This is a genomic window from Corynebacterium sp. NML120713 (assembly GCF_001875735.1).
GTDB classification, from domain to species: Bacteria; Actinomycetota; Actinomycetes; order Mycobacteriales; family Mycobacteriaceae; genus Corynebacterium; species Corynebacterium pseudogenitalium.
The window spans coordinates 54630-168567 of record NZ_MLCR01000013.1 but is presented as its reverse complement, the minus strand read 5'-3'; the positions used below and the strand labels follow the sequence as shown (position 1 = coordinate 168567).

The 113938-nt window shown below is 59.9% G+C and carries 113 protein-coding genes, 1 tRNA gene and 1 pseudogene (2 of these 115 only partly in view); 60 read left to right on the top strand and 55 right to left on the bottom strand.

The genetic code is table 11. The features are described from left to right. The 3 genes in view from nrfD to fdnG are tightly spaced (at most 9 nt apart) and all read right to left on the bottom strand, a layout consistent with a single transcriptional unit that may run on beyond the window. Positions 1 to 408: the beginning of an NrfD/PsrC family molybdoenzyme membrane anchor subunit gene (nrfD, locus tag BJP06_RS07145; RefSeq protein WP_070362713.1), read on the bottom strand. It extends 687 nt beyond the left edge of the window; the window shows 408 of its 1095 coding nt (coding positions 1-408); its start codon is at positions 406 to 408; its stop codon lies beyond the left edge, outside the window. Then, a complete protein-coding gene (locus BJP06_RS07140) occupies positions 409 to 1407 on the bottom strand; it encodes a 4Fe-4S dicluster domain-containing protein (protein ID WP_070362714.1) in 999 nt (332 codons plus the stop codon). 9 nt (positions 1408 to 1416) lie between these two features. Further along, positions 1417 to 4686: a formate dehydrogenase-N subunit alpha gene (gene fdnG, locus BJP06_RS07135; protein ID WP_255365810.1), complete on the bottom strand. Its 3270-nt coding sequence runs from the start codon at positions 4684 to 4686 to the stop codon at positions 1417 to 1419. Between the two features lie 154 nt (positions 4687 to 4840). Here fdnG and BJP06_RS07125 point away from each other — a divergent pair, with 154 nt between their 5' ends. Together BJP06_RS07125 and BJP06_RS07120 are read left to right on the top strand one after the other, a co-directional pair. Then, positions 4841 to 5338, top strand: a complete 498-nt coding sequence (locus BJP06_RS07125; RefSeq protein ID WP_071573325.1) for a ferritin — start codon at positions 4841 to 4843, stop codon at positions 5336 to 5338. Between the two features lie 279 nt (positions 5339 to 5617). Further along, positions 5618 to 6850: a DUF4185 domain-containing protein gene (locus tag BJP06_RS07120; protein ID WP_070362718.1), complete on the top strand. Its 1233-nt coding sequence runs from the start codon at positions 5618 to 5620 to the stop codon at positions 6848 to 6850. Here BJP06_RS07120 and BJP06_RS07115 read toward each other — a convergent pair. After that, entirely contained in the window at positions 6847 to 7800 is a 954-nt protein-coding gene (locus tag BJP06_RS07115; protein ID WP_083433239.1) for a Dyp-type peroxidase, read from the bottom strand. The two genes, BJP06_RS07120 and BJP06_RS07115, sit on opposite strands and share 4 nt — an antisense overlap. Before the next feature lie 62 nt (positions 7801 to 7862). Between BJP06_RS07115 and BJP06_RS07110 the strand changes: the two genes are divergently transcribed. After that, a complete protein-coding gene (locus BJP06_RS07110) occupies positions 7863 to 9305 on the top strand; it encodes a DHA2 family efflux MFS transporter permease subunit (protein ID WP_255365809.1) in 1443 nt (480 codons plus the stop codon). On the opposite strand, the gene BJP06_RS07105 is transcribed toward BJP06_RS07110, so the two are convergent. Next, positions 9302 to 9721 carry a GNAT family N-acetyltransferase gene (locus BJP06_RS07105; protein ID WP_071573323.1) on the bottom strand — a complete coding sequence of 140 codons (420 nt, stop codon included), beginning with the start codon at positions 9719 to 9721 and terminating at the stop codon, positions 9302 to 9304. The genes BJP06_RS07110 and BJP06_RS07105 overlap by 4 nt on opposite strands. 37 nt (positions 9722 to 9758) lie before the next feature. On the opposite strand from BJP06_RS07105, the gene BJP06_RS07100 reads away from it, so the two are divergent. Further along, entirely contained in the window at positions 9759 to 10556 is a 798-nt protein-coding gene (locus BJP06_RS07100; RefSeq protein WP_071573322.1) for a spermidine synthase, read from the top strand. Here BJP06_RS07100 and BJP06_RS07095 read toward each other — a convergent pair. Continuing rightward, the gene (locus BJP06_RS07095; protein WP_071573321.1) at positions 10553 to 11851 is read right to left on the bottom strand and encodes an MFS transporter; all 1299 of its coding nucleotides are present in this window, start codon (positions 11849 to 11851) and stop codon (positions 10553 to 10555) included. The genes BJP06_RS07100 and BJP06_RS07095 overlap by 4 nt on opposite strands. A 150-nt stretch (positions 11852 to 12001) precedes the next feature. Here BJP06_RS07095 and BJP06_RS07090 point away from each other — a divergent pair, with 150 nt between their 5' ends. Further along, a complete protein-coding gene (locus tag BJP06_RS07090) occupies positions 12002 to 13060 on the top strand; it encodes an FUSC family protein (protein WP_177224282.1) in 1059 nt (352 codons plus the stop codon). 3 nt (positions 13061 to 13063) lie between these two features. Here BJP06_RS07090 and BJP06_RS07085 read toward each other — a convergent pair whose 3' ends face one another. Both BJP06_RS07085 and BJP06_RS07080 read right to left on the bottom strand, forming a co-directional pair. Then, the gene (locus tag BJP06_RS07085) at positions 13064 to 13561 is read right to left on the bottom strand and encodes a 2'-5' RNA ligase family protein (protein ID WP_070362725.1); all 498 of its coding nucleotides are present in this window, start codon (positions 13559 to 13561) and stop codon (positions 13064 to 13066) included. Between the two features lie 6 nt (positions 13562 to 13567). Next, positions 13568 to 13909: a hypothetical protein gene (locus BJP06_RS07080; protein WP_143110584.1), complete on the bottom strand. Its 342-nt coding sequence runs from the start codon at positions 13907 to 13909 to the stop codon at positions 13568 to 13570. A gap of 146 nt (positions 13910 to 14055) precedes the next feature. Between BJP06_RS07080 and BJP06_RS07075 the strand changes: the two genes are divergently transcribed. From BJP06_RS07075 to BJP06_RS07060, 4 genes are all read left to right on the top strand, one after another. Beyond that, positions 14056 to 15546, top strand: coding sequence for an HNH endonuclease signature motif containing protein (locus tag BJP06_RS07075; RefSeq protein WP_083433227.1), 1491 nt, complete (start codon positions 14056 to 14058; stop codon positions 15544 to 15546). A 10-nt stretch (positions 15547 to 15556) separates the two neighbouring features. After that, the gene (locus BJP06_RS07070) at positions 15557 to 16105 is read left to right on the top strand and encodes a DUF488 family protein (protein ID WP_070362727.1); all 549 of its coding nucleotides are present in this window, start codon (positions 15557 to 15559) and stop codon (positions 16103 to 16105) included. A gap of 186 nt (positions 16106 to 16291) precedes the next feature. Continuing rightward, complete coding sequence (locus tag BJP06_RS07065) at positions 16292 to 16651, top strand: helix-turn-helix transcriptional regulator (protein ID WP_070362728.1); 360 nt, start codon at positions 16292 to 16294, stop codon at positions 16649 to 16651. Then, positions 16648 to 18540 carry a cation-translocating P-type ATPase gene (locus tag BJP06_RS07060; RefSeq protein ID WP_070362729.1) on the top strand — a complete coding sequence of 631 codons (1893 nt, stop codon included), beginning with the start codon at positions 16648 to 16650 and terminating at the stop codon, positions 18538 to 18540. Before BJP06_RS07065 ends, BJP06_RS07060 begins: the two co-directional genes overlap by 4 nt. Before the next feature lie 78 nt (positions 18541 to 18618). On the opposite strand, the gene BJP06_RS07055 is transcribed toward BJP06_RS07060, so the two are convergent. Beyond that, positions 18619 to 19599 carry an NAD(P)-binding domain-containing protein gene (locus tag BJP06_RS07055; RefSeq protein ID WP_071573318.1) on the bottom strand — a complete coding sequence of 327 codons (981 nt, stop codon included), beginning with the start codon at positions 19597 to 19599 and terminating at the stop codon, positions 18619 to 18621. 409 nt (positions 19600 to 20008) lie between these two features. Between BJP06_RS07055 and BJP06_RS12305 the strand changes: the two genes are divergently transcribed. Then, entirely contained in the window at positions 20009 to 20269 is a 261-nt protein-coding gene (locus BJP06_RS12305; RefSeq protein WP_369822252.1) for a putative glycolipid-binding domain-containing protein, read from the top strand. Between the two features lie 70 nt (positions 20270 to 20339). Then, positions 20340 to 20783, top strand: coding sequence for an alternative ribosome rescue aminoacyl-tRNA hydrolase ArfB (arfB, locus tag BJP06_RS07045; protein WP_070362731.1), 444 nt, complete (start codon positions 20340 to 20342; stop codon positions 20781 to 20783). Between the two features lie 54 nt (positions 20784 to 20837). Here arfB and BJP06_RS07040 read toward each other — a convergent pair whose 3' ends face one another. Beyond that, positions 20838 to 21098: a HigA family addiction module antitoxin gene (locus BJP06_RS07040; RefSeq protein ID WP_070363545.1), complete on the bottom strand. Its 261-nt coding sequence runs from the start codon at positions 21096 to 21098 to the stop codon at positions 20838 to 20840. A gap of 34 nt (positions 21099 to 21132) precedes the next feature. Beyond that, positions 21133 to 21414 carry a type II toxin-antitoxin system RelE/ParE family toxin gene (locus BJP06_RS07035; RefSeq protein WP_070362732.1) on the bottom strand — a complete coding sequence of 94 codons (282 nt, stop codon included), beginning with the start codon at positions 21412 to 21414 and terminating at the stop codon, positions 21133 to 21135. A gap of 493 nt (positions 21415 to 21907) precedes the next feature. Here BJP06_RS07035 and istA point away from each other — a divergent pair, with 493 nt between their 5' ends. Together istA and BJP06_RS07025 are read left to right on the top strand one after the other, a co-directional pair. Next, positions 21908 to 22912: an IS21 family transposase gene (gene istA / locus BJP06_RS07030; protein ID WP_070362733.1), complete on the top strand. Its 1005-nt coding sequence runs from the start codon at positions 21908 to 21910 to the stop codon at positions 22910 to 22912. 94 nt (positions 22913 to 23006) lie between these two features. Beyond that, positions 23007 to 23264 (top strand): annotated as a pseudogene (locus tag BJP06_RS07025) (transposase); the annotation flags it as partial. A 32-nt stretch (positions 23265 to 23296) separates the two neighbouring features. Here the strand turns inward: BJP06_RS07025 and BJP06_RS07020 are convergent. The 6 genes from BJP06_RS07020 to BJP06_RS06995 all read right to left on the bottom strand — a co-directional run bounded on the left by BJP06_RS07020 (position 23297) and on the right by BJP06_RS06995 (position 30085). Continuing rightward, the gene (locus BJP06_RS07020; protein WP_070362735.1) at positions 23297 to 25030 is read right to left on the bottom strand and encodes an ABC transporter ATP-binding protein; all 1734 of its coding nucleotides are present in this window, start codon (positions 25028 to 25030) and stop codon (positions 23297 to 23299) included. Beyond that, positions 25027 to 26805 (bottom strand): ABC transporter ATP-binding protein, encoded by a 1779-nt coding sequence (locus BJP06_RS07015; protein WP_071573316.1) that lies wholly within the window; start codon positions 26803 to 26805, stop codon positions 25027 to 25029. The genes BJP06_RS07020 and BJP06_RS07015 overlap by 4 nt, the downstream gene beginning before the upstream one ends. Next, a complete protein-coding gene (locus BJP06_RS07010) occupies positions 26802 to 27485 on the bottom strand; it encodes a trans-aconitate 2-methyltransferase (protein ID WP_034668635.1) in 684 nt (227 codons plus the stop codon). The genes BJP06_RS07015 and BJP06_RS07010 overlap by 4 nt, the downstream gene beginning before the upstream one ends. A 73-nt stretch (positions 27486 to 27558) precedes the next feature. Then, positions 27559 to 28296 (bottom strand): ABC transporter permease, encoded by a 738-nt coding sequence (locus BJP06_RS07005; protein WP_070362737.1) that lies wholly within the window; start codon positions 28294 to 28296, stop codon positions 27559 to 27561. Further along, positions 28293 to 29045 carry an ABC transporter permease gene (locus BJP06_RS07000; protein ID WP_071573315.1) on the bottom strand — a complete coding sequence of 251 codons (753 nt, stop codon included), beginning with the start codon at positions 29043 to 29045 and terminating at the stop codon, positions 28293 to 28295. The genes BJP06_RS07005 and BJP06_RS07000 overlap by 4 nt, the downstream gene beginning before the upstream one ends. Further along, positions 29042 to 30085: an ATP-binding cassette domain-containing protein gene (locus BJP06_RS06995; protein WP_034666007.1), complete on the bottom strand. Its 1044-nt coding sequence runs from the start codon at positions 30083 to 30085 to the stop codon at positions 29042 to 29044. Before BJP06_RS06995 ends, BJP06_RS07000 begins: the two co-directional genes overlap by 4 nt. Positions 30086 to 30150: 65 nt before the next feature. On the opposite strand from BJP06_RS06995, the gene BJP06_RS12125 reads away from it, so the two are divergent. Next, positions 30151 to 30330: a hypothetical protein gene (locus BJP06_RS12125; RefSeq protein WP_177224281.1), complete on the top strand. Its 180-nt coding sequence runs from the start codon at positions 30151 to 30153 to the stop codon at positions 30328 to 30330. Positions 30331 to 30483: 153 nt separating this feature from the next. Further along, positions 30484 to 30834 (top strand): hypothetical protein, encoded by a 351-nt coding sequence (locus tag BJP06_RS06985; protein ID WP_143110583.1) that lies wholly within the window; start codon positions 30484 to 30486, stop codon positions 30832 to 30834. On the opposite strand, the gene BJP06_RS06980 is transcribed toward BJP06_RS06985, so the two are convergent. Then, positions 30831 to 32477, bottom strand: coding sequence for a cytochrome c biogenesis protein CcdA (locus BJP06_RS06980; protein ID WP_071573313.1), 1647 nt, complete (start codon positions 32475 to 32477; stop codon positions 30831 to 30833). The genes BJP06_RS06985 and BJP06_RS06980 overlap by 4 nt on opposite strands. 158 nt (positions 32478 to 32635) lie before the next feature. On the opposite strand from BJP06_RS06980, the gene BJP06_RS06975 reads away from it, so the two are divergent. From BJP06_RS06975 to BJP06_RS06965, 3 genes are read left to right on the top strand one after another with little or no spacing between them, the layout of a single operon-like run. After that, a complete protein-coding gene (locus tag BJP06_RS06975; protein ID WP_143110582.1) occupies positions 32636 to 32950 on the top strand; it encodes a hypothetical protein in 315 nt (104 codons plus the stop codon). A 3-nt stretch (positions 32951 to 32953) separates the two neighbouring features. Next, a complete protein-coding gene (locus BJP06_RS06970; RefSeq protein WP_070362741.1) occupies positions 32954 to 33529 on the top strand; it encodes a sigma-70 family RNA polymerase sigma factor in 576 nt (191 codons plus the stop codon). Next, a complete protein-coding gene (locus tag BJP06_RS06965; protein ID WP_070362742.1) occupies positions 33529 to 34119 on the top strand; it encodes an anti-sigma factor in 591 nt (196 codons plus the stop codon). The genes BJP06_RS06970 and BJP06_RS06965 overlap by 1 nt, the downstream gene beginning before the upstream one ends. A gap of 67 nt (positions 34120 to 34186) precedes the next feature. On the opposite strand, the gene BJP06_RS06960 is transcribed toward BJP06_RS06965, so the two are convergent. Together BJP06_RS06960 and BJP06_RS06955 are read right to left on the bottom strand one after the other, a co-directional pair. Continuing rightward, the gene (locus BJP06_RS06960) at positions 34187 to 34474 is read right to left on the bottom strand and encodes a chromate transporter (protein ID WP_070362743.1); all 288 of its coding nucleotides are present in this window, start codon (positions 34472 to 34474) and stop codon (positions 34187 to 34189) included. A 68-nt stretch (positions 34475 to 34542) separates the two neighbouring features. Continuing rightward, positions 34543 to 35316, bottom strand: a complete 774-nt coding sequence (locus tag BJP06_RS06955) for a MerR family transcriptional regulator (RefSeq protein ID WP_070362744.1) — start codon at positions 35314 to 35316, stop codon at positions 34543 to 34545. Positions 35317 to 35367: 51 nt separating this feature from the next. Here BJP06_RS06955 and BJP06_RS06950 point away from each other — a divergent pair, with 51 nt between their 5' ends. After that, entirely contained in the window at positions 35368 to 35862 is a 495-nt protein-coding gene (locus BJP06_RS06950) for a DUF1707 domain-containing protein (protein WP_070362745.1), read from the top strand. A 108-nt stretch (positions 35863 to 35970) separates the two neighbouring features. After that, on the top strand, positions 35971 to 36225 hold the full coding sequence (locus tag BJP06_RS11930) for a hypothetical protein (RefSeq protein ID WP_143110581.1): 255 nt from the start codon (positions 35971 to 35973) through the stop codon (positions 36223 to 36225). Here BJP06_RS11930 and ychF read toward each other — a convergent pair. Continuing rightward, the gene (ychF, locus tag BJP06_RS06945) at positions 36215 to 37300 is read right to left on the bottom strand and encodes a redox-regulated ATPase YchF (protein WP_071573312.1); all 1086 of its coding nucleotides are present in this window, start codon (positions 37298 to 37300) and stop codon (positions 36215 to 36217) included. The two genes, BJP06_RS11930 and ychF, sit on opposite strands and share 11 nt — an antisense overlap. Positions 37301 to 37401: 101 nt before the next feature. On the opposite strand from ychF, the gene BJP06_RS06940 reads away from it, so the two are divergent. Genes BJP06_RS06940 through BJP06_RS06930 form a run of 3 tightly spaced genes read left to right on the top strand, consistent with a single transcriptional unit; the run spans position 37402 to position 40553 of the window. Further along, positions 37402 to 38751, top strand: a complete 1350-nt coding sequence (locus BJP06_RS06940) for an AI-2E family transporter (RefSeq protein WP_071573311.1) — start codon at positions 37402 to 37404, stop codon at positions 38749 to 38751. Between the two features lie 32 nt (positions 38752 to 38783). Beyond that, the gene (locus BJP06_RS06935; RefSeq protein WP_070976198.1) at positions 38784 to 39836 is read left to right on the top strand and encodes a DNA recombination protein RmuC; all 1053 of its coding nucleotides are present in this window, start codon (positions 38784 to 38786) and stop codon (positions 39834 to 39836) included. Between the two features lie 57 nt (positions 39837 to 39893). Further along, positions 39894 to 40553: a DUF6542 domain-containing protein gene (locus tag BJP06_RS06930; RefSeq protein ID WP_176754833.1), complete on the top strand. Its 660-nt coding sequence runs from the start codon at positions 39894 to 39896 to the stop codon at positions 40551 to 40553. An 18-nt stretch (positions 40554 to 40571) separates the two neighbouring features. Here the strand turns inward: BJP06_RS06930 and BJP06_RS06925 are convergent, their stop codons facing one another. Next, complete coding sequence (locus BJP06_RS06925; RefSeq protein ID WP_070362749.1) at positions 40572 to 41531, bottom strand: 4-hydroxy-3-methylbut-2-enyl diphosphate reductase; 960 nt, start codon at positions 41529 to 41531, stop codon at positions 40572 to 40574. Between the two features lie 112 nt (positions 41532 to 41643). Here BJP06_RS06925 and xseA point away from each other — a divergent pair, with 112 nt between their 5' ends. Both xseA and BJP06_RS06915 read left to right on the top strand, forming a co-directional pair. Continuing rightward, positions 41644 to 42906: an exodeoxyribonuclease VII large subunit gene (xseA, locus tag BJP06_RS06920; RefSeq protein ID WP_070362750.1), complete on the top strand. Its 1263-nt coding sequence runs from the start codon at positions 41644 to 41646 to the stop codon at positions 42904 to 42906. Positions 42907 to 42952: 46 nt separating this feature from the next. Further along, complete coding sequence (locus BJP06_RS06915) at positions 42953 to 43225, top strand: exodeoxyribonuclease VII small subunit (protein WP_070362751.1); 273 nt, start codon at positions 42953 to 42955, stop codon at positions 43223 to 43225. A gap of 16 nt (positions 43226 to 43241) precedes the next feature. Here BJP06_RS06915 and BJP06_RS06910 read toward each other — a convergent pair whose 3' ends face one another. Then, positions 43242 to 43814: a DUF4245 domain-containing protein gene (locus BJP06_RS06910; protein WP_070362752.1), complete on the bottom strand. Its 573-nt coding sequence runs from the start codon at positions 43812 to 43814 to the stop codon at positions 43242 to 43244. Positions 43815 to 44074: 260 nt separating this feature from the next. Here BJP06_RS06910 and glpX point away from each other — a divergent pair, with 260 nt between their 5' ends. The 5 genes from glpX (at position 44075) to BJP06_RS06885 (ending at position 49311) form a co-directional block, all read left to right on the top strand. Beyond that, positions 44075 to 45088 carry a class II fructose-bisphosphatase gene (gene glpX / locus BJP06_RS06905; RefSeq protein ID WP_070362753.1) on the top strand — a complete coding sequence of 338 codons (1014 nt, stop codon included), beginning with the start codon at positions 44075 to 44077 and terminating at the stop codon, positions 45086 to 45088. A 45-nt stretch (positions 45089 to 45133) separates the two neighbouring features. After that, entirely contained in the window at positions 45134 to 46534 is a 1401-nt protein-coding gene (locus BJP06_RS06900) for a class II fumarate hydratase (RefSeq protein WP_071573310.1), read from the top strand. A 61-nt stretch (positions 46535 to 46595) separates the two neighbouring features. After that, positions 46596 to 47111, top strand: a complete 516-nt coding sequence (locus BJP06_RS11925) for a hypothetical protein (RefSeq protein WP_071573430.1) — start codon at positions 46596 to 46598, stop codon at positions 47109 to 47111. Between the two features lie 41 nt (positions 47112 to 47152). Continuing rightward, positions 47153 to 47779: a TetR/AcrR family transcriptional regulator gene (locus BJP06_RS06890; protein WP_177224280.1), complete on the top strand. Its 627-nt coding sequence runs from the start codon at positions 47153 to 47155 to the stop codon at positions 47777 to 47779. Then, positions 47773 to 49311 (top strand): MDR family MFS transporter, encoded by a 1539-nt coding sequence (locus BJP06_RS06885; protein WP_070479327.1) that lies wholly within the window; start codon positions 47773 to 47775, stop codon positions 49309 to 49311. The genes BJP06_RS06890 and BJP06_RS06885 overlap by 7 nt, the downstream gene beginning before the upstream one ends. Positions 49312 to 49327: 16 nt before the next feature. On the opposite strand, the gene BJP06_RS06880 is transcribed toward BJP06_RS06885, so the two are convergent. The 3 genes from BJP06_RS06880 to BJP06_RS06870 all read right to left on the bottom strand — a co-directional run bounded on the left by BJP06_RS06880 (position 49328) and on the right by BJP06_RS06870 (position 51318). Then, positions 49328 to 49879, bottom strand: coding sequence for a GNAT family N-acetyltransferase (locus BJP06_RS06880; RefSeq protein ID WP_071573428.1), 552 nt, complete (start codon positions 49877 to 49879; stop codon positions 49328 to 49330). Positions 49880 to 49949: 70 nt separating this feature from the next. Further along, positions 49950 to 50558, bottom strand: a complete 609-nt coding sequence (locus BJP06_RS06875; RefSeq protein ID WP_071573308.1) for an LGFP repeat-containing protein — start codon at positions 50556 to 50558, stop codon at positions 49950 to 49952. 49 nt (positions 50559 to 50607) lie between these two features. Further along, positions 50608 to 51318, bottom strand: a complete 711-nt coding sequence (locus tag BJP06_RS06870) for a LysR family transcriptional regulator substrate-binding protein (protein ID WP_071573307.1) — start codon at positions 51316 to 51318, stop codon at positions 50608 to 50610. A gap of 23 nt (positions 51319 to 51341) precedes the next feature. On the opposite strand from BJP06_RS06870, the gene BJP06_RS06865 reads away from it, so the two are divergent. Next, positions 51342 to 51701, top strand: a complete 360-nt coding sequence (locus BJP06_RS06865; RefSeq protein WP_070362760.1) for a DUF5997 family protein — start codon at positions 51342 to 51344, stop codon at positions 51699 to 51701. 3 nt (positions 51702 to 51704) lie between these two features. Here the strand turns inward: BJP06_RS06865 and glyA are convergent, their stop codons facing one another. Continuing rightward, on the bottom strand, positions 51705 to 52997 hold the full coding sequence (glyA, locus tag BJP06_RS06860; RefSeq protein WP_071573306.1) for a serine hydroxymethyltransferase: 1293 nt from the start codon (positions 52995 to 52997) through the stop codon (positions 51705 to 51707). 188 nt (positions 52998 to 53185) lie between these two features. Between glyA and coaA the strand changes: the two genes are divergently transcribed. Then, on the top strand, positions 53186 to 54121 hold the full coding sequence (gene coaA / locus BJP06_RS06855) for a type I pantothenate kinase (RefSeq protein WP_070362761.1): 936 nt from the start codon (positions 53186 to 53188) through the stop codon (positions 54119 to 54121). Between the two features lie 14 nt (positions 54122 to 54135). Here coaA and BJP06_RS06850 read toward each other — a convergent pair whose 3' ends face one another. From BJP06_RS06850 to mca, 3 genes are read right to left on the bottom strand one after another with little or no spacing between them, the layout of a single operon-like run. After that, positions 54136 to 54906: an isoprenyl transferase gene (locus BJP06_RS06850; protein WP_070363549.1), complete on the bottom strand. Its 771-nt coding sequence runs from the start codon at positions 54904 to 54906 to the stop codon at positions 54136 to 54138. A 45-nt stretch (positions 54907 to 54951) separates the two neighbouring features. Continuing rightward, positions 54952 to 55254: a hypothetical protein gene (locus tag BJP06_RS06845; protein WP_141742271.1), complete on the bottom strand. Its 303-nt coding sequence runs from the start codon at positions 55252 to 55254 to the stop codon at positions 54952 to 54954. Positions 55255 to 55284: 30 nt separating this feature from the next. Next, complete coding sequence (mca, locus tag BJP06_RS06840) at positions 55285 to 56193, bottom strand: mycothiol conjugate amidase Mca (RefSeq protein ID WP_071573305.1); 909 nt, start codon at positions 56191 to 56193, stop codon at positions 55285 to 55287. 115 nt (positions 56194 to 56308) lie between these two features. Between mca and BJP06_RS06835 the strand changes: the two genes are divergently transcribed. The 3 genes from BJP06_RS06835 to BJP06_RS06825 all read left to right on the top strand — a co-directional run bounded on the left by BJP06_RS06835 (position 56309) and on the right by BJP06_RS06825 (position 57985). Next, complete coding sequence (locus BJP06_RS06835; RefSeq protein ID WP_071573304.1) at positions 56309 to 56773, top strand: DUF4307 domain-containing protein; 465 nt, start codon at positions 56309 to 56311, stop codon at positions 56771 to 56773. Positions 56774 to 56880: 107 nt separating this feature from the next. Beyond that, positions 56881 to 57402 carry a transcription elongation factor GreA gene (greA, locus tag BJP06_RS06830; protein ID WP_070362764.1) on the top strand — a complete coding sequence of 174 codons (522 nt, stop codon included), beginning with the start codon at positions 56881 to 56883 and terminating at the stop codon, positions 57400 to 57402. Between the two features lie 52 nt (positions 57403 to 57454). After that, positions 57455 to 57985 carry a hypothetical protein gene (locus BJP06_RS06825; RefSeq protein WP_070362765.1) on the top strand — a complete coding sequence of 177 codons (531 nt, stop codon included), beginning with the start codon at positions 57455 to 57457 and terminating at the stop codon, positions 57983 to 57985. A 136-nt stretch (positions 57986 to 58121) separates the two neighbouring features. Here BJP06_RS06825 and BJP06_RS06820 read toward each other — a convergent pair whose 3' ends face one another. After that, complete coding sequence (locus tag BJP06_RS06820) at positions 58122 to 58952, bottom strand: Bax inhibitor-1/YccA family protein (protein ID WP_071573303.1); 831 nt, start codon at positions 58950 to 58952, stop codon at positions 58122 to 58124. A 162-nt stretch (positions 58953 to 59114) separates the two neighbouring features. On the opposite strand from BJP06_RS06820, the gene BJP06_RS06815 reads away from it, so the two are divergent. Then, positions 59115 to 61214 (top strand): acyltransferase family protein, encoded by a 2100-nt coding sequence (locus BJP06_RS06815; RefSeq protein ID WP_369822251.1) that lies wholly within the window; start codon positions 59115 to 59117, stop codon positions 61212 to 61214. An 8-nt stretch (positions 61215 to 61222) separates the two neighbouring features. After that, positions 61223 to 61849 (top strand): class I SAM-dependent methyltransferase, encoded by a 627-nt coding sequence (locus tag BJP06_RS06810; protein ID WP_070362768.1) that lies wholly within the window; start codon positions 61223 to 61225, stop codon positions 61847 to 61849. Between the two features lie 18 nt (positions 61850 to 61867). Here BJP06_RS06810 and BJP06_RS06805 read toward each other — a convergent pair whose 3' ends face one another. From BJP06_RS06805 to BJP06_RS06790, 4 genes are all read right to left on the bottom strand, one after another. Next, entirely contained in the window at positions 61868 to 62428 is a 561-nt protein-coding gene (locus BJP06_RS06805; protein WP_143110580.1) for a hypothetical protein, read from the bottom strand. 98 nt (positions 62429 to 62526) lie between these two features. Then, positions 62527 to 62600: transfer RNA gene (locus BJP06_RS06800), tRNA-Leu, on the bottom strand. 74 nt (positions 62601 to 62674) lie between these two features. Beyond that, positions 62675 to 66259 (bottom strand): transcription-repair coupling factor, encoded by a 3585-nt coding sequence (mfd, locus tag BJP06_RS06795; protein WP_083433236.1) that lies wholly within the window; start codon positions 66257 to 66259, stop codon positions 62675 to 62677. A 47-nt stretch (positions 66260 to 66306) separates the two neighbouring features. Further along, complete coding sequence (locus BJP06_RS06790) at positions 66307 to 66939, bottom strand: TetR/AcrR family transcriptional regulator (protein ID WP_070362771.1); 633 nt, start codon at positions 66937 to 66939, stop codon at positions 66307 to 66309. A gap of 355 nt (positions 66940 to 67294) precedes the next feature. Here BJP06_RS06790 and BJP06_RS06785 point away from each other — a divergent pair, with 355 nt between their 5' ends. Beyond that, positions 67295 to 68338, top strand: coding sequence for a DUF3800 domain-containing protein (locus BJP06_RS06785; protein WP_070362772.1), 1044 nt, complete (start codon positions 67295 to 67297; stop codon positions 68336 to 68338). 41 nt (positions 68339 to 68379) lie between these two features. Here BJP06_RS06785 and BJP06_RS06780 read toward each other — a convergent pair whose 3' ends face one another. Beyond that, positions 68380 to 69912, bottom strand: coding sequence for a multicopper oxidase family protein (locus tag BJP06_RS06780; protein WP_071573301.1), 1533 nt, complete (start codon positions 69910 to 69912; stop codon positions 68380 to 68382). Between the two features lie 54 nt (positions 69913 to 69966). Between BJP06_RS06780 and BJP06_RS06775 the strand changes: the two genes are divergently transcribed. The 7 genes from BJP06_RS06775 to pth (BJP06_RS06745) all read left to right on the top strand — a co-directional run bounded on the left by BJP06_RS06775 (position 69967) and on the right by pth (BJP06_RS06745) (position 77739). Then, a complete protein-coding gene (locus tag BJP06_RS06775; RefSeq protein ID WP_071573300.1) occupies positions 69967 to 71193 on the top strand; it encodes an MFS transporter in 1227 nt (408 codons plus the stop codon). 66 nt (positions 71194 to 71259) lie between these two features. Next, positions 71260 to 72699: a bifunctional UDP-N-acetylglucosamine diphosphorylase/glucosamine-1-phosphate N-acetyltransferase GlmU gene (gene glmU / locus BJP06_RS06770; RefSeq protein ID WP_071573299.1), complete on the top strand. Its 1440-nt coding sequence runs from the start codon at positions 71260 to 71262 to the stop codon at positions 72697 to 72699. Positions 72700 to 72708: 9 nt separating this feature from the next. After that, positions 72709 to 73686, top strand: coding sequence for a ribose-phosphate diphosphokinase (locus BJP06_RS06765; protein WP_070362775.1), 978 nt, complete (start codon positions 72709 to 72711; stop codon positions 73684 to 73686). A gap of 162 nt (positions 73687 to 73848) precedes the next feature. Continuing rightward, complete coding sequence (locus BJP06_RS06760; RefSeq protein WP_070976174.1) at positions 73849 to 75207, top strand: amino acid permease; 1359 nt, start codon at positions 73849 to 73851, stop codon at positions 75205 to 75207. Between the two features lie 33 nt (positions 75208 to 75240). Further along, a complete protein-coding gene (gene hisC, locus BJP06_RS06755; protein ID WP_071573298.1) occupies positions 75241 to 76305 on the top strand; it encodes a histidinol-phosphate transaminase in 1065 nt (354 codons plus the stop codon). Between the two features lie 141 nt (positions 76306 to 76446). Beyond that, positions 76447 to 77079: a 50S ribosomal protein L25/general stress protein Ctc gene (locus tag BJP06_RS06750; protein ID WP_070362778.1), complete on the top strand. Its 633-nt coding sequence runs from the start codon at positions 76447 to 76449 to the stop codon at positions 77077 to 77079. Positions 77080 to 77163: 84 nt separating this feature from the next. Beyond that, positions 77164 to 77739, top strand: coding sequence for an aminoacyl-tRNA hydrolase (pth, locus tag BJP06_RS06745; RefSeq protein WP_070362779.1), 576 nt, complete (start codon positions 77164 to 77166; stop codon positions 77737 to 77739). On the opposite strand, the gene BJP06_RS06740 is transcribed toward pth (BJP06_RS06745), so the two are convergent. Next, positions 77736 to 78659 (bottom strand): nitronate monooxygenase, encoded by a 924-nt coding sequence (locus BJP06_RS06740; protein WP_071573297.1) that lies wholly within the window; start codon positions 78657 to 78659, stop codon positions 77736 to 77738. The genes pth (BJP06_RS06745) and BJP06_RS06740 overlap by 4 nt on opposite strands. 54 nt (positions 78660 to 78713) lie before the next feature. Here BJP06_RS06740 and pth (BJP06_RS06735) point away from each other — a divergent pair, with 54 nt between their 5' ends. Next, positions 78714 to 79307 carry an aminoacyl-tRNA hydrolase gene (gene pth / locus BJP06_RS06735; RefSeq protein ID WP_252931104.1) on the top strand — a complete coding sequence of 198 codons (594 nt, stop codon included), beginning with the start codon at positions 78714 to 78716 and terminating at the stop codon, positions 79305 to 79307. Positions 79308 to 79317: 10 nt separating this feature from the next. Here pth (BJP06_RS06735) and BJP06_RS06730 read toward each other — a convergent pair whose 3' ends face one another. Continuing rightward, positions 79318 to 79872, bottom strand: coding sequence for an NADPH-dependent FMN reductase (locus BJP06_RS06730; RefSeq protein WP_071573423.1), 555 nt, complete (start codon positions 79870 to 79872; stop codon positions 79318 to 79320). Positions 79873 to 80003: 131 nt separating this feature from the next. Here BJP06_RS06730 and BJP06_RS06725 point away from each other — a divergent pair, with 131 nt between their 5' ends. After that, the gene (locus BJP06_RS06725; protein ID WP_071573296.1) at positions 80004 to 81650 is read left to right on the top strand and encodes a peptide chain release factor 3; all 1647 of its coding nucleotides are present in this window, start codon (positions 80004 to 80006) and stop codon (positions 81648 to 81650) included. Here the strand turns inward: BJP06_RS06725 and BJP06_RS06720 are convergent. Beyond that, positions 81647 to 82798: a YihY/virulence factor BrkB family protein gene (locus tag BJP06_RS06720; RefSeq protein WP_071573295.1), complete on the bottom strand. Its 1152-nt coding sequence runs from the start codon at positions 82796 to 82798 to the stop codon at positions 81647 to 81649. The two genes, BJP06_RS06725 and BJP06_RS06720, sit on opposite strands and share 4 nt — an antisense overlap. Here BJP06_RS06720 and BJP06_RS06715 point away from each other — a divergent pair. Both BJP06_RS06715 and BJP06_RS06710 read left to right on the top strand, forming a co-directional pair. Continuing rightward, positions 82797 to 83240: a hypothetical protein gene (locus BJP06_RS06715; RefSeq protein ID WP_070479302.1), complete on the top strand. Its 444-nt coding sequence runs from the start codon at positions 82797 to 82799 to the stop codon at positions 83238 to 83240. The two genes, BJP06_RS06720 and BJP06_RS06715, sit on opposite strands and share 2 nt — an antisense overlap. 5 nt (positions 83241 to 83245) lie before the next feature. Further along, positions 83246 to 83947 (top strand): metal-dependent transcriptional regulator, encoded by a 702-nt coding sequence (locus BJP06_RS06710; RefSeq protein ID WP_070362786.1) that lies wholly within the window; start codon positions 83246 to 83248, stop codon positions 83945 to 83947. Here BJP06_RS06710 and BJP06_RS06705 read toward each other — a convergent pair. The 7 genes from BJP06_RS06705 to BJP06_RS06675 all read right to left on the bottom strand — a co-directional run bounded on the left by BJP06_RS06705 (position 83850) and on the right by BJP06_RS06675 (position 93618). After that, positions 83850 to 84752: a metal ABC transporter permease gene (locus tag BJP06_RS06705; RefSeq protein ID WP_070362787.1), complete on the bottom strand. Its 903-nt coding sequence runs from the start codon at positions 84750 to 84752 to the stop codon at positions 83850 to 83852. The two genes, BJP06_RS06710 and BJP06_RS06705, sit on opposite strands and share 98 nt — an antisense overlap. Beyond that, complete coding sequence (locus BJP06_RS06700) at positions 84749 to 85651, bottom strand: metal ABC transporter permease (RefSeq protein ID WP_240492728.1); 903 nt, start codon at positions 85649 to 85651, stop codon at positions 84749 to 84751. Before BJP06_RS06700 ends, BJP06_RS06705 begins: the two co-directional genes overlap by 4 nt. A 50-nt stretch (positions 85652 to 85701) precedes the next feature. Further along, positions 85702 to 86451 carry a metal ABC transporter ATP-binding protein gene (locus BJP06_RS06695; protein WP_070362789.1) on the bottom strand — a complete coding sequence of 250 codons (750 nt, stop codon included), beginning with the start codon at positions 86449 to 86451 and terminating at the stop codon, positions 85702 to 85704. A gap of 3 nt (positions 86452 to 86454) precedes the next feature. Next, positions 86455 to 87411 carry a metal ABC transporter substrate-binding protein gene (locus BJP06_RS06690; RefSeq protein ID WP_070362790.1) on the bottom strand — a complete coding sequence of 319 codons (957 nt, stop codon included), beginning with the start codon at positions 87409 to 87411 and terminating at the stop codon, positions 86455 to 86457. 163 nt (positions 87412 to 87574) lie between these two features. Beyond that, positions 87575 to 89950, bottom strand: a complete 2376-nt coding sequence (locus BJP06_RS06685) for a hypothetical protein (RefSeq protein WP_071573294.1) — start codon at positions 89948 to 89950, stop codon at positions 87575 to 87577. Between the two features lie 12 nt (positions 89951 to 89962). Next, positions 89963 to 91921, bottom strand: a complete 1959-nt coding sequence (locus BJP06_RS06680) for a Rib/alpha-like domain-containing protein (protein WP_143110579.1) — start codon at positions 91919 to 91921, stop codon at positions 89963 to 89965. Positions 91922 to 92151: 230 nt separating this feature from the next. Beyond that, positions 92152 to 93618 (bottom strand): glyceraldehyde-3-phosphate dehydrogenase, encoded by a 1467-nt coding sequence (locus BJP06_RS06675; protein WP_070479355.1) that lies wholly within the window; start codon positions 93616 to 93618, stop codon positions 92152 to 92154. Between the two features lie 333 nt (positions 93619 to 93951). Between BJP06_RS06675 and BJP06_RS06670 the strand changes: the two genes are divergently transcribed. Further along, entirely contained in the window at positions 93952 to 94752 is an 801-nt protein-coding gene (locus BJP06_RS06670; RefSeq protein WP_071573292.1) for an HAD family hydrolase, read from the top strand. Between the two features lie 3 nt (positions 94753 to 94755). Here BJP06_RS06670 and BJP06_RS12120 read toward each other — a convergent pair whose 3' ends face one another. Together BJP06_RS12120 and BJP06_RS06665 are read right to left on the bottom strand one after the other, a co-directional pair. After that, positions 94756 to 94932, bottom strand: a complete 177-nt coding sequence (locus BJP06_RS12120; protein ID WP_168156190.1) for a hypothetical protein — start codon at positions 94930 to 94932, stop codon at positions 94756 to 94758. A 39-nt stretch (positions 94933 to 94971) separates the two neighbouring features. Then, positions 94972 to 96510 (bottom strand): FMN-binding glutamate synthase family protein, encoded by a 1539-nt coding sequence (locus tag BJP06_RS06665; protein ID WP_071573291.1) that lies wholly within the window; start codon positions 96508 to 96510, stop codon positions 94972 to 94974. Between the two features lie 148 nt (positions 96511 to 96658). On the opposite strand from BJP06_RS06665, the gene BJP06_RS06660 reads away from it, so the two are divergent. Together BJP06_RS06660 and BJP06_RS06655 are read left to right on the top strand one after the other, a co-directional pair. Next, entirely contained in the window at positions 96659 to 97237 is a 579-nt protein-coding gene (locus BJP06_RS06660) for a DNA-3-methyladenine glycosylase (protein ID WP_071573290.1), read from the top strand. 102 nt (positions 97238 to 97339) lie between these two features. Further along, positions 97340 to 97993, top strand: coding sequence for a heme oxygenase (biliverdin-producing) (locus BJP06_RS06655; protein ID WP_070976152.1), 654 nt, complete (start codon positions 97340 to 97342; stop codon positions 97991 to 97993). Here BJP06_RS06655 and BJP06_RS06650 read toward each other — a convergent pair. Next, complete coding sequence (locus BJP06_RS06650) at positions 97979 to 98410, bottom strand: hypothetical protein (RefSeq protein ID WP_143110578.1); 432 nt, start codon at positions 98408 to 98410, stop codon at positions 97979 to 97981. The genes BJP06_RS06655 and BJP06_RS06650 overlap by 15 nt on opposite strands. A gap of 100 nt (positions 98411 to 98510) precedes the next feature. On the opposite strand from BJP06_RS06650, the gene BJP06_RS06645 reads away from it, so the two are divergent. The 6 genes from BJP06_RS06645 to BJP06_RS12115 all read left to right on the top strand — a co-directional run bounded on the left by BJP06_RS06645 (position 98511) and on the right by BJP06_RS12115 (position 104341). Beyond that, positions 98511 to 100415 carry an HtaA domain-containing protein gene (locus BJP06_RS06645; protein ID WP_083433222.1) on the top strand — a complete coding sequence of 635 codons (1905 nt, stop codon included), beginning with the start codon at positions 98511 to 98513 and terminating at the stop codon, positions 100413 to 100415. Between the two features lie 14 nt (positions 100416 to 100429). Then, a complete protein-coding gene (locus BJP06_RS06640; RefSeq protein ID WP_070362799.1) occupies positions 100430 to 101497 on the top strand; it encodes a hemin ABC transporter substrate-binding protein in 1068 nt (355 codons plus the stop codon). After that, the gene (locus BJP06_RS06635) at positions 101494 to 102537 is read left to right on the top strand and encodes an iron ABC transporter permease (protein ID WP_070362800.1); all 1044 of its coding nucleotides are present in this window, start codon (positions 101494 to 101496) and stop codon (positions 102535 to 102537) included. The genes BJP06_RS06640 and BJP06_RS06635 overlap by 4 nt, the downstream gene beginning before the upstream one ends. Further along, on the top strand, positions 102534 to 103313 hold the full coding sequence (locus tag BJP06_RS06630; RefSeq protein WP_070362801.1) for a heme ABC transporter ATP-binding protein: 780 nt from the start codon (positions 102534 to 102536) through the stop codon (positions 103311 to 103313). The genes BJP06_RS06635 and BJP06_RS06630 overlap by 4 nt, the downstream gene beginning before the upstream one ends. 99 nt (positions 103314 to 103412) lie before the next feature. Beyond that, a complete protein-coding gene (locus BJP06_RS06625) occupies positions 103413 to 104201 on the top strand; it encodes an HtaA domain-containing protein (protein ID WP_070362802.1) in 789 nt (262 codons plus the stop codon). Beyond that, on the top strand, positions 104198 to 104341 hold the full coding sequence (locus BJP06_RS12115) for a hypothetical protein (protein WP_168156192.1): 144 nt from the start codon (positions 104198 to 104200) through the stop codon (positions 104339 to 104341). The genes BJP06_RS06625 and BJP06_RS12115 overlap by 4 nt, the downstream gene beginning before the upstream one ends. A gap of 85 nt (positions 104342 to 104426) precedes the next feature. Here the strand turns inward: BJP06_RS12115 and ppk2 are convergent, their stop codons facing one another. Both ppk2 and BJP06_RS06615 read right to left on the bottom strand, forming a co-directional pair. Continuing rightward, positions 104427 to 105293, bottom strand: coding sequence for a polyphosphate kinase 2 (ppk2, locus tag BJP06_RS06620; RefSeq protein ID WP_070362803.1), 867 nt, complete (start codon positions 105291 to 105293; stop codon positions 104427 to 104429). A 47-nt stretch (positions 105294 to 105340) separates the two neighbouring features. After that, positions 105341 to 105664, bottom strand: a complete 324-nt coding sequence (locus tag BJP06_RS06615) for a putative quinol monooxygenase (protein WP_070362804.1) — start codon at positions 105662 to 105664, stop codon at positions 105341 to 105343. Between the two features lie 171 nt (positions 105665 to 105835). Here BJP06_RS06615 and BJP06_RS06610 point away from each other — a divergent pair, with 171 nt between their 5' ends. After that, positions 105836 to 106477 carry a GntR family transcriptional regulator gene (locus BJP06_RS06610; protein ID WP_070362805.1) on the top strand — a complete coding sequence of 214 codons (642 nt, stop codon included), beginning with the start codon at positions 105836 to 105838 and terminating at the stop codon, positions 106475 to 106477. Here BJP06_RS06610 and BJP06_RS06605 read toward each other — a convergent pair. Next, on the bottom strand, positions 106474 to 108288 hold the full coding sequence (locus BJP06_RS06605) for an ABC-F family ATP-binding cassette domain-containing protein (RefSeq protein ID WP_071573288.1): 1815 nt from the start codon (positions 108286 to 108288) through the stop codon (positions 106474 to 106476). The two genes, BJP06_RS06610 and BJP06_RS06605, sit on opposite strands and share 4 nt — an antisense overlap. Before the next feature lie 50 nt (positions 108289 to 108338). Here BJP06_RS06605 and BJP06_RS06600 point away from each other — a divergent pair, with 50 nt between their 5' ends. Next, a complete protein-coding gene (locus BJP06_RS06600) occupies positions 108339 to 109718 on the top strand; it encodes a recombinase family protein (protein ID WP_177224278.1) in 1380 nt (459 codons plus the stop codon). Here BJP06_RS06600 and BJP06_RS06595 read toward each other — a convergent pair. The 3 genes in view from BJP06_RS06595 to BJP06_RS06585 are tightly spaced (each overlapping or abutting the next) and all read right to left on the bottom strand, a layout consistent with a single transcriptional unit that may run on beyond the window. Continuing rightward, positions 109715 to 112747: a hypothetical protein gene (locus tag BJP06_RS06595; protein ID WP_143110577.1), complete on the bottom strand. Its 3033-nt coding sequence runs from the start codon at positions 112745 to 112747 to the stop codon at positions 109715 to 109717. The two genes, BJP06_RS06600 and BJP06_RS06595, sit on opposite strands and share 4 nt — an antisense overlap. Next, positions 112740 to 113123 (bottom strand): DUF2744 domain-containing protein, encoded by a 384-nt coding sequence (locus BJP06_RS06590; RefSeq protein WP_071573285.1) that lies wholly within the window; start codon positions 113121 to 113123, stop codon positions 112740 to 112742. The genes BJP06_RS06595 and BJP06_RS06590 overlap by 8 nt, the downstream gene beginning before the upstream one ends. Next, positions 113123 to 113938 carry the 3' portion of a hypothetical protein gene (locus BJP06_RS06585; protein WP_071573284.1) on the bottom strand. Its footprint extends 792 nt past the window's final position, so the window shows 816 of its 1608 coding nt (coding positions 793-1608); its start codon lies off the right edge, out of view — the gene reads right to left on this strand; its stop codon occupies positions 113123 to 113125. The genes BJP06_RS06590 and BJP06_RS06585 overlap by 1 nt, the downstream gene beginning before the upstream one ends.

The window sequence follows — 113938 nt, the reverse complement described above, 5'->3', positions numbered from 1 at the left end:
CATCGGGGACGACAGCTTGAACACGCGGAACATGTTCAGCAAGCGCTCCGGGCGACCAAGGTCGAGCACCAGGCAACCGGAGCCCACCGCGGCGGCAGCCATCGAACTAATCCGCATGTTGCGACGCAGCTCCTTGTTGCCTGTCGCGTCAGCTCCCACGGCCAACAAGGAGGAGCCTCCGGCGAGGCCGCCGAGGAAGAAGTAGACACCAATCGGCCACTCCCACGGCGGGAACTTCACAATCGGCTTACCGTAGTAGGAGTCAAAGTGCTCAAAGCTTGCCTCCGGCACCATTAGCTCCTCGCCACGACGCTTCTTCGGGCCACGTGGGCGCTCGCCTTCCGCTTGATCACGTCGCCGCGGACGACGCGGCTCCTGCGGTGGACGGTAGCTATCAAACTCAGCCATTTACTTCCTACCTCCGATCAGGACCGCGGCTGCAATAGTGCCAACCATTCCGGCTGCGGCAATGACGCCGCGCTTCGCCAGCTCCGGCAAGTTCGCCGTTGGAACCACTGGGTCTGGCGGAAGCCCGTAGACCTCTGGCGCATCCAGCAGCAGGAAGATTGAGCCTGTACCGCCTACACCGTCGTTCTGGTTTGCGCCATACAGGCGAGCTTCCGTCATGCCCTGCGCGTGCAGTTCCTTCACGCGCGCCTTCGCAAGCGCGAGCATTTCGTCGTACGTGCCGTACTTGATCGACGTCGTCGGGCAGGTTTTGGCACATGCTGGCTGCTCGCCGACCTGAAGGCGGTCGAAGCACATGGTGCACTTCTGGGCCACCCCGATGTTCTTAATCGGCGCGCTCTCACCAGGTGTGAAGTCCTCGCCCTTGCCGGAACGCTCGTTGCGCTTGCGAACGCCACCATCGCTACGACGCTCAATGACGCCGAACGGGCAGCCAGCAACGCAGGTACCGCAGCCATTGCAGACGTCATCCTGTACGACGACGGTGCCGTGCTCGGTGCGGAACAACGCACCCGTCGGGCACACGTCCAAGCAACCAGCGTTCGTGCAGTGCTTGCACACGTCGGAGGACATCAGCCAGCGGAAATCCGGTGTATCCGGCAATACCGCGCGGGTGGAAGCCTCTTCGGCAGGCTTGACGCTCGGCATTCCAAGCCCGACGAGCTTTGCACCCTCTTCACGAGCCTGCAGAATCCGGTCCTCGCCTTGCTCAATGAACGCCACGTGGCGCCACGTGTCCGCGTTCAGCGAACCGGTGTTGTCGTAGGAGTTACCAGACAACTTGTAGCCGTCCTGCGGGTTTCGGTTCCATTCTTTACATGCAACCTCACACGCCTTGCAGCCAATACAAATCGACGTATCCGTGAAGAAAGCCTTACGAGCTTCCTTCTCGTACCCGATGTTGGCTGGGGATTCGGTGATCTGATTCTTCGTTTTCATCGTCAAAACCTATCCTTCCCCGTTCGCCATATTCTTCTTCGTCGAGTCGTACTTCGCCGCCTCTGTGTCACCGAGCTGCTCACCAACGATGACGTCTTTCGACTCGTCGGTCAGCTTGGTACCGGTGTCCTCCGTCAGGCGCGCACGGCGCTGGTACTCACGCACCAGCTTCATGCGGTCCTCGCCGCGCGGGCGTCGGCCCGGCCGGATATCAACCGCGGAAACCTTCGACGCCTGGATGTTGACGTTCGGGTCCAGCATGATGCCCAAAAGGTCGTTCGGTCCATCGCCTTCGACCTCGGCGTAGGAACCTGCGCCGAAGTGATACGGCATACCGATCTGTTGGAACTCATGACCGTCGATGACCAGGGTCTTCATGCGCTCCGTGACCAGCACTCGCGCCTCGATGGCGTTGCGCGGCGAGATGATCGTCGCCCAGTCACCATTCTTGAGCCCGACCGCTTCGGCCAGCTTATGCGAGACCTCACAGAACAGCTCCGGCTGCAACTCCGCCAAGAACGGCAAGCTTCTCGTCATCGAACCAGAGGTGTACGCCTCCGTCAGACGGTAAGTGTTCAGCATGTACGGGAACACGCCAACACCCGGCTCGCCAAAGTTCGGCGCCGAGAGGTTGTCCTCCCCACGCATCACAATTCGCGACGGCGACTGCTGCTGCTTGTACAGCGGGTTCGCAAACGGGGACTCCTGTGGTTCGTAGTGCGTCGGCATCGGGCCGTCAACCATTCCGGTTGGCGCGAACAGCCAGGCCTTGCCGTCCGTCTGCATGATGAACGCATCGTCGCCTGCAAGCGCTGCAGGACCGACCGCGTCGCGCTCTGGCTTAAACCCAGGTGCGCGGTTGACCGGGAAGTCCACAACATCGTCGGACTCCCACAGCTCCTTGTCCTCGTTCCACCAGACCAGCTTCTTGCGCTCCGACCATGGCTTGCCGTCCGGATCCGCAGAAGCACGGTTGTAGAGCACGCGACGGTTCATTGGCCATGCCCAGCCCCACTCCAACGCCATCGCGTTCTGCTCCTGGCCTGGGCGCTTGTTCGCCGAACGGTTGACGTCGTCAGCGTACACACCACAGTAAATCCAGCAACCAGAGGAGGTTGAGCCGTCAGCCTTGAGATCCGCAAACTTGTCTACAAGCTGTCCCTTGCGAGGACCGTCGAGATAGTAGCCGTTGATCTCCTTCAGCACCGACTCCGGCAGAATCTCACCGTGCTCATCGCACTCGTAGTCCCAGGTGATCTTCTGCAACGGCACGTCGCGCGGGTCGGTCGAGTCCTTGACTCGCTCCTTCAAGCGAAGTCCCAAGTCGTAGAAGAACTCGAGGTCACTCTCGGCATCGCCCGGCGCATCCTTGGCCTTGTAGCGCCACTGCAGCACGCGCGAGGTCTGGGTAAACGTACCTGCCTTCTCAACGTGGTTCGCAGCTGGGAAGAGGAACACCTCAGTGTCGATCTCCTCCGGCGAAATCTCACCGGACTGCACCTCTGGAGAGTCCTTCCAGAACGTTGCCGTTTCGATTTCAGAGAAATCACGTACGACGAGCCACTTCAGCTTGGTCAGCGCCATGCGCTGAATGCGACCGTTCGACTGCGCAACCGCAGGGTTCTGGCCGAAGACGAAGTAGCCGTCGACAAGCCCCTGGTTCATCAGCTGCAGCGTGTGGTACGTCGAGTGCGCACCAGTCAACCTTGGCATGAGGTCCATGCCCCAGTTGTTCTCCTCGGTTGCGGCGTCACCCCAGTAGGCCTTCATCAACGACACAGCGAAGGTGTCGCCGGTCTGCCAGAAGCCCTTCTGATCACGCTTCGACACTGCTGCCAAGTACTCGTCCCACGTCTGGTGCGTGGACTGCGGCATCGGCAGGTAGCCAGGCAGGATGTGGAACAGCGTCGGCACGTCCGTGGAGCCCTGAATCGATGCGTGGCCACGCAGCGCCATGATGCCCGAACCCGGACGGCCGATGTTGCCCATCAGCGTCTGCAGGATCGCACACGTACGGATGAACTGTGCGCCCAACGTGTGCTGAGTCCAGCCAAGCGCGTACGCGAAGCAGGTGGTGCGATCGCGGCCAGAGTTCTCCGCAATCGAGTTCGCGAGGAAGTAGAAGTCCTCCTCGGAAATACCACACGACTCAGCAACAACCTGCGGGGAGTAGCGGGAGTAGTGGCGCTTCAAAATCTGGAAGACTGTTCGCGGATCCTGAAGGGTTTCATCCTTCTCAACGTCCCACGAAGTCTGCGCATCCCACTTCTTACGCGTCTGCCACGAATCGTTGGAGTAGCCACCCGTTTCAGGGTCGTATCCAGAGAACAGACCCTCAAGGTCCTCCGTATCCTGGAAGTCTTCACTGATCAACGTCGAAGCGTTGGTGAATGCCTTGACGTACTCCTCGAAGTACAGGTTGTTTTCCAGCACGTAGTTGATGACAGCACCCAACAGAATAATGTCGGTACCACCACGAATCGGGATGTGCTTATGCGCCATCGCCGACGTACGCGTGAATCGAGGGTCAACGTGGATGATTCGTGCACCACGCGCCTTCGCCTCCATGACCCACTGGAACCCAACTGGGTGCGCTTCGGCCATGTTTGACCCTTGGATGACAATGCAGTCCGCATTCGCCATGTCCTGCAGTGGCTGGGTCGCTCCACCGCGTCCAAACGAGGATCCCAAACTGGGAACCGTGGAAGAGTGTCATATACGAGCTTGGTTTTCTACCTGCACCGCGCCCGCTGCAGTCCACAGCTTCTTGATCAGGTAGTTTTCCTCGTTATCCATCGCGGCGCCGCCCAGGCCTGCGATGCCCATGGTTCGACGCACAGGGCGCCCCTTGTCGTCGAAGTCCTGCCAGCCGTTTTCACGGGCTTCGAGGAACCTGTCGACGACCATTTCCATGGCGGTTTCGCGGTCAAGCTTGACCCATTCCTTGGAGCGCGGTGCTCGGTACAGAATGTCGGTCACGCGGTTTTCCGCGTTGACGAGCTGCTCGGAAGCTGCACCCTTCGGGCACAGGCGTCCGCGTGAGTGCGGAGAATCCGGGTCGCCTTCAATTTGAATGACCTTATTGTCTTTTACATATACGCGCTGGCCACAGCCAACAGCGCAGTACGGACACACGCTCTTGACAACGCGGTCCGCTTCTACAATGCGGCCTTCCATTTCTTGGCTGCGCGCAGATTCGGTGTTTTCGCCTCGGGCGAAGGCGTCACCACCGCGTATCTGGCGCACAACCGGCCAATTTAAGGGACTAAAACGAGACATACCGGCAAGGATAGCCCATTTTGCGAAGGTTCCCCATCGACATACCCCCAGGTCATTGATTAGGATACCCTTACTTTTGATGCATTTTTGCCTCGCAGGCGTAAAATAGCGCCGTAACATCAGTTTTCAACTACACCTTCAAAGGAGCTTGACTATGGACAAGAAATTGCAAGATGCAATGAACGAGCAGGTCACTGCGGAATACGAGGCGGCATTACTGTACCGCCAGCTCGCATACACGATGGAGGCACAGTCCTTCCCAGGCTTCGCGTCCTGGTTCGCTGAGCAGGCCCACGAGGAGTGCGACCACGCGGAGAAGTTCGCAACCCACCTGATCGACCGCGGCCACGACGTCACCCTGCACACAGTCGCCCTCGACGCACCTTCGATCGATTCCCCACTGGCGGCGTTCCAGGCGGCGCTTGAGCACGAGCGCAAGGTCTCCGCGATGATTCGAAACATCGCTGGCATCGCCGATGAGGTCAAGGACTTCGATTCCCGCTCCCTCATCACGTGGTTCCTCGACGAGCAGATCAGCGAAGAGGCAACGGTTTCCGAGATTGTTGACCAGCTGACACTTGTCGGCAATGATGGTTCTGGACTGCTGCGCCTGGACTCGGGTCTTGGTCAGCGCAACGATTCTTCGAACTAACCCAATATTCGCCCAATAATTATCGACGTCCACTTCCCCACAGCCTGCTGCGGTGAAAGGGGACGTCGAATATTTTGCCTCACGACGTTTCATCCCAGGAGCCCCATGCCTTTGCCGCCTTTGACCCGAATTATCGCCTGTGCCACTACTCTTGCTCTTGCTGCGACCGGTCTTTCGATTCCTGTCGCACACGCACAAGCGAACTCGATTTTGCCTGCCTGGCCTACGATCCGGCCGCATGGCCCTGAAGATCTTCCGACGAAGCCAAAGCAAAAACCGATGAAGATGCCAGATGGCACCGTCGTCCAAATCATGGGTGATGTGCTCGGCCCGTGGGCTGCACATGTCGGCATTGGGGCCGGCGACTTGGGCGCCATGACACCGCTCAACGGTGACGAATTCGCGATGATCTTCGGCGACTCATTCCGCGGCAAAAAGTTTGGGGAAGGCGACTGGATCAGCCCCATTGGCGTGGTTGCGCGAATGAATAACGGACAGATCGAAATCCTTCGCCCGCTCAAGGGGCACCGTGACGCATACGGCCTGATCAACTACTACCGCGAGGAAGGCGACAAGCTAACGCTCATCCCGTCGGATGTGATCAACATCAACGGCACGCTCTACATGCAAGGCATGTGGAACCGCGGCATCGGCAATGTGCTCGAGACACAGACATGGAAGTCCACCGATGAAGGGAAAACGTGGAAGAGCATTGGGCGCACTCCCAACCATTACCTCAATGGACTTGGCCAGCTCATTTCCTGGGAAAAGGGCCCGGACGGCTACATCTATGCAGTGATGTCGGGCTTCCAGCGCAAACACGACGTGTACCTGGCTCGCTTTACCGAGGACCAGATCGGCGACCAGCCAAGTTGGGAACTGTTTAATCCGAACACCGGCGAGTGGGGCAACGAAGCTGGCGCGATCCTGCACGGTAACAAGATCAAGGCCGGCGAGATGAACCTGCGCTTCATCGACAACCACTGGGTGTTCGTGATGTTCAACGAGGCCACGCTCGCCGTCGAGGTCCGCATTTCGGATACGCTGCCACAAAGCTGGAACGACGTGCCTGTCGCGACAATCGCCAAGAATGGCTACTGGGACTTTCAGCAGACGCCGATGAATTTCTCCCAACCTTACGGTGGGTACATCGTACCGGGTTCCACGATCGCGAACCTCGACGTCGTCATTTCGCAGTGGAACACGAACACCAACGAGCGCTACATGTCGACGCAGTTCAACGTCAAGGGCCTGGACACGTTCTTCGGTATTGACCCTGAATCGATGCGCCCGCACGACCAAAACGATGTCGACGTCAACGTCACACCAAACCCACCGCAGACCGACGACATGGACGCCGAAGATAACCTGATGTCCTCGGAGGGCAGTTCTAAGACGAAGGCGGCACTCATCACGGTTGGTGTGCTCGCCGGGCTGGGCTTAATCGCTGCGGTGGCGTGGCCTACTATCCGTCAGTATCTACCACCGCAGCTGCAGCAACTCGTGGGCTAGCGCAGCTCGTCCCTCACGTAATCCTCGACGTTTTCCATGAATGCCTTCGGCGGGGCAAAGAAGTTGCACCCGGTGAGTGCCGTGGAAAAGTCGAGGATTCTGTCGTAGTTGCCAACTGGCTCGCCGATGAACATGCGTCGCAGCATCCGCTCGGTGATGGCGACGTCTTTTGCGTAGCTCATAAAGAATGTGCCCTGCTGGCCGGCTGCGTCACCGAAGGTGAGGTTGTTGCGGACGATCTCCAACGATTCGCCGTCTTCATCTTCGATCGAGTTCACAGCGACGTGGCTGTTGGCCGGTTTCGCGTCGTCGTCGAACTCGATGTCTTCGTGCTTCGTTCGGCCGATGACGCGCTCCTGCTCCTCGACGGGCAAATCGTCCCAGGCTTTCAGATCGTGGACGTACTTTTGCAGCACGATGTGGCTGCCACCCGCCCACTTTCCTTCGCGGATAATCGCCGTTGCGATGCCGTCTTGGCCACGCGGGGACTCGGTGCCGTCGACAAACCCGAGTGGGTCGCGGAAGTCCTGGTACTGGAAGGCGTGCGTCTCATCGAAGTCTTCGATGGCGTCGCCGAGCTGTTTCGTGATGCGGCGCGCAAGTTCGAAGGCGACGTCGTATTCGTCGGCACGAATGTGGAAGAACAGGTCGCCCGGTGTCGACGGCGCGTGGTGCTTCTCTCTTTGCAGTTCAACGAACTCGTGGAGGCCTTCGGGCTTTTCCACGGTGAAGAGGCGATCCCACATCTTGGCACCGATGCCGAGCACTGCGCTCAAGTGAGCCTCGGGCCAGCGGAAGCCGACGCCGTTGACGAGCCCCGCGAGGCCACCGATGATGTCCACCACCTCCCCCTCATGACCCGGCGCGATGGTCAACGTCAAAAAGATTGCGTCTTTTGACTGCGGCAGGATGACGTTCTGGGAGACTTCTGTCGAATGTATGTCGCTCATAGGTGCCATCATATGCCCCTATGCTCTTTCGCCACTGGCGACCACCCGGTAGAGTCAGTGCGATGGAGACTTCCCGCAGCACAGGGCCCTGGGCGGCGTTGTGGTCGATGATGGTCGGGTTTTTCGTGATTCTGGTGGACTCGACGATCGTTGCCGTCGCTATTCCTGCGATTTCCACCGCGTTTAACGCCACCTACAGCCAGATTATCTGGGTGAACAGTTCGTACTTGCTGGCGTACGCGGTGCCGCTGCTGATTACGGGGCGGCTCGGAGACAGGATCGGACCGCGGACCGTGTACCTGTGTGGCTTGAGCCTGTTCACGGTCGCCTCGCTAGCGTGCGGTTTGGCGACCTCGATCGAGGCTCTGATTCTTGCCCGGGCTGTGCAGGGCTTTGGCGGTGCCCTAGTGACACCGCAGACGATGTCGGTGATGCTGCGCACGTTCGCACCGCAGCAGCGGGGTGGCGCCATGGGCGTCTGGGGCGCAACGGCAGGGGTAGCGACAATCGTTGGGCCGCTGCTCGGCGGTCTCCTCGTGGACGCCTGGGGCTGGGCGTGGATCTTCATCATCAACGTCCCGGTGGGCATTGTTGGCATCGCATTGGCGTGGGTCTTCGTGCCGAGGCTCGAGCAGAATGCACGGACGTTTGACTGGGTTGGCGTCGCTCTGTCGGCTTCGGGCATGTTCTGCCTGGTGTTCGGCATCCAGGAAGGACAGAAATTTTCCTGGAGCTTCCCCATCGTTGCGCTCATTTGCGCCGGCGCCGTGTTGCTGTCGCTCTTCGTATGGTGGCAAACAAAAACCACCCGGGATCCGTTGGTGCCGTTGGAGCTGTTTTCCGACCGAAACTTTTCCCTCGCCTGCGTAGCAATTTCTACGGTTGGGTTTGCAATCTCCACCTACGTCATTCCGTGGATGATCTACGTGCAAAACGTGCAACACTACTCGCCAACCCAAGCAGCGTTGCTCCTGCTTCCCGCGGGATTGATTTCTGGATGCTTCTCGCCTTGGGTCGGCAAGCTCACCAACACGCATCAGCCCAAGCCGTTCGCGATCGCAGGGCTCTCGCTCGTCGCGGTCGCGATTGGTGCCGCGGCCTTCATTACCGACCCGAGTGTCTCCCCAATGTGGTTACTCGCGGTCTCCGTGATCAACGGGTTTGGCAACTCCATGGTGTGGGGGCCATTGTCCATGATCGCGACGCGAAACCTCGATCCGCGCCTGGCAGGGGCGGGCTCCAGCGTATATAACACCGTGCGCCAACTTGGCGCGGTCATTGGCTCTGCAGGTATCGCGGCAATGATGTCGCAGCAGCTCACGCGCCAGCTCGGGCCGGCGGCTGCCGACTTTTCCGGCGGCGGGAGCACCCAAGCGCTCCCCGACGTGCTTCACCAACCATTCGCGCAGGCGATGTCCACGTCTATGCTTCTGCCGTTGAGCCTCGTCATCGTTGGTGTACTGGTTTCCACCAGATTTGTGCGCACCCAGTCTTGGAACGATTAATCTTCCAGGGAAATCATGTACACAGGTGGCTCAATCTTGAAGTAGCCGAGGTGCTCCCAGAAAGCACGCCCTGCGTCGTTGCCTTCTGCCACCATCAGGTGCACTGCTGGGGCTTTACGTTCGCGCAGCCATTGCACGCAACCGTCGGAAAGCAAGCGCCCCACGCCGCCTCCCCGAGCGCTAGGGCGCACTCCTGTCATGTGAATCCACCCGCGGTGGCCGTCGAAACCTACGATAGTCGCACCGTCAACGACACCTTCTGCAGACTCAGCAACGAGCACCGTACTACCAGGACTTTCCATCGCAAGATCGAAATCGGTCGGCGGGTCATTCCATTCTTGGGTAATGCCAGATTCATCCCAAACATCGACGACCGCCTGGCGGTCCTCGGGGCGAGCTTCACGCAATGTGTACATAACAGGTAAGAATAAACGCTGAAAGGTAGAGCATGAAATGCGACGCAAACCCCGCACTCCAAAGAAAAACATCACGGGAACATTCCCCGTAGACACCGGCATGGCAGCCATCATCGCCGACGAACTTCGCGACGGCGGCTACACCCTCGAACTCAACCGCGTGCCAAGCTCCTACGTTGTACTCGGCGCGCCGGAGGTGCTGACGTTCGACTACATGCAGTGGATCACGGGATTCATCCGCCCCGGCGACACCGTGCCCTCGGATTTCCGCGCAGTCCACCTCGGCGGGGCCGCGTGCACGCTGCCTGCATACTTCGCACACCGTTACCCCCAAAGCCACCAGACGGCAGTGGAGATCGACCGGGAACTCGCACAACTCGTACGCTGGGCATTTCAGGAGAACCTCGAGCCGGTCACAATCCGCTGCGCCGAAGCACGTGCTTTCACTCATGCCTGCCAACCACGCAGCCTTGACCTCATCGTTCGCGACGTTTTCAGCGGCCCCTCCACCCCTCGCCCGTTGACCACCGTCGAGTTCTTCCGTGCCTGCGCTGCCGCTCTTCGCCCGGGTGGCATGTACATCGCAAACATCGGCGACAGGCAGCAGCTTCCAAACACCCGCGCAGAGGTTGCCGGGCTCCTCGAGGTGTTCTCTTACGCAGTGGCCGTCGCACCACCAGCGATGCTCGACGGCCACGAGTACGGCAATGTCATCGTCGCAGCGAGCAACACCCCCTTAGTTTTCGACGCCACCACCGCCCCTTCCCTTGCCGTCAAGGATGGCACGACGCTGCTCGACGGCGCTTCCACTCGCCGCCTTGCCCGGCGCGACTAGGCCAACTGCTGCGCTTCCGGCACCCAAAGCTTGCGGGCACCGCGGAACGTTGCGCTCACTCCGAGCAGCACCAACAATGTGAACACCGGCACAGAGACAAAGCCGTAGCCGTAGGAGCCGAAGTAGTCTTTCACCCACCCCCAGACAGCCGCACCAATTGAAAGCCCAATTGGGTAGGCCATCCCCAGCGTGCCCCAAATCTTCGAGAACTCTTTCTGGCCAAACGAATGCTCTGCGATCAGTGGTGGGGCGACGGTGCCGCTTGCAGTACCGAGGAAGATGAAGATCACGAAGAACACGTAAGGCAGGAGCGTGGTCATGTATGCCCACGCCGCGGTCGCGCCGGCCGCAATCAGCAGCACGATCCACAGGGCCCGCTCCAGGCCGACTTTGTCGATGAACCAGCCAAGAAACGGTTTGAACACGATCAGACAAATCGTTGCCGTGATAATGATTGTTGAAATCTCCTCTGGGCGAAGCTCCACACCCCACGGCTTGTCAGAAAGGTAGTTCACGAAGTGTTGCGTCATCCCGTAGATCGCGCCCAACAACAGCAATGAGGCCGCCAATACGTAGAACCAGATGCTGCCAAAAGCCTCCCGCTGCGTCATTCCCGGCTCGTAACCAGTTTTCGTGGTCACTTCATCTGCCGGTGCCACCTCCGCACCGTACGGGCGTAGGCCGAGATCCTCAGGGTTGCTGCGGATCAAGAACAACGCCGGTCCCGTTGTCAGCACAACCATTGCGACGGCCATAATCACCATCGAGGTCCGCCATCCAACGGTCCTCAGCAGGATCGGCACTACTACGCCGAGGATCACACCGCCCACTCCTGTTCCCGCCAGGACGATGCCCAACACGGTTCCTCGTTTAGCCACAAACCAGCGATTGATAACGACGATCGGGACGTACTGCAGCGAAAGCCCCACGCCGATACCAATGACGATTCCGGCTGCATAAAACCACCACAGAGATTGTGCGGCGGAAAAGACAACCAAGCCACCCGCAGCAATGAGACCACCAAGGACCAACAAGCCAGGCGCCTTGATTCGGTCAATGAGCATGCCAGCCACCGGCATTGACGCCGCGGAAGCGAAGCCATACAAAGTGAAATAAATCATAAACGCACCTGCACGGGTCCCAGGAAAGTCCCCGAGCACCGCCGGTGTAAAGAAACTCAGACCAGTCAGCGTTATTGAAAACGCCACCTCTACCAGCAAGGCACCGATAATGACCATCAGGTGACGTGCCGGGATTTTCCCAGCGGATTGAATATGCCCTTCAGTCGCAGCCATGTCCGCTACTCCCTCGCAGTCAAAAGAGAATTTGAATGGACTTAGTGTACGTCCGCCTCCGACACAATTGGCGTTTTTGGGTTCTGTGACAGAGGGCTGGCAGAGGGCTAAGGTAACAACTCTGTTACTTCCGGGAGAAAGGGCTGATCTTTGAACCATTTTCGCGCCATGTTCACGATGGCACCCGCACGCCGGGACCATATCCCTGCCTTCCGCACAGCCGCCGGAGTAGCCATCCCACTCCTACTCCTGCTCTGGATCGGCCGCTTCGACCTTGCAATCTACGCCAACTTTGGCGCGTTTACGGGTGTTTATGGACGCCACGAAACCCGACAGGATAGGGCACGGCACCAGCTCCTTGCTGGTACCGCCATCGTGGTCGCGATCGCAATTGGCGCGACGATGTCCTGGACCCACACCAACCAATGGCTCATTATGCTCATCTCTGCCGTCGCGTCCTCGGTGTGGGCGACCATCGCGCTGTGGTCAGGTACACGCCCAACCGGGTCCGTCTTCGTACTCTTCGCAATCGCCGCGGTGGGGTCCCTTGCCCACCCGGCACACCCACTGATCGCTACAGCAGTCGCTGCTGCGACGGCCGGTCTTTGCTTTGGGCTCGGGAGAATATCGCACCTCATAGGGGAAGGTCCCAATGTGCGTGAACCGCGAGGGGAGGAAGTGGGCGTCGATAAGCAGGCGCTGAAGCGAGAGGCAGCGCGATTCTTCCTCGCTCCCCTGCTCGCTGGAACGATCGGCATCATCTCCGTCGCTCTCATTGACCCGCTGTCGCACTTCTACTGGGCGATGGTCGCTGCGGTAGTGCCGCTGGTCAACAACCGCTACCGCGTGCAGTACTTTCGTGCCTTGCAACGTATGCTCGGCACCCTTTCCGGCATTCTCGTCGCCGGGTTCCTCCTCTCGCACCACATGCAGGAATGGCAGTTCGTGATATGGATCATCATCCTGCAGTTCTTGACCGAAACCTATGTCACCCGCAACTACACGCTGGCAGCGAGCTTCATCACCCCGACCGCCCTGCTGATGATCCAAGCCGTCGAACCTGCCCCCGTCGCGCCAATGCTCCTTGCGCGCAGTGCGGAAACCATCCTCGGTGCTGCCTCAGCGCTCGTAATTATCGCCATCGGATATACCAGAACCAACCCGCACTTGGTACGCCAACGCCTCAAGGCTGCCACCCCTAAAGCCTAAGGCCTAAACCTCAAACCGATACTCGGAGCCATACCGCGGCTGGTACAGCGCCGCATACTCCACATCCACAGCCCTGAAGTGTGGCGATGTCACTTCAGCAAGTGCCTGGATATAGTCCCCTACGATCGCCTTCGGCAGGCGCAGCCCCATCGTTAGGTGCGGAATCCACCGAGCACCACGGCCATCGGGATTGAGCTCGTTGAGCTCCCGCGCTGCTCGCTCAAGCTCGTCCGGGCCCTGCAGCAGCCACGCCACCGTCTGCTTCGACTTCGTCCCGAACACCACCGTGCCTACCCTGTCCAGACGCGCAGGCAATAACTGGGGCAGGAGTTCCCCTGCTCGGGCGATCACCTTTCGAGCCATCTGAGGAGCGAACGTCACTGACACGTGCGGGCGCTGCTGCTGAACGGGAAATCCGCGCTGCGCCAGCTCCTCATAAATCTTGCGAATCTCCTGCTCCTGCGTCTTCGGCAAGCGCAGCAAAATGTTCTCCGGGGACATACGACCTCACTCGTTGATGTCTTTCAGGTCCACGATAACGTCGGGGTTGCCGAACGCCTTGCGGACACGCTCGAGGGCATCGGGAAGGCTCAGCCCGTCGGCGGCAGCGCTTAAGATCACGTCTTGTAGGTCGCCTCCTCGGCCCCAATCTTTGTAGTCATCAAACCCATATCCAGTGCCGGTGAGCACTTTGTCATCGTTGAACTTCAGCGCCATGACACCGTTTCCAACCCGCCACATCCACCCCGTCCCTGGGCAAGGCTCACTGGTTTTCGCTTTGCAACATGGCGTCGGAATCATCTCGAGACCCATGTACCGGTAGCGATCATCACTGTCATTGCTTGCCATGTTCGTCGAGCGCCTCCACCCTCAAGTGATTGTCTGCCACGTCTCAACGTACCAAACCGCCAGAAAGTTCGTTCATTTGTTCGAATCGTGCCGATCTGTGTCGGCGGGGGTTGATAGGGTGAGAGCAACTCACGAAAGGAGGGGTCATGACCAGCACAATCACCCGATGCGTCAACGATATTTCGGCAGCGCTGCGCACGTTAAGTGAGCTTTTCGCCGACCCCTCCGCCCTCACATTCAGTGATATCCGGCACGAAATGGAACGCCTCGAGGAGCAATTCAAAAAGAAGGCAACTATCGACGCCGCGTTCGCCTTCATCGCCGAGCGCGAAGAAGCTGGCCGAATTGTCGGCGCTAACTACCCCAACGCGTACCTCCAGCAGTGCCTCGACCTGTCAAAGGGCGAAGCCTACAACCGCCTTGAACGCGGCCGACTCCTCTTCGGCCAGCCGCCAGCACCTAGCACTCCCCCGGCCAGCAAGGAAAGCACCGAGGAGCTTTTCGCTCGCACCCATGAAGTGGAGCAGCAGCAGGCAACTGTCAGAAGAACGTCTTCCCAGGTTAGTGCAGAGAAGCAAAACATCATCCGGCGCGAACTCGACAAGTTGCTCAAAGCTGGCGTGGACGAACGCACCCGCATCTACTCCGCAGCCATGACCGAGGGCTTACGTCGCAACCCCGAAGACCTCCGGCAGTTCGTTCGCCGCGCAGTCAGCGACGTCAACCGGAAACACGCCCCACATACCAACCCTAATGCCGGGTATGAAAATCGTGGCATGTCCATTGGTCGTCGCAAATCGGATGGCACTGTAGACATCTACATCAACGCTACGGCTGGAGATGCCGCCCTGATCAAAGCGCACACAGACAAGGGCCTCGCGCCAAACTCCAACCTTCCAGCAGCGATGCACGACGAAGTGGACTCCCGCACCCGGCAGCAACGTCGGTTCGACAAGTTCTTCGCCATTTTCAAACAACACGAGCAATCGCATCAGAAGGCGAACGGCGGCGCTGCCTCGGTGGTCATTGCACTTACTCTCGACGACCTCGCCGACGGCGATGCTTCCATGCTTTACGGCACCAACACCGGCATCGAAGTCGACTGTTTCGATCTTGTACGCCTCGGCATGGACGGAACTACAGACTTCCTCCTCCAAGTGGACGGCGTCACCTCAGTACCACTGTGGATGGGGAGAACCACCCGGCTCGCATCGGTCGAACAGCGAATCGCAATGTTCGCCATCCAAGGAGTATGCTCCTGGCTCGGCTGCACCACCCCTATGTCAGAATGTGAGGCACATCATATCCTCGCCTGGATAAAGGGCGGACACACCGATATCGAAAACCTCACTGGTCTTTGCCGCGAGCACCACAGATGCAACAACGACAACAGAGACGGCTCCTTCAACAAGGGCTACATGGATTTCGACCCGCAAACAGGCAAAGCGGGATACCGAAAGCACCCGTCCGATCCAATGAAATTCAACCAATCGGTGCCTGCGAAACACTCGGCAGTCAGCAGAATCTACGCCGCAAAAGGCAGGTGCAACTGCGTACGGACCGGAGAGCGTGACCCCGCCTTGTATCCGCCAGGCCTCTCACCTCCCGTTACGGCTCCACTATCTCAAAGCGCCTAGGGTCGGAGGCATGAAGATCTTTACCGTCGGCCATTCAAACGTCGAGTTTGACCAATTCGTGGGCATGCTCGAGGCTTCCGGCGTGCGTGCAGTCGTGGACGTGCGCAAGCTTCCCGGCTCCAGGAAGTACCCCTGGTTCAACGACGATCAACTTGCCCAACACTTACCTGGGCACGGCATCGAATACTCCCGAAACGAAGGGCTCACCGGGCGGCGCAACGTGTCCAAAACAGTCCCCTTCGAGGTGAACGGCAACTGGCGCAACCGAAGCTTTCACAACTACGCGGACCACGCCCTTGGCGACGAATTCGCACAGTCACTCCAAGCGCTCAGGGAACAAGCCAGGACATGCCCAACAGTAATCATGTGCTCAGAGGCAGTCTGGTGGCGTTGCCACCGACGCATCATCGCCGACCACCTCCTGGCCCACGGCGACAACGTGCAGCACATCATGAGAATGACGCAGCATGGCCCCACCCTAAGTGCAGCGAAGCTTAACGACGGAGCTGTCGTCGGCGAGGATAAGAAAGTACGCTACCCGGAGCAAGAGACCAAGTAGCACGTTTCAACTACCCACCGCTGCCCCTGTTCCCATTTCCGCAGTACGCGCCCATTTTTAGCTAGAGGGGCGCTAACCTCTCAAAAGCCTCCCAAAATGCATTGATTGAACAGGTGGCAAACTCTTCGCTTCAATGTCAGTTCAGCGCGTTTGAAATAGTTCAGTATTGACTGTATAGTTCAGCACATGCTGACTATTGCTTCGCGCCTCGATGTCATGAACCGGCTCGGCCGGGCCATGGCGGATCCGACGCGCTCCAGAATCCTGATGACCCTACTCGACGGCCCGAGCTACCCGGCTGTGCTTTCGCGCGACCTGGACTTGACCCGCTCGAACGTCTCGAACCACCTGACCTGCTTGCGTGACTGCGGCATCGTCGTCGCCGAGCCGGAGGGCCGCAAGACACGCTACGAAATCGCCGATCCGCACCTCGCGACAGCGCTCAACGCGCTAGTGAACGCGACGTTGGCTGTCGACGAGAATGCCCCGTGCATCGACCCTGAGTGCTCGGTGCCCGGCTGCGACGAGAAAGGAACGGACGCATGAGTTCAGCGTGTGGATGCGAACACGAACCAACCACGGAAATCGAAGATCTTGATCGGCCATGGTGGAAGGACCCCGAGTTGCTACTGCCGATCTTCTCCGGCGTAGCCCTCTGCATAGGTCTGGCGCTGGGCTGGTCCGGGCTAGAGGCACCCGCGACAGTACTGTTCTGGGTCGGCCTACTGTTGGGGGCGTATACGTTCGCGCCCGGCGCTACCCGGAACCTTGTCACGAAGCGCAAGCTCGGCATTGGCTTGCTGATGACAATCAGCGCGGTCGGCGCGGTAATCCTCGGTTACGTCGGAGAGGCCGCGGCGCTAGCGTTCCTGTACTCGATCGCCGAGGCGCTGGAGGACAAGGCGATGGACCGGGCCCAGAGTGGACTGCGAGCACTGTTGAAATTGGTACCACAGACCGCGACGGTGCTGCGCGACGGCACGGCGGTCGAAGTCGCAGCGAAGGACCTCGTGGTTGGCGAGCTGATGCTCGTTCGCCCCGGGGAGCGGATCGCCACGGACGGCATCATTCGTTCCGGACGCTCCAGCCTTGACACCTCAGCGATCACCGGAGAATCCATTCCGGAGGAGGTCGCACCGGGCGACGAGGTGCCCGCAGGAGCGATCAACTCCGCCGGTGTGCTGGAGGTCGAGACGACCGCAGCTGGAACTGACAACTCGCTGACCACACTCGTGGACCTGGTCGAGCAGGCACAGGCGGAAAAGGGCGACCGCGCCCGGATCGCCGACCGGATTGCCCGACCCCTAGTGCCCGGGGTGATGATCCTGGCGGTGCTGGTCGGCGTGATTGGCTCGCTGCTGGGCGACCCCGAGACGTGGATCACCCGTGCGTTGGTGGTTCTGGTCGCAGCGTCGCCGTGCGCGTTGGCAATCTCCGTGCCGCTGACGGTCGTGGCCGCGATCGGCGCGGCCAGCCAGTTCGGCGTGGTCATCAAGTCCGGCGCGGCGTTCGAGCGGCTCGGCGGCATCCGTCACCTGGCGGTGGACAAGACCGGAACCCTCACCCGCAACCAGCCTGAGGTTACCGGGGTGGTCCCGGCAGACGGATTCGATCGGGCCCAGGTGCTTTCCTTCGCAGCGGCAGTTGAGCAGCAATCGACGCACCCCCTCGCCGCGGCGATCGCGGCAGCGGCGCCCGAAGCACCCGCCGCCTCGGACATCAGCGAGGAAGCCGGTCATGGCATCGGCGGCACCGTCGAAGGTCGACGGGTGCTGGTGGGCAGCCCCCGGTGGATCGACGCCGGGCCACTGAAGGCAGACGTTGAGCGCATGGAGTCCGAGGGCCAAACCTGCGTACTGGTCACCGTCGATGACGCCCTCGCCGGGGCGATCGGGGTCCGCGACGAGCTGCGTCCCGAGGTTCCCGAAGCTGTGCAGACCCTGCACGCTAACGACGTGAAGGTGAGCATGCTCACCGGCGACAACACTCGCACCGCCCGGGCGCTGGCTGAGATCGCCGGGGTCGACGATGTGCGCGCCGAGCTACGCCCAGAGGACAAGGCAAGCATCGTCGCCGAACTCTCCTCCAAGACGCCGACGGCCATGATCGGCGACGGCATCAACGATGCTCCGGCACTGGCGGGCGCAACGGTGGGTATAGCGATGGGAGCGACCGGCTCTGACGCCGCGATCGAGTCCGCTGACGTCGCCTTCACCGGCCACGACCTCCGGCTGATCCCTCAGGCACTGCAACACGCCCGCCGAGGCAGCAGGATCATCAACCAGAACATCGTGCTGTCTCTGGCTATCATCATCGTGTTGATGCCGCTGGCGATCAGCGGCATGCTGGGCTTGGCCGCCGTCGTGTTGGTTCACGAGGTCGCCGAAGTCATCGTGATCTTGAACGGCCTGCGGGCTGCACAAGCGAAGCGCTGAGCCACACTTTCGTCCAGCGCGCTGGCTCCCCAACGCGGATCTTAGAAGGATCGTTCTGCTCAGGGACCAAGCGTCATCTCAAAACTTTTGATACCGAGCTTCATCGACATGGCCCGCGACAACTTGGGCAGTGTGTTTGGCAAAGGGCCCCACGCCCATCAGCGTTGCCGAGCCGTCGCCGGTCCAGTTGCCATAACCGACTAGATGCAGATTCTTCACCGCGGGTTCACTGCCGCGCATGAGGTAGCGGAATGGACCGAGGGCTGGACGGAAACCAGTGCACCAGATCAGATGGTCGTGATCGAGCTCGCTCAAACTGTCGAAGATGGGGGTAGCGGTGAGTTGACCGGAGTTGCGGAGCTCACGTAGATGAGGCAGTGCGACAATGTCCCCGAGGTTCGGGCCGGCATCGCCACCGAGAATTCGGCGGCGGCTGCGGAGAAAAAGATCGCGACCATCGACATCATCAGGCATCCAGCGCGGCTGCTCACGTGTGAACCATGTGACCTCCGACGTCCCGATGAGGTCCGCGGCGATCTGAGCACCCGAGTTCGCCCCACCGACCACAGCGACCTTCGCACCGCGGAATGGTTCGGGACCAGGGTAGGTCGACGAATGCCACTGGCGTCCGCGAAAAGTGCCGGGATAGTAGGGCACGAAGGGTGCGGACCACGTGCCTGTGGCAGCGACAACGTGCTCCGCCGTGAATTGACCGGCGGTCGAATCTAGGGTGAACGTCCCTCCCTCGTGGGACACGCTGTGAACGTGCACTGGGCGCCTCACCGGGAGGTCGTACCGTTTTTCGTAGCTTTCCAGATAGTCGATGACATGACTTGCAGGCGGGTACCCCGGGTAGTGCGGCATGGGCCAGCCGGGCAGGTTGGAGAACTCCGCGGCGGAGAAAAGCGTCAATGACGGCCACGTATGCAACCACGCTCCACCGGGTTCCTCTTGGTTGTCTAGGACCAAGAAGTCCACTTCGTAGCGTCGCAGGTAGTACGACGTGGCTAGGCCGGACTGGCCACCACCGACGACGATAGCCGTGTGATGCTCAGCCAATCGATCATCCCTCCAGAATCTCCCGGAAGCGCCACTCAGTGTCGTTTCTCATCGGGCACATGCCCGCCCAGGTGTGTCTCCTCGAGCTCACCAACGGGGGAGCTTGTCAATGGTAATCAACGATCTCCACCTTAATGCCCCGCGTTACACGTTGAACTTGAACTCGACCGAGTTTCAGTCGAAAGCTACCTGCCTTTTCGCACCATCAAGCGTAGTAAAATCCTCACCACGGAGCGCACGTATAAGTGGGAGCTGCGCGCCGCGGAGAACTGCGTGACCGAACGTGTGTCGGTGAACGTTGAAGGCGACGGATGGGGCGAAGCCTCGAGCTGTTTAGGTCCGAGCAAGGCGTGTGGTCGGCGGAAACCAATGAAGAGGGCGCCCAGCCTGAAGATCTGCCCTCCCCGGTATCGTCCAGTCCGCCGACCTGAAAGCCGTACTCGATTGCGATCTCGGTCTGTGTCCTCTCACCATCACAATGCCTATTCGTCGCTTGACGCTGCTTGAGACTCAGGTTCCGAAAACGCAGCTGATCATGGCTTGGATTGATATACCGTCCCTCCAGGTGATCGCATCAGACCAGTACTACAGCTCCGTCGATGCTGAAAATGTCCGATACGAAAGCGGAACACGGGGAGTCGACGTCGAGTTGGAGGTCGACGGTGACTGAGTGGTCGTACATTACCCTGATCTCGCACGTCGGGTCTGATCCGGAAACAACTCTAACTACGCTGGGCGGTATGAACGATCTGACCATCGCGCCCGGACCGGGGATCCCCGGTGGCCTCGTCGTCGCCGCGGCGGACCTGTCGGAGCGGTTCGCGAAGGCATCGGGCCCGGGCGGCCAGGGCGTCAACACCACCGACAGTAAGGTGCAGCTGTCCATCGACATCGCGGAATGCGCATCGCTTTCCGACACCCAACGCCGCCGCGCTCTCCACAACCTCGAACACCGCCTGGACGGCACGGTGCTCACCGTGAGCGCATCGACGCAGCGGTCGCAGGTCCGCAACCGTGCCGAGGCGCGGGAACGCATGGCCATCTTGTTGCGCGAGGCGCTCGCCCCACCGCCTCCCCCGCGGCGGAAAACGAAGCCGACGCGCGGCTCGGTGCGGCGCCGTCTCGAAGCGAAAAAGCGGCGCTCGGAGCTCAAGTCCACGCGACGGCGTCCCCAAATTCCCTAGTTCGAACCATCCGCGTGCATATCCTCACGCTGACGGACCTGGTTCGGGTAACTGCTACGCCGAGACAGCGTGAACCGGCTGAATCCTCTCGATCTCGGCGAGGATTTTGTCTTCTGCCACATCCAGGTCGTACTGGGTCTGTAACCCGAGCCAGAACTGGGGGCTCATTCCGAAGAACTTAGCCAAGCGAAGAGCAGTGTCCGCGGTTACAGCGCGCTTACCGTGAACAATTTCGTTGATCCGGCGGGGCGGAACGCCGATGGAGACTGCGAGCTTGTGCTGGGTGATCCCCATTTCCTTGAGAAAGTCCTCCATGAGGATCTCACCGGGGTGAATCGGAGGGAGCTTGTCAGTGGTAGTCAACGATCTCAACCTCCTCTGGCCCCGCGGCAGACCACCGAAAACAGATCCGCCACTGGTCGTTGATTCGAATGCTGAACTGACCCCGCCGATCACCTTTCAACGCCTCAAGCCGGTTCCCCGGGGGAATCCGTAACTCATCAACAGTCTGCGCGTACCCAAGCTGGCGAAGCTTGCGCAGCGCTACTGAGTGAATGCGGGAATCGATCGAGCGAACCCGCTCTCGATTCCACAAACGCTCAGTGTCTTTGTCAGCGAACGACTGGATCACGCTTCACCCTATCTCCCATAACGCGAAGCGTCAATAACGCTACACGTTAAATTTGAACTCGACGGCGTGTCGGCGCAAAGAAACCTTTTCGCGAAAGACAGTAAGTAAATCCAGAGAAGTACCGCAGGATGCGGTCATGGCGCTATCGCTCCCGGTGCCGTTTTGGTGTAGTTGGTACGGGGTGTCTGCGTAGTTGGTACTGGTTTTCCGTGTAGTTGGTACTGCTTTGGGGCAGGTTGGATTTCGGCGGCATCGCAATTCGGTGGTGCCGTGTCTGACCTGTTTTGAAGGAGGACGGCTAGATGGCCGACTTCAGAGTGTCAGCGCTCTTTGAAAAGTAGCCCAAAATGTTGCGACCGGCTATTTGGTAGCGGTGTGGTGACTTTCGGGTAGCGGTTTAGTGGGTATCCGGTAGCGGGGTTGGCGGTGGCGGGTGATGCTTTCGGGTGGTTGCACCACAGGGGTGTAGCCGGTTACCGGAAGGAGTCCGCTGATGACGGATTACCGGACGGTGATGAAGCTGCTTGTGCAGCAGCGTTCGTACCGCCAGATTGAACAACAGCTCGGGTGCTCGCACCGCGCGATTTCCCGGTCGAACCAGGTGCTTCGATCCCTCGGGATTCGCACCGTCGACCAGGTTTTGGCGCTGACGGATGATGAGCTCGACGAGTTATTCGTCGATGGGCGCAGCACCGGCCAGGGCGAATTCGTCCCCATCGATTTCGATGCGGTGGTCAAAGCCCGCACGGGGCGTGACAAGCAGACACTGCAAGTGCTGTGGGCGCGCTACACCACCACACCTGCTTTACCCGGCCAGCTCCATTACAGCTACGACCGGTTTCGCCAGTTGGTGGCGTCCCATGTCGACGCGGCCGGTTTGACCGCACGCATCACCCACACTCCGGGGCACACCATGCAGGTGGATTGGGCAGGCACCAAGATGCGCCTGTTCGACCCTGACGGCACACCGGGGATCAAGGTCAGCGTGTTTGTCGCCTCAATGCCGTATTCCGGGATGATTTTTGCCCTCGCGTGTCCGGATGAGCGCCAGCATTCCTGGCTTGATGCCCACCACCACGCGTTCGCCTACTTCGGGGGCGTGCCTGAGGTTGTGGTGCCGGATAATGCCTCGACTGCGTCGAACGCGATCAGCGCGGCGGATCGAAACCGCAAGGTCAACGACACCTACGAGCAGTTTTTGGAGCATTACAACGCCGCAGCACTGCCCACGAGGTCGAGACGGCCGAAAGACAAAGCCAATGTCGAAGCTGCAGTCAAGATCGTCACCCACAAGGTCATCCACGCACTCGATGGCCACCAGTGCGTCGATCTAGACGAGCTCAACTCGCGCATTAAACAGCTGGTTGACCAGATCAACCAGGCGGTGCCGTTTCGTCACCAGCAGTCAAGCCGCAGAGACATTTTTGATGCGCATGAAAAGCACCTTTTGACATCACTTCCCGATACCCCGTGGGTTGCGTCCCTTAGTGTGGTGTAACGCTTGCTGATGGTGGGCTTCGGAAATAGTGGGGCGGCCACCGTCAGTCAACCTTTCGACTCAACTACCACATCTCACCGAAAGGCACATGACGATGACCGCTGCACCGCATTCTATCGACCCAGCAACCTACTTGGACGATCTACTCGCCCAAGCCTCCCCTGACCTGATGCGGCAGATGCTGCAAGGGTTTATCAACCAGATCCTCTCCGCCCAGGCCGACACCGTCTGCAGCGCCGAATACGGCGTGGCTTCTGAACAGCGGGTCAACCACCGCAACGGGTACCGCCACCGCGAGCTCGACACCCGTGTCGGCACGATCGATGTGGCAGTACCGAAGCTGCGGCAGGGCGCCCGTGAGGGGCATCGACCAGATGATGAGGATCAGGCGCCCGGGGAGCCTCCCGTCCGGCACGTCCACGACTCGGCGTAGCGGCCGCCCTTCGCCAGCAATTCATCGTGCGTGCCCCGTTCTGCGACCGTCCCATCCTCCGAAAGCACGACGATGAGGTCGGCATCGCGGATGGTGTGCAGGCGATGGGCGACGACGATCACGGTGCGATCGCCGCGCAACGCTTCCATCGTGCCGACGATCGCCCGCTCAGTGGCCGCATCCAGCGAGGACGTCGGCTCGTCGAGAAGCACCACCGGGGAATCCTTCAGAAGCGCCCGGGCGATGGCGACGCGCTGCCGCTCGCCTCCCGACAGCAGCGTCCCCTCCTCCCCCACCGGGGTATCCCACCCGGAAGGCAGCAGCTCCACGATGCGGTCCACCCCGGATCGCCGGGCGGCCTCGCGCAAGCGGTCTCCGTCACCGGGCCTGGAACCGAATCCGGGGTCGGCGAAGACCACGTTGTCCCGCACGGACGCGTCGAAAAGGAACGTCTCCTGGAACACCGGGGTCACCAGCGAGTTCACGCCGTCGGTGCCGATCCGAGGCAAGGGCACCCCGCCGATGAGGATCTCCCCCGAGTCCGGATCATGAAAACGCGACAGCAGCCGCATGACCGTCGTCTTGCCCGCCCCCGACGGTCCCACTATGGCGACCAGCGCTCCCTGAGGTGCACGGAAGCTGACGCCGTCGAGAACCTTCTTATCCCCGTACCCGAAGCTCACGCCGCGGAACTCCACGTCATGCCCGTCGGGCAGCTCCGGTGCGGCAGGTTCGGGAAGGGCGGGGATTGCCCGCAGGTCACGCAACGCAGTCAACGTGTTGCGGCCCGCACCGAAACCGCCGGACAACGCTCCCGCGGTGGTGATCGGTTCGGTGAACTGGACGACCACGATGAGTATCGGCGTCAAATGCGCCGGCGCCATCCCGCCCGTCGCGGCGACTGCCACGGCGACGATCACCGCCGCCGTGAACACCGCATGGACGACCGAGCCCAACCGTCCGATGGCCGCGCCTTGCGTCGACGTCGCCTTCGCGAACGCATCGTGTTGGGCCTGGATCGCCTCATCCACCATCGCGTCCGCCGCCGAACCGTCGCCCGCGGCGCGAATCGCCTGCTGGCCGCGGGTGAACTCGATCAGCCTGCCGGAGACGGCAGCGACGGCGTCAGCATGCGCTTCGTCCGACTCCCCGCCGACCCGGCCAATGGCCCGGTAGGCGAAGAAGATCACCGGCGCCGACGCGACAAGAACCAAACCGACGCGCCAATCCACCGCCAGAATTCCGAGAGCGATGACGGTCGGCGTAACCACAGCGGCGATGACGGGCCGCAGGATCACGTGCGGCACGGACGCCGCGAACGCGATACCCGACGACGCCATCTCCGAGAAGCGGCCGGCCGTGGACTTGGTGACGTACCCGAGTGGCAACGTCAGCACGCGTTCGCCCAGGGAACGCAACAGGGACGACAGCACCGCTGCGGAATTCGCCCTGCCGACCGTCCCCGCGGCGAGGGACAACACCGCATGGGCGGCCGCGAGGCCGGCGATGACGCCGGTGAAACGCCACGCCGTCGCATCATCTCCCTCGGCCAGAGCCGACAGCAGCGGCAGCAGCGCGACGAACGCCGCTCCCTGGGCCAGCGCGGCAAGCGCGGCCAACGCAATGAGCCACACCAGCGTCATTCTCGAGCGCCGATCCGTCATCGACCACAAGTCCCGAATCATCGATTCCCCGCCTTTTCATCGTCTGCTTCAGTGCCCCGCGGGGCGGATGGTTCGTCGTCGAGCGCGAACGCGCGCCACAAATCCCGGTAGCGGCCACCGCGCGCAAGCAACTCGTCGTGGGTACCCGCCTCCGCGACCGCTCCCCCATCGAGAACGAGGATGCGGTCGGCGTTGCGGATCGTGCTCAATCTGTGCGCGATCACGATCACCGTCCGCGAACGGGCCAAACGCTCGATTGCGGACTGGATGAGGGCCTCGGAAGCCGGATCCGCGTAAGCGGTTGCCTCGTCGAAGATGAGCACCGGCGCGTCCGTAACAATCGACCTCGCGATGGCCACGCGCTGCGCCTCACCACCGGAAAAGGTTACGTCGACGTTGACCACCGAATCCAGGCCCTTCGGCAGCGCCGCGATGACCGTATCGAGGTTCGCGAGCTTCGCGGCCGCCATGATTTCGTCGTCGGTGGCGTCTCTCCTGGCCAGCCGGATGTTCTCCCGCAACGGCAGCGTGAACAACTGCGGATCTTGGAACACCACCGACACCGAGCGGTGCACGTCGCGCACGGCGATGTCGCGAAGATCGGCGCCGCCCAGCAGCACCGAGCCTTCAACGGGGTCGTGGAAACGCGCCAACAGCCGGGCGACGGTGGACTTTCCGGAACCGGAGGACCCCACCAGCGCAGTGAGGGTCCCTGGTTCGAACGTCGCGGACATCCCGTCGAGGACCCGCGGCCCATCCCCGTAGGAGAAGACCAGGTTCCGGACCTCGAGCGCGCCTCCGTGCACGGGCACCGGATCGGCGGGCTCGGCGATCGGCGGCGTGCCCAGCACCTCCGCGATGGACTTCAGGGCGGCGATCCCCGCGATGATGGGTTCGGAGTTCATAGCCACCCTCACGATCGCCGCGGAGAGTCCAAGGCCGAGAACCAGCCCGGCGACGAGACCCTCCGGTATGCCGCCCGCGGCGTCCCTCAAAGCGAGGCCGGCCCCGCACACCACTGCGAGGACTGTGGTCGGGGACGTCACCACGTCGATGAGCCCGAGATAGATGTTCGACTGCCGGGACCAGGCGGACCACGCGCGGACGAACGACAACGCCGCGGCATCGTAGCGACCCGCGCCCTGGCTGGCGCGTCCGAAGGACTTCATCACCGGGATACCGCGCACCAACTCGATGACCGCGGCCGTCACTCCTTCGGAGGCTCGCTCGTAGTCGCGCTGAAGACCGGCTCCGCGCGAAATCATCACGCCCATCAGGGCGAAGGTGACCAGCACCGGGACGACCGCCACCGCCGCGATCCGCCAATCCACCGCGACGAGCGCGATGAAGGAAAGCAGGGGAACCAGCACCGCCACCACGGTCTCACCGACGGTGTGGCCCATGAGCTGGTGGACAGCCGCGACGTCCTTCTCAACCGACTCGATGATTCCCGACGAGCGCCGGGCGTCCAGCCAGCCCAGCGGCAACTTCCGGATTTGGGCGACCAGCCGGCGCCGGAGGTGGAGCTGCAGGTCGTTATCCGCCCGGTGCGAGAGCATGCCGGCGGCGCCGTCCGCGGCCATGCGCACCGTTGCGGCGACGACGATGACAGCCACGGCCAACCACGTCCGATGCACCGGGGCCTCCGGGTACGTCATCGCGATGTCGATGATGCCGACCAGCGAAGCGACGGTAGCCACCGACGACAGGACGGATAACGCGACCACCGCACGCATCCGGGTCCGAATCGGGGCGAGCAGCGACCACGGGCCTACGGTCCCGTCCACGGCGCTCACTTCCCCGCCTCCCCGATTGCGCTTTTCTTCGCGAGAGTGCAGAAATACACCATGCCGGCGCGTGAGGCTCCGTCCAGCTTCAGCCCGTTGGCTTCGGCGAGGTCCTCGAGCTCGCTGCCCCGGAACACCCGGTGGCCCATCTTCGCCATGACGGCCATGTCGACCCGCTCGTTCACGTCGGGATCCTCGACGAACGTCTGCACGTAAGCGATGCCGCCGTCGGCGAGCAGCCCGGAGACCCTGCCGAGCGCGGCTCCCGCATCCTTCATTTGGTGGAGCGCGCCACACACCCAGATTTCACAGGCCCCGCCGGGCTCTCCCGCGAGCGGCGTGAGGATGTCGGCAACGTGGAATTCCGTCCGGGCCCCAAGCCCGTCGGCGGCGGCGCGTTCGCGGGCGATGCGGATCGCATTGGGCGACAGGTCGTAGCCGACGATGTTCGCCCTGCGATAGCGAGACTCAGCGGCGAGCGTGCGGGCGAGCCACCCGGTTCCGCAACCGAGGTCGAGGACCCGGGCCGGCGCATCCGGCCCGGGATCCAGCGCACGGAGCTTCCGGTACACGGCGGCGGCGTCCATCGGTTCGCGCGCATAGCGGCTTAGGAACCTCGGCTGGACCTTGTCCTCGTAGGCCGCGAGGAGCCTGCGGTTGTTCTGGACGATCTGGGCGATCGACTTCATCTGGTTCTGTCTCCGGGTGTGTGGGCCGCGTCCACGCGGCGGTTTCGGGTTAGATGCTCGGATTCGCGGGCCGTCATGCAGACTCCCCCGGCCTCGTTTTCACGGCGATGCCCCACGCCGCGAGCACGGCGATGCCTAAGAACCAGGCCGCGCAGACCACCAGACCCGCAGCCCCGGTACCGTTGACGGCCTCACCGGCCGCGGATACGGGGGTGTGCCCGGCGATTCCGCGCAGGAGGGGACGGAAGTGGTCGGCGGGCATGAGCACCGTATTGACGAACATCGCAACGATTATCAACGGGATAAGGGCCACGGATCCCTGGGGGCTGGTGATGGAGAACGCGATGTACGTGCCGGTGCATGCGGCCGCCGCGGCAACCATCGCGCCGGTCACCGTGATCCTCCACCACCAGGACACCTCCGGTGGGCCGTCGGAAAGCAAGGCGGCCACCGCCGCGACGACGGCCGTCATCGCCATGATCCGGATGAACTCGGCAATGATCCGTGCGGCCGGCACGGCCGCGTACGGCGCCGGCATGGTGATCAACCGCTCGTGGAAGCCATTGCTGCGTTCAACGAACACGGTGGATGATCCCGTGATGGCCAGGATGAACGCCCACGCCGTCACGACCAGGATGACCGCGTTCCGGAGTTCGAACTCTCCGGTGAGCTGCCTGACCAGGCCACCGAACATGCGGTTGACGATGAACAGGTACACGAGCGGAGCAATGAACGTCATGAACCAGAAGTCGGGGCGCCGCAGCCAAATGTGGGCGATGCGCCGCAGATGCACGAAGATGGCGCCAATCATGATTCGCTCCTCGAGGTGAACCGGCGGATGAACAGGACGATTCCGGCGACCGCCGCGACACCGAGCCACAGGGCGGCCTCTTCCCTGGCGCGATCCGGGAAGGCGTCCGGGGACGCCGCCCTAATCACCTCGATCACCGGCGAAAAAGGCATGTGGCGCACGACGTCGCGAAGGGAGCCGTCCAAAGCGGTCGCCGGAATGAACGCGGTGGAGAACATGAGCAGCAGCATTTCCAGCGCCTGGATCGATGAGGCCGTCGACACCGGGGCGGGCACCATCAGGATCACCCCGTCCGTGACCAGGGACAGGACCGCCGCGGCGAGCAGCGACCACAGGACAGTCCACGCGACGTCACCGACAGCCATGTCGAGGCCGCAGGCCCACGCGACGACCAGCAGCGCCGCGATCGACGCGGACATCCGCAGCACATCGGTGACGAGCCTGCCGGCGACATAGCCGCCTGTAGCCCCGGGCAACACGCGCACGCGGTCAACGAGCCCGGATTCGACGTCCTGTCCCACCGCCATCGCCGACGCCGCGGCGGTGAACATCGCCGCCTGGAACAGGCAGCCGCCGAGCACGAAACGCAGGTACCCGAAGCCGGATTGCTCCGCCGAGTACCCGAACACCGCGTACAGGCACAGCAGGAAGAGGGGCGGAACCACGAACATGGAGATCAGCGACGCGGTGTTGCGTCGCAACAGCAGCAGATCCCGACGGAGAAACGCCGCGACCGACGTCGCACTCATCGCGCCGCACCCCCTGCGTTCATCGATATGAACACCTCGTTGAGGGTGGGCGGCGACACGCTCAGCGAATCCGGCAACGCTTCCGAGGCCTCCATCGCCTGCGCCACCGCCTCGAGGACCCGCGGTCCGGGGTCGACGTCGAGGGACACCGACTTCCCCGCGACGCGGGCGCCGTCCAGGCACGTTCCCCCGAGGCAGCGGGCGAACGCCTCCGCCTCGGCGGCGGTGGCGAAGGACACGCGGAGCACGTGCGACCCGAAGGCGCGGCGCAATTCCTCCGGCGTTCCGCTGGCGACGATGCGGCGATCCTTGAGTAGATGGACGTGGTCTGCCAGCGCCTCCGCCTCTTCCAGGTACTGGGTGGTCAGCACCAGGGTCATTCCGTCGTCCCGCAGTTGCCGGATGAAGCCCCACAGCTCTTCGCGGCTGACCGGGTCCAGCCCCGTCGTGGGTTCGTCGAGGAACAGCAGCCTGGGCACGACGCACAGCGACGCGGCGATGTCGAGGCGGCGCCGCATGCCACCCGAATAGGCCGACGCCAGCGTCGAGGCACTGTCTGCGAGCGAGAATTGCGCGAGCAGTTCCGTCGCGCGGGCGGCCGCGGCGGCGCGGTCGAGTCCACGCAGCCGCCCGAAGAACTCCAGGTTCTCCCGGCCGGTGAGGTTCTCGTCGATCGCCGCGAATTGGCCGGTGGTGGCAATGTCAGCGCGCACGCCCGCCGGGTCCTCTTTCACGTCGCGCGAGAAGATGCTCACCTCGCCGGAGTCGGCGGTGATGAGCGTCGACAGGATTCGGATGAGGGTGGTCTTGCCTGCACCGTTGTGGCCGAGGAACGACACGATCGCCCCGGTGGGCACGGTGAAACTCACGCCGTCGAGCACATGCTTGCGCATCCGGGCACCGCGCTTTCCCTTGCGCCCGCCGTCCGGCGGGGCACCTGCCCCGCCTTCGGGCGGGGTGCCCGCTTTGCCCGCAATCGGGTAGCTCTTCGTGAGGTCGCGGACGACGATCGCCGCACCTCGTTCAGCTTGATCCGTCATCGTTTCCCCTTTTCTTTGGTATCGCAGTGGGCCGCTGTCGGCAGCGGCCCCGTGGTCGGGTTGTCATGTGGCACCTCGATATGGATGCCCGCATCGCGGGCGAAGGCGAGGACCGGTTCGAGGAGCCGGGGGTGGCCGACGAGATCCCGGCACCCCGGCGCGACCGGCTTCCCCGCGACCGCCACAACGGTGGCGGCAGCGTGTTGTCCTCTCAGACGATGACAGTCATTCTTACGTTAGGTTAGCTTAACCTCGCATGTGGGTCAAGTCCCGTCTCGTGCGTTTGATGGACATTGCTGAAACCGAGATCGCGCAAAACCAGCACACCATTGAGTGGCGAGTGGACGAAGACCAAGGATGGGCGTAAGAATCCGCAGGCGTTGTTAACAATCTTCTCGGTGAATCAGCCTGTAAATCCGGGGAGTCCCCGTACTCAGGGGACGATCACTATCCCGCTGGAGTGGGAGCAGAAGGCTTCTCCGGATAAGCGCTCTGGTAATGGCTCGAAACCGAAGGTGCGTGCTGAGCACCCCTCCATCGTCTTCGCGGCGCACGTGGAAACCGCTGTGGGCCTCGAGTTGCCCGCCGACTTTATTTCCCAGCTGGCCAGCGCCGTTCACGAGGTTGGCGGCCTGATGGTCCTCGACTGCGTTGCAGCCGGCACCAAGTGGACCTCCATCTCCGAGGGCTACGTCGACGGCACCGTCGCGCAGTTCTCCGAGGCGCTGGACAAGGTTGTCTCTGCCTAGCCGAAGGTCAACGAATACAGTTTCACGCCTGCCGTGGGCCGGATGCGCAGCACTCCCTCGGTGGGCGTGTCGCCTTTCACAAGGTCGAGGGTTCCATCTGCGACCGGGAACGACTTTTTCGCACCGTCCGGAAACTCGACCTCGATCTCGCCTTCACCCGAAACCACGAGCTGGACCCACTTGGCGAAGACGTTGATGTCCAGGTGTCCTCCACTGGTGGTCTGCACCGATTCCTCCTCGAGAATCCACGTCCCGTTCAGAGTGAACATGCCGCGCTCCGGGGCGGCCGGTTCACCGAAGTCGTGCTCGCCGTCGGTGTAACCGGGCTGCTTCGTGTACTCGGCGCGCGCAGTGCCGAGATAAGTTTCCGGGTTGCGGCCCTTTGTACCGCCTCCTGCTTCGCCGCCTTCGACCGGTTCGGGAAGGTCGACGTCGGGGTTGGCGTCGATAAGCAATTCACGCACGAGCTTTTCTGTCTCGGCGTAGCTTCCCTCCCCTTCCACGATCTGCCGGACGTTGCCGTGCTTGTCCACCAGGTAGCGGGCTGGCCAGTAGCGGTTGTTGAAATTCCTCCACGTAGCGAAGTCATTGTCCTGCGCCACCGGGTAGTGGATACCCTCCTTTTCTACGGCGTTGCGGACATTGCCCAGCTCGTGCTCGAAAGCGTACTCAGGGGAATGGACGCCGACGACGGTGAGACCGGAATCGCGATAAGTGTCGTAAAGCTTGGTGATGTGCTCCCCCGCACGCTGACAATTGATGCAGGCGTACGCCCAGAAATCAACGAGCATGACACCACCGTCCTGCGGGCTCAGCGGCTGGTCGGCGTTGATCCAGTTCGTCAGCCCCGCGAATTCCGGTGCCGGGCCACAATCCTGCAGCTGCGCGGGGTCGGCGCGGCGGCACGACTGCAGTGAACCGCTCCCAGTTGGGCCGACCTTGTTGAGAGCGTCATTGGCCAAGTCCGAATTCTCAAAACGGTTCGACAGCGACGACGTCCAATTCGGCAGCGCACGCTGGATCGTCGCCGGCGCGTCGAGAGCCAACGCCACAGTGAAGACCAAGATGAGCACGCCGATGGCCTTACGGTGGTGCCGCACCGCGTCTACCTTGTCACCGATCTTGTTGCCCGCCAGGGCGAACACGAACAGCGGCAGCGCGGACCCAATCGCGAACGCGACAGTGAGCACCACCGTGTTCCAACCGATCTGCCCAGTCGAGCCCGCCACCGTCACCGCTGCAAGCACCGGGCCCGCGCACGGAACGTACACCGCGCCAAGGGCCAGACCGATGAGAAAACCTCCCTTGCCGCGCGTTTTCTCCTGCAATGCCGTGGGGCGCGGAAGCGCGTCAAAGGGCTTCTGCAACACCTCCCCCACCGGCGGAAAAATCATTCCCAACCCCACCCATGCCAGCAACACCACTCCCGCCCAGCGCAACACCGACTGCGGCAAATGCAGCGCACTAAGCAGCAACGTACCCAGCAGCGCGATCGCGGCGAAGCTCACGACCAAACCTGCCACCACGTGCGACGGTTTACGCCCGACGCTGACACCCAGCACCACCGGCAACACCGGCAAAATGCACGGCGACAAAGCCGTGATCACACCTCCGATGAATCCGACAAGAATCACGCTGATCATGAGTTTCCTCTACTTTCCGGTTGCCTTTCCCACACCCAGCACTACGGAGTGAGCACCCGCACCGGATTGGTCCAATCCGCATCAGCCCGCGGCTCCGTAGTACTCAATAACGGGCCAGAAACACTGCGCCTGCGAACCGAAAAAGTGAAGGAGACACTATGTCTATCAACCGCGCAATCGCCAGCGTCAGCGCAATCGTCATCGCCGCCACCGGCCTCGTCGCATGCAACGACTCCGAGGAGAAGATGGAGGACAAGATGGACGGCTCCATGGCCCCGTCTTCCGAGGCGATGATGAGCGATTCCATGGCACCGTCCTCCGAAGCCATGATGAGCGATTCCATGGCCCCGTCTTCCGGGGCGATGATGAGCGATTCCATGGCCCCGTCCTCCGATGCCATGATGAGCGATTCCATGGCACCGTCCTCCGATGCCATGATGAGCGAAGACAAGATGATGGAAGAATCCAAGTAGCACATGACCCTGGTGTTAGATTTGGAATCTGTGGATCCTGACCGTCTCTTAGAAAGCGTGCGCGCGGGCGATAAAGTCGCCTTCGCCGAGCTTTACGACGTTCTGGCCCCACAGGTTCTCGGTCTCACCACCCACATCTTGCGTGACCGGGCCCAAGCGGAAGAGGTCACCCAAGAAGTCTTCGTGGAGGTATGGCAGAGCGCCCACACCTTCGACCCACACCGTGGCAGCGCCAAGTCATGGGTACTGCGGCTCGCCAAATCGCGAGCCATCGATCGGCTGCGGAGCTGGCGCAGCTCCCAAGCCCGCGACACCGACGATTTCAACAGTCAACTGACCAGATGGGTCGCTGCCGCTGAGGACGAAGCTCAACAGCGACTAGAGTCTGAGGAACTTCAAGAACTCATTGATTCAATCGGAGAGCCCCATCGAAGTGCGCTCATGCTCGCGTATTTTGGGGAACTCACCCATCAAGAAATCGCCGATGCCACTGGCGTCGCTCTCGGAACAGCCAAAACCCGGGTACGCGACGGGTTGCAAAAGCTTCGCAAGGCCGTGTCGTTGAAAGGAGGCCTGTGATGGATAAAGATATCGAGGACCTCTTCAATTCCGCGGCCACACCGGTCACCCCGCCACCGGAGCTCAAACGCTCAATCATGGAGCGTATCGACGCCACCGACCAGGTCGCTGACTTCGACACCGCGCGGAAGAACCGCTCCGGGCGACGTCTCACAACCGCCGCAGCAGCCGCCGTTGTGCTAATCGCCGGTGGCGGGTTCGCGGTCACCCAAATCACTGTCGACGAGTCACGCGAATCCGTGACAGCCCAAGGCGTCGAAGAAATGCACGCAATCATGGAGGCCGACGACGCGCGTCAAGGTCAGGCCGACGCGATGGGCGCGAGCCTCGACATCGTGATCAGCTCTGACATGGGCAAGGGCGGCGCCATGGTCAACGGCCAGCCAGCTCTCGACGACGGCATGGGGGCACAAGTGTGGGCAGTCATGGATGACGGCGCCGTGGAATCGGCTGGAGTCATCAGCCAGGAACCCCACGACGACGTGTGGATGCCGCTGCCCGGTGGAACTGCTTCAGTCCTCGTAACCGAGGAAGTCGCCGCCGGCGCGGCGCAACCCACCGGCGCGGTGCTGGCCAACGTGACGTTCTAGTCCCGGTTCCCTCCCTTGGCGCGCTTCAGCGCCGAGCACCGGGCGAGAGCGGAGTTCACAGCACAATCTAGCCGACCAGGGCCGCGCCGACGACGACCGCCCACGGCGGGACCTTCCACGAGGTGAGCGCGGCGTAGCAGACCACGGCGATGGACAGAGTGATCACGCCGGAAACCCCGGCGGTGAACACCGGGGTGTACAGCGCTGCGCCGAGAATGCCGACCACCGCGGCATTCGCTCCAGCCTGGGCGGCACCTGCGCGTGGCATCTGACGGATGCGCTCCCAGAACGGTATCGCGCCAAGTACCAAAAGCGCAGCGGGCAGGAAGATCGCGATGGTACTGGAGAGATTCACACAAGAAGGGTTCCAGTGACGGCACAGCGTTTACTCCAGCAAGAGTTGGAAGGATTACTGCTCCGTTTCTAACCCCACTGCGGGTTGTCCACGTCCACGCCTTCGGTCGCCGCGTGGGCGGTGACCAGCTCGAGCAGGTAGTCCTGCGCGCCGCCGTAGGCTTCGTGGAAGCGCGCGTCGTCAACGTACATGCGCGCGAGGATGAGCTGGCGAGCCGGGGTCGCCTCGTACCACTGGGCGATGCTTGCGCGGTGGCGCTCCACCAGTGCTTCGGCTTCCTCGGAGCCGGGGTCCACGCCGGAATCGCGTGCGGCGATCAGATCCGCGGCGAGCGCGTCCTGTTCTTCCTGCAGGCGTTTGAAGTCACCTTCGCCCATTTGGGCGAGCTTTTTCTGGGACTGCGCCCACTCCGGGGTATCACCCCAGCGCTGCTCAGCCTCCTCCTGGTAGGCGGGCATATCTTCGCCGAGGTACTTCTTCATTGCGTCCATGTCGATCGATCCTTTCGTTGCGTTGTCAATGAGGTGCTGGACAGATTTGAGTTGGGCGTCGAGCGTGCGCCGTCGAGACGCGAGTGCTTCTTGGTGGTGCTTGAGGGCGCGGGTGAGGGCGGCTCCGGAGGCGTCGAGAAGCTGCGCGATCTGCGCAAGCGGCACGCCGACTCCGCGGTAGAGGGCGATGGCCGCGCCGCGCTCGAGGTCCGCCTCGCTGTAAACACGGTGGCCGGCCCACGTGCGCGCGGGTGCGATGAGGCCGAGCGCCTCCCAGTGACGCAGCGCCTTGGTGGAAACGCCGAGGGCTTCTGCGGCCTCGCTGATTGTGTATTCGATACCATCTGCCATGGCTGCGATTGAACAGCTTGCCGCAAGGGCAAGTGCAAGTTGGGAGCGATAATGGACGAAATCCGCGTGGGCGACGCCGAGCGCTCGGACGCGCTGGACCGGCTGGGCACACTGCTCGCAGACGGCTACCTTGATGTGGCAGAGTTCGAAGAACGCACAGGTCAAGCCGCGGTTGCGCGCACTCGCGGGGAGCTTTCAATGCTTTTCGACGACCTCCCGGCCGAACCGGTCGCATTGGAAAAGCGGATCCCGTCCGAGGTCGAGCTGGATGAGAAACTCGCAGCGAAGCGGAAGATGGACACCGCAATCTACACCACCCTCATAGGCGGCTTAGCGGTATTTTTCGTGCTGCAGCTTGGGTTCGACCTGGACTACGCCTGGGTGGTGTATCCCGTGGTGGGCATACTCGTATTCGCTTGGTACGCCGTCTTCGACATCTCCGACGAGGAAGACAAGATCCTCGAGGAACTGCTGGAGAAGGAACGTTCCGATCGCGCCGAGCGGCTGAAACTCGCGGCCGAGCGCCGCAAAGAGCTTGGGAAATAGCAGGGAATTCCTGTGCCCGCCGGTTAGAGTGGGGGGCGCGGATGTGGAGTCTGCGGAGGTTGTTCGGCAGCGGCTACAACGAAAACGCGACAACCAGCACGCGAACCGGTGGCGATAGCCCCAAATCCCGTCGGTGACTCGCGTCGCCGCGTGGCGACCGCAGTCCACGACGAAGGCTGGGACGGCGTTCTTTGGGACGCTGCCACAGTCGAGGTTGAGTTTGTCGACGAGCTGCTCGCCCTCTTCCGCCGCCTCCACCTCGGATGTCGAGCTCGCCACGAGGCACCGGGACTCACTTGGGCCGTTACGCGAAATCCCGAAGACCACGGGTTTTGGCAGTCCCGAGGCGTGACTACACGTTGAACTTGAACTCCACCACGTCTCCGTCTTCCATGACATAGTCCTTACCTTCTTGACGCACCTTGCCGTTGGCGCGTGCTTCGGCCATGGACCCAAACTTGTCGAGGTCTTCGAAGCTGACGATTTCGGCCTTGATGAAGCCTTTCTCAAAGTCGGTGTGGATGACGCCCGCAGCCTTCGGTGCGGTATCGCCCTGGTGGATCGTCCAGGCTCGGGCCTCCTTCGGCCCAGCAGTAAGGTAGGTCTGCAAGCCGAGGGTTGCGAAGCCTGCCTTCGCGAGCGTTTCCAGTCCAGGTTCGTCCTGTCCAACGGAGGCGAGGAGTTCCGACACGTCCTCTTCATCTAGTTCGAGCAGCTCGGTCTCTGTTTGCGCGTCCAGGAAGACTGCCTCTGCCGGTGCGACAAGTTCTCGCAGCTCTTGTTTCCGGCCTTCGTCGGTGAGCACGGCTTCGTCGGAGTTGAATACGTAGAGGAATGGTTTCGCCGTCATGAGGTGCAGGTGGTGGAGCAAATCGAGGTCGATGTCCCCTGACTTTGCCGCGGCGAAGAGGGTGCGGTCGTCCTCAAGCACTGCCTGCGCCTTCTTGGCCTCCTCGGCCTCTGCTGCCACGTCCTTGCTCTTGCGGCCTTCCTTCTCCAGGCGCGGCAACGCTTTCTCGATCGTCTGCAGGTCAGCCAGGATCAGCTCGGTGTTAATGACTGCGATGTCAGATGCGGGATCGACTTTCCCGTCGACGTGAATGACATTGTCGTCAGCGAAGGCGCGAACGACTTGGCAAATGGCGTCTGCTTCACGAATGTTGGCAAGGAAGGCGTTGCCCATACCTTCGCCCTCGGACGCCCCCTTGACGATGCCAGCGATGTCAACGAACGACACCGTCGCGGGCAGGATGCGTTCGGATTCAAAGATCTCAGCTAAGCGCTTCAGGCGCGGGTCTGGCAGTTCAACCAACCCCACGTTCGGCTCGATGGTTGCGAACGGGTAGTTCGCAGCGAGCACATCATTCCGCGTCAACGCATTAAAAAGGGTTGACTTTCCGACATTGGGCAAACCGACGATTCCAAGTGTAAGACTCACGCTGGCCAATCCTAGCCCACCCATCGCGTTGCCGTCGAAAAGTTTGCAGCTCGCGGTCGGGTTACGTTTCTTTCTCCCTCGGATGGGGCACAATAGGTCGCGTGAGCACTCAGAAACCTCTCGACTACGACGCCAATCCGATTGATCGCGGCATTGTCTACCGCGCGTGGATCAAGTCCGCCGCGACGTTGACGCTGCGAGTCCTCATTGTCGCAGTGTTTTTGGCCGCGCTTGGCAAAGTGATCGGGATGTTTTGGGCAGGCATTCTTCCGGTTGTTCTTGCGCTCATCATCTGCACTGTGCTCGCGCCCGTTGCGGGCTGGCTGCGCCAGCATGGCATACCAGCTGGATTTGCGGCGCTCTTGACGTTGCTTGGCTTCTTTGGATTTCTCGGCTTTCTCGTCTCGTTGATTGCCCCGGACATTGCGGCGCACTCGAGGTTGCTCTATCTGCAAGCGCTCGAAGGTGTGCAGCGATTGCAGCTCTGGCTGCAGGGTCCACCGCTCAATGTCAACCCCGATGATCTTGATGAGGGCGTGAACGAGATTGCGCAGTGGCTCCAGAAGCAGGCCGGGGCAATCGCTGGCGGTGTATTCACGGGTATTGGCACTGCCGCAGGCCTGATTGTCACACTGTTTGTGGTGCTTGTCTTGACGTTCTTCTTTTTGAAGGATGGCCACAAGTTTTTGCCTTGGCTTCGCAGTGCTACCGGGGGTCGCGCAGGCCTTCATTTCACTGAGCTCTTCACTCGAGCGTGGGACACGCTTGGTGGTTTTATTCGCGCCCAAGCTGTTGTCTCGCTTGTCGACGCCATCTTCATCGGACTCGGCATTTACTTCGTGGGCGTCCCGATGGCGTTCACGCTCGCTGTGCTGACGTTCATCGCGGGGTTCATCCCGATTGTGGGTGCGGTTGTGGCAGGCGCGCTTGCCATTTTGGTCGCGTTGGTGTCGCTTGGCGTAACCCAAGCGTTGATTGTGTTTGCCATCGTCATTGTTGTCCAACAGCTGGAAGGCAATGTGCTCTCCCCGATGCTGCAGTCCCGTGCAATGAACTTGCATCCAGTGATCGTGCTGGTCTCCGTGACCGTAGGTGGTGGACTCTTCAACCTGATTGGTGCCTTCTTGGCAGTCCCCGTAGCTGCGATGATCGCGGTTTGCTACCGCTACGCGCTCGATATTGTGCGCATCCACTCAGGGGAAGTACGCCCGGAAGATCTTTCTTTCATCACCGAGGAAGGTCGTGCGATTGCTGAGCTGGAAAGCATCGAAAGCCAGCACAAGCGCGATGCGCTGCGCGAGGAAGATGAATGGGCAGCCACTGTCCCCTCGGAGGCTGCACAGGGAGAGTCCGCGGAGGAGGATCTTGATCAACCCGATCGCCGCTTCCGTCCACGGCACAAGCCCGACAAGTTAAAACAGGTGTTCGATCGACTGCGTCCTAACGCCTAGTTTTGTCCCGCTCATGTGCTCTACTAATGCACATGGACGCATCGACCGCACTGCTATTGATCTTTACGGGCCTCCTCGTTGGGGCCATCCTGGGCTTTTTTGGCGGCACGTTTTGGATGCAGCGTACCAACCCCCAACAGCACCCGCCTACTGATCTACGCCCGCTGGCACAGGCACTTCGTGACCTACAGGTTCGTCTCGAAGACATCGATAAAGAGCAAGCAGTAGCGCAGTCTGCCTTGGCAGGCCAAGTACAAGCAATTGCGCGCACCTCATCCAGGCTCGGGGACCGGACTGATCAGCTCATCACTGCACTGCGCTCACCGCAGGTCCGAGGCAGATGGGGCGAGGTGCAGCTGCAGCGCGTGGTAGAGCTGGGTGGGATGGTAGAGCACGTCGACTTTGACGCTCAGGCGTACATGCGTTTCGACGGCGCCTCGCTACGCCCGGACATGGTTATCCGGCTCACCCAGGATCGAAACATAATCGTCGACGCCAAGGTTCCGTTTTCTTCATACCTCGATGCGCTCAACACGGAAGACCCGGAAGAAAAGCAAGGCTACCTGCGTAGACACGCGCACCTGCTGCGAAGCCACGTCGATACGCTGTCCTCAAAGTCATACATAAAGGCATTTCAGCCCAGCCCGGAATTCGTCGTGATGTTTGTCCCAGCTGACCCATTCTTGGACGCCGGTCTCGCTATCGACCCGGAGCTGCTCGACTACGCTTTTGCCCGCAACGTCGTCATCGCGACCCCCACGACGCTGTTCGCACTGCTGCGCACGGTTGAACTTGGGTGGAGGCAAGATTCCATGAATCGGGAGGCGCAGACCATCCAGCGTCTTGGCGAAGAGCTGTACCGGCGTCTCGGCACGCTGACAGAGCACTACAACCGCGTCGGGAGCAGTCTTGAGAAGGCGGTCGAGTCGTACAACGCAACACTGGCGTCGCTCGACAGTCGGGTGATGGTCACCGCTCGTAAGCTCGAGGAACTAGGTGCAGCTGGGCACTCGTCGAGCGCGCCGGAGCTTCACCCTATCGATGCGCGACCGAGACTCCGCGACTCAGATTCGTCGAATTGTTAGCCCCTGGAGCGGGTCAAACTGGCAAGACTCGGGGGTAGGCCGGGTAGAATGCCCAGCGTGTCTCAAAACTCTCTCCGATCCCCGCGCTCTGGTACCGCCACCTTCCACGGTTTGCCTACCGTTTCCAGCATCGGCATTATCTTTGCTGCGCTGCTGACCGGCGTCGTCATCGCAACGTCGGCGGGATACATCGGATGGCCTCTGCTCGTACTGTTCAGCGTCGCGGTCATCGCCGTGACGACGCTGGTAGACCCGCGGGGTTTGTTCCTTACCGTCGCGGCTACCCCGCTTTTGTTCGTCATTGCGCTGCTTGGATTTGGACTGATTTCAGCACGCAATCAGCTCGGGGCCGCTGGTGCAGGCGGGAAAACCGCTATCCTTATGGTGCTTTACCCAGTAATCGAGCACTTCCCTATTCTCTTCACGGTGACTGCTGGTGCCCTGGTGATCGCCATCGTGCGCTACTGGCTGATCCAACGCCATAACGATGAAGTCCTGCGCCGGGAGCGAGCGCAGCGCCGCCGCATGAGCCAGTCGAACCGCAGGACCAATAGCGAGGGCCGTCGGGCCCGTGAGCGCAGCCAGGGTGGCATCACGGTCGATGAGCTGTTGAAGCGAACGAAGGCAGAACGCAGTCAGGCCCGCCCCCGTGGGGAGCGGGCCCGGCGAGTTGCCTCTCGCCTTGGCGAGGACCTGTACAAAAACGAAGATCGCTAGGCGAAGGCTAGACGAGCACTAGCTGCTACGGCGCGGCTGACGCAGATCCCGCGGCAGCGCGAACGTGATCGTCTCTACCGTAGTGGTGACTTCCTCTACATCGGTGTAACCGCGCGTCGCAAGCTCCGCGAGCAGCTCCTGAACCAGAATTTCCGGCACCGAAGCTCCCGATGTTACGCCAACGGTGTTGACACCCTCGAACCATTCGTCTTGTACTTGGTGGGCGTAGTCGATGAGGTATGCGTTGTTGGCACCAGCGTCGAGCGCTACTTCCACCAGGCGCTTCGAATTGGAAGAATTTTGCGAGCCGACCACAATAACGAGTTCCGTCTGCGGTGCGATCTTCTTCACTGCTACCTGACGGTTTTGCGTTGCGTAGCAGATGTCGTCGCTAGGCGGGTTTTCTAGATCTGGGTAGCGCTCGCGCAGCTTTTCAACGATCAGCATCGTTTCATCAACAGACAGGGTGGTCTGGGATAGCCACACTAGCTTCGTCCCCTCTGGGAAGTCGGGAAGGGCGTCGACACCCTCGACCCCGTCAACGAGGTGGGTGACCTCCGGGGCCTCACCTGCGGTACCTTCGACTTCCTCGTGGCCCTCGTGGCCGACAAGCAAGATCTGGTATCCGTGCTTGGCAAACCGCTTCACCTCGTTGTGCACCTTGGTCACGAGCGGGCACGAGGCGTCGAGCGCCAGCAAGTTGCGCCCGTCCGCTGCTTCGCGGACCGCGGGGGAAACTCCGTGCGCGGAAAAGACAAGGTGCGAGCCTTCGGGGACCTCGTCGGTTTCGTCAACGAATATGACGCCGCGCTTCTCTAGTGTTTCCACTACGTACTTGTTGTGGACGATCTCTTTTCGCACATAAATTGGGGCTCCGTATTTTTCCAGCGCCTTTTCTACAGTGACAACTGCACGATCCACACCTGCGCAGTAACCGCGAGGTGCTGCCAGAAGAACTTTTTTACCCTGATTTGTCATGGAACCGACCCTACCGAATCAACGTCTAAAACAGTAGGTACACATTCTTGTGGTGATCTATCTATGAAACAATGGCAGCGTATTCCATCGACACGCTGGGAAAGGAGCGGTGTTGACACAAGCACAAGGTGAGCGTTCAGCCTCACCAAGTAGCCCTGAACAGCCATGGCCAGTGGCAAAGTTGAATAAGTCGGTCAAGGGGTGGATTAACCGTCTGGGCCACTTGTGGGTTGAAGGCCAGCTCACGCAGGTGAATTACAAGCCGAGCTGGAAATTCTCCTATCTCACCCTCCGCGACACGCAGCAGGAAACGAGCGTGCAGCTTACGGTTTCCTCGGACTACTTAAGGAGCTTGCCGACGCCACCAAAGGACGGTGACCGCGTCGTCATCTACGGCAAGCCGGCCTTCTACGAGGGCCGCGGCTCCTTTTCGATGTGGACGACGCAGATTCGCCACGTCGGTATCGGTGAATTGCTCGCGAAGATTGAGCAGCTTCGGAAACAGCTTGCAAGTGAGGGTCTCTTTGACCGCGCCCGCAAACGGCCGATTCCCCTGCTCCCGAACACGATTGGCCTCATTACTGGTCGCGGCTCAGCCGCCGAGCGCGACGTGCTTTCCGTGGCGCAGAGCCGTTGGCCCGCGGTCCAATTCCGCGTGATCAACACCGCGGTACAGGGACCGAACGCGGTGCCTGAGGTCATTCAGGCCCTGCAGACGCTTGACGCGGACCCCAATGTTGAGGTCATCATCATTGCCCGTGGCGGAGGCTCGGTCGAGGACCTCCTTCCGTTTTCTGAGGAGGCGCTGCAGCGCGCTGTGGCTGCGGCGGGAACGCCGGTGGTATCCGCCATTGGGCACGAACCAGACAACCCGGTGCTCGACAACGTCGCTGACTTACGCGCGGCCACTCCAACCGACGCCGCTAAACGCGTCGTCATCGATGCCACCCAGGAGCTTGCGTTTCTGTCTGAGGCGCGCGCACGCAGCGCGCAGGCGCTGCGCACCTGGGTTTCCACCAAATCGGAAGAGATCCAGTACTGGCGCTCGCGTCCGGTGATGCAGAACCCGTTACTGGCAATTGAGCGTCGAAGCGAAGAGGTCTCACAGCAGGTTGCTTCGATGCGACGAGAGATCAGCCACCTGTTGGCGCGAGAAACGCAGCAGGTCGCTGCGCTCCGCTCACAAGTTTCGGCGTTAGGGCCAGCAGCAACTCTCGCGCGCGGATATTCCGTAGTACAAGTCCTCCCCCGCGACCATTCCGATCCTGAGGTTGTCACCAGCATCGAACAATCACCCCCCGGATCGCAGCTGCGCATCCGCGTCGCGGACGGTTCCATCACCGCAGCAGCAATGGGGACCACCCCCGCCGATTAAATCCACACAGCAATTTCACTAGCATCTAGCATCAAGGAGACAATCCATGTCCGAAAACACGTATGGCAATGGCCAACCCACCGACGCCGCATTCCCCGACCCCGCAACGCTTTCGTTCGAGCAAGCTAGGCAGCAACTCGTAGAAACAGTGAGGGTCCTCGAGCTCGGGCAAATGAGCCTTGACGAATCACTGAAGTATTGGGAGTACGGCGAGGGGCTCGCGAAGCGCTGCGAGCAGCTACTCGAGGGAGCATCAAAACGTGTCGAGGCCGCTATTCAGCAGCGCGACGCGACTGAGCAAACACCACAGTCGGAATAGCCTGCTGCCACGGCGTCTACTGCGCTGACAGCGGCTCGGTCGCGAGCGCAGTACGTATCAGTTCCTCAAACTCGGCGTCTGTTCCGGCACCTGTGACGGCGAATCGTGCGTCGCCAGCATCGATAACCCACAGTGGGCGAGTTTTCGCCTCGGTACCCTTGAATATCTCAATGCTGTGGCCATCGATCGTGTCCTGGCGGTCAAGCGTGCGCTGCTTTCCGTCGACCTCGGACTGGACCGTTTTGCTGTCCGCACCCGTTTGCGTCAGCTGGATGAAGCCACCATCGGGCGTGACCCACCCTACGACTGGAGCTGGCTGCTGAGCGATCATGCTTCGCCGCGCGGAGTTCGTCACCCAACCTGTTGGCATTTGAGGGTAGCGCACCGGAAAATCGACTCCGCGAGCCTCAAGGCCAAGGAACGTCTTCGCATCGACTTCTTGCACAGGCCCATTTTCGGGCTTACCGGGATTGAACGTGCACAGCCCGGTCGCACCAACGGCAATGATCATGACGACCACGATCAAGATGACGTTGATGAGCATGTCTCTGCCGTCTTGGAAAATGCGAGGTTTGTTTTCTTGAGCCACGCGCTCCAGTATGACATGGATTCCTGATACCCCCGAATTTGTCTTTTACCCCCGCGCGTTGGCTTTTTACGCAGGAAGTCCCCAGTTCAGACACCACTATTCGCAGCATTGCCCTATTTTAGGTGTAGAAACGACGGTTCATGTCTGGCAAAAGTGCCATGATAGAGGTGTGCCAGACCGCAGTGGTATGGCTTTGCAACGCGGCATGATGTCGATGTTGTCACAACTAAAACTAGTTTGCCGCAGGAGGGCACTGTTTCATGTCTGAACAAACTTCTGAAAACTTCCCTGACCGTAACCTTGCAATGGAGCTCGTGCGCGTTACCGAGGCTGCTGCGCTTGCCTCTGGCCGCTGGGTAGGTCGCGGGATGAAAAATGAAGGTGACGGCGCCGCAGTCGACGCCATGCGCAAGATGATCAACTCCGTCACGATGGACGGCGTCATCGTCATTGGCGAGGGCGAAAAGGACGAGGCGCCGATGTTGTTTAACGGCGAAAGTGTCGGCAACGGTTTTGGCGCACAGGTTGATCTGGCGGTTGACCCAGTCGACGGCACGCGCCTGATGGCGGAAGGTCGCCCGAATGCTATTTCGGTTATCGCGGCTGCCGACCGTGGTTCCATGTTCAACCCGCAGGACGCGTTCTACATGAACAAGATTGCAGTCGGCCCTGAGGCTGTCGGGGTCATCGATATTACGAAGTCCGTCGAGTTCAACATTAAGGCAGTGGCAGAAGCCAAGGGAGTCGGCGTTGGTAACGTGACTGTGGTGGTACTCGACCGCCCACGTCACAACAAGCTGGTTGCGGAGATTCGCAAGGCTGGTGCCAAGGTACGTTTCATTATGGACGGAGACGTTGCTGGTGCCATCGCTGCTGCCCAGAACACCAACTCCATTGACATGGCGATGGGCATCGGTGGCACACCGGAGGGGGTTATCACGGCGTGTGCATTGAAGTGCCTTGGTGGTGAGATCCAGGGCCAGCTCGCACCGCAGTCCGATGAAGAGCGCGAACGCGTGCTGGCAGCGGGCCACGATCTCGACCGTGTGCTTGGCCTCGACGACTTGGTGGCCTCCGATAACTGCTACTTCGCGGCTACCGGTGTCACCAACGGCGACATGCTGCGCGGCGTCTCCTACCGTAAGAATGGCGCTACCACCCGTTCGTTGGTAATGCGCTCGAAGTCTGGCACCGTCCGCTACGTGGAGTCCCTCCACCAGCTGCCGAAGCTTCAGGAGTACTCGGTGATCGATTACTCCGGCCCGATCAAGTAATTCAAAGCGTCGATTTTCTGTAAGTATCAAGTAAAGGAAAGATGAATGGCCGATAAGCAGTACCGTATCGAGCACGACACCATGGGTGAGGTCAAAGTACCTGTTGATGCACTGTGGCGTGCTCAAACTCAACGTGCTGTAGAGAACTTCCCGATCTCTGGCCGGGGCCTCGAGAACCAGCAGATCCGCGCCCTTGGGCTCCTCAAGGCCGCGTGTGCGCAGGTCAACAAGGATTCGGGCAAGCTCGATGCGGAAAAGGCTGACGCGATCATCGCTGCGGCGAAGGAAATCGCAGACGGCAAGCACAACGACCAGTTCCCAATTGACGTCTTCCAGACGGGTTCTGGCACTTCCTCGAACATGAACACTAATGAGGTCATTGCTTCGATCGCGCACGCAAACGGCGTGGAAGTCCACCCGAACGACCACGTCAACATGGGACAGTCCTCGAACGACACCTTCCCAACTGCAACGCACATTGCTGCCACCGAAGCTGCCGTCGAAGTGCTGGTCCCGGCCCTGCAGGTGCTGCAGAAGTCACTGGCTGCGAAGGCTGAGCAATGGCACGAGGTAGTGAAGTCGGGCCGCACTCACCTGATGGACGCGACCCCGCTCACGCTTGGTCAGGAGTTCTCCGGCTACGCGCGTCAGATCGAGCTCGGCATCGAGCGCGTTGAGGCAACTGTTGGCCGCCTCGGCGAGCTCGCCATTGGCGGCACCGCGGTTGGCACCGGCATCAACGCCCCAGCAGACTTTGGCGCAAAGGTGACCGCAGAGCTGGTGAAGCTCACCGGACTGACACAGCTGTCGGAGGCAAAGAACCACTTCGAGGCCCAGGCCGCACGCGACGCTCTGGTGGAATTCTCCGGTGCGATGCGCACTGTTGCAGTCTCGTTGTACAAGATTGCAAATGACATCCGTCTGATGGGTTCAGGCCCACTCGCAGGGTTCGCGGAGATTCACCTCCCAGATCTGCAGCCAGGCTCGTCGATCATGCCTGGCAAGGTGAACCCTGTCCTGTGCGAGGCGGCAACCCAGGTCTCAGCCCAGGTGATCGGCAACGATGCCGCAGTGGCATTCGGCGGCTCGCAAGGCCAGTTCGAGCTCAACGTGTTCATCCCGATGATGGCGCGCAACGTGCTGGAGTCCGCTCGCCTGCTGGCGAACGTCTCTCGACAGTTCGCTACCCGCTTGGTTGACGGTATCGAGGCGAACGAGGCCCGCATGAAGCAGCTCGCGGAGTCTTCACCATCAATCGTCACCCCTCTGAACAGTGCAATCGGCTACGAGAACGCTGCGAAAGTGGCAAAGCATGCGGTGAAGGAGGGCATCACGATCCGCCAGGCTGTGATTGACCTCGGCTTCGTGGACGGCGAAACGTTGACTGAGGAGGAGCTCGACAAGCGTTTGAACGTCCTGTCGATGGCTCATACCGAACGCAACTAGTCTTCGCTACAATCATCCCTGCTACTGCCCATGTTCATGAGCACGACCAGGGATGATTTTTATGTCTGATTCTTTTTCGCAGCTTCGTACAGCTGGGGGCTCAAATAAGCCATGGGTTATTGGCGGTGTCTTAGCTCTGGTGGTCTCGCTTATCGGGATAGCGCTCGCCGCAGCGTACTGGTCCGCTCAGCCAAAGCCGGAGCCTAACGGGGTGCCTACAGTTGTGACGGTGACTGCGTTTCCTGAAGCTCCGCAAGTGCGTGACGACGCCCCCTCCGGAACATTCCGAGGCACCCTCCAATCGCACAGCCCTGATGCTGCCGTAGCGGCGTGGCCGGCGGTGTTCTCCCTCCATGAAGGACAAGGGATGGTCAGCTATCCTCTGAGCGGTTGCGTGGCGCTTATCGCGCATGATGGCAGTGCTTCCGCTCTGACGAAACAGTGCCCTCCAACTACTGATGATGGTTTCTGGAGCTTCTCCAGCCCGGAGCCGGGAATCGTTGAGGCACAGTTTTTCGAGCGCCGCGGTGATAGCTCTCCAAACGTGGAAGGCTCACTATCGCTCCTGGTTGAATAGGTTTCTTTGATATTTTTGCACGGAGTGTAAGATTGCACTCCGTGAATTTTCCCGATCAGTCAGAAGGTCTCCGGCAGCGAAAGCGCCGCGAAACACGGCAGCGAATCTTCGATACAGCTGCATCGCTTGTGGCACGCGACGGCTATGACAATGTCACAGTCGAGGAGATCTGCCAAGGTGCAGGCATTTCACGGCGGACGTTCTTCAACTACATGGACTCAAAAGATGACGCTGTGCTTGGTCCCTTCCCTCTCGAGTTCACCAGCGAGAGCTTTGCACGCATTGCTGATGAGTCGTCCACGAACATGTTGTCCCTGGTAATCGATGCAATGGAAGAATCAGGTGCCGAAGATCGAGCCGAGGATGCCTGCCGAATCCAGCGGCTCATGCAGGACAACCCATCGTTGGCAAACGCGATGCTGGCCCGCAAACGCGATACGCTACGACACCTCGAGCAGGCTGTGCGTGAGCATTTTGCGAGCCACCCCGAAGACCGCCGTCTAGATGTCGCCATAGAGGCAGAAGCCCGAATCGTTGTGGAACTTTTTCGGACAACGCTTGTGCTTTATGCGCGAAGCCTTCATTTCCAAGAGGAGGGTTCGCCGAAGGAGCAGGCTCGTAGCGTAGCTGCCGTCGTCACGAAGTATGCAAAGGAGTTGCAGTGGTAAACAACACTAAGCCACACGTTGGCCTGATCTTTGGAGCGCTACTCATCACGATGCTGATGAGCTCATTGGGCCAGATGATTTTCTCCACTGCCCTGCCGACAATTGTCGGTGAGCTTGGTGGCGTAGATCACATGAGCTGGGTGATTTCGTCGTTCCTGGTCACGATGACAATCGCGATGCCAATTAATGGCAAGCTCGGTGACAGGGTCGGACGCAAGTGGCCTTATATTGGCTCGATTGGCCTGTTCGTCATTGGTTCCACCTTGGGTGGGCTTGCACAGTCGATGCAGCTGCTCATTATCGGGCGCGCCGTCCAAGGCTTCGGCGCTGGCGGCATGATGGTCAACTCCCAGGCAATCATCGCGGAGGTGGTTCCAGCCCGTAGCCGCGGCAAGTACATGGGTGTGATGGGGGCAGTATTTGGTGTTTCTTCCGTGCTTGGCCCCGTGCTGGGCGGATGGTTTACGGATGGACCCGGCTGGCGTTGGGGCCTTTGGATGAACATCCCGCTGGGGCTTCTCGCGATGACGGTCTGCACAATCGTGCTCCACCTACGCAAGGGTTCGCGGTCAGCACAGAGCATCGACTGGCTGGGCACCGTGCTCATGGCGGTTGCCACGACTTCTCTTATTTTGACCACGACGTGGGGCGGCACTCAGTATGAGTGGTCCTCGCCTATCATTTTGGGTACTTCCTCGCTTGCGGTTGTCGCTGCAGCGCTGTTCGTCTTCGTTGAGCTGCGCGTACCGAACCCGCTCATCCCCATGCACTTGTTCCGCAATCGCAACATGGTCTTGACGACGGCCTCCGGCACCGTGCTGGGACTGGCTATGACCGGTGCGCTTGCTTACCTGCCTACCTACCTGCAGATGGTGCACGAACTCACGCCAACGAACGCGGGGCTGATGATGCTGCCAATGGTCATCGGCATCTTGGGCACTGGCACTACCGTGGGGTTCATTATCGCGAAAACGGGCCGCTACAAGGTCTACCCGATCATCGGTATGGCCATCGTTTCGGTCGGACTCTTCCTCTTCTCGCAGCTCGAAGTGTCCACACCGTTGACAACGCTGGGTATCTATATGTTCATCTTCGGGTTCGGACTCGGCTTAGTCATGCAGGTACTGGTACTTATTGTCCAGAACTCGTTCCCACTAGCAATGGTCGGTACTGCAACAGCGACGAACAACTTCTTCCGACAGATCGGCTCCGCGATCGGTGCGTCGCTTATTGGTTCGCTGTTCATTCACAATATGACGGAGGAGCTCGCGGAACGCCTGCCAAAAGCATTGGCCTCGATGGCCCCTAGCGAGGCAGCCCCTTACGCCGAGCAATTCTCGAGCGCCGGTGGGCACAACTCCCTCACCCCGCACGCGGTTGCACAACTGCCTGACGTACTGCGCGACGCCGTCCTTAATAGTTACAACGACGGCCTGACCCCAGTGTTCTTACTGATGGTCCCATTGGCCGCCGTTGCGTTGGTGCTGCTCTTCCCGGTCCGGGAGGACCCGCTGAAAGAGACGCTGGACTAGGAACGATGAGGCGTGACTAGACCTGGCTTTCGCCTGGTTTCTTTTCTCCCGGCTTCGGCAACAGCAGCTCGTAGATGTCCGAGTCACGCCACTGGCCTTCCCGCTCACCGTAGGACATTTTCGCCATGTGATGGAAGGTGCCAACTTTCTCGAACCCGCGCGACTTGTGCAGCCCTGCCGATCCTTCGTTTTCCGGGAAGATCCACGAGTGAATCGACCACTTATCAAGTTCGATGCACGTCGCGATGAGCTTGTCTAGCAGCGCACCGGATACCCCCATGCCGCGCGCATCCGGATGCACGTAGATGGAGTCTTCAACTACTCCATGGAACACGCTTCTCGACGACGCCTTCGCCGCAGCTACCCATCCGAGCACACGCGAGTCATCGTGTTCATCAACGGCAACAAACACCGTTTCCATGATCTTCGCCCTGGAAAACTGCTCCCATGTCAAGCCGCGCGTCTCGTAAGTTGCGTTTCCGGTACTCAGACCCATCTCGTAGATGCTACGCACCTGCGGGTAGTCTTCTGGCCGGATTGGTCGAATGGTAAACCCTTTTTTGGTCATAAAAAACATTGTCCCCATTGGTCACACATCGTGCAACCAACGGGGACAAAAGCCGTTGTAGAGCTACAAATTACTTCTCGATGATGTTTGCAGCGAACGCGCCGGTGTCGTTGTTCTCACGAGTCCACTCGATGGTGCCGTGCTCGAACTCCTGGGACCAGCCAGATTCATTTGGAAGTGGGGTCTCGGCTGCGGTTGGGAAGCCAACCTTGTCCATAACGCCTTCATTCGTCAGCCACACGTTAGCAATTTGGCCCCAGATCGGAGCGCCACCGGTGTTCTCATTCCAGGCGACGTGGTGGTCATTGTCAAAGTCAACGATCCAGCTGCCATCGTGCTCCGTAACCTTCATTGGCTCGCCCCACTCCGAGTCAGCGTACTGGCCGATTGCCTGGACCAGACCGGTTGGAACCTTGACCTCTTCACCGTCTGCGGTAGTCAAGGAGACAGACTCCGTAGAGCCCTCTGCGCCATTAGCGTCGGTGGCGGTCTCAGCAGCAGTCTCCGTCTCGGCTGCCTCTGTAGCTGTCTCGATGTTGGTCACCGTTGCGGTGCCGGAAGCACCATCCGCAGCGGTGGTAGCAGTGCTATCGGCGCCCTCTCCGTCAGAGCAAGCAACCAAGCCTGCGGTCAGAGCGGTAGCAGCAACGGCGGAAGTAAAAACCTTCTTGTAATTCATCAAAATTTCCTTTCGTTGTTGAATTTGTCTGGTGTCCATTATGCAAATTTCACTTTCGCCGCCTCCGTTTCACCCCCGTTCGGGGTGTTTTCCCGGCTGCACCCTTGCGCTTTTGCCCACGTTTCGTATATAAGCGTTTGCCCTGCGCAGCACGGGAGTCTGACACCTGTTTGCGCCGCCTCGTCCCAGCAGTCGGCTCACTCCCCCTCGACGAGCGAGCGGTGCGCCCTTTTGCGACGCCCACAAAGTCCTGGATCTCGTCACCGTCGTCGGCTTTCCGCCACACCAACGCAATCTCAGTTTCAACCAGCGGAGCGTGCCAAACTTCCAAACACGCGATCTGTTTCTTCGAAAGCACCTTCAACAACGGCAACGGAGCCAATGCCACGCCAACGTTTGCCGCAACGACCTGCAATGCACCACGAAGCTCTTCAAGTGACGCCTCCGGCTGGTAGACCCAGTTGATGATTTCGCCTTCGAGGTCCGCGTAATCGACGCGCTCCCCAAGCTCTGCAAACAAAGAGTCCTTGGGCACGGCAACGCCGGGAGCCTCGGTATAGAGACGGACCACGTGAAATTCATCGGTAATACGGTCATCGGGCAGGCGCATCAGCGCCAGCGATGTAGAAGTCGTCTCGTCCAGGAGATCAGCGAAGGGGTCGTCGACACCTTGTATATCGAGCGAGTGCGGTGTGGACTGTGCGAAGCGTTTAAACCACTTCCCTGGCTCTGTGCCGGTGACGAAAGCAAGCGATAGCATGGCACAATGCTACCGTTTGGTGTATGACTACACAGAAGCCATCCGGAACCGCGATGAAGGCCGCGACCGCCGCGAAGAAACTCGGGATCTACCTGCCAGCGACGCCGCAGGAGTTCCAAGACAATGCCGTGACGCACGCGCAACTGCGCGAATTACAGAACAATCCCCCAGAGTGGCTGCAGGAACTGCGCCGCAATGGGCCACACCCCCGCCCCGAGGTGGCGCGCAAACTCGGGATCTCAATCACCGCACTCAAAGCAAACGACATGGACAAGCCGCTCACCACTGAGGAGATCAACGAGCTGTTGAAAAACCAGCCGGAATGGTTGAGCTCGGCCCGCACCACTCATTCAGAGCAGCGCCAGGCCGAGCAGCAGCAGTAGCTCTTAGAGCATCTTCCAATCTTCGAGGCCCGGGTAGAGCGGGAACCGCTCCGCCAGCGCGTCTACGCGGGCGTGCAGGGCGTCGACGTCGGCGTTCTCACCCTGGATAAGCGCCTCGGCGATAATTTCCGCAACTTCCTCGAACTCTTCCTTGCCGAAGCCGCGGGTCGCCAGCGCCGGGGTGCCAATACGCAGCCCCGACGTCACGGCTGGCGGACGCGGATCGAAAGGAACGGCGTTGCGGTTCACCGTAATGCCAGCCTTATGCAGCAAATCCTCTGCCTGCTGGCCATCCATCGCGGAGTTACGCAGGTCCACTAGCACAAGGTGGACATCGGTGCCGCCGGAGACGACGTCGATGCCGGCTTCCTTGGCGTCTGGCTGGGTCAAGCGCTCGGCGAGAATCTTTGCGCCCTCGAGCGTGCGCTCCTGGCGGTTACGGAAAGCCTCCGTCGCGGCGAGCTTGAAGGCGGTAGCCTTCGCAGCGATCACGTGCACCAGCGGGCCACCCTGCTGGCCTGGGAACACTGCGGAGTTGAGTTTCTTGTGCAGCTCGAGATCGTTGGTGAGGATGAAGCCGGAGCGTGGTCCACCAATCGTCTTGTGCACCGTGGAGGACACAACGTGTGCATGAGGCACTGGCGACGGGTGCAGACCAGCAGCAACCAAGCCAGCGAAGTGCGCCATATCGACCCACAAGTACGCACCAACCTCGTCTGCGATCGAGCGGAACTCAGCAAAGTCCTCGTGGCGAGGGTACGCGGACCAACCCGCGATGATCACCTTCGGCTTGACCTCGCGTGCCTGTTCACGCAGCTTCTCCATGTCGATGGTGCACGTGTCTTTTTCAACCTCGTACGCAGCGACGTTGTACAGCTTGCCGGAGAAGTTGATCTTCATACCGTGCGTCAGGTGGCCACCGTGAGCGAGGCTGAGGCCCAAGATGGTGTCGCCCGGCTCGCACAGCGCCATCAACACAGCCGCATTCGCCTGCGCACCGGAGTGTGGTTGCACGTTCGCGTATTTCGCGCCGAAGAGCTCCTTCGCGCGGTCGCGCGCCAGGTCTTCAACGATATCGGCGTGCTCGCAGCCACCGTAGTAGCGACGACCTGGGTAGCCTTCGGCGTATTTGTTCGTAAACACCGAACCCTGTGCTTGCAGCACTGCTCGCGGGACGAAGTTCTCGGAGGCAATCATCTCCAGCGTGTTTCGCTGGCGCGACAGTTCCTGAACGATCGCTTCGTGAACTTCGGGGTCAAAAGTAGCGAGATCCTGGTAGCGGAGGTCTTCAGACACGTGCACCGGGTCCTTTCAAGATCAGACAGTCAATCATGTTTTAGCTCATGTCCAGGCACACCTATGCCTGGCACTGCTAAGCAGTATAAGCATCAGCGCTACGAAAGACGTCCACTTTATTCAGGAACTTCAGAAGTATCTGCACCTGAGTTCCCCGACACGAAACAACAAATGTAACAATGATACGCATGGCGAAATCTCCCCGCACTTCGGATTCGAGCCCTTATTTGGACTTTCACCGCGACGATTGGCGGCACCGACGTGCGCAAATGCCACAAGTCTTGACGGAGGACGAAGTAGCCAAGCTCAGTGGTATCGGCGAGAACCTCGATATGCAGGAAGTTGAAGACATCTACCTGCCGATCTCTCGCCTGATTCACCTCCAGGTACGGGCTCGACAAAAGCTTACGAAGGCCACAGAGACGTTCATCGGTGATGACCCAGGCCACGTGCCATTCATTATCGGGATTGCGGGGTCGGTGGCCGTCGGCAAGTCAACGACTGCCCGTGTACTGCAAGTGTTGCTGCAGCGTTGGGACTCTCATCCTCGAGTAGACCTCATCACCACCGACGGATTCCTCTATCCCAGCAAAGTGCTCAAAGAGCGCAACCTGATGGACCGCAAAGGATTCCCGGAATCCTACAACCGGCGCGACCTCATGCGCTTTGTCACCGAGGTCAAGTCGGGTCAACCACTGGTCAAAGCGCCGATATATTCTCACTTCGCCTACGACATCATCCCAGGCGAGTTCATTGAGGTCCGCCAGCCGGACATCATCATTCTCGAAGGGCTCAACGTCCTCCAAACCGGCCCGACCCTCATGGTGTCCGACCTCTTCGACTTCTCAATTTATGTCGACGCCCTCACCACCGATATTGAACGCTGGTACATCGACCGCTTCATGAAGCTTCGCAACACGGCATTTCGAGAGCCCGGCGCGCACTTTGCGCACTATGCCGACATCGATGAGGCGCAGGCCCGTCACAAGGCACGCGATATTTGGCAGTCCATCAACCTGCCGAACCTAGTGGAAAACATTGCCCCCACCCGTATCCGTGCCTCGCTCGTGCTACGCAAAGGCGCCGACCATTCAGTGCAGTGGGTCCGCATGCGCAAAATGTAGCGCCAGGTAGCTGCCTACTTGCCGAAGCGACGGGAGCGCTGCGAGTACTCGCGCAACGCGCGAAGGAAGTCAATCTTGCGGAACGCGGGCCAGTACGTGTCCGTAAACCAGATCTCGGAGTACGCCGCCTGCCACAGTAGGAAGCCGGAGAGGCGCTGCTCCCCCGACGTCCGGATCACTAAGTCTGGATCGGGCTGACCTGAGGTGTACAGGTGCTGCGACACGGACTCGACGGTCACTGCGTTGACCAGTTCGTCCACGCTGCAGCCGCTGGCAGCGGCGTCGCTAATGAGGCTGCGAACGGCGTCGACAATTTCTTGCCTGCCGCCGTACCCCACCGCAATGTTGACGGTCAGGCCAGCTTTGCCTGTGGTGGTGTCGGCAGATCGGCGCATCCTTTCTGCAACCTCATCCGGCAAGAGCTCCAGGTGCCCTACGAGCCGAACCTTGCAGGAGTAAGACTGCGTCGCAAGGTCCTCGATCACCTCGGAAATAATGTCGAACAGCAGCTCAACTTCTTCCGAAGTCCGTTGCAAATTCTCCGTTGATAACAGGTAGATCGTAACGACGTCCACGTCCATTTCCGCCGACCACCGCACAAGTTCGCCGATCTTCGCCCCACCCACCCGGTGGCCATGAGAAACATCGGTGAACCCAGCCTCACGGGCCCACCGTCGGTTGCCGTCCGCCATGACCGCGATGTGCTTCGGGCGTTTCTTGCCCTTCAGCTCACGCTTCAGGCGCGCTTCATACAGCGGATACAGAATTTTTTGGAGGCTACTCACGGACCCAACCTTACTCACCAATCAACGGTATGTATGTTAGATGCCTTAGATCCAACGCTTCTTCCGGCGATCAAGCACACCCGCCTCCGCCATGGCCTTATCCAGCGCCTCCTGGTCAAACGGGTCGATTCCGTGCTTCTCAGCGAAGAGGCTGCGACGGCGGAACCGCGAGTACCGGCGATGGAACGCAAACCCCAGAGACAAAATGACCACAGCCAGCATCACCAACAGCAACAGGCCGAATGGCGAAGCCTTGCCAAAGTCAGGCCCCACCGGGTTTTCCTTCGGCGCCTGCGCCACCAAGTAAGCAGAGGTGTTGATAATCGCTGCGTGTGCTGTCGTCATCATGTGTATTTCGTCTTCCTTGTGCTGAAAATGTTAGCGCTCTTGCCCGAAACCTTCAGCGAGCGCGTCCGCGGTCTTCGGGTCAATACCGGCGAAGAGATCATCTTCCGGCAACGTTGATGCTACGCGAGTTCTGGCCAACTCAAACTCTTCTGTCGGCCATACCTCCTGCTGGTCCTCAACTGGGCTCGCCAAAAACGCGCCCGCCGGATCAATCTGTGTCGCATGTGCCGTCAGCGCTGCTGCACGCTGGGGGAAGTACTCCGCGCACTCCACCCTTGTGGTCACGCGACTCATCACATCCGCTTTGTTTTCTTCCCACCGCTGAATCATCAGCTCGTACGGGCTCTTCTTTCCCTGCGCGTACAAGCGGTCCTGCAGAAGACGCATCCGCTGGAGGATAAATCCATGGCTGTAGTACAGCTTCAATGGTGTCCACGCCGGCCCTGCTTCGGGAGCAAAGGATGGATCTCCCGCCTTGTCCCAGGCCAGCATCGAGATTTCGTGGACCATCAAGTGGTCGGGGTGCGGGTAGCCACCGTTTTCGTCGTAGGTAATGATGACATGCGGCCTGAACTCTCGAATCGACTCGACGAGATGCGCCGTCACTGCCTCCGGGTCTTGGGTCGCGAACGAGCCTTCCGGCAGCGGGGGCAGCGGGTCGCCTTGTGGCAGACCCGAGTCTTCGTACCCCATCCACTGATGTTCCACGCCGAGGGCCGCCGCGGCCTCCGCCATCTCCTGCTCCCGGACCTCGAGGATGTTCTCCAGCACGCCCGGCCGATCCATCGCAGGGTTCAAGATGTCGCCTCGTCGCCCGTCAGTACACGTGACGACGAGCACCCGGTTCCCCTCCGATGCGTATTTTGCCATCGTTGCTGCACCTTTAGAGGACTCGTCGTCTGGGTGTGCGTGGATCGCCATCAAGCGCAAGCCGGCCACTATTCCTCCTAGAACTTCTTCGAGGTCTGATTCCGTAACTTCGCGCCATCTTAGTACCATTGGAACGGATTGCAGCTACAGCGTCATCCAGCGTCATTCAGCGAGGTAGGTAACCGTGACTTCTCCCAGTCGCCCAACATCCCGATACGGCTCCAGCACCACCCCGACAGCCACGAAACGCAGCAACGCCGCTGGCCGGATCGTCGCGCTGATCGCCATCGGCCTCGTCGTCGTGCTGCTTTACAGCGTCTTTGACTACTTCAAGAAGCAGGAGTCCCGCACCGTCACTGCGGATTTCATCTCGCTCGAAGCTGTCGACGACAACACCACACGCATGTGGATCGATGTATCACGCAGAGACCTCGAGGCCCCTTCGTACTGCATCGTCACTGCGGTCAACTACGCGCATGCTGAAGTTGGGCGTCGAGAAGTAGTACTCCCCGCTGGCGGGCAGGAGCTCGAGCGGGTCGTCGTCGAACTACCGGTGCGCGAGCCGGCAGTCTCAGGACGTGTCTACGGCTGCTCGGACAATCTGCCGTTCTACATGGACCCCACCAGCACCTTTTACGACGCCCGCTAAGCCTCACCAGTGCACCACCTGCGCGGCAGCTGTGCTATTATCCGCCTGGTAAAGTTGCCCGCCAACCGGCGGGCTCGTTTGACATATATAGGGAAGGTTTTTACCTGATGGCGCAAACTCAGCAGCAGTACATCACCCCGGAGATGAAGGCCAAGCTTGAAGCTGAGCTTCAGCAGCTCATCGACAATCGCCCTGTCATCGCAGCCGAAATTAACGAACGCCGTGAAGAAGGCGACCTCAAGGAAAACGCTGGCTACGACGCCGCGCGTGAGCAGCAGGACCAGGAAGAAGCTCGCATTAAGCAGATTTCCGAACTGCTGGCTAACTCCACCACGGAGCGCTCCGGCATCGTCGAGGGTGTAGCCCACGTAGGTTCCGTCGTGCACGTCTACTACAACAATGACGAAAATGATAAGGAAACGTTCCTGATCGGTACCCGCGCGGCTTCGACGGACAACGAGGACCTGGAGACCTACTCGGAGAACTCTCCGCTCGGCGCAGCCGTAGTCGGTGCTTCCGAGGGTGAAACCCGCACCTACAACGCCCCAAATGGCCGAGAGATTTCGGTAACAATCGTCTCCGCAGAACCGTATGATTCTGTTAAGGCTTCCACGCCACGGGCGAAGTAGCCTGTCTACGCCATCGGCGTTATCCGTGATCGCTGACATTGAAGGAATTCCTGTGAATAAGTTCTTTTCCCGCAAGCTAGTACTCACCAGCGTGGTCGCACTCGGTGCTGTGGGCTTGACTGCCTGCCACCCACCACACCAAAACCCGTCGGACCTGAAGGTTGATACGGCACAAAGCCAGGACCCAACTTCGCTTCCTGGTGAGCGCGCGAAGGCAACCCCGACGAACGTAACCGATGCAGCAGGCGCTACCTCTGAGGCTGCAGTCACCGAGACTGTCACCGCTATGGGTGCTTCGGACAAGACCCCACTGGTCAATAACTGCGGCAGCGTCGGCCTTGAGCGTCCAGCTTCGCTGACTCTCAACTGCAGCGACCAGAACGATTTCCTCCAGGACATCGTGTGGGATACCTGGTCTGAGCAGCTCGCGCAGGGCACCGCTACCCGCACCACGGTCAATCCGAACCGCGAAATCGAAGATGTGCAGGTTGTCCTGGGCAACCCAGACATCGTAGATGGTGTGCTCGTGTTTAAAACCATCACCGTTGACGGCACGTCTATCAACCCTGAGGGTGCACGCTAAGTACACTGAATACAGCAATTAGCTCCCTGCCCCGGCCCAGCGATGTTGTTGGCCGGGGCGCTTTTGAGCGCAACTAGACAAAAATACCCGGCCTCACAGTCGTGGGGCCGGGTATTTATTGCAGTGAGCGCGTGCGCTATCGCTGTTGGAAGTAAGACAGCAGGCGCAGGATCTCGGTGTAGAGCCACACCAGAGTCACTGCCAGGCCAAGTGCAACGCCCCAGGCCGCCTGCGATGGGGCGCCCATGCGCACCAACTTATCGGCGACGTCAAAGTCCTGCAGGAACGCAAGTGCGCCCAGCACGATGCAGACCAGGCTAAACACGATGGCGATGGTGCCACCACCGCGAAGCGGATTCATGCCTGTAAAGATGCTCAACAAGAGGTTGCCGACAACCAGGATGAGCACGCCGAAAATGGCTGCGGTGAGGATCCGATTAAACCGCGGGGTAACGCGAATGGCACCGGTGCGATAGACCACAAGCATGCCCGCGAAGACACCGAAGGTGCCCAAGATCGCCTGGAAGATTAACGCGCCTGCGTCCGCGCCGGCGACACTGAACTGCCCGGTGATGGCGAATGAGAACCCACCAAGGAACAGGCCCTCAGCAGCCGCGTACGCCAGGGTAATAACTGGGGAACCGTACTTTTTGCCAAATGCGTGAATCATCACGAGGACGAAACCGGCGACGGCACCGACCAGCGTCAGAATGCTGGCAATGGAGCCGTACCCACCGAGGTACAGTCCGAAGTTAATTACTGCAAAGGCGACAATTACGGCAAGGGTAATGCCGGTTTTAGTGACAACGTCGTCAACCGTCATTGGACGGTCCTCAGACACTGTGCCCGCCGGTGCACCCATGGGTGCTTGCTCGTACGGGTTCGCGGCACCGTACCCCTGGTATCCAGTGCCACGTTGGGAATCTACTCCCTGCAGAGTTTTCAATACAGGGTTGTTGCTACTCACGGACCCCTGATCCTTTCTTTTGAGAACAATCGTTCACCTACTCCAACGCACTGGGTGTTGTTTTAGTTCCATGCGCCCAAAGAATTTGTCCGGATCACGCCACTGAGCGTGGCCTCTGCAGCAATCTGCACCACAATTCATGTCCATCTTTCTGGCAGCGCTATACTTCTGTACGTTTGTCGCACTCCAGGAAGGTCGCCATCCCATGCCGCCCCAATATCAGGTTCTCACCGCTATGTCCCCGCCCTCGACGGGATCCGAACGCTAGCGGTCATGCTGGTTATCGCGTACCACCTCAACCTCCCTGGGTTCAGCGGTGGCCTGCTAGGCGTGGGCGTGTTCTTCACCCTCTCGGGGTACTTGATCACGCTTAACCTCATGCGTGGGCACTACCGGGATAACTCGCTGCACCTGAAGACGTTTTGGGTCAGGCGTTTCCGCCGTCTCATACCTGCGATGCTGACCACAGTGTTGGCAGTCGTGATTCTTTCCGTCGCGTTCGATGCGGGCAACCTTCGTGACCGCTCGTTTGAAGCGTTGAGCTCCATTTTCTACGTGAACAACTGGCATAACATCGCCGTCGGTTCATCGTACTTCGATCAGTTCAATGGCCCCGGTCCGCTGGACCATATGTGGTCACTGGCGATCGAGGAACAATTTTATCTCTTGTGGCCGCTGTTGCTGTGGGTGCTGCTGAGGGTGTTCCGTCGTGGGTGGATTGTCGCCGTCGTGACCACGGTGCTCGCCGGAGCTTCCTTTATCTGGATGTGGGTGCTCGCTGATCCTTCTATCGACGCGACTCGCGTCTACGAGGGCACTGATACCCGTGCGGGCGGGCTGCTCCTCGGCGCGGTCTTAGCAATCGTGGTTTCCTCACGGAAGCACGCCGGTAAGAACATTGGTTCCTCCCCTGTTCTGAGCACCGTTGTTGGCACCCTCGGCTTCGGCGGCATCTTCGCGCTGAGCATGCTCGTCGCGCAGGAAAACATGTTCTTGTACAAGGGTGGGATCCTGCTTCTGAACCTTGCGTCAGTTGCTGCTATCTACTCAGTCATTGGGGCGCGCGGCCCCTGGACGACCATTTTCAGCTGGGAGCCGCTTCGCTGGATCGGCGAACGCTCCTACGGTATTTACCTGTGGCACATGCCGGTGATTTACTTCATGCCGGATGCGTGGTTGCAGGATCACCGCGTGTGGTCCTCCATCCTCGTGTTTGTGCTTTCGACTGCACTTGCTGCGCTGAGCTGGACCATGTTTGAGAACCCAATCCGTCGCAATGGCGTGTTCGGGCCCCTGAAGCAATTCCGCGCACACCCGTTGGAGGCACTCCGCCCGATCACGCTTGGTTCGACGATTACGCTCGCCGCAATCATTGCAATAGGCATCCCGGCTGTGTTCGCCATGGATACCTCGAAGCCGAACACCACCATGTCCCTGCCTCAGGATGCGCAACGCGGAGGCACGCGCGACCATCGCGAGGGAAAGGACAAAGCCAAGGAAACTGAGGAAAGCTTGACGACGTCCGCCTCTGAGAAAGCTTCATGGGAGGACCAGCCTTCGGACGTGAAGATGAGCTGCGAGAAGGTCATCCACGTCGGCGATTCCACCTCGATTGGCATGTTCGATATCAACCAGCTTCCTGAAGGCGCGGTCACTGCGATTGACCGATACTTGGACGCTGGCGCAAGCGAGGTAGATACGAGCGTGTTTGGCGCTCGCGCGACGAATCAGGGATTCAACGGCAACGGAGAGAACTACCCGTCTGCGATTGAGTCCGTGCAGCAACTGCTCGCCCAGGGTGCAGCTGACGATGGCACCTGCTGGGTCATCGCCACCGGCGTGAACGACGCCGCCAACGCAGACGCTGCCCGCTCCTACGGCTACGACCCCACGGGTGAGTTGGAGGCAAACATCCGCAAGATGCTTGACCTGTTGGAGGGCTACCGCGTGATGTGGCCGACAGCCGCAACGGGTAACCCGTCGAATGGCTACTACGCCAACGAGAACATGGACGAGTTCAATGTTGCATTGCGCAAGGTTGCGAAGGAGCGTCGAGACGTAGTCGTCTACGACTGGGCGAGCGAGGCGCGCTCCAACTTGGATTGGTTCCTCGCAGACGACGAGGTGCACTACAACGCCACCGGCAATGACATCCGTGGCAAGCACTTTGCTGCCGCACTTGCTCACGCGTTCCCGAAGGATATCCCGGTAGACGCCATCCCAACGGACGCGGAGGTGACTTCCAAGGGGCCGAAGCTATAGTTTTGGGCATGGCCACTTGGAAAGAAATTGTCGCTGCAAACCCTGACCACTCCGAGAATTACGCCCAGCGGTGGCGCAACTTCGTGCAACAGGGCAAAGATATCGACGGGGAGGCCCGGCTTATCGACGCCCTCTCCGCCCGCCACTCCCGCATCCTCGATGCAGGGTGCGGGACTGGTCGCCTTGGCGGCTATCTGGCAAAGCGTGGACATATCGTCTTCGGTGTGGACATCGACCCGGTGCTGATCGGGTACGCGAAGCAAGACTTCCCCGAAGCAACTTGGGTAGTTGGCGACCTTTCCGCCGATCCGATCGAGGTCCGCGATATCGATATTGCGGTCTCGGCAGGCAACGTGATGGGGTTCCTCGCCGTCGACGGTCGCAGGCCCGCGCTTGAGAACATCTTCCGAACGCTACGTCCGGGCGGACGGTTCGTCGTCGGCTTCGGGCGTGGGCGCGGATGGGAGTTCGACGACTTCCTCACCATGTGCCACGAAGTCGGGTTCCAGCCACAGCACCAGTTTGCGAGCTGGGACTTGGAGCCGTTCACGGAGCAGTCCGGGTTCTTGGTTGCTGTGTTGCAAAAGCCAAAGGTTGATGAGCAGGCCGTTCGCTCGTTAACGAACCTACTCTAATAGTTCGCTGGCCCGACCTTACTGAACAAGGTTGACGCGATTCGCCATCCGTTGGCTACCGCCAGACGTGTAGAAGTGCACCGAGTTGTTCTCGTCTTCGGGGTGATCGCACCACATGTCACGGCCATCGCTGCCCATCTTGCACACCATCGGGTAGGTTTCGCCGGTGACGGGACTCGTCACCGAGATATCAGCCCGCGGCACCGCGTTCACGTTGGGGTTCGCCGCTACGTAGCGCCAGGTTGCGGCGTAGGCGACGTCGAAGATCTCAGCTGCAAATTCGCACGATGTTGCGGGTCCCGCCTTGATTCGGTCGCCGAACTCAGTGGCGCCACACTCCCCTCCTACTTGACCAGTGTTGATGGAGTGGCGCGTTGAAAATGTATGAGTCTCGGTATCCTCGGAGGCGCTGGTTGGGGCGGCGGTGTCCTCCGCGTGTGAATCTGTGGTGGTGATTGTTTGGGTGATCGTGGCCGGGGCTGCATCGTTGCTGCTGGAGCTCGAACCACTGTCACCGGAACAACCCACAACGCCCAAACAAGCGACTGCGATCATCCCGACTGCTGCGTATTGCTTCATTGCTTCCTCAAGGTCTTCGGAGAAAAGGGGTGCCCACAGCATAGCCGATAGGAACACAAAAGGTCCCGCTACCTGTAGGTATGCGGGACGTTGCGTTGTGCCCCCAGTGGGACTCGAACCCACACTGAATTGATTTTAAGTCAACTGCCTCTGCCGATTGGGCTATAGGGGCGCACGGGCCCATAGTACAGGCAGCACCGGGAAAACTCCCAATAGGCACCACCGGACAAAGCCCGGTAGAAACCGCTACTGGCTCACACTGATGATGCGTTTCTTTTTCCTGCCACCGTCGCCATCGGACTCACCAGTAACGGAGATCTTCTCGGCATCGAAAATGTCCGCGATGAAGTCGGCGACCCACTGCAGCAGCTCCATGTCGCGCAGGTTTGGCTGGTTGATGCCTTTGCCTTCACGTGGCATTGGTACCTGCAGTGTCTTTGCCGCAGCACGGTAATTCGCTCCCGAGTACAGGCGCTTCAACCTGACTTGCTTCGAGTCTGGCAACTCCACGGGGTGGAACTTGATCCTCGTGCCTTGAGTCAAGATATCCGAGATTCCAGCAGTTCGAGCCAAGTGGCGCACGCGTGCAACCGCGAAGAGGCGCAAGACCTCGGTCGGAAGTGGTCCGAAGCGGTCGATCATTTCCTCGGCAACCTTGCGCAGGTCCTGCTCATCGCGGGCCTCGGCAAGTTTTCGGTACACGTCCAGGCGCAGGCGCTCGGCGTTGATGTAGCTTTCGGGGATGTGGGCGTCGACAGGCAGATCCACTCGGATCTCCTTCGGGCCCTGGTCTGTCGCGTCGACGACTTCGCCGGTCATGAGCGCCTTGTACGTTTCGACGGCCTCCCCGACCAGCCGGACGTACATGTCGAAGCCAACACCTGCAATGTGGCCGGACTGCTCCGCGCCGAGCACGTTGCCGGCACCGCGCATCTCCAGGTCCTTCTGCGCGACAGCAATGCCGGCGCCGAGGTCGTTGTTCTGTGCGATGGTCGCAAGTCGGTCGTAGGACGTTTCGGTGAGTGTCTTCTCTTTCGGGTACAGGAAGTACGCGTAGCCGCGTTCGCGGGAACGCCCGACGCGCCCGCGCAGCTGGTGCAGCTGGCTCAGACCCATGTTCTGCGCGTTCTCCACGATCAGGGTGTTAGCGTTGGCGATGTCCAGGCCGGTCTCCACGATGGTGGTGCAGACAAGCACGTCGAATTCGCGGTTCCAAAACCCTTGGACTGTCTGCTCAAGCTGCTGCTCACCCATCTGCCCATGCGCGACCACGACGCGGGCCTCGGGTACGAGTTGCCGCAGGGAGCGCGCCGTCTTCTCAATATCGGAAACGCGGTTGTGGATATAAAACACCTGGCCGTCGCGGAGCAGTTCGCGTCGAATAGCTGCCGCAACCTGCTTCTCTTCCTGCGGGCCAACGTAGGTCAGCACCGGGTGGCGGTCCTCCGGAGGAGTCGTGATCGAGGTCATCTCGCGGATGCCCGTCAGGCTCATCTCCAGGGTCCGCGGGATTGGCGTCGCGGTCATCGTGAGCACGTCGACGTGACTCTTCAGGGCCTTGATGTGCTCCTTGTGCTCTACGCCGAAGCGCTGCTCCTCATCCACAATGATGAGGCCAAGCTGCTTCCAGAACACGCCCGTCTGCAGCAGACGGTGTGTGCCGATCACAACGTCGACGGAACCATCCGCCAACCCTGCCATAATCTCCTTAGCTTCCTTCGCTGAAGTAAAGCGCGACAGCTCGCGAACGGTGACCCCGAAGCCGTCCATGCGCTCGTTGAACGTGGAGTAATGCTGCTGGGCAAGAAGCGTCGTCGGCACAAGCACCGCCACCTGCTGTCCGTCTTGCACTGCCTTGAACGCGGCGCGAACAGCAACCTCGGTCTTTCCGAATCCCACGTCACCGACGATCACGCGGTCCATCGGTGTCGGCTTCTCCATGTCCTCCTTGACCGCCTCAATGGCAGCGAGCTGGTCCTCCGTTTCTACGAACGGGAACGCGTCCTCCATCTCGTGTTGCCACGGCGTGTCTGGGCCGAAAGCGTGGCCCGGCGCGGCCTGACGCTTAGCGTAAAGCTCAATGAGTTCGCCGGCGATCTCACGTACGGCGGCGCGCGCCTTGCGCTTGGTGTTCTTCCAGTCGGAGCCGCCCATCTTGGACAGCGAAGGCTTCTCGCCGCCGGTGTATTTGCTCAGCAGGTCGAGGGATTCCATCGGCACCCAGAGCTGATCGCCGGGCTGGCCGCGCTTAGCTGGTTGGTATTCCAACACGATGTACTCGCGCCGGGAGGCTTCGTCACCGGTTTTGATGGTGCGCTCGGCCATCTTGATGAACTTGCCGATGCCATGCGTGTCATGCACAACAAAATCACCGGGAGTCAGCGCGAGTGGGTCCACCCGGTTCCGGCGCCGCGGGCGGCGCCGCTTCGCGCCAGCGATGTCGCCGACGCGGTTGCCGGTCACGTCGGTTTCTGTCACTACCACGAGGTTGGGTCCGGGGAACACGAGACCTGCATGTGAAAGGGACTGGTAGACCGTGACCGCGCCATCGACGGGTTCCAACCCAGGGGTGGCGATGCGCGCCGAGATACCGTGCTCCCTCAGTCGCTCCGCCATGCGCTCAACGGTGCCCTTCGCTGGCGCCACGAACGCTACCTTGCCCCCGTTGGTTTGCACGTGCAGTTTCAACGTCGCGTAGAGCTGCTCAATTGCTTTGGGCTCGCCCTTCGGTGCGGGTGCAGCCTCGAATTCCAGCGGCAGCGTCATCGCATCATCGGCGGCAAACATGCCTGGAGGTGCGAATGTCCACCACGCGTTGCCCGCGTTGCGTGCCGACACTTCCAACGACTCGAACGAACGGAACGAGGACGCCGATACGTCCAGCCCCTCCACAGCAAGCGGGCCCTCCGCACCCATCGCCGCGGCCTCCCACCCAGCTTCCAAGAATTCCTGGTCCGTGGCTTCGAGGTCCGCGATACGGGTGCGCACCTTTTCAGGCCCAGAGACGAACACAATGCTGCCCTTCGGCATGAGCTCCGGCAGCACCGAGTACTTCGCGTCGCTGAGCACCGGGATGAGTACCTCTTCCCCATCGGCGTGGGTGTGCTCAGAGATCCGCGTGAGCAGCTGCACCAGCGTGGTATTCGACGGGTTCGTGCGGGCAAGCTCATCGGCGCGTTTGGCCACGCTGGCGTCGATAATTAACTGGCGCGCCGGAAAAAGCTCGACGGATGTGAGCTCCTCGATGGTGCGCTGGTCGGCGACGGCGAAGCTTCGGATGTCGGTGACTTCGTCGCCCCAGAACTCGAGGCGCACTGGGTACTCGGCGGTGGTCGGAAAGATATCGATGATGCCACCGCGCGTGGCGAACTCCCCGCGCTTTGCCACCATGTCGACGTGCTCGTAGGCGAAGTTGACGGCTTGTTCGGTCAGCTCCGTGAAGTCCCACTCGGTATCGACTTTCACTGTAATCGGCTCCACCGCGGGCAACACTGGCTGGCAGAAGGCGCGCGCCGAGGCGACGATGACCTGGGGCATCTCCCACAGCACCTTCGCACGGGCACCCACGACATCAGGCGCCGGCGACAACCGCTCGTGAGGCAGCGTCTCAAAAGCGGGGAAGTTGGCGACCTTGCCTTTTCCGAGCATCGCCTGCAGTTCAGCAGTCAGATCCTCCGCCTCGTGGCTCGTTGCGGTCACCAACAGCACCGGAACCTGGCGAGCCAGCGCACCCGTAGCCCACGAACGAACCTGGTCAATTCCAGTCACGTGCAGCGAGTCGACGCCGATGTTGCCCACCAAGCCCTTAAGCTTCGGGTCGGTAAGCGCCATAGTGAGCAAACCACCCAACGCAGGCGCCTGAGCTGTCTGTTCTTCCACTACTGTTCCTCCACTTCGTTCGTCATGATGCGGGGCTGTGCCTCCAACCCGCTCAACCCGTTCCAGCACAGGTTCGAAATGTGCGCCGCGACCGTCGCCTTATCCAACCGCGTATCGACGCCCCGTTGGTCCAACCACCACAACGCCGTATTCGACACGGTCCCAACCAGCGCCTGCCCGTACAGTGCCGCCACCGAAGCATCGAGGCCGCGGTGCTCAAACGCACGCTCAAGCAGGTAGGACACCTCCGCAGTTACGCGGTTCAGCACTGTCGAGTACGTTCGTTCACGTCCGAGGATCCTACCGTGCACCAGGATGATAAACCCATCAGTTTCCTCATCGATGTACGTCAGCAGAGCCAACACGCCATTATCAATGCGCTCTCGCCAGCGTCCGTTCTGGATCACTTCGACAATCGTGCGCTCGAACCGCGCCATCTCCTGCGAAACGACGGCGTCGTACAACCCGGTCTTACTGCCAAAGTGTTCGTACACGACGGGCTTCGACACATCTGCACGCAGCGCAATCTCCTCCATGGAGATTCCATCAAATCCACGTTCTGCAAAGGCAGCGCGACCAATTGCGAGCAACTGGTCCCTGCGCTGCGTTCTTGTCATTCGCTGCCGAGCCATGCATTCTAGCTTAGAGCCCACCCCGGGCATCACCCCGACAGCCCGTAAACTGCCAGCTCATCACACTTTTTAACATTTCGTGAGGTTTCGGTTACACTAGGTCGAGTAATTCCCCATGGTGTAATCGGCAACACTACGGTTTTTGGTACCGTCATTCTAGGTTCGAGTCCTGGTGGGGAAGCTTTTTATTGCCCCCGCTACCTGGCGCTTTGCCTGGGTTGGGGGTGTTTTTCGTTTTCCAGCGGGGTGAACTGTGGGGCGTTTGAGGGCGTTTGTGGGGGTTTATGTAGTCAAAATGTAGTCACGAAACTGCACGATTGACTCCGTTTACCGGAAAAGCTATATTGAAATTGCAGTGGCGGCGCTGAAACACGCGTACCGCGCTAATTCCGGCGGCCAGAGCAAAGCATTGTTCTGGCCGCTGAGCTATCTCGAAGGAACCGCCATGCTCATAGCCTACCTCGATGAATTCGGACACCAGGGCCCCTACATCCGACATGACCATAAAAAGTTTAATACACACCCAGTATTTGGTTATGCCGGGTATTTGATACCGTCGCACAGCGTTCGGCAATTTGGTGGCTATTTTGAGTACGTAAAAGAACAGCTTCTTGACTGGGAAATTACGCAAGCTAATGCGCATCCAAGACGGTGGGAAAAGAAGGGATCAGCACTCTTTACCACCGCGAATATCCGCGAGTACAAGGATGAAATCAACCCAGCGACTAAGAGGCTGTACCGAAAACTGGGAAATCTTGGTGGTCAACTCTTCTTCTTTGGACAAGAGAAGCCAATTGGCCCAGTCAGCGTCACTAAAGAGACTTCTCAAGAGCGCGAGGAACATTGTTTGATCCAAGCCATCAATAGGCTTGGCAGGATAGCGACGAAAGCCAATGAAGAGCTGCTGGTCATCATGGATGCAACTGATACGGACAACCGTGAACGTGCGGTCGCAACACTTGGCAAAACTATTTACAGCAAAACCAACAAAGATAACCGCAGCATCATTGAAGTTCCGATTCAGGCCGACAGTCACTTATACGGAACTATCCAGTTTGCTGACTGGACGTGTGCGTTGCTCGGACGGCTCACAGACTACCACTTCGCAGAACGGTCACAATTTGCTTGGTCGGTCGACCTCTGTAGAGATGTGTTCAAGCGCTGTTCGCCCTCCAGCAACTCGATTATTTGGAGCAATTCAACCGATCACTCATTGAAGTGCTCTCCAAAGCATCTAATAAACACGACAAAGTTTTGGGAAATCGCTGCGGAGCACGAAGCCAGAAACAAACGCCGTATGCAAGGCAACCAACAAATGCTGCAGCGCATCGTCTCGGCAGGTTCCCCTGACTTACAACGGAAGTTAGACGCCATTCGCGGAGGCAAAGCTTCCAAGTAATTCTTAAACCTTTTCAGGTCGTGGTCTTCCTGGAACTTAGCCTAGTGGTGATGCCCCTCCGGCATCGGCCGCAGGTTCGCCTTCTGCCCAGGCTCAACCATGACGAACTGCCCCATCATCCCTTCATCTTCGTGGAAGAGCATGTGGCAGTGGTACATGTACGCCAAGGTCGGATCCGGGTGCCAGCCGAACTCCACAATGAGGGTGACGGTTGACAGTGGCGGTACATAGATCGTGTCGTGCCAGCCTTCGGTGAAAGCAACCTCGCCGTTGTCCACCTTGTCCACCAGGAACCTGGCGTTGTGGACGTGGAAGTTGTGTGGCCAGTCGGAGTTCTCGTTAGTGACGCGCCAGATTTCCGGACCGTTGTGGTCGATGACAAAGTCGACGCGTTCCATATCCATGGATTGCTCGTTGATCTGGAAGCCGTTGAGCCGGAATTCACGCGTCGGCGCGCCGCTGACATCGGGGCGCACCACGGGGATGAGTTGCGTCGGTAGCGCGTCGAGAGGGGTGTCGTGTGTCGGGGCTGCGATCTCAAGCAGGTCGAAGGTGTCTTGCAGACCGAACCCGTTAGCAACTTCCTCGTCAGGCAGGCCTCCCCCATTCGGGACGCCGTCGCTGCGCAGCACCAAGTCCTTACCGACTTCAAGGTCCACGATGATCTCCACACGCTCGCCTGGGCTCAGCAGGACCGCGTCGGCTTCGATGGGGGCGTCGAGAAGCCCCTGATCGGTTGCGATGATGTTGAACGGCACGCCGAGGCTCAGGTGGTGGAAACGCATCGTTGCACCGTTGAAGATGCGAAGTCGGACACGGCTTGTCGACGCCTCAAAGCGCGGCTTCGTGATGCCGTTAACCAGCGGCGTTGTCCCGAGGAGGCCATAAGTTGGGTCGATGGTTTCGTCGAGCTGGCCGTCCTCGGTGAACTTCGCGTCGGTGATGATGACGGGGATGTCGTCGACGCCGTACTCCTGCGGCAAGCCGAGTGCATCAGCTGCGTCATCGGCGATGACAATGCCTCCGGCGAGCCCGCGGTAGGCGTGCAAAGCGGAGATCTCGTGCGGGTGCGGGTGGTACCAGCAGGTGGATGCGGCCTGCTCGACCTGCCATGTCGGCTCCCAGCTCGTGCCTGGATCGAAGATGAGCGCTGGACCGCCGTCCGCCGCCGCGGGCAAGTGCAGGCCGTGCCAGTGCACCACCGTGGGCTCATCGAGCGCGTTGTTCACCTTCATCTCAATGGTTTCACCCTGCCGCATGTACAGCGTAGGACCAAGCCAGGGGCCGTTGAAGCCCCAAGTCTTCGTCGTGGTGCCGGGCACGATTTCGTACTCGCCTTGCTGCGCGGTCAGCTCAAAGCTGCGCGTGGTGCCATTGAGCGTGCCTTGCTCCAGCGGCGGGATAGGAAGCGGGCGGGCTTCGGCCTCAGCGCCTTCGGGCGTCGCCTGGCCGGAGCGTACCCCTCCCGGGCCTTCCCCGGCGCACGCCGCCAACAGCGCAACCTGCGTAAACAGTGCGCCTTTAAAGAATGTCCTTCTACTGATGACGTTGCGGTGAGCGCGTGCCGAAGCCATGGGTTCTCCTCTTTCGAATGCGTAAACTCTGCTGCCGACCCTACTATCTTTGGTATGACGTCTCACGAGGAGTACAACGCACGCAGATTCGTGTGGGCCAACGGCTTGCAGGGAATCGGTGACCAAATCGTTGCTGCAAAGACAGTATTACCGTGGCTGTTCACAGCTGCCGGGGTACCAGCCCTATTCACGGCATTCTTGGTACCGATCCGCGAATCAGGCTCAATGCTGCCGCAAGCCGCGCTGAGCCCATGGGTCACCTCGCAGCGTTCGCGAAAATGGGTGTGGTTGGTTGGTTCGTGGGGCCAGGCCGCATCAGCTGGTCTGATCGCGCTTTCTGCGGCGCTGCTCAGTGGTGCTGCCTTAGGCGTTGCGGTTGTCATCCTGCTTGCAGCGCTCTCGATCTTCCGTGCGCTGTGTTCAATCTCAGGCAAAGATGTGCAGGGACGAACCGTATCGAAGGGTCGCCGTGGTCTCATCACGGGGCGGGCTACCGCGCTGTCTGGCGCCGTCACCCTCGCGATCGGTGTCCTGTTCGCAATTCTCCCGAATGACCTACCCCGATGGGTCCTGGTGACGCTTCTTGCGGCGGGCGCCTCCACGTGGGCGTTCGCCTCCCTGGTTTTCCGCACCATTAAGGAGCCTGAAGAGGAACCCTCGGAGGCCTCCAGCAAGGGGTGGGCACGCCAAACGTGGGACCTGATTAAGGACGACAGGAACCTGCAGAAGTTCCTCATCGTTCGCTCCCTCATGCTGGTCACCGCCTTATCGACGCCATTTATTGTCGTGCTGGCCCAGCAACAGGGCACGAACCTTTCCTCACTCGGCGGCTTCATCCTGGCGTCGGGTGGCGCCGCACTCGTTGGTGGAAAGGTCTCCGGTATGTGGGCGGATAAGTCGTCGAAAAACGCGATGGCGTGGGCTGCTGGCACCGCATCCGTCGTGCTCGTGCTCTTGGTGATGTCTGGGCACTGGCTTGCTCCCGAGGTCAACCGCTGGATCATGCCAATCGGGTTTTTCCTGGTCAACTTGGCGCACACGACGGTGCGCGTGGGCCGAAAGACCTATCTCGTGGACATGGCGGAGGGTGATCGACGCACGATGATCACCGGCGCCGCGAACACAGCGATGGGGATCGTCCTGCTGATCGTCGGTGCGATTTCATCGGCGGTTTCGACCCTTGGACCTGAGGCAACGCTGCTGTTCCTGGCCGCAGTCGGCGCGGTGGGTGTGTGGCGCGCGGCAGGTTTGAAGGATGTGTCTGCAAACTCGCGCGCGTAGCGCGTTATGCTGTTGTGCAGTTGGTTTTATACCTCATTCACCGATGAATTAAGGAGTACCCGTTCAGTGGTAAATCATCCTGAATGCGCCGTCGTAGTCCTCGCCGCAGGTGCGGGCACGCGCATGAAGTCCAGCATCCAGAAAACACTGCACGAGATCGGCGGACGCAGTCTGCTCGCGCACTCGCTGCACGCAGCCAATGCGGTAGGCCCGCAGGAGCTCGTCGCGGTTGTCGGCCACCAGCGCGACCAGGTCTCCCCCGCCGTCGATGCCATCGCCGAGGAGATGGGGCGCAGCATCAAGCAGGCAGTGCAGGAGGAGCAAAACGGCACGGGCCACGCGGTGCAGTGCGGGCTTGAGGTCATCCCAGACTTCGAGGGCACTGTCGTTGTTACGAACGGTGATGTGCCGCTGTTGCAGCCATCGACAATCACCGAGCTTATCGACGCCCACAAAGCCACCAGCGCCGCCGTCACCGTGCTGTCGCTCGAGTTCGACAACCCAACTGGCTACGGCCGCATCATCCGCGACGCTTCCGGCAACGTGTTGGAAATCGTGGAGGAAAAGGACGCTAACGAGGAACAGAAGAAGGTCCGTGAGGTCAACTCCGGCGTGTTCGCCTTCGATGCCGCGGTCCTGCGCGATGCGCTGACCCGCATCGACGCCAACAACGCGCAGGGCGAGCTCTACATCACCGACGTACTCGGCATCGCGCGCGGCGACGGCAAAGCCGTCAGCGCCTACGTGGCGAAGGACCCTCGCGAGTTGGCCGGCGTGAACGACCGCGTGCAGCTCGCCGAGGCCGGCAAGGAACTCAACCGTCGCCTGGTCGAGCGCGCCATGCGCGCCGGCGCCACTGTCGTCGACCCTGCTACGACATGGATCGGCGTGGATGTTGAGATCGGCCAGGACGTCATCATTCAGCCAAACACACAGCTGTGGGGCTCAACCGTGATTGGCAACGGCGCGACCATCGGCCCAGATACCACCTTGACGGACATGGAGGTCGGCGAGGGTGCACAGGTTGTCCGCACGCAGGGCTCCCTCTCCGTCATCGGCGCGAACGCGAACGTCGGCCCATTCACGTTCATCCGCCCAGGCACCGAACTTGGCGCGAATGGCAAGCTCGGCGGATTCGTCGAAGCCAAGAACGCAAAGATTGGCGAAGGCTCAAAGGTGCCACACCTGACCTACATTGGCGACGCCACCGTTGGCCGCGAGTCCAACATCGGCGCATCGTCTGTGTTCGCCAACTACGACGGCGTCCAGAAGCACCACACCACGATCGGTGACTACTGCCGAACTGGCTCGGACACGATGTTCGTAGCGCCAGTAACCGTAGGCGATGGCGCGTACACTGGCGCAGGTACGGTGGTAACAAAGGATGTGCCGGCGGGTGCGCTGGCCATCAAGGAAGGCCATCAGCGCAACATCGAAGGTTGGGTTGAGGCCAACCGCCCGGGTACGGACGCAGCGAATGCTGCAAAGAAAGCACGCGAGAACTAAAGGATCACCATGACTGGATATTCCACGGAAAGCCAAAAAGACCTCAAGCTATTTACTGGACGCGCCCACCCTGAGCTTGCGGAGGCCGTCGCAAAGTGTCTGAACATCGAGTTGGTACCGACCACCGCGCGCGATTTTGCGAATGGTGAAATCTTTGTCCGCTTCGAAGAGTCCGTGCGTGGCTCGGACTGCTTTGTGATGCAGTCGCACGCGCAGCCGCTGAATAAGTGGCTGATGGAGCAGCTCATCATGATTGATGCACTCAAGCGTGGTTCCGCAAAGCGCATCACCGCGATTCTGCCGTTCTACCCGTACGCCCGCCAGGACAAGAAGCACCGTGGCCGCGAGCCTATCTCCGCCCGCCTGGTTGCTGACCTGCTCACCGCTGCCGGCGCAGACCGCATCGTGTCCGTGGATCTGCACACGGATCAGATCCAGGGCTTCTTCGATGGCCCGGTCGACCACATGCACGCTCAGCCAATCCTGGTGGACTACATCAAGTCCAAGTACCCGATGGACAACCTCGTGGTGGTCTCCCCTGACGCTGGCCGCGTGAAGTCGGCTGAGAAGTGGGCCAATATGTTGGGTGATGCCCCGATGGCGTTCGTGCACAAGACTCGAGACATCGACGCCGCGAACAAGGTTGTCTCCAACCGCGTTGTCGGCGACGTCGACGGCAAAGACTGCATCCTGATGGACGACATGATTGATACCGGTGGCACCATCGCAGGTGCGGTCGGCGTGCTGAAGAAGGCCGGCGCGAAGTCGGTCGTCATCGCGTGTACCCACGGTGTCTTCTCTGACCCGGCACGTGAGCGTCTGAGCGACTGTGGCGCGGAGGAAGTGATCACGACCGACACGCTTCCGCAGAGCACCGAAGGCTGGAAGAACCTCACCGTGCTTTCCATCGCTCCGCTGCTGGCAAAGACCATTCACGAGATTTTCGAAAATGGCTCGGTAACGACGCTCTTCGAGGGACAGGCATAGCCTTACGCCTCACTTTCGGGATCTCCCCCTTGCGCGCTTCCCCGCGAAGCGGCGTCAAGGGGGTTCTTTGTGCACACCCAACGGTTGTCTGACACACGCAATTGATTAATGTGTGAGGAAGCCTCCGGCTATCCGGCAATCTTTATCGCAAGGAGTACGCCAATGAGCGGCGATGAACAACACCAAGTCACCAGCGATGGTGGCCTGCAGCGCAAGGTGAAAAACCGCCAGCTGCAGATGATCGCATTCGGTTCCTGTATCGGAACTGGCCTGTTTCTTGGTTCTGCGGAATCCATTAGCTATGCGGGCCCAGCGGTCCTGCTCACATTTTTAATTGTCGGGTTCATCGTCTATCTGCTGATGCGCATGCTCGGCGAGATGGCAGTAGCGCATCCTGTCTCAGGCTCGTTCGCGGCCTATGCTCGTGAGTTTATCGGCCCGCGCGCCGGGTTTATCACGGGATGGAACTGGTGGTTTACCACCATCGTGGTGGGCATGATTGAGCTCACCGCGATGGGTACCTTCCTCGACTTCTGGTTCCCTGACATTCCACACTGGCTCACTGCGCTTGTCACGCTTGTCGTTGTGATGCTTGTGAACGCAGCACGCGTGAGCGTGTTCGCAGAGGCCGAGTACTGGCTCTCACTGTTTAAGGTCATTGCGCTGATCCTGATGATCATTCTGGGCGTTGTGCTGGTGCTTGGTCTTGGTCCGGAACCAGCAGTCGGTTTTGGCAACCTCTTTGTCCACGGCGGATTCTTCCCGAATGGCGCATCTGGTGTGCTGTTCTCCCTGGTAGCGGTGACCTTTACATTCGGCGGCATCATGTCGATCGGCACGGCAGCTGGCGAGACAGAGCACCCGGAGAAGACGATCCCACGCGCAGTGAACTCTGTTATTTGGCGCATTTTGGTCTTCTATATCGGTGGCATGAGCGTCATCTTGCTGCTCGCGCCGTGGGACGAACAGGATATTTCCGCCAGCCCGTTCGTCAGGGTGCTCTCCTCTGTGGGAATCGACAGCGCCGCCCACTTGCTCAACCTTGTTATTTTGGTAGCGGTTGCGTCAGTGTGTAACACAATGACGTACTCGGGAAGCCGCATGCTGCGCGATCTCGCGCGCAATGGCCAGGCGTCTTCATTTTTCGCCGCAACGACCAAAAAGGGGTTGCCGCTTCGAGCTCTGCTGTTCAACGGTTCGCTGATGGGCATTGTGGTCTTCATGAACTACTTCTTTGAGGGTCGTGTGTTCGCCATCCTGCTTGCCATCATCGTCGGCTCCGAGCTGATTACTTGGGCTGCTGTGTGCTTCGCGCACCTGAACTTCCGGAAGACGCACCCCGATGTGTCGTTCCGCGCTCCGTGGTACCCAGTGGCAAACTGGATCTGTGCAGGGTTCTTCATCCTGGTGCTGGTCCTGATGGCGTTCCTGCCTGATTACCGCACCGGCCTGTTCGCTCTGATCGGCTGGGTGATCGCGCTTTCAATCATTTGGGCGTTGAAGCCGAAGTCGCGCGCCTAAGATTTTCTATTCTCTACTCAAGGAGCATCCGAGTTGATTCGCAAAGATCTCGATAGCCTTCCGTCCTACGTCCCCGGCCAGAGGAACGAGCGTGCGGTGAAGCTTTCCTCCAATGAGATTGCTGAGGGCCCACTGCCCGCAGTAGAGGAGGCGATGGCACAATCACTGCGGTCGGTGAACCGCTACCCGGACATGGGTGCGATGCAACTGCGCGAGGCGATTGCTGCCTCGCTCGGCGTCCGGTCGGAGCAGGTCGCTGTCGGTACCGGGTCTTCAGCGCTGTGCCAGCAGCTGGTTACCATGACCTCGCAGCCGGGCAACGAGGTCGTCTTCCCATGGCGGTCGTTCGAGGCGTACCCGATTTTCGCTCAGATCGCGGGAGCTACGCCGGTTGCAGTGCCATTGACGGCTGACCACCGGATGGATTTGCCAGCGATGGCGGATGCAATTACCCCACGAACTTCCCTGGTGTTTGTGTGCAACCCGAATAACCCGACGGGCACCACGATCACGGAGCGCGAGTGGGCTGACTTCATGGCCCGCGTCCCTCAAGACGTTATCGTCGCGCTGGACGAGGCCTACTTCGAATACAACGCAGCTACCGACTCCCCGCGCGGTGTCGATGAAATTCAGGTGTATCCCAACGTTGTGTGCCTTAGGACCTTTTCCAAGGCGTACGGACTGGCCGGAGCGCGCGTTGGCTACGCGTTCGGCCAGGAGGAGACGATCGATGCGCTGAATAAGGTCGCCGTTCCGTTTAGTGTGAGCTCGGTGGCACAGGTCGGTGCGCTTGCTTCCTTGTCTCCACAAGACGAGCTCCACGACCGCGTCGCCCGGACGCGCGCGCAGCGTGAGCGGCTGCAGGAGTTCTTCGCTGCATACGGTACTCCCCACTCCGAGGCGAATTTCGTGTGGGTTCCGGCAGAGAGTTTGAACGAATCACCACAGGATCTGGCGGCGCAGCTTGCTTCGCACGGGGTGCTTGTTCGCGCCTTTGATGAAGGCATCCGTATTACGGTGACAAACGAGGAAGAAACCAATGCGTGCACTGCCGCCTGGCGGGCGCTTGACAATGGTGGGCGTCGAAACCTAAGCTAGCTGGGTCTCGGCGAGGGCTGATTTTGGCCGTTATCGACGCGATATGTATCTCAGACTTTGGCCTGTGATCACTCGACGAGCAATTTGTCCGTTCAGTGGTCACAGGTTTTTTGTGGCCCAATTACAAAAGGAGTCACAAACATGGCTATTACCCCAGTTGTTGTCCCAGGTCAGAAGCGCGAAGAGTTCGGCAAGGGCGCTGCACGTCGCCTGCGTCGCGACGGCCGTATCCCGGGCGTTCTCTACGAAGCTGGCATCGACAACATCCACTTCTCTGTCGACCGCATCGAGATGACCTCCATCGTGCGCAACGAGGGCGTCAACGCCATTGTTGAGCTGGAGCTCGACGGCGAGAAGCTGCTCGCGATGGTCAAGCACATCGACCAGAACGTGATCACCCTCGATATCGACCACATCGACCTGCTCGGTATTAAGCGCGGCGAGAAGGTTGTCGTCGAGGTCCCTGTTGTCACTGTCGGCGAGGCTCACCCAGACGCAGTCGTCCTGGTCGAGTCCGACCTGATCGAGATCGAGATCGACGCTCTGAACATCCCGGACGAGATCGAGGTCAACATCGATGGCAAGGAGATCGGCGACCTCATCACCGCTGCCGACGTCACGCTGCCTGAGGGCGCTGAGCTGGTGTCCGCTCCGGATCACCTGCTGGTGAACTTCACCTACGAGCAGGTTGACGAGGATCTCGAGGCTGCAGCTGAGGAAGCTGAAGAGGGCGGCGCTGAAGCTGGCGCAGAGTCCACTGAGGAAGCTGAGTAATCCTCCCGCTGCGTTTCACAACGTTTCGACGCCCCGTTCCACATGCGAACGGGGCGTTTTGCTGTCTTTGCCTATGATGTGGGAATGACTGCTTCACCAATCATCGTCGTAGGCCTTGGAAACCCTGGCCCGAAATACGAAGGAACGCGCCATAACGTAGGCGTGTCTGTTATTGAGGAGCTCGCGGGCAGAGCAACGATGTCGCCGGCAACGCTTGCGCTGCACAAGCGCACGAATACCCAGGTTGCGGAGCTCGCCGCAGGCAGGCTTCTGGCGGACCGTCGAGTAGTCCTGGCACGTACGCAAAGCTACATGAACGTGTCCGGCGGCCCGGTCAAGGCGCTGCTTGACTACTTCGACGCCTCCCCCGCGGACCTGTACGTGGTCCACGACGAGCTTGACCTTCCGTTGGGAGAGGTGAAGCTGCGCACCGGCGGAGGCGACCACGGGCATAACGGGCTGAAGTCAGTGACCCAGTCGCTGTCGAAGCTGAAAAACGGCAAGAACTACAACAAGCTCGCGGTCGGGATTGGACGCCCGCCTGGCAAGATGCCGCCGGCGGACTACGTGCTGCGCCAGTTCGCGGCGAAAGAGCAGATCGATGTCGCGATTGCTGTTGCCGATGCGGCCGACGCGTTCATCGCCCACGCGCAGGGTTAACGGAGTTTGCCGGTACCTGCCATCCACGCTTCCACGGCCGCCGCGGGCCCCGTAGGCAAGGTGCCTCGGCGGGCACCGACTAGGCAGTAGTCATTGTTCAAGGTCATGGGGCGCAGGTAGGGGTACAGCGGTGGCAAATCTGGGTGTGCCACCGTGAATGCGCTCTGGATGCCCTGGGCGACCCGTCCGCTGAACGCCCTGCTGGCCACCGCTGGTCGATCGCTTTGGAGAAGCTCTCGGTTGCGTGGACTCGTTCCGGCTTCGCCCGACAGGAGGAAGACGCTGCCGCAGGAGACCGCCACGGCACCGGCATCAATGAGGAGGTCGACTTCCTCAGGGGTCCGCGCGCCCCCGGCGGCGATGATTGGTACCCCAATGCCCTTGAGCGCGCGGACGAGCTCCGGAGTGTCCCGCGGGTCTGGAGTGTCGTTCGGCGACCACGTTGCGCGGTGGCCTCCTGCAGAAATTCCTTGCACCACAAGTGCGTCAACGCCACGCGCGACGGCAACCTTCGCTTCTTCTTCGTTGGTGACGGTCGCCCAGGCCTGCGCGCCGGCGTTGTGTGCGCGTTGAATTTCGTGCTCGGAAAAACACCCGAACGTCGAGGAGACCACTGCAGGGCCAGCCTCGAGCGCAATCGCAAACTTATCCTCGAAGCCACAGCTCAAGTCAACATCCGGCACCTCCACCCCAAGTTCCGCGGCCAGCGCGCGGACGTCACGCTGATCGGGCGCAATCTGCTGTGGCATGAAGAAGTTCACGCCAAAGTTGCCGTCGACCTCCGCAAGTTCTTCGCGGGCCTGCGCGACGCTACAGGTCCCAAACGCAAGGAACCCAAACGTCACGGCGTTGACAAGGGCCGGCGTGGAGGGTCCTCCCGCCATCGGAGCCGCAATAATCTTCGGTAGCTGCATACCCATACGCTAACGGCTCCCACCGTGAGAATCGAGGGGTTTTGCCTTACACTAGCCTCCGTGTTGAACTTCTTCCGCCGCTTCAAGCGCGCCAACCCCGCCCCTGAGAGCATCGACTGGCTCGTGGTTGGGCTGGGCAATCCTGGTACCGAGTACGAGCGGACGCGACACAACGTCGGCTACCTCGTTGTGGACGCGCTCGCGAAATCGCTTCCGGTCATCGCAGGTCGCGATTACTCGTTCGCGGTGAAGGACGGTGTGGCCTACGCCCGCGCGCACACCTACATGAACGAGTCCGGCAAGGCCATCGCTCCGCTCGCCGCGCGCTACAAACTTCCCCCGGAGCGGATCGTGATCGTCCACGACGAGCTGGACCTGCCTCCGGGCAAGGTTCGTTTGAAGCAGGGCGGCAACGAGAACGGCCACAACGGGTTGAAGTCGCTCACGCAGGAGCTCGGGACGCGCGACTACGTGCGGGTGCGCGTCGGCATCGGCAGGCCGCCGAAAGCAAGCGGCATCGCTATCCCCGATTGGGTGCTTGCGGAATTCACAACCACCCCCACTGACGCAATCGCGTTAGCTGCCGATGCCGTCCACGCAATCACCAGCACCGGGCTCGCGCAAGCGCAAAACGAGATCCACCCGCGCAGCTAACCCGGCTCTCCTACTGGGAAGCGTGGTGGTGACGCAAAAACTGTTCCAGCGCATTCAGCATCTTCGTCAGGTCTGTGTTCTTCTGCGGGCGCGGGGTGAGGGTGCCGTTGGTGGCGTCGTCGAAAAGTGAAAGGGCAACTTGGTTGCGCACGTCGAACATCGAAAAGTTTGCGACGATCTGCCGCCAGTGCTCCACCGCGCGAATCGCGCCGTCGGCACTGTATCCAACGAATGCGACGGGCTTCATGGCCCACTCATCGCTAAGGCTGTCGTAGGCGTTCTTCATCGCGCCGGGCACGGAATGGTTGTGCTCAGGTGTAACAAAGATGTAGCCGTCGCAACTATCGACTGCGCGAGACCAGGCGGTAACGCGCTCGTCGGCGTACTGTTTGTTCGCGCCCCCAGGTAGCGTCGCTGTGTCGAGCAGCGGGACCTGAAACTCCTGGAGGTCAAGGATCTCGTAGGTGATGTCGGGGCTGTTCGCAGCAGCGTCAGCAACCCAGTGGGCAACTTGCTCGCCAAAGCGGCCTTGGCGAATGGATCCGAGCACGATTCCGACTTTCATCACAAACCTCACAGTGTTGCGTTACGTTGACCTATTTCTTTCCCAACCGCGGCGACTATAGCACCGCCCTCCTCACCCTACCTGCCTCCGGTTGTCTATCTCCCCCGCCTTGCGACTACGCTTGAGCACTTATGAGCACGTCTACTGGTACCCGCGCAGAGGCCCACCGTCGCCGCACGTTCGCAGTCATTGCCCACCCCGATGCTGGTAAGTCAACGCTGACGGAAGCGCTTGCGTTGCACGCGCACGTCATTTCGGAGGCAGGTGCGGTGCACGGCAAGGGCAACCGCAAGTCGACGGTCTCCGACTGGATGGACATGGAGAAGGAACGCGGAATCTCCGTAGCGTCCTCGGCGCTCCAGTTCGAGTACCTCCCCGAAGGCTCGGAGGCGACGACGCCCTACATGATCAACCTGGTTGATACGCCTGGTCACGCCGATTTCTCCGAAGATACCTACCGCGTGCTGTCCGCAGTCGATGCCGCTGTCATGCTTATCGACGCCGCCAAGGGCCTTGAGCCACAAACCCTCAAGCTCTTCCGCGTCTGCAAGGCGCGCGGCTTGCCGATCGTCACGGTGGTCAACAAGTGGGACCGCATCGGCCGCGAGCCGCTCGAGCTGGTGGACGAGATTGTCCAGGAGATCGACCTGCAGCCGACGCCGTTGTACTGGCCTGTCGGCGAAGCTGGCGACTTCCGCGGCCTCGCCCACATCAACGCCGACGGCGAAGCAGACAACTACATCCACTTCATCCGTACCGCCGGCGGGTCCACTATCGCGCCGGAAGAACACTACTCCCCTGATGAGGCAGCTAACCGCGAGGGCGAGACCTGGGAGACCGCCGTCGAGGAAGCTGAGCTGCTTGCCGCCGACGGCGCTGTGCACGACCAGACGCTGTTTGAGCAGTGCGTGACCTCCCCCATCATCTTCGCCTCCGCGATGCTGAACTTCGGTGTCCATCAAATCCTGGACACGCTGTGCGCGATCGCGCCAGCTCCTCAGGGCCGTGACGCCGACCCCAAGGCCGTCGAGACTTCCACCACCGCGATGGATACTCACCGTGACCTCGACGACGACTTTTCCGGTGTGGTGTTCAAAGTGCAGGCAGGCATGGACAAACACCACCGCGACACACTGGCGTTCATGCGCGTCATCTCGGGCGAATTCGACCGCGGTATGCAGGTCACGCACGCCCAAAGTGGCCGTACGTTCTCCACCAAGTACGCGCTGACGGTCTTCGGGCGTAACCGCGACACCGTGGAAACCGCCTACCCGGGCGACATCATCGGTTTGGTCAACGCCGGTTCGCTCGCGCCGGGCGACACCATCTACGCAGGCAAGAAGGTGCAATACCCGCCGATGCCGCAGTTCGCACCGGAACACTTCCAGACGCTGCGCGCTAAGTCTTTGGGCAAGTATAAGCAGTTCCGTAAGGCCCTCGACCAGCTGGATGCGGAAGGCGTTGTCCAGATCCTGCGCAACGACCTGCGCGGCGACGCTGCTCCGGTCATGGCGGCCGTCGGCCCGATGCAGTTCGAGGTCATGCAGGCCCGCATGGAGCTGGAGTACAACGTGGAAACAGTCACGGAACCAATCCCGTACTCGGTGGCACGTCGCACCGATGCCGAATCCGCGGAGGCGCTTGGACGCCAGCGCGGCGTCGAGATCTTTACGCGCTCCGACGGCGAGCTGATCGCGCTGTTCGGCGATAAGTGGCGCCTGGCCTTCATCCAGAAGGAGCACCCGAACCTGACGATGGAACCGCTCGTCGCGGACTAGGCCTCCGGCCCCTCCTCGACGTCGTCGTCTTCCCCCTGCTCTTTGAGCGCGGAGGCACTGCGGTCGATCCAGTGCTGCACTTTCAGCCGGAAATCGACCGCTTTCGTGCTTCTCGGCGGGACCTGAATGATTGTTTTTGCGTCATAGCCGACCTGCAGCTGTTTCACGCGCAGCACTTCCGCGTCGATCTTGACGCCTTCAAGTAGCACGACGTTCATCACCCACACCAGAACAAGCACGGCACCTGCCGTACCGAACGCCCCGTACGCGCTCGAAATCCCGATCGTGCCGATGAACCACGAAAAGCCAAGCCAAATAATGAAAATCGCCGTCAACGCCATCGAAGATCCGAGGGTGAGCAGGCGAAACTTCTCCGGCCGTACGTTGGGCGAAACGTAGTAGAGCACGGAGATCAACGCGATCGCAGTCACGATGATGACTGGGAAGCGGGCGTAATCCCAGACAGGCAGGAAGATCTTTGTCAGGTAATCAACGGTATCTGTCATCCCTAGAGGTTCTGCGATCGGCTGCAGCAGACCGTTCACAATTGACTCGCGCAAAAACGTGCCGACGATGATCACGATCACCCCAAGCACCATTATCAGCGTGGTGACCCACATGGTGAACCACGTGCGGACCAGGTTGCGCCCCTCTATGCGGCCGTACATGACGTTCGCGTTCCGGGAGAAGGACCGCACGTACGCGGATGCGGAAAGAAGCGAGACCACGATCGATACCACCAGCGCAATCGTGCTCTGCGCCGGGGTGCCAATCACCGTCAGGAGGAAGCGCAGGGCCTCATCCTCCAATGCTTCGGGTACATAGAGTGCAATGAAGTCGTCAATGATGTCATTGACGGCGGCCTCGTCACGTGGCAGCAGCAGCGTCGCGATCGAGTAGACCGCCAAAATCATCGGAGCGATAGACAACACGGCGTAATAGGTCAGCGCAGCCGCGCGGTCAAGCATCGCGTCAACGGAGAAGTCTGCAATGACACGCTTGGCCACGTATACCCAGCCCTGCGGCGTCACTCGGTTATCTTTTGTGAACACGTCAGGCCTGTCGCTGTGCTGCGGCACGTGCACGAGTTCGCCGGGACCATAGGGCACGACGTAGTCTGTCGCCGGAGGCGATTCGCTGTGTTCCATGGCGTTTACCCTAGTACAGGGTATCGTGTGCACCATGAGCGTGTTGGGTCAGATCAAGAAATGGTTCGGGGCGGGCGCTGCTCCTGCACTCGCAGAGTACCCGACGGAGTATGAGCGTGTGGAGCTCCCGGTGCTCAAGGTCACGACTGCGGCGCTCTCTCCAGGTTCGGACGAACGATTGGTCGTCGTGACCTCTACACCGGCGGCACTCGCGGAGCTCCAGCGTATCGACGGCCCGCTCCAAATGATCTGCCCCGGCGCGCGCACCGTGACTTGGGTGCCCGTCAAAAAGCCCGCTGTTCCTGTACTCGACCCCAATGCTGGATGGGTCATCCCGCTGACCGCTGAGGCGCGTCAGGAAATCGCTTCGCTGCCGGCGACCGAAGGCGAGCTCGAGCTGCAGACCATGCACCTCGCGTTCATTCTCGAGTCTGTACAGTAAGCCCCATGGATTCCGTTTCCCAGCTCTCCACCAGTACGCAGGACTATCTCAAGTCACTCTGGGCGCTCACCGAATGGTCAGACACGAAGGTGACCACCAAGGTGCTGGCGGATTACATGGGGCTTCGGCTCTCGAGCGTGTCGGACGCCGTCAAGAAGCTTGCTCAGCAAGGGTACGTACACCATAAGCCTTACGCGCCCATTACGCTGACGGAGGAAGGCCGCGCGCACGCCGTCGCGATGATTCGCCGTCACCGCCTCATCGAAACATTCCTCGTGGAAACGCTCGGATACTCGTGGGACCAGGTGCATGACGACGCCGAGGTCCTCGAGCACGCCGTTTCGGAATTCATGCTGCAGCGCCTCGACGCCCACCTCAACTACCCTTCCCGCGACCCACACGGCGACCCCATCCCCGCCGCCGACGGCACCGTGCCGCAATTCCACGCTGAGCCGCTGAGCACGATCGCCCCAGACAACGACGTCGTGGTCCAACGTGTCTCCGACGGTGACCCGAGTCTGCTGCAGTTCTTCGACACCTCCGGTATCACGGTGGGTACGCACTTGCGTACCCAGCAGGCAGCCCCGTTCTCTGACACCGTCGAAGTGCTTATCGACGGCCAGCAACCTCCACTTGCGCTCGGGAAACGCGCAGCGGACGCCGTGTGGGTGACCGCTGAGCCCGCCGTGCCCAGAGGGCGCAGCTGAGGAACTCGAGCCCGTAGATGACAGTCATCGTGGCGGAGGTGGGGGCGTCGAGAAGGTAGGCGACGCCGAAGCCTGCGACTGCCCCAACCGCAGCGAGCAGAACCGTCAGGGTCATCATGCGCGGTACCGTCGTGGCCAACTGTTTGGCTGCTGCCGCGGGGATGACCACCAGTGCAATGACCAGGATCGCCCCGACTGCGTTGAACGCTGCTGTGACGGTCAAGGACACCAGGAACATAAACGCGACGGACAGCATGCTCACTGGCACGCCGATGCTGCGTGCGAACTGGCCATCAAACGTGGACGCGAGCAGTTGCGGATACACAAGACCAATCGCGACCACGTTGAGCGCTAGCACCGCGAGCATGATGTAGAGATACACCGGTCCCAGCTGCGCCCCGCCAACAGTAAGCTGATTCCACGCAGCCAGGTTCAAGTCGCCGACGAGCACCGCGTGTGTATCCAGGTGGACGTTCGAGAAGTGGGAGGTAATCAGGATGACGCCCACGCTGAACAGTGCCGGGAAGATGAGGCCCTGCGGGGCGTCTCCAGTCACGAGTCCCGAATCCCCGAGCCACTGTGCGCCGAGGACCACCGCCACACCGGCCAGCGCCGCGCACACGATCACCACCGGTGAGTTCAGGTTGTTCGTAAACAAGTACCCCAGGGCAATGCCCGGCAAGATCGCATGCCCGATAGCATCTATGAGCATGGAGTGCTTCCGCAGCACAACGAATGCTCCCGGCACTGCGCATGCGCACGCCGTGACCACCGCGAGCAAAAGTGTTCCGACGATGAAACTCACGACGCTACCTCCGCCGAAACTGTTGTTTCCAGCCGGGCACGCAGCGCTGCCGTCGCTCGCCGCTGCGAACGGGCCCGGGCGATGACGCTTCGCTTCGGGGCGAAGATGAACGACACCAGAAACACCGCGAACAGGACAAGCACGATAACGGGGCCGGTCGGCACGTTGCCAAGCGCGATGGACAAGTAGGATCCAGCACCACTGCCGACGGCTCCAAACACGCCCGCGAGCACGACCATCGCTGGCACCGTTTGCACCCACTGGCGCGCCGCGGCAGGCGGAGTTACGACGAATGCCACCATCAACACCAACCCGACAGATTTGACGCCGATCACCGTCGCAAGCGCGATCGTCATGAACATCACCGTGTCGATGACCCTCGGGCGAAACCCAAGCATCGTGGACTGCACGGGGTCGAAGGAGCGCAGCTCGAACTCCTTAAACAACACGCACATCACGCAGACCGCGAGCAACCCGACGATGATGCTGATTCGCAGGTCCGCCCTGGTAATCACGGATGCGTTGCCGAACAGGTAGTCCTGAATACCACCTTTGCCTGGGAACGGATTGCTCGTGATCACGTCCAGCAACAGCATCCCGAACCCGAAGAAGAACGACAAGCTGATCGCCATCGCCGCGTCAATCGACGTCCGCGTCCGGGCAGTAATCGTGTTCGCCACCATCACCGCGCACGTACCAGTGACTACGGCTCCAACCAGCAGCGCAACCATGTTACGGCCGTCGACTCCCAGCCCGACGCACAGCAAAAACGCCAGCAACGTGCCTGGTAGTGCGGAGTGCGAAATCACATCACTAGTCAGCGACTGCTTGCGCAGGTACGCGAACGTCCCAAGCATCCCTGCCACTGCGCCAATGATGGTGGTCCCCCAAAACACCATGGCATAGGTGTGGTTCGCAAAGAACGCACCAAGGCTTATCGACGTCCCCATCACAGCACACCCAACAATCTCATCGAGTCCGCGCCTAACCCGTACGCCTGCGCAATCGTTTCCGGCGTAAACGTGGAGGAGACTGGCCCCGATGCAATCACTGTCTTATCCAGCAGCGTCACCGCATCGCAGTACGTCGGCACTGTCGAAAGGTCGTGGTGCACCATCACGATTGTTGTGCCATTCTCGCGCATGGTGCGGAGCACGTCGATAATTGTCGCCTCACTTTTCGCGTCAATGCCTTGAAACGGCTCGTCGAGGAAGAACAAGTCCGGGTCCTGTACTAGCCCGCGTGCGAGAAAGACGCGCTGGCGCTGCCCGCCTGAGAGTGCGCCGATCTGGCGGCCAGCGAAATCCTGCATCCCTACGCGTTCCAAGGCTTCGTATGCGGCGGCGCGTTCGCGCTTCCCCGCCCTGCGGAACCAGCCCAGCTTCCCGTACGTACCCATCGTCACCACGTCGAGCACCGTCGTAGGAAAGTCCCAGTCGACGCTCGCGTGTTGTGGCATGTACCCCACGCGGTGGCGCACTGCCTTGAGCGGCTGGCCGAAGAACTCGGTCTCCCCGGTCAGCGTCGGGATAAGCCCCAGCATCGCCTTGATCAGTGTTGACTTGCCGGCACCATTCGGCCCGACGATCCCCATGATGGCGCCCTCGGGGAACCGCACATTCACCTGTTCCAGGACCGGATCGAGGTGGTAGGCAACGGAAAGATTATGCGTCGCGCACGCAAACGTCTGCGTAGTCATGGGTTACTTGCCCCCGAGCGCTGCAGCAACTGCTTCAGCGTTATGCAGGAACGCCCCGATGTAGGTATCCGTTGGCGCGGTGGGGCCGAGGGTGTCGGCGAAGAGCTCCTCGTCAGAAATGGCGACATCCCACCCGCGGGCGTGCACAGCCTCCTGCAGGCTCTTAATCGCCTGCGGGTTCGCCTGATTGTCCTGGAAGATCGTCGGCACCTTGTTGTCCGCGATGAGATCCGCAAGGTCCGAAAGTTCCGACGCCGACAGCTTCGCCTCTGTGGAAACAAAGTCCGTCGCGTACACATCCAACCCGTAGGTCTTGCCGAAGTAGTTGAAGGCATCGTGGCCGGTGATCAAGATGCGTGGCCCAGTGATGTTCGCCAGCATGGTTGCAGCCTTTTCGTTCGCATCCGCGATTTCCGCCTGGTATTTCGCGGCGTTCTCGTGGTACTCATCGGACTTCGAAGGGTCGACCTCTGCAAGCTTGTTTGCGACCTCGCCGACAACCAGGCTCCACGCCTCTGGACTGTTCCATACGTGCGGGTCATGCAGAGGGTTGCCCTCAGCATCGGTTTCTGGCCAGTCAAGCAGCAGATTGTTCGGCAGCTTGTCTCCTACTGCCAGCTGGCGGTCCCCGAGGCTCTCCAGCTGCTTGATCATCTGAGCTTCGAGGTGCAGGCCGTTCCAGAACACCACATCGGAGGACTGAATCTTGTCGATGTCCTTCGTTGAGGGCTGGTAGGTGTGCGGGTCCCCGCCCGGGCCAACCATCGTGGTGACCTCCGCCTCAGGCGCAATGTTGGCGATGGCATCCGCGAGGTAACCCGTGGTTGCGTAGACCTGCAGCGCACCGTCGGCGTTGATGCCGTCCTGTGTCGCCTGGTTGTCCTCGGTAGACGAGCAGCCTGCGAGCCCTACGCCCAAGGCAAGCGCGCATGCAGTGAGGATCCTGGATGTGCGTGACATGAAGTGCTTCCTTTCGAACTAAAGTGTACCTCACTAACCTTAAAGTTCGCCACGTCGAACTTACAACTTGCTGTGCGCTAACTCACGCTTGGAAGTCGCTATGCAGCACAAATAGAGAAAGACCCCGAGGGAGAATTCCCACGGGGCCTTTGTAGAGAGAGGCTTAGAACTTCAGAAGACCTGATGCCCACGCCGCAGCGTAGACTGCCGCCAACACACCGCCAACTGCAGCGATAATGCCGACGATCATCCCCACGTTGTCGGACGCGGACGACTTGTTCGATTGACCAGCCGTGTTCACACCTGGATCGGTCTGCGGCTGCTGTGGCGTTGGCGTCGCCAAAGGAATACGGTCCGGCTCTTCTGGCGCCTGACGCCCAGCCTTCGGGTCCAGAATCCGGCGCGCAGATTCCTTCAGGCGGTCACTAGCGGTTGGATCCTTCTCGATCTCCTTGCGGATGCGCTCCATCTCTTCCGCCGTGTAGTCAAGAACGGAAACCTGGTACTCCTCCTTGAATACCTCGTCGCCTTCGGCGTTAACGATGCGGATCTCAAGCGGCATCGTCGAGTCCCGCAGCGAGGTTGCATTCTTGATCGGGATTTCAACACGTGCAGAAGGTTCCGCACCGCTGGCGTTAATCTGGCCAGGAACAGTGACTTCGATTGGCTCCGCACCCGTGATCGTCGGGTATTTGGCGTACACCGTGAACTTGTGCAGATCCAGACCGAGGTTGCGGATCTCACCAGTCAGTACGTCGGTTGAACGGTTCGTCACCACCGCCGCATCTTCACCACCGGCCAGACGGAAACCGGCCTTTCCAGGGTTCTGATCTGCAGCAATGATTTCTAGCTCGCGAGCAGAAATATTGTGGCTTGGCTCCGGAATGTCGTCGGTGCCAACGGTGCCTTCACCTGAGCCAATGTATTTGCCCTTGAGGTTCAGGTTGTCCCAGTCCGCTGGTACAGAGTATTCGCCCTCGTAGCAGACGACGCCGTCCTGTTCACACTTCTCCTTCGGGTACCTCTTGTCGGTCTTGGGGACCGATTCATAGGCCTGGTCGGAGTAGTCGAAGTGCGACCACTGGTAGAGGTAGTTCATGACCGACTTGTACGTCGGCAAATACGCCTCGGTATCCACCGGGTTCGTCGACAGTGCGCCATTGTGGGTCAGGCCTAGGTTGTGGCCGAACTCGTGCAGGATGGTGTTTCGCAGCTGTTCTTGGTTGGTCACGTTCTCGTGGTAAGACACGTAAAACGCAGAGTCGTTGACCAGGCCGGTACCCGTCGACCAGTCGCCTTTCTCCATCTGGTCGCCGATAATGCCGACGCGGAACACCGACTCACGAGTACCGAGCAGCTCCTGGCGCTTTTGCCCTAGCTTGTCTCGCTTCGACATACCATCCGCGAAGTACAGCGGGGTGAAGTCCTCCGTTGGGCCACCGTGCCTGTTCTCGTAGTTAGGGATGGAGGTGTAGAGGTCACCAGCATCGATATGGAGACGAATCCCGTGCGCAGCGAACTTATCCTCCAGCTCCATCAGGGACTCACGGGAGGGCCGGTACACGTTCGCGTTCGCCTCAGCGCACTTCGCAAACTTCTCAAAGTCTTGGATGTTCGCGCCGAACTTATTCACCTCGTTGCAGTTCAGCGTCTCCCACTCAGACTTCATCCAGTTCAACTGCAGGAACAGATCTTTCTGTCCTACTTTCGCCCCCCACCTGTCGAGTGGAAGCTGGGTCCCGTCAGCAGCAGTGAACCCCACCTTCTCCCACGCATCCGGCAGCCCATCCTGGTCAGTGTCCTTCGCCGTGGGCTGCGTCTGGATGAAGATGTTCGCGGTAACCGACGCCGTCCCCTGAACTGGTAGTTCCTTGTTCCACGCCGCGTACTGGTAGCCGGCGCCGTCTTCGGCAACTTCACCCACCCGGCTAGCTTCGCCAGACTCGATCGCGTGCCCCGCCGCCTTTGAGACGTCAGCACCACGGAAGTTCACCGAAACATCGTAGCCAGGTTTTTCGGCAGGACCGAAGTTAAACCTTCCGCCTCTGTAGGTACCTTGATACTGCGCATACTTTGGCACGGCAGAGAACATCTCAATGTCAATCTTGCGGTCACGCTTCGACTTGTTCGTAGCCTCGACCGTCACGTCCATCGAATTTGTGCCGATCTCAATCGTGCGCGTGATCTCGATTTCAGTGTTCGCATCGTAGTGCGTCAGGATGACCTTGTAACCGATCTCGTTTTCTTCAACGTCAGACTTCGTCTCAGTCGGGAGGAACGCCACCTGTCGCCCGTCGACGGTCAGGACAGTCTGCAGGCTGCTTTCGAGCAAACCGCCGACCGACTGCGGGTTCTGGAACGTCGTGGTCAGCTTCGACCCGTACGCCAGGTCCGAGATAGCAAAGCCTTCAGTCTTCGAATCGTTCTCGATCCAGACGCCGCCGGGAATCTTTTGAACGCCAGCCTCAGCGATGGGCTGCACCCCACCGAAGGCAAGGCCTGCGCACAGCGCGATAGCAAGAGCTCGTTTCATCTTCACTTTTCTCGTCCTTTATCCCGAAACGTTAAATCCGGCGTTCTTCAACGCATGCGTCACCGCATTAAACGGCGGAACATGCTTATTACTGTCCCACAACCAGAAGAGTAAGACACCAAGGCCCTCAGCGGCGATCATGAACGGCACGATCCACCACACGCGCTCCCAGTTCAGCTCCTTTTGCGTCGCTGTTTGCTTAGGCACAACGTGTAGGTCGATCAGCTGCTGTGAGCCATCTTCCCACGTCACAACAACAGGAACGTTAATCTCTTTTGGCTTCTGACTACGTGGCACCGTAGCTCGCACCTCGCCCGTTTCCGGGTTGATATCGACGTTCGCGTCCTGGTTCTTGTAGCTCTTTGGCAGCCCGTAGTGCACACCAGAGAACTGATCTTTCGGCTTGGCAAAGCCCTCTTGCACAGCGTAGTCGACTGTGTTCTTCCTAGCTAACGAGTTAGCAGTTGCCTTCAACTCGATGATTTGGTGCCCACCGGGGAAGTCAACGCGCAGCTTCGCGGTGTAGGTGCTGTCTGCCTCGGTATCTGCCGGAATCTTTGCAGTGACGCGGCCTGTCGCGCGGTCAATGGTGATCGGAATGCCACCGTCGTTTTCGATGGAGAACACGCTGCCGTAGACAGGATCGCCCTCTGGTTCAGCGGTGAACGCCTTACCAGGGGTCACGATTTGCTGTGCATAGCGCAGCTTGTGTGCCTCGAGTTCCTCCGGGCTGAGTTGGTTCACGATGTGCACAGGCAGTGTTACGTACTCCCTTGACCCATCCGTGTAGCTGGCCAGGATGTGTAAGTTGTAATCCTTATCCTCGACGCCTTCGGGAACCACAGCCTCGACGACCCCCGTGGCACTGTCGACGGCGACGTTCCATCCGCGGAGGTCAGCGTTCTTTCTAGCGTCCCAACGGAACTCGGTGCCAACGGGCAGCGGTTCGCGGGAGTTGAGATCTGCAACGAACTTTCCACCTGGCGCCACGCGGGCGTCATCATAGGAGATGTCCGTTACTGTCTTGAGCAGTGGCGGAATCACCTCAAAAGCGGCGTCCGTCTTCAGCTGGCTGCCGTCGGGCATCGTCACGGTCACCGGAATTTTGACGGTCTCCCCGACCTTGGTACCCCTCGAAGCGACGTACTTGACCTCGCCGGTGTTCTTATCGATCGTAGCTTCTGGGTATGAAGTCTCAAACGTCGTCCCACGAGGCACCGGCTGGTTAATGAAGTCGTAGCCGTCTTTACGCAGCGTCAAGCTCGGTGTGATGCTTGAACCGACAGAACCGGGACGAACGTAGCTAGTTGGGTACTTGAAGGCGTACCGATCAGCGCCACTAGCTGATTCCTGCAACTCAATCCTGACGGCAAAGTCAGGTGCATTCGAAGCGCGAATCTTGACGGTGTACACACCGGCCTTCGTCGTTTCGAGTGGTGCAACCTCCACCGTGCCGTCACGGTAGACAGTCACCCATTCAGGAGTCCCACCGATCTTTTCAAACTCGGTACCGGTCTCATTCTCCTCGTTTGGCATGACCACTTTGCGCTCACCTGGCTTCAAGTCAATCTTCGGCCACGTATAGAAAATGGTTTGCTCAGCAGGCAGCTTCAGCGAGGTGATGATAAACGTGTCTTCTTTGACGGTGATCCAACCCGAAATAAAGCGTGGTTTCTCCGGGTCCTTTCCGCCATAGATTTGGTAGCGGTACGAACCTGGGTCGACGATAAACGCAACTGCACCATTCTCGTTGGTGCGCGCAACGTGCGAAGTCTTCCCGTCCTGGCTCACGAACCGTACCTCGGTGTCCTGCAGCGGTGAACCATCGGTATCGAGGAAGAGGTACGAGCGCTTCGCTTTCCCTTCCGGAAGTTCCTCAAACCCCAGCGAGTTTGAAGTATCGACGGCAACTTCGTCGATCACTTCCGGAGAATCTTGTTCGGCATGGGCATATGTTGGAGCAATACCTGCGGACACAAGCATGATTGAAGTCGCCGTTGCGACCGCGAGCCCGGTTTTACACTTACCTCGACGCACTATTGCCTCTGCCTTACACTTCTTCGAATCACCCATACCGAAAGACGTACGCTTCTAACTTAGTGTATGAACGTCAATTTGCGAACTCCCAGCGCAAAAACGTACACCCCCCAATAACTCATCATGCCCCAGGAACTGCCATGTGCAGCCTGGGGCATGGAAAGAAATGACTACTTCAGATCCTCCGGAACGGTCCGTGCGGGGTAAATGCGCGGGCGAACACCCGCGATCTCCTCAACAACTCGCACTACCTGGTGGGAGTAGCCATACTCATTGTCGTACCAGACGTAGAGCACGAGGTGCTTGCCGGCCGAAATCGTCGCCAACCCGTCAACGACACCAGCGTGCGTGGTACCGAGCAAATCTGTCGAGACAACCTCAGGCGATTGGATGTAGTCAATCTGCTGGCGCAGGTTAGAATCCGTCGAGACCTTACGGAGGAAGTTATTGACCTCATCCTTTGTCGTCTCGGTTTCGAGCTCGAGGTTGAGCACCGCCATGGAAACGTCAGGCGTTGGAACGCGGATCGCGTTGCCGGTCAGCTTGCCCTCGAACTCGGGAAGCGCCTTCGACACAGCCTTTGCAGCACCTGTTTCCGTCAGCACCATGTTGAGACCAGCAGCGCGACCGCGGCGGTCCCCCTTGTGGAAGTTGTCAGCCAGGTTCTGGTCGTTCGTGTAGGAGTGCACTGTCTCAACGTGGCCGTGCACCACACCGTAGCGATCGTTGATGACCTTCAGCACCGGCGTAATACCGTTCGTGGTGCATGAAGCCGCGGACAGGATCTGGTCGCCGTCCGCAATGTCAGCATGGTTGATGCCGTAGACGATGTTCTTAATATCGCCCTTACCTGGAGCGGTCAGCAGAACGCGGGAGACACCCTTGGACTTCAGGTGCTGGCTCAGCCCAGCCTCATCGCGCCAGACACCGGTGTTATCAACGACGATCGCATCGTTGATGCCGTACTCGGTGTAATCGATGGATGCCGGGTCGTTCGCGTAGATCATCTGGATCGGCGTCCCGTTGGCCCAGATGACTTCCTTCTCGTGATCCACAGTGATAGTGCCGTCAAATGGACCGTGCACCGAGTCGCGGCGAAGCAACGATGCACGCTTGACGATGTCGTCGTCACCCTTCTTCCGCACGACGACGGCGCGCAGGCGCGCTCCCCCGTACATCGCCTCACGAGCAATCAGAATGCGGGCCAACAAGCGGCCGATGCGACCGAAACCATACAGCACAACATCGCGTGGCTCGAGCTCCGAGTCCGTATCTACGACGTCGGCAAGCGCCTCGTTCAAGTATGCCCGCAGATCGCTCGCGCCGGACTTCTTGTAGTCGCTGGCAAGACGGCCAAGGTCAATCGATGCCGTGCCGAGGTTCATCTGAACAAGCTCACGAAGCACCGGCAACGTGTCCTCGAGCGGAAGCTCCTTCTCCACAATGCGACGCGCGTACCGGTGCGCCTTAATAATGTCGATGTCCGTCACACCTACCAGCAGTCGGCCAAAAATCGAGGTGACAACGTTGTTTTCACGGTGAAGCTGGCTGATGAGCGGAAGCATTTCCTGGGCCAGGGTCAGCTTGTGATTCCAGTCCTGTTGGTGCGTTGTATTCGTAGGCGTAGACACAGTCATCCTCTTCATGCGGTAATTGAACAATTGGGAAACGTTTGCCTTGGGGGTACATGACACAGCTGCCGTACCCCCAATACAGGAATTATCGTAGCGTGTATTGGTCCATCTTTGTTACAAATACTCCAGCTAAACCAACCGCACCGCGAGATATGGTTACATCAGTCGCCTTAGGTGGGCTTTGTAGTGCAACGCCAAGTAAACCCGCACCCCACCCCCAAAACACACCCCCGGTGCTGGATGGCGGTATTTGTCCAACGTGGCGTCGACAAGCTGGCGCGAAACTACCTTCGGTACCCTGTGCACGTACATCAACGCATTGGAGGAAACGAATCTATGCCTTGCCCGAAGATCATCGCCCTCGACATGGACGGCACCCTGCTCGACGAACACGGGCGCATTCCCGACGCCTTCTGGGAGCTCCTTCGCCTTGCCGACGACCGCGAAGTCCTGGTCACGCCGGCATCGGGACGCCAGCTCGCGACGCTTCGTGACATGTTCACCACTCATCAGCCTCACACGTTCATCGCGGAGAACGGTTCCGTTGTCTTCCATGACGGCCGCATAATCGACGTGACTGCCATGCCGGAGCAGCCGGTGCGCGAGTTTCTACGCGCGTTTGAAACAGCGCCGTTTTCAGCGTCGGCGGTGCTGTGCACTCCCGAGCAGTCCTACTCGCTGCGCGGTGCATCTAAGGAAGTCGAGCAGGAGATTGCAAAGTACTATCACGCCAACACAAACGTGGATTCGCTTGTCGACGTCCCCTTCGAACAACCCGTGAAAGTCGCGCTCTACGTGGACGGTGATGCAGAGCGTGACGCGCTGGCGTGGGTGCAGGCGCACGCGCCTGGACTGGACCACGTAGTAAGTGGCCAGCACTGGATCGACATCATGAGCCCAGCGGCAGACAAGGGCAAGGCGCTGCTGGCGATCGCGGACGCCTTGGGCGTGCCTCAGGAAGCAACTGCCGCGATCGGTGATTTCCTGAACGATTACACGATGCTCCAGGCGGCTGGAACAGCGGTTGCGATGGGCAACGCCCACCCGGACCTTAAGACGGTGGCGGACGAGGTCATCGGAACCAACGCTGAGCGTGCAGCAGTGCATCGACTTGCTGCATGGCTCAGTGAGCAATAGCGCTTACTTTGCGGACTTGCGCTCCGCAATAGCTCTCTCAAGCTCAGCTTGGCGCTCTTCGAACTCCTGGACCTTCGCCTTCATCTGCGCCATGAGTTCTTCGTGGTGCTTACGACCGAGCTCGAGGCGCTCCTCAAGCTCGGCCAGTTCCTTCGCACGTTGTGATTCATCTAGGGTCATGCCCCTATTGTGGCAAATTTTCCGCGCCGAAGCGAAGCGCTACTTCCCTTTCGCTAGAAACGACTCCGCGTTCGCAGATTCCCAGTCCTCGCGCCAGTTCTCTGGGACGTCGCCGTCGACTAGCTGACCGTCACGAAGCCACTCGTAGCGCTCGCGGTACGTCTGGGGTTTCCCGTAGTCGTCGTTGCAGCGAATCATCTCAGGGCGCAGGTCCTTCGGATCTTGCACTCCCATCGCGGCCATGAGGCGCAGCGCTGACGAAACGGTGGCCTTCTGGTACCGCATCACGCGCATTGATTTGTCCTCGACATCCAGGCCACGCTCACGCCACGGGTCTTGCGTCGCGACACCAGCCGGGCACGTACCGAGGTGGCACTCCATTGCCTGCACACAGCCGACGGCCATCATCATCGCGCGGGCGCTCAGCAGGAAGTCCGCGCCCTGCACCATGCGACGCACCAAGTCGTTGCCGGCGGCGATCTTGCCGGCAGCGCCGATCTTGATCTTGTCGCGAAGGCCGCAGCCCACCAGCGCATTATTCACGAACGTCAGGCCCTCTGTGAGTGGCAGGCCCACGTGGTCCTCAAACTCCTTCGGCGCCGAGCCAGTACCGCCCTCGGAACCGTCGACCACGATGAAGTCAGGCAGAATGCCAGTCTCGAGCATGGCCTTGCACACCGAGAGGAATTCCCGACGAGAGCCTATGCACAGTTTGAATCCAACCGGCTTCCCCCCGGAGAGGGTACGCATCTGGTCGATGAAGTGCAGGAGGCCGATTGGGGTATCAAATTCAGAGTGCGCACCTGGGGACGTGAACGCCTTCCCCTCCTCGATCCCGCGAATTTCAGCAACTTCCTTCGTCGCCTTCGCGGCTGGCAGCTCACCGCCCAAACCAGGCTTCGCTCCCTGTGAGAGCTTGAGCAGCGTCATCTTCACCTGCGGCCGCTTTGCCTTCTCTGCGAAGGTATCTGCATCAAATCCCCCCATCGGGGTGCGTGCGCCGAAGTACCCGGTGCCGATTTCCCACACCAGGTCACCGCCGTACTTTTCGTGGTGCGGGGACAGACCGCCTTCACCGGTGTCCTGGTAGAACCCGCCCATCTTGGCTCCCTTGTTCATCGCTTCGACGGCGCGCCCAGACAACGAGCCGAAGCTCATAGCGGAGATGTTCAGCAATGCTGCACTGTACGGCTGGGAGCACTGTGGACCTCCAATCAGCACGCGCGGCGGCTCGGCAGGCATATCTACGGGGCGCATCGAATGCACCAGGGAGCGGTGTCCCTGCTCGTAGACGTTTTCTTGCGTACCGAACGCAGTGGTCGAAGTCTGCCCTTTCGCGCGCGAGTAAATGAGACTACGAGTGCGGCGGTCGAATGGGCGGCCGTCCCAGTCACGCTCAATAAAGTACTGCTGAAGCTCCGGTCGAATCTTCTCGAGTGCCCACCGCGCACGCCCCAAGACTGGGTAAATTCTTCGAATGGAGTGTTTCTTCTGAGTCAGATCCACAGCTGCAACAGTTCCTACCCCCAACGCTGCCGCGATCGACGCTGTTGCTGCCCAGTTGCGCTTGCCTGCCATGATGCTCCTTAGACTAAGTGGCGTGTAGAAAAGCGTTCCTGTGTTCACCGTACGCAAAAAAATAACAAAACAAACTCCAGCCACACTTCATGTGGTGTTTCCCCCTTTCGTTCAACCACCATTGGGGAACTCTCGTTAGGGTGGGGCCATGATTGACTTTTCCCGCCCCGCAAACATCGTCGCGCCCAAACTACTCGGGTGCACACTCACTCATGGCGGGGTCAGCATCGTATTGACCGAGGTCGAGGCATACCTCGGCGAGGAAGACGCCGCCGCGCACACCTATCGCGGCAAAACGGCACGAAACGCTGCGATGTTCGGCCCTCCAGGACACTTCTACGTCTACCTTGCGTACGGCATTCACCACAACGTCAACATTGTGTGCGCACCGGAGGGCATCGGCCAGGGATGCCTACTGCGCGGAGGCAGGGTCATCGAAGGCCACGACATCGCCTATCGACGCCGCCAAAAACCCGACCGCCTTCCCATCGAAGAAGACAACCTGGCGCGTGGTCCCGGAAACCTGGGCGAAGCGTTGGGGTTTGAACTCACCGACAACCATAAATCCGTCTCTTTGACCGCACCTACCGCTCCCCCGGAGTGGGTTTGTGGCCCCCGTATTGGCATCTCGAAGAATGCTGATGCCCCCTGGCGATTCTGGATCCCCGGAGACAAAACTGTTTCCACGCCACGCGGTTATAAAACGAGCAATAAATACAAGGCATAAATCCTAAACTTTTGGGCGATTTTCTTTAGGTAAGCCTTGCCTTACTATTGGTGCGTCAGCTTGGAGCGCTCGCTCCCCACCTACACACGATCGGAGTCACCGATGACCCTCATCGCCCCTGCACAGATGCCACTGTCCGTCGCCCTGAAGGAGCAGACCACAGCCGCACACGCAAGTGCCGAGACCTCCCGCTTCATGTCTAACCTCAGCGGAGGTCAGCTCAGCGCAACAGCCGTCGCCGAGCTCACCGTGCAGTACTTCCACATCTATTCCGCACTCGAAGCCGCGGTGCGCCGCACAGCCACTCACCATGCCGTAGCCCAGATCGCCGACCCGAGACTTGAGCGGGTAGACGCAATCTCCGCCGACCTCACAGCGCTACTCGGCGCGGATTGGCAAAATCACCATCACCCACTCGAGGCAACGTCACGCTACGTTGCCGAACTCAACGCACTCACCCCCAACAACGGCCCCGAGGTGATAGCACACCACTACGTTCGCTACCTCGGCGACATCGCTGGTGGTCAGGCGCTTGCCCGGGTATTTCGCAGCGAATACAACCTCGGCGATAACGCCCTCAACTTCTACGACTTTTCCGCGATTGGGAAAATCCCGCCATATCGTGCGCAATACAAAGCATCCCTGGACGCCATGCAACTGAGCGACGACGAACGCGCCCAACTCATCGAGACAGCAAAGCACGTCTTCACGCTGAATGAAGCGGTGTTCCAGGAGCTCACATCACGACTCGACTAGCCCTCGACACTTGGCGTCACTGCTGTCGAGATACACAAGCACACCCCACACGGCACTTGCCGCCACAAAGGCGGCAAGCACGCCCCCGGTAAGGGTGTAGCTCTCAGGCACCGCAAACAACACCATCAGTGAGACTGCAATCACCCCAGCCCATACCACCCCAACGAGAAGGCCGGAGCGACGATCTCCGCGTGGTGCTGCCTGATAACTACGTCGCGACGGCAGCGCTGCTAGCGCAAGAACTAGCACAATTAACCCCAAGCAGGCCAAGGAGCTTACCCACACATTTCCGGCGCTCACACCAAAGACCACAATCCCAGCAATCACAGCTGCCAGTGCACGCTCCCACGGCGCGAACCGCCCTCGAGGCACCTCTGAGACGACTGGTATGAGCTCGGTTACAGGCTCCTGATCCACTACCACAACAACACCCTTCCATAAGGCTACGCTTACCTAATTTTTATTAGGTAAGCTTACCCTCATTTATTCCAACGACGAAGAGTATTCCTCAAGAACTATGTCTATCCGCTATGTATGCGCGTTGGCCGCTTCTGCCAGCATGCTTGGCTTTGCAGCAACAGCGTTCAGCCCGCTCCTCATTACCCCTCCCCCTGCTCCGGCACAAGAACAAACCGCGTCACACCGCACTGTATCCACGGGAACAATGGATTGGGGTGTGCGGGAATCGTTCCGTAAGTACATCGAAACTGGCGTCGCCAAGGGGTCCATCTCCACAGATGAAGGGGCGACTCGCTCAGGGACGGCATTCCAATTCCCAGCCGAATCCTCCGCGATTACTGGCCCATCCTCCGGACAATTCAACTTCACCGGCTCAGTCCACTTCAGTGGCCACGATGGCTCTCTCGAGCTGACGCTCAGCAACCCGATCTTGGTGGTCAACGGCACTAACGCAGAACTCCGGGTGGACTACAGCACACGGAAGTATGTCGGCGCAGGCGCTGTGGGCCCTGTCGAAGAAGGACAAAAAGAAGTACTGGCCACCATCACCCTTGATGCCGCACCGGACTTCACCGCAAACCAAGTGACGATAAGCGGCCACACCTCACTTACCGCTTCTGGGGAAACTATCTTCGCCGGATTCTACGAAGCAGGCGAGCCCCTCGACCCGATCAGTATCGATCTCTCACTCACGGAGGCTTCGGGTGCCGGACCAGTCCCGGACTTCACACTCGGGTCCCCATCAGGAGACAATAGCAACGCAGCTGCTCAGGGGCACAGTGGCGCCACACGTTCAAAGGCGACAAGCGGACCGGCTTTCTGGCTCGGACAGGTAAACGACACGCTCATCGAGGTCAACGGGCTGTTTACCAACGCCGACAAGGTCTTGCGAAGCGCAACGTCGTTGCACGAGCGCGCTACATCGTCGCAACAGTCAGCCCGTCCCAACCGCTCTTCGACGGCGCCGGGGACGACTGCTTCGGCTGCCAACACGGCCCCGGCGCGCAACCAAGCATCAGCGCCGACTTCCCCATCGAGCAACGCATCGGCCCACAGCAATCGCGATGCCTCAGCCACAGCACCGTCAGGCGGTAATGCATCTTCAAATACCGTCTGTGATGCTGGCACCTCACACGGAGTCACCTCTGCTGAGGCACAGTGGGGAATCCGGCAGTCGTTCCGTACATACATCCGTGGCAATATCGCGAAAGGAAAGTGGGAGCTCCAAGGCGTTGGAGACAGCGGTAACACCTTTACTTTCAACGGCAATTCGGGAGCAGTTGAATCTGCGACGCGGTCGGGGTCCATCCTCTACCCCGGTTCGATCCGTTTTACCGGGCACGGGGGCGTATTGGACACTCGTTTTTCCAACATGGAAATCCAGTTCTCCGGCAATACCGGCCAGCTGATCCTCAACGCGACGTCGAACACCATGGAAGGCGACCCCCGCGACTACGGGCGCATCGCCATCGCAGACCTCACTTTCACGAACCTCGATGTGAGCGACTCTGCGGTAACCGGTACAGCAGAAGCAACGCTTACGAGCACAGGTTCGGAAGCGTTTGGGCAGTTCTACCCTCCTGGCGATCCGCTCGACACAATTCACTTCACCGCTCAACTCGGCGGATCGGCTAACTGCGCCGAAGGCCAGGGCTCCATCGGAGGGGCGTCCTCTCCATCCAACAATGCGGCGGGGGCCGACGCTCGAGCGAAACTTCGGAAGTCTACAACATCCTCGTCTACGCCTTCCCGCGGAAGCGTTCTCGACGAGCATTTGGGGGACGCAACTGTTTCGTCCTCTGATCAGCCAGAAGGCGGAAAGTTCCAGATTAAAAACACCGCGCCCAATTCGCGTACAGGGGCGGATGGTTGGGATGACGCGACCGTCGCGACGCTCTTGGTGCTCATTGCCTCGCTGCTTGGCGCAGGCGGTGCGCTCATCAGATTCGCGGTCATCGGATAGGGAGATATGACACTATGAAAATGCTGCAAACCACTCTTTCCTTGGTTACCGCGACTGCGATAACGCTGAGCCTCGGCGGGTGTGCGGAGTGGGACAACCCAACACAACACACCACCAACGAGCTCGCGGAGTCGCTGCAGACAAACGGGGACCCACACCAGGCGCAAGGGGTTTCGATGGTCTCTGAGATCTCCGAGGTCGAGCCAATCGATACGCCACGGGAACAAGCTCTGCCCGTCGAAGTGACCGATGCGGACGGTTACGACGTCACCATTACTGATACCTCCCGCATCCTTGCACTGGACCTATACGGCACATTCACCAAGACGCTTCGTGGTGTCGGCATGGCAGACAACATCGTCGGGCGGACCGTAAGTTCCTCGGAGCCGTCGCTTGCGCATCTGCCCGTAGTCACGGAAAACGGGCATTCGCTCAACGTCGAGGCCATTCTGAATCTTCGTCCCACCTTGGTGCTTGTCGACCGCTCAGTAGGACCAGTTGAGGCGATCGACCAGCTACGGGCAGCCGGTATCACCACTGTGATGCTGGAGCCGACGCGTTCGCTGGCCTCGATCGCGGAGGACATCACTAATGTGGCAACCCTCGTCGGTGAGCCTGAGGCAGGCCGCCTCCTCGCCGAACGCAGCGAGAAAGAAGTCCAGCAAGCGCTCGACGCAATCGCTGCGGTGGCACCTGAAGAACCACTGCGAATGTCGTTTTTGTATGCTCGCGGCACCGGTGGCGTCTTCTATCTACTCGGGCGTGAAGAAGGAACTGAAGAACTCATCACTGCTCTAGGTGGCAGGGACGTCAATTCCGAGCACGGCATCGGTCAGCCTTCGCCTGCAAGCCCTGAGGCGCTCGCCGAGGTAAACCCCGAAGTGTTCGTCATGATGAACGGTGGGCTCCAGTCCACAGGCGATATTGAAGGCCTCCTCCAACGTCCCGGCGTCGCACAAACCACCGCGGGGCAGCACCGGCGAGTCCTGGCGCTTCCCGACGGTGACTCACTTGCGTTCGGACCTCAAACTGGCGAACTGCTGCTGCGCGCGGCGCACGCTCTCTACGGAGAGCAGCTATGAGCGAGCACCACGGAGCAATCCATGCACGACGCATTGGAAGAATTGTGCTTTTCGCAGCCACCGCTTCCCTGCTAGTGCTCACGGCCATTGCCTCTCTCGTTGTAGGCCAGTTTGAGTTCTCCCCCGGCGAGCTCTGGCCGATCCTTACCGCAGGGCCAATGTCAGCGTCCACACTCGAAGCATCAGTATTGTGGCAAATCCGCATCCCGAGGCTCGTTCTAGGGCTCTGCGTCGGCGCGGCACTGGGAACAGGCGGGGCGCTCATGCAGTCCGTATTTGCCAACCCCCTAGCAGAACCAAGCGTCGTTGGCGTCAGTACCGGGGCAGGTGTAGGCGCAGCAATCGCCACCGTATTCGGCATCACCATATTCGGAACGATGACCGTGCCGATCTTCGCGTTCGCAACGGGCATATTCGTCACCGTGGTGGTGTACCAGCTAGCGCGTTCAGGTGGCAGAGTCCGCGTCCTGAACCTGGTTCTAGTAGGCATCGCAGCGAACGCTATCTGCGGCGCATGCATTTCAGCACTCACATTCATCGCCCCCACCACGGCGCGGGAACAGATCGTTTTCTGGCAGATGGGCAGTCTCGCTGGGGCGAGTTGGGCGCAAACTGGGGTGGTAGCTGCCGTTGTCACCTTCGCATTGGCATGTGCCATGTGTTTTGTGCGCAAGCTCGACATCCTCGCTTTGGGCGACCAAGCAGCCTTCCATGTAGGCATCAACGTCGCACGCCTGCGCATGTTGGCGATCGCACTATCGACATTGCTTACAGCCGCAGCAGTCTCCTTCGCTGGGTTGATCGGGTTCGTAGGACTCGTCGTCCCACATATCGTGCGCACTGCGGTCGGCCCGTCCAATACGGTGCTTGTCCCGGCTTCTGCACTCGGTGGCGCGCTTTTGATCGGTGCTGGCGATATCCTCTCCCGCACAATCATTCCATTCGCTGACCTGCCAATCGGTATTTTCACAGCGCTGATTGGCGGGCCGACCTTCTTCTTCCTGCTGCGGCAGATGATGCGAAAGGGCCATGCACAATGACAGTTACCGCTTCACATGTCACAGTCCATAGACAGGGGCGCGAAATACTCCACGATGTCAGCATGTCCGCGCAGAGTGGAGAGGTCACCGGCCTCATCGGCCCCAACGGAGCTGGCAAGTCTACATTGCTCGCTGCGCTCTCCGGCGATACATCCCTCTCGAGCGGAAGCGTCCAGCTTGTAGGTCAGGATGTATCTGGGTGCACCGCTCATCAACTCGCTCGGACGCGTGCCGTCATGCTTCAGGATGTCAGTGTCGCCTTTTCGTTCTTGGTGCGCGACGTCGTCGAGATGGGGCGCCATCCGTGGGGCACTCAGCCTGACGACGCCACCATCGTCAACCAAGCGCTCGCCGCGACGGGCATCACGCACCTCCAGGAACGAGAGATGTTCACGCTTTCCGGTGGTGAGCGCGCCCGTGTGGCCTTTGCCAGAGTCTTGGCACAGCGAACACCTGTGGTGTTTCTCGACGAACCAACTGCCGCGATGGACGTGCGCTTCCAAGAGCAGACGATGGGCGTCGCCCGCACCTTGGCACGTGATGGCGCGACCGTGATCGTCGTGCTCCACGATCTTCAGCTTGCTGCGCGGTACTGCGACCACGTGGTGTGCTTGAAGCAGGGGGCTGTTGCGGCAGCGGGGCCGGTGGCCGAGGTGTACCAGGACCACATTCTGAGCGAGATCTACGACTGGCCTATTACGGTCCTGCACGACGGAAATCGTGTTTTCATCGCGCCTCATGAGGCAAACTGCTCCCCTATGACAGGTGCGACCTAGCCCCATTACCCCCGGCCGTTGACCAAACCCCAACCAATATTTAAGGTTAGCCTAACCTCACCATTCGGTGTGGTTGCGATTACTCATGAAAGGACGTACATGTCTCGCTCCACCACTCTGGCAACCCTCACCGCTGCCTTCCTTGCTTCTACTGCCCTCGTCGCGCCGAGCGCATTCGCGGAAGCCCCAACGCTCGAGTCCGGGCACGCAAACTGGAACATCAAGGGATCATTCCTGAGCTACATCCAGAAGCCGTTTGCCGCAGCAACCATCACGGCGTCCGATGGGGCAGAAAAGGTACTTGACGCGAGCAAGCTGGTTGACTTCGCCTTGCCAGTAAATGCAAAGGAGTCCAAGCTCACGGCAACTGGCGAAGGGGTCATAGACCTCGACGGCGCTATCAGTATCAACGCACACCACGGTGCGATGGATATCCAGCTGTCTGATTTCAAGGTCGTCATCGAAGGGGCTAAAGGGTTCCTCCAGGCAGACTATGTCCGCAAGGGCGCTATGCCCGGTGCAGAGACCACCACGTTGACCGGCGACGATAAGCGCATCGTCGAGTTCGACGTCCAACAGCCGCTGAAGGCTAACAAGAACAACCAATTCGCTGCGACCTTCACCCCGACCAAACTGACAGAGGACGGCTCCGCGATCTTCGATAAGCAGTACAAGGCCGGTGAGCCTTTCGCGGATTCCAAGGTAGCCCTTGCACTGAAATTCAAGGATGCTCCCGCACAGACGACGCCCACTCCCACGCCGGAAGGATCAAGCCTTGGAACCGGCGCGATCGTCGGAATCGTGCTTGCCGCAATCGCGGCCCTCGGTGGCCTTGCATTTGCAGCGAGCCAGCCAGGTTTCCAGGCGATGCTCGGGAAGCTCGTATGAGCGCCGTCGATAACGTCGGCGGACACATCACCACGGTGATCACTTCACTCATGGCGATCGCTGGCGTCGTAATGACCGTCGCCGCACTCGCCCAGGGCGCAGGGACGATTCTCGGGATCCAGCTACCAACGATTCCTTGATATACAGAGATATACAGACCGCAAAACAAGAAACCCAGCCACCTCATGGTATGGCTGGGTTTCTCCATTTGGGCAACACACCAAACTAGGAGTTCTTCTTGCCCTTCTTCTTTTTCTTGCTGCTCACCTTGGAGAGTTCCAGCTTTGCAGCAGCATCGGGCACGTAACGGAACTCGTCGCGCGGAGGTCGCTCGTAGTCAATAATCTCTGGGCGTTCAGGGATCTCTGGCAGATCAGGGTCAATGTGCTCGTAGGGGATCGTCGACAAGAGGTGAGAAATCACATTGATGCGCGAGCGCTTCTTATCCTCCGACTCAACCGTGTACCACGGCGCCGCAGGAATATCCGTGTGGATAAACATCTCATCCTTGGCTCGGGAGTAGTCCTCCCACTTTGTAATGGACTCGAGGTCCATTGGCGAGAGCTTCCACTGGCGCAGCGGGTCTTCCCGGCGGGATTGGAATCGCTTGTACTGCTCTTCATCCGATACAGAGAACCAGTACTTACGCAGCATGATGCCGTCCTCAACGAGGAGGCGTTCAAAGATCGGTGTCTGGTGTAGGAACCGACGGTATTCCTCCGTGGTGCAGAACCCCATCACGCGCTCAACGCCGGCGCGGTTGTACCAGGACCTGTCGAAGATGACGATCTCGCCTGCGGCGGGGAGCTTTTCGACGTAGCGCTGGAAGTACCACTGCGTCTGCTCGCGCTCAGTTGGCTTCGGCAGCGCCTCAATACGGCAGGTGCGCGGGTTCAGGTACTGGGTGATGCGCTTAATTGCGGAGCCTTTGCCTGCCGCGTCGCGCCCCTCCATCACGATGACAACACGCGCTCCGGTCTTGACGACCCACTGCTGCATTGCCACCAACTCAGCTTGAAGGCGTACGAGTTCTTTCTCGTACGCCTTCTTGGAAAGTTTCGGGGGCTTGGTGGAATTCTTCTCTTCACTCATAGGTACTAACCGTACCCATAAAGCGGGGAGAAATTAAGCCGATTCGGCTAGTCCACCTTGAATTCAGCCATGGTATCCCACTCGGTCTTACCCTCGATCAGGGTATTGATGATGGTCGGGGTTTCCTTCAGAATCTTCGGGAACAGCTCCTGGGCGGCGCGGAAATGATCGGAGTTCACGTGCGCTTCCGCGGCATCGTCGTGGAATGCCTCGATGAGCAGGTATTCGTTCTTATCCTCTTCACTGCGGTACCAGTCAAAGAAGATGCAGCCCGGCTCTGCGCGGGTTGCGTTGGTGAATTCCTCTACCTCTTGACGAAATGTCTCGACGTATTCTGGCAGTGGCTTGTAACGAACGTTGATCAAAATCATGCCACCACCCTACGCATATCTCGCATTGTTGTCAGCCGACGCTTTTGGCTACGAAGCTGCTCAGTTAATTGTTCAACAATAGATGCGTTATACTCGTAACAGTTGTCGGCCGATGGTTCTATTTACCATTGCTGACTAGCTTAAATAAATAGTTCTACACTTACGGATGCCATGCTTGCTCAAAACGTTGCCTCTGAGGTCCGCCGCGCGATTTCGCGTGGTGAGTTCTCCCCAGGCCAGAAGCTCAACGAGGTTGCCCTCGCTGAGCGTTTCGAGGTATCCAGAAATACCCTCCGCGAAGCATTTGCAATGCTTACGTCAGAAGGTCTTTGTGAGCGCATTCCGAACCGTGGCGTATTCCTCGCCACTCCTTCCCCGGACTTCGTCACTGACACCTACCGTGCGCGCGCCGCAATCGAGCCTGCGGCTCTCCTTTGGGGCGAAGAGCTCGATGTTGACCGTCTCGAAAAACTCAACACTGAAGCCCGCGAGGCAATCGCTCAGGACGACGATGACCTGCTGACGGCCGTGAACCAGGCTTTCCACCACGTGGTGCTCTCCGCAATGGGCTCGAAGACCCTCGGCGACACCATGGACCAGCTTGACGCGTTCATGCGCTTGGCAACGCTTCCGATTATTCAGCAGCAGCCGTCGTTTAACCGCCAGTTCATCTCCGTCAACGAGCACATTGTGGAGCTGCTGCGCAAAGAAAAGCGCCACGAGGCTTCCGACTACCTGCAGGAAGCACTCCTCGAGCAGGGTCGTATTGTGAACGACCTGATCGAGAAGATCAATAACGGGTACCCGATTTAGTGCTCGAGCTGCTCCCCAAGCTCAAGCCACTCCATCTCTAGCTCATCGCGGCCATCGTTGGTGCGCTGCAATTCCTGCGTCTTCGCGCCGATCGCTTCGAAATCCGGCGCGTCTTCACCCGACATGTCGGCAATCTGCGCTTCCAACTCCTTGGCACGTGTTTCCGCCGTCGCGATCTTGCGCTCAAGCGCTTTCATCCGCTTCCGGATCTCACGTTCTTCCTGCGATGACAGCCGCGGTTCCTCCACGGGGGCAGCTTTTTCGGAGTTTTCGGTCTTCTCCCCCAAATCGAGTGGACCCGTTTGGGTGTCCATGGCAGCTCGCTGCTCGAGGTACTGCGTGATCCCTCCGGGTAGGTTGCTCAGCGTGCCGTCGCCGAACAGTGCGTAGGTAGAGTCCGCGATGCGTTCAATCAGATAGCGGTCGTGCGAAATCACGACGAGCGTTCCTGGCCAGCCATCGAGTAAGTCTTCGAGTTCCTGCAGCGTATCGATGTCGAGGTCGTTGGTGGGCTCGTCGAGAAGCAATACGTTGGGCTCACTCATCAGCACACGCGTCAGTTGGAGCCGACGACGCTCACCGCCGGAGAGGTCCCCAACAGGTGTGCGCTGGCGCTTCGGGCTAAACCCGAGACGCTCCGCGAGCTGGGATGCCGAAACCTCCTTCTTACCCAACGTGATGTAGTGCGCGACGTCCTCCACAGAGTCGAGCACCGTCCTCGTTGGGTCGAGGTCGTCGAGTTCCTGTCGCAGCCACCCAATCCGTGTGGTCAGGCCTTCGATGCGCTTGCCGACGGCAAGCGGGTAGTCACCGGCGAGCGTCCGCAGCAACGTCGTCTTTCCGGAACCGTTGACACCAACAAGACCGATGCGCTCGCCCGGCGCGAGCCGCCACGTGAGGTGGTCGACGAGCGTGCGCCCGTCAGGAGCGTCGATGCGGGCGTCCTCAAACTCGATGACGACGTTGCCCTGGCGTTGCTTGGAAAACGCCATCAGCTCGACCTTGTCGCGTGGTGGCGGGACATTTGCGATGAGAGCTTCGGCTGCTTCGATGCGGTAGCGCGGTTTTGACGTGCGTGCGGGGGCGCCTCGGCGCAGCCACGCAAGCTCTTTGCGCGCCAAGTTCTGACGACGCTGCTCGATGGCGTCCGCCTGGCGGGCACGCTCGGCGCGGGCAAACGTCCAGTCGTTGTAGCCACCCTCGTAGACGTCGACGGTGCCGTCGTGGACCTCCCAGGTCAGCGTAGCGACAGTATCGAGGAACCAGCGGTCGTGCGTAACCACCACGACTGCGAGTTTGCGCTGCATGAGGTGGGATGCCAGCCACTGCACGCCCTCGACGTCAAGGTGGTTCGTCGGCTCGTCAAGCACCACGAGTTCCAAGTCCTGCACAAGGGCCGCGGCGAGGCTCACGCGGCGCCGCTCACCACCAGAAAGCTCCCCGACCGGGGTGTCCAGCCCGAGGGCAGCCACGCCTGTTCCTTGGAGAACCTCTCGCACCTTGCTATTCGACGCCCACTCGTACGTCTCGAGCCCCAAGGGTTTGACGACGACGTCGCCGACGGTGGCGTCGTCGTGAATTTCGAAGCGTTGTGTCACCACCGCCATGCGTAGGTCAGAGTTGTGCGACACGCGCCCGCTGTCCGGGGCTTCGATGCCGGTGAGCACCTCAAGCAACGTTGTTTTCCCGCCGCCGTTGACGCCCACGATGCCGATGCGATCGCCGGTCTGGATTCCGAGGGAGACACCGTCGAGCAGTGTTTTTAAGCCCCAGGTTTTGGATACGTTTTCGAGGTTGATCAGGTTCGCCATAGTAAACCCAGAGTATAGTCAATGACATGAGAGTTCTTGGCAGAGTGCGTTTGTCCAGGTCTAAGGAAGAAAGTACCAGCGTCGCTCGGCAACGCAGGATGATTGAAGACTGGGCTGAGGAGAACGGTCACACGATTGTAGCGTGGGCTGAGGACGTCGAGGTTTCCGGCAGTGTCTCCCCGTTCAATGCTCCGGAACTAGGTAAGTTTCTCACGAACGAAGGAAGCAGAAGCTGGGATATTCTGGTCGCCTGGAAACTCGACCGCCTAGCGCGCTCCTCGATTACGCTGCACCAGCTGTTCGGCTGGTTGCAGGATAACGAGAAAGAGCTGGTCTGCATCTCCGATAACATCGACCTCTCCAGCTGGGTTGGTCGTATGGTGGCTGGTGTTATCGCCGGTGTGGCAGAGGGCGAGCTTGAGGCTATCACAGAGCGTATCCAGGCTGGGCAGAAGGCGCTGCGGGAGAGTGGACGTTTCCGGGGAGGGACTCCTCCCTTCGGCTACAAGTCAGTCAAGCGGGACGGGGGCCGGTACCTCGAGAAGGACGAGAAGACCCAGAATACGTTGCAGGCCATGATCCGCCTAGGGCTAGAGGGGTTGACCGCCTCGGAGATTGCGAGGAGACTCAACGCGCAGGGCGCGAGAACAGCCAGGGGTAAAGAATGGAATGGCGGGTCTGTGCTGGACGTGCTCACGAACAAAAACATGCTCGGCTGGACGATGCACCAGGGACAGCCTGTGCTGAACAGCGACGGCACTCCCGTGATGAAGTGCGAACCCTCCATTAGTATGGACAACTTCTCGAAGCTCCAAGCACTAATAGAAGCGAGAAGCAAGAGAGACATCCGCCCGAGGGAAACCTCAGCGTATCTCGGAGTGCTCCGCTGTTGGCACTGCGGGAAGAACCTGCATATCCAACGCAAACGCGGAATCAACTCGCCCGGCTCGTACCGCTGCCAGGAGTGCAACAACACGGTACCTGTTCGCTACATCGAGCCGATCCTCGAGGATATTGCTCGGGAAGAGCTGTTCAGTATCCCCATCATGGAGAAAGCCCCTGGCGTCTCAATCCAGGAGGGAGAGCTGGAGGAAGCACAGCAAACCTACAGTGATATTGCCTCGTTCCTGTCCACTGCACCGGACCAGGAAACCAGGGAGACCCTGTTCGAGCAGCTGCGGGTGGTTGGTGAGCGCATCAAACGCCTGGAGGAACAAAAAAAGACCCCCGCAGGCGACCAGTGGATTGATACTGGCCAAACCTACGGGGGTTTGTGGGAGTCCCTGGACACCCAGGAGAGGAGAAGACTCCTCAACAAGGCAGGAATCTTCATGCGGGTTAGGACTATCAAGAAAGCTACCCGCTGGGAAGCCCCTATCCTTGAGACGGAGCTGGTTATACCAGACGAACTGAAGAATCGGCTGGCTTAGGACGCCTTGCTTACCTTTACGGTCCCGCGCGGGCGACCGTCCGGGATGGTGTACCCACCCTCGGCAGGGGTTCCAACCACCGGGCTGACTACCTCCTTGAAGGTGTACTGGGTTCCGGAGGCTAACTTCTGATCCTCTGGGTAGATCGTGTACGCCCTCAGAGGCTTTCCGGCCTTGATGGTCTTCGGCTTGAACTCCTCATCGCGGACGACGACATCCCGGTTGCACGTAACCGTGTTCTTCAGACGGAGGAAGCCCTTCTCGCACTTGCGGATCAGGCCGTTCGTATCTAACTGCCCGGTCCACATTTTCCGTGGGAGCTTTTCGTTCCCGGTCTGGTTGGGGTACTTGTCGTCGCGATGCTTTGTACCAAGGCGAGTGCTGCACTCTCGCTTGAGGGACTCTACATACACGGTGACCGATGCGTGTCGCATCTTGATAGTGGGAGCACCGCCGGTGTACTTGAAGATGCGCTGGTTAGGTTCGACGTACTCGGTCCAGTTGTCGATAGCGCCGTTGGTCCAGTTAATCTGGACTTCAATCTTGCCAACCCACGTACCTCGGCAGGCAACGAAGAACTCCTTGTCGTCGTAGTGCAACCACTGCTCGTGGTAGGGAGCGGTGATGTAGTACCCGCCCCGGTTCCGGTTGTAGGGGTTGGGATAGTTGAACTTTTGGGATGAAGCGAACTTGGCCCCCCAGCCGTACACCTTGGGAGTCCGAATATCCAGAAACTCGATCATATCCAGGTGGTTCCACAGCTGGGCTTGAATCAGGTTGTTGGTCTTCATCTGTGCTAAGCGAAACTCTTCGTCCAGCTCGTTGGCTCTCTTGTTAAGCTCGATACCCAAGCTCTGAGCTTCGTCAACATCCTTCTGGAGTGGGATGTCTGGACCGAACTCCAGCCCAGTAATCCACTGGTTTGCCTTTGCAGTTCCGTTGCTGTGGTTCCAGTAGAACTTACCGAACCGTAACTCTGTCACGCCTTCGCGGATCTCTACGACCTGCTCGAACAGCTTCCAGGTTGTTGAAAGCTCGTAGTTTTGCACAGGGTACGAAGTCCAACTCCCTCGTGATTCAGTGCGCTGCCCCGTCTTAGAATCTACGTTGTACCACACTTTACGAAAGGGGGAGCCTCCGTTAGATCCTTTCCCCCACATCTGAATGTAGAGACGGGAGCCAGCTCTCGTGCCTCTCGCCCAGAACGATAGTTTGTATCGCTTGCCTGGCTCTACTCGCATCCACGCAGTCTCACAATTGCGAGTACTAGTAGTCGATGATACTCCCCACATATCGTCGTGATTGCCCAGGAATCTTTTATCCCCATCGCTCGCGGTCTTCTTTTCGCGGTACCAGATCGCCCCGGTAGCCCACACTGGCTTCCAAACCTCGCGCTTGCCTGCCTTGACCTCGGCTTCGGTAAGGTCCTTCCATGCGAGGATAGACTGAGCAGAGTCTTTTCGAGCGAGCGCGATGATAGCACTCGTGTTTGCCGACATGGCAGTGTTGGCGGTTTTGTTCCAGTTCTTCTGCTCCCTGTTCCAGTCCTGCTGGAGCTTGTTGGCTTTCTTTAGGCCGTTAATGGCGTCCTTGTTCGTCGCGTTCAGTTTCTCCTGCGTAGCGTTCCAGCCTTGCTGCTGGTCGTTCCACTTGAGCTGGAGATCACGAGCTTCGACCAGGACGTCGATGGCTTTCGCGTTCGACTTACCGACAGCGGTGTTCTTGAGGATCGCGTTGTTTTGGAGGCGATCAACCGTGGCCTGGTCCGGCACCTCCGGAAGAACCTTCAGCCCTGCTACGTAGATAACAGCGTCCTGCGGACCCTTGCCTCCCCACTTCCACTCCATCCGGTCGAGGGCAACGTACTCAATGTCGTCCTGGAGCTGGAGGCGTCCAGAGAACTTTTGCCACTCGTTCGCTTTGGTGACTTTGATACCTCCACCAATGCCCCAGACCGTTGTGGTCCACTGGCCGGGGTTGTCCTTCGGCTTGAACTGCTTGATAGCTGCGCGGTGGCGGTCTCCATCATTCAAACGGATCAGCAACGCAGCGTTTGCCTTGTTCGAGCGCACCCAGAACTCGTAGGTGTACCACCGGCCCGCAATCGCCTTGACCTTACGTGGGTTTGGCACCATCGTTTGTTTTTGGTTCGCGTTGCAGGCGTACACACCCTTCACATTGGTCGGCGGGTCCGGCATCTTCCCCGTGTTGGAGGCAGCTCTCGACCAGTCCGGGGTATCAGTGCCGGGTATCAGGGCTACCAGCGACGCCCCGATATCCACCATCCCCTCAATCGCCTTGAATGCCTTATCGGCCTCGTCAACAGCACTCTTGACCTTCTTGTTGGCCTCAACCACCGTCTCCATCTGCTTCTTCGCCTTGGTGGTGAGGTTACCCTGCTCGTCGGAAATCTTGCGCAGGTTCTCGTTCAGCATGGCAGTGCCTGCTGCAAACCTATCGACCTCCCCCATGACCATCTTGATCTGGTCATTAATACCGTCCTGCTCAGTGACGATGCCAGACAGCTTGTTTTGGAGCTGCTTAGACTCGTTCGCGTACTTGCGAGCGAGGTCGTCCTGCGCCTTCTTGTAGTTGGCAACGTTGGTAGTGGCCTGCTTCGCTTGAAGGACCGCGTTGTTGGTCTGTGAGAGTACGTTCTTCGTCTGATCCTGCAACTCGCGCTGTTTGCGGGAGTTCTGCTCTACCTTGAGGCCAAGGTCTGTTACGTGCTCTCCGGCCTCAGAGATTGCCGTGTTGATAGGTCCTAGGCGCTCGTTGACAGCTCCGGCGATAACCGTGGACTTGGCTCCTCCCTCGCCTCTGATTCCATCAGCAACCCAGCCGAGGACTTCCTCCCCGAACTTGGTTAGCCCTCTCATCAACTTAGAGAACGGGCTATCCATCTCGGTAGAAAGAAGTTTACGGACCGACGCTTCGTTCAGGCCCTGGCCGTAAGACCCTCCCTTGCCGTGAACAGTCTCGTAGGACTTAACCTTGCTTGTAGGCTTTTCTACGTTGGGGCTAGTCAATGAGGCCCTCCTCTCGAAGTTCGTTGATGAGCTTGGCTTTCTCGGTCGGGGTCATCTGCGAAGTCGCTGGAACGACCGGCTCTTGTATAGGCTGGGTGACCGGAACCCACTTCCCTGCGACGTTCAGGGCGTGGTCCTGTCCTCGGATGGGTGGTTGGTAGTGGATCTCCTGGCCTGGAAGGTCGTCGAGGTTCTCGACCGACCTCGCCTGGTCGATGTGGATAAACCCGCAGGCAGAAAGATGCTCGGACCACTCCTTCAAGACTGGTTCGGGGAATCCGATGGGCATACCGTTGTATTCCATTCCCCGGAACGCCCACAAGAATCTTTCTGCGGGGTCGTCAAAGTTTGTTTCTTCCTGCCGTGGGATAGCCATTACCACACTCCTACGTCCTTGAGTCCGGAGGTCAGTCTCTCCAACCTCTCTGAGATGTATTCCAACCCGGAGCTGAACTCCGGCTTACCTAGTGAAATCTCCCAGTCTTTGTCGTCGCTGGAAGATCGGTACGTCAATTCCTGGACCTGGTTGACGTACAGTTTGTCCTCGGGCATACCGAGCGAGTGGACAGCAACACGATCCCCGATGAAGAAGTCCCCGCTACTGCCTGGTCCAATCCAGTAGGGTGACCCGTTGTTCATCTTGACCGTCGAAGAGAAACGCTCTCGCGTCTCGTACTTCGCTCTGCGGAGCGCGGTCAGCGCACTGATTGTGTACGCCTTGTCAGCTCCGTCCACCCACTTCTCGAACGGGTAATCCCACCCCTGCTTCTTGATCCGGTCGTGGTGCTTGTGCGCCATGAAGGCAGCGAACACGTCGGAATAGAGTGGCTCCAGCAGGGCTTCAGCTGCTGTACCGAGCTGGGTCTGCCCAAGCAAAAGAGTGCCGAGCATACCGCCGAAGGTGATGATGGAGGCCTTGATAGCCTCGTTCACCCCCGGCATAGAAGACCCGCCAGTCACAAACTGGGAAGGTCCAGGCGGGGTGTATTCGAACTCCGTGGATTCCACGCCGGTCATAGCCCCGTGCTCCAGCACAACCCAGGGAGCCTCCGGAAGGGAACCCGCAGGCCTCTTGGACTTGTACTCCGCAGGGGTGGACGGGCGTGGTACATAGTCGAACCCCTCGGAGAACCCGTCGGCTTTCACACGGGCCTTGTATCGGTCCAGGCCTCGCTTGATGCTGCCTCCGAA

Bases quoted from the DNA above. Each gene is read 5' to 3' on its own strand.
- BJP06_RS07140 (WP_070362714.1), bottom strand. From the start codon at position 1,407: ATGAAAACGAAGAATCAGATCACCGAATCCCCAGCCAACATCGGGTAC.
- BJP06_RS07125 (WP_071573325.1), top strand. From the start codon at position 4,841: ATGGACAAGAAATTGCAAGATGCAATGAACGAGCAGGTCACTGCGGAA.
- BJP06_RS07120 (WP_070362718.1), top strand. From the start codon at position 5,618: ATGAAGATGCCAGATGGCACCGTCGTCCAAATCATGGGTGATGTGCTC.
- BJP06_RS07115 (WP_083433239.1), bottom strand. From the start codon at position 7,800: ATGAGCGACATACATTCGACAGAAGTCTCCCAGAACGTCATCCTGCCG.
- BJP06_RS07110 (WP_255365809.1), top strand. From the start codon at position 7,863: ATGGAGACTTCCCGCAGCACAGGGCCCTGGGCGGCGTTGTGGTCGATG.
- BJP06_RS07105 (WP_071573323.1), bottom strand. From the start codon at position 9,721: ATGTACACATTGCGTGAAGCTCGCCCCGAGGACCGCCAGGCGGTCGTC.
- BJP06_RS07100 (WP_071573322.1), top strand. From the start codon at position 9,759: ATGCGACGCAAACCCCGCACTCCAAAGAAAAACATCACGGGAACATTC.
- BJP06_RS07095 (WP_071573321.1), bottom strand. From the start codon at position 11,851: ATGGCTGCGACTGAAGGGCATATTCAATCCGCTGGGAAAATCCCGGCA.
- BJP06_RS07085 (WP_070362725.1), bottom strand. From the start codon at position 13,561: ATGTCCCCGGAGAACATTTTGCTGCGCTTGCCGAAGACGCAGGAGCAG.
- BJP06_RS07080 (WP_143110584.1), bottom strand. From the start codon at position 13,909: ATGGCAAGCAATGACAGTGATGATCGCTACCGGTACATGGGTCTCGAG.
- BJP06_RS07075 (WP_083433227.1), top strand. From the start codon at position 14,056: ATGACCAGCACAATCACCCGATGCGTCAACGATATTTCGGCAGCGCTG.
- BJP06_RS07070 (WP_070362727.1), top strand. From the start codon at position 15,557: ATGAAGATCTTTACCGTCGGCCATTCAAACGTCGAGTTTGACCAATTC.
- BJP06_RS07065 (WP_070362728.1), top strand. From the start codon at position 16,292: ATGCTGACTATTGCTTCGCGCCTCGATGTCATGAACCGGCTCGGCCGG.
- BJP06_RS07060 (WP_070362729.1), top strand. From the start codon at position 16,648: ATGAGTTCAGCGTGTGGATGCGAACACGAACCAACCACGGAAATCGAA.
- arfB (WP_070362731.1), top strand. From the start codon at position 20,340: ATGAACGATCTGACCATCGCGCCCGGACCGGGGATCCCCGGTGGCCTC.
- BJP06_RS07040 (WP_070363545.1), bottom strand. From the start codon at position 21,098: ATGGAGGACTTTCTCAAGGAAATGGGGATCACCCAGCACAAGCTCGCA.
- istA (WP_070362733.1), top strand. From the start codon at position 21,908: ATGACGGATTACCGGACGGTGATGAAGCTGCTTGTGCAGCAGCGTTCG.
- BJP06_RS07020 (WP_070362735.1), bottom strand. From the start codon at position 25,030: ATGATTCGGGACTTGTGGTCGATGACGGATCGGCGCTCGAGAATGACG.
- BJP06_RS07010 (WP_034668635.1), bottom strand. From the start codon at position 27,485: ATGAAGTCGATCGCCCAGATCGTCCAGAACAACCGCAGGCTCCTCGCG.
- BJP06_RS07005 (WP_070362737.1), bottom strand. From the start codon at position 28,296: ATGATTGGCGCCATCTTCGTGCATCTGCGGCGCATCGCCCACATTTGG.
- BJP06_RS07000 (WP_071573315.1), bottom strand. From the start codon at position 29,045: ATGAGTGCGACGTCGGTCGCGGCGTTTCTCCGTCGGGATCTGCTGCTG.
- BJP06_RS06995 (WP_034666007.1), bottom strand. From the start codon at position 30,085: ATGACGGATCAAGCTGAACGAGGTGCGGCGATCGTCGTCCGCGACCTC.
- BJP06_RS12125 (WP_177224281.1), top strand. From the start codon at position 30,151: ATGTGGCACCTCGATATGGATGCCCGCATCGCGGGCGAAGGCGAGGAC.
- BJP06_RS06980 (WP_071573313.1), bottom strand. From the start codon at position 32,477: ATGATCAGCGTGATTCTTGTCGGATTCATCGGAGGTGTGATCACGGCT.
- BJP06_RS06975 (WP_143110582.1), top strand. From the start codon at position 32,636: ATGTCTATCAACCGCGCAATCGCCAGCGTCAGCGCAATCGTCATCGCC.
- BJP06_RS06970 (WP_070362741.1), top strand. From the start codon at position 32,954: ATGACCCTGGTGTTAGATTTGGAATCTGTGGATCCTGACCGTCTCTTA.
- BJP06_RS06965 (WP_070362742.1), top strand. From the start codon at position 33,529: ATGGATAAAGATATCGAGGACCTCTTCAATTCCGCGGCCACACCGGTC.
- BJP06_RS06955 (WP_070362744.1), bottom strand. From the start codon at position 35,316: ATGGCAGATGGTATCGAATACACAATCAGCGAGGCCGCAGAAGCCCTC.
- BJP06_RS06950 (WP_070362745.1), top strand. From the start codon at position 35,368: ATGGACGAAATCCGCGTGGGCGACGCCGAGCGCTCGGACGCGCTGGAC.
- BJP06_RS06935 (WP_070976198.1), top strand. From the start codon at position 38,784: ATGGACGCATCGACCGCACTGCTATTGATCTTTACGGGCCTCCTCGTT.
- BJP06_RS06925 (WP_070362749.1), bottom strand. From the start codon at position 41,531: ATGACAAATCAGGGTAAAAAAGTTCTTCTGGCAGCACCTCGCGGTTAC.
- BJP06_RS06915 (WP_070362751.1), top strand. From the start codon at position 42,953: ATGTCCGAAAACACGTATGGCAATGGCCAACCCACCGACGCCGCATTC.
- glpX (WP_070362753.1), top strand. From the start codon at position 44,075: ATGTCTGAACAAACTTCTGAAAACTTCCCTGACCGTAACCTTGCAATG.
- BJP06_RS06900 (WP_071573310.1), top strand. From the start codon at position 45,134: ATGGCCGATAAGCAGTACCGTATCGAGCACGACACCATGGGTGAGGTC.
- BJP06_RS11925 (WP_071573430.1), top strand. From the start codon at position 46,596: ATGTCTGATTCTTTTTCGCAGCTTCGTACAGCTGGGGGCTCAAATAAG.
- BJP06_RS06880 (WP_071573428.1), bottom strand. From the start codon at position 49,879: ATGACCAAAAAAGGGTTTACCATTCGACCAATCCGGCCAGAAGACTAC.
- BJP06_RS06875 (WP_071573308.1), bottom strand. From the start codon at position 50,558: ATGAATTACAAGAAGGTTTTTACTTCCGCCGTTGCTGCTACCGCTCTG.
- BJP06_RS06870 (WP_071573307.1), bottom strand. From the start codon at position 51,318: ATGCTATCGCTTGCTTTCGTCACCGGCACAGAGCCAGGGAAGTGGTTT.
- BJP06_RS06865 (WP_070362760.1), top strand. From the start codon at position 51,342: ATGACTACACAGAAGCCATCCGGAACCGCGATGAAGGCCGCGACCGCC.
- coaA (WP_070362761.1), top strand. From the start codon at position 53,186: ATGGCGAAATCTCCCCGCACTTCGGATTCGAGCCCTTATTTGGACTTT.
- BJP06_RS06845 (WP_141742271.1), bottom strand. From the start codon at position 55,254: ATGATGACGACAGCACACGCAGCGATTATCAACACCTCTGCTTACTTG.
- greA (WP_070362764.1), top strand. From the start codon at position 56,881: ATGGCGCAAACTCAGCAGCAGTACATCACCCCGGAGATGAAGGCCAAG.
- BJP06_RS06810 (WP_070362768.1), top strand. From the start codon at position 61,223: ATGGCCACTTGGAAAGAAATTGTCGCTGCAAACCCTGACCACTCCGAG.
- BJP06_RS06805 (WP_143110580.1), bottom strand. From the start codon at position 62,428: ATGAAGCAATACGCAGCAGTCGGGATGATCGCAGTCGCTTGTTTGGGC.
- mfd (WP_083433236.1), bottom strand. From the start codon at position 66,259: ATGGCGCTTACCGACCCGAAGCTTAAGGGCTTGGTGGGCAACATCGGC.
- BJP06_RS06790 (WP_070362771.1), bottom strand. From the start codon at position 66,939: ATGGCTCGGCAGCGAATGACAAGAACGCAGCGCAGGGACCAGTTGCTC.
- BJP06_RS06780 (WP_071573301.1), bottom strand. From the start codon at position 69,912: ATGGCTTCGGCACGCGCTCACCGCAACGTCATCAGTAGAAGGACATTC.
- BJP06_RS06775 (WP_071573300.1), top strand. From the start codon at position 69,967: ATGACGTCTCACGAGGAGTACAACGCACGCAGATTCGTGTGGGCCAAC.
- BJP06_RS06765 (WP_070362775.1), top strand. From the start codon at position 72,709: ATGACTGGATATTCCACGGAAAGCCAAAAAGACCTCAAGCTATTTACT.
- BJP06_RS06760 (WP_070976174.1), top strand. From the start codon at position 73,849: ATGAGCGGCGATGAACAACACCAAGTCACCAGCGATGGTGGCCTGCAG.
- BJP06_RS06750 (WP_070362778.1), top strand. From the start codon at position 76,447: ATGGCTATTACCCCAGTTGTTGTCCCAGGTCAGAAGCGCGAAGAGTTC.
- pth (WP_070362779.1), top strand. From the start codon at position 77,164: ATGACTGCTTCACCAATCATCGTCGTAGGCCTTGGAAACCCTGGCCCG.
- BJP06_RS06740 (WP_071573297.1), bottom strand. From the start codon at position 78,659: ATGGGTATGCAGCTACCGAAGATTATTGCGGCTCCGATGGCGGGAGGA.
- BJP06_RS06730 (WP_071573423.1), bottom strand. From the start codon at position 79,872: ATGAAAGTCGGAATCGTGCTCGGATCCATTCGCCAAGGCCGCTTTGGC.
- BJP06_RS06725 (WP_071573296.1), top strand. From the start codon at position 80,004: ATGAGCACGTCTACTGGTACCCGCGCAGAGGCCCACCGTCGCCGCACG.
- BJP06_RS06715 (WP_070479302.1), top strand. From the start codon at position 82,797: ATGGCGTTTACCCTAGTACAGGGTATCGTGTGCACCATGAGCGTGTTG.
- BJP06_RS06720 (WP_071573295.1), bottom strand. From the start codon at position 82,798: ATGGAACACAGCGAATCGCCTCCGGCGACAGACTACGTCGTGCCCTAT.
- BJP06_RS06710 (WP_070362786.1), top strand. From the start codon at position 83,246: ATGGATTCCGTTTCCCAGCTCTCCACCAGTACGCAGGACTATCTCAAG.
- BJP06_RS06700 (WP_240492728.1), bottom strand. From the start codon at position 85,651: ATGGTGTTTTGGGGGACCACCATCATTGGCGCAGTGGCAGGGATGCTT.
- BJP06_RS06695 (WP_070362789.1), bottom strand. From the start codon at position 86,451: ATGACTACGCAGACGTTTGCGTGCGCGACGCATAATCTTTCCGTTGCC.
- BJP06_RS06690 (WP_070362790.1), bottom strand. From the start codon at position 87,411: ATGTCACGCACATCCAGGATCCTCACTGCATGCGCGCTTGCCTTGGGC.
- BJP06_RS06675 (WP_070479355.1), bottom strand. From the start codon at position 93,618: ATGACTGTGTCTACGCCTACGAATACAACGCACCAACAGGACTGGAAT.
- BJP06_RS06670 (WP_071573292.1), top strand. From the start codon at position 93,952: ATGCCTTGCCCGAAGATCATCGCCCTCGACATGGACGGCACCCTGCTC.
- BJP06_RS12120 (WP_168156190.1), bottom strand. From the start codon at position 94,932: ATGACCCTAGATGAATCACAACGTGCGAAGGAACTGGCCGAGCTTGAG.
- BJP06_RS06665 (WP_071573291.1), bottom strand. From the start codon at position 96,510: ATGGCAGGCAAGCGCAACTGGGCAGCAACAGCGTCGATCGCGGCAGCG.
- BJP06_RS06660 (WP_071573290.1), top strand. From the start codon at position 96,659: ATGATTGACTTTTCCCGCCCCGCAAACATCGTCGCGCCCAAACTACTC.
- BJP06_RS06655 (WP_070976152.1), top strand. From the start codon at position 97,340: ATGACCCTCATCGCCCCTGCACAGATGCCACTGTCCGTCGCCCTGAAG.
- BJP06_RS06645 (WP_083433222.1), top strand. From the start codon at position 98,511: ATGTCTATCCGCTATGTATGCGCGTTGGCCGCTTCTGCCAGCATGCTT.
- BJP06_RS06640 (WP_070362799.1), top strand. From the start codon at position 100,430: ATGAAAATGCTGCAAACCACTCTTTCCTTGGTTACCGCGACTGCGATA.
- BJP06_RS06635 (WP_070362800.1), top strand. From the start codon at position 101,494: ATGAGCGAGCACCACGGAGCAATCCATGCACGACGCATTGGAAGAATT.
- BJP06_RS06630 (WP_070362801.1), top strand. From the start codon at position 102,534: ATGACAGTTACCGCTTCACATGTCACAGTCCATAGACAGGGGCGCGAA.
- BJP06_RS06625 (WP_070362802.1), top strand. From the start codon at position 103,413: ATGTCTCGCTCCACCACTCTGGCAACCCTCACCGCTGCCTTCCTTGCT.
- BJP06_RS12115 (WP_168156192.1), top strand. From the start codon at position 104,198: ATGAGCGCCGTCGATAACGTCGGCGGACACATCACCACGGTGATCACT.
- ppk2 (WP_070362803.1), bottom strand. From the start codon at position 105,293: ATGAGTGAAGAGAAGAATTCCACCAAGCCCCCGAAACTTTCCAAGAAG.
- BJP06_RS06615 (WP_070362804.1), bottom strand. From the start codon at position 105,664: ATGATTTTGATCAACGTTCGTTACAAGCCACTGCCAGAATACGTCGAG.
- BJP06_RS06610 (WP_070362805.1), top strand. From the start codon at position 105,836: ATGCTTGCTCAAAACGTTGCCTCTGAGGTCCGCCGCGCGATTTCGCGT.
- BJP06_RS06605 (WP_071573288.1), bottom strand. From the start codon at position 108,288: ATGGCGAACCTGATCAACCTCGAAAACGTATCCAAAACCTGGGGCTTA.
- BJP06_RS06590 (WP_071573285.1), bottom strand. From the start codon at position 113,123: ATGGCTATCCCACGGCAGGAAGAAACAAACTTTGACGACCCCGCAGAA.